The following is a 115343-nucleotide window of genomic DNA, read 5'->3' as shown; positions in this document are numbered from 1 at the left end:
GGTGTTCACCAGCACCACCATCGGCACCGTCTTCAGCGCCGCCGGCAGCTTCGCCAGCGGGTCGCTGCCCGGCTTGGCGTAGAAATCGCGGCGGCCGTAGAAGGTGGCGTTCGATTCCGGCAATTGCCCCTTGGTGGAGACGATCACCTCGTTCTGCGGCAGGAAGGCGGCCGACACGCCGATCGCGCTCGGCAGCAGGCCGCCCGGGTCGTTCCTCAGGTCCAGCACCAGGCCCTTGATGTTCGGGTTCTGGGCATACAGGCCCCTGACCTTCTCGACCAGCTCGTCGACGGTCTCTTCCTGGAACTGGCTGATCCGCAGCCAGGCATAGCCCGGCTCGACCAGTTTGGCCTTGACGCTCGCCACGCGGATCTCTTCGCGCTCGACCGGCACCACCCAGGGCGTGTCGGCGCCGCGCCGGGCGATGGTCAGCATCACCTTGCTGTGCGGTTCGCCGCGCATGCGCGAGATCGCCTCGTCCAGGGTCAGGCCCTTGACCGGCACGTTGTCGATGCGGGTGATCAGGTCGCCGGCCTTGATGCCGGCCTTGAAGGCGGGGGTGTCCTCGATCGGCGAGACGATCTTCACGTAGCCGTCTTCCATCGCCACCTCGACGCCGACGCCGACGAACTTGCCGGCCACCGTTTCGCGCATCTCGGCGAAGTCCTTCTCGTCGAGGTAGACCGAGTGCGGGTCGAGCGAGGCGACCATGCCGGCGATGGCGTCGGACAGCAGCTTCTTGTCCGCCACCGGCTCCACGTAGTCGCTCTTGATCAGGCCATAGACGTCGGCCAGCTGGCGCAGCTCATCCAGCGGCAGGGGCGCTGCGATACCTGACGGCGCGCCCTTCTGCGCCAGCGCCGAGAACTGGACCGAGGCCGCGATGCCGGCCACCATGCCGATGCCGACCAGACCGAGGTTCTTGAGTTTCTTGCCCATTCCTGTTCCCTAGAATTTGACCCAGCCGGCCGGATCGATCGGTTTGCCCAGATGCCTGAGTTCGAAGTATAGACCCGATTCTCCGTTACCGCCGGTGCTGCCTGCGCTCGCAATCACCTCGCCGGCCTTGACCGAATCGCCGACGTGCTTCAGCAGGGTTTCGTTGAAACCGTAGATCGACAGGTATTCGCCGCCGTGGTTGACGATGATCATATTGCCCCAGCCGCGCATCCATTGCGCGTGCACGACCCGGCCCGGGCCGATGGCGCGCACGTCGGTGCCTTCCGGCGCCTTGATGAACATGCCGCGCCATACCGGGCCGTCGGCGCGCTTGGCGCCGAAGCGGGCCGCGATGGTGCCGGAGATCGGCGCGCTCAGGCGGCCGCGCAGGCTCTCGAAGGTGCCGCTCGGCAGGTCGGCGGCCAGCGCGGTATCGGCCGAGCGCGGCGCCGGTTTGGTTTCGGCCGGCTCTTCGGCCACCTGCGGCTCTTCCTTGACCGGCGCCGGCGGTTTATACGGCTTGCCGTGCTTGGCCGCTTCGCGCGCCAGGCGCTCGCGTTCGGCCTGTTGTTCTTTGGCACGCGCCAGTGCGCGCGCCTTCGCTTCGGCCGCGGCCTTGGCGCGCGCGGCGGCCAATTCCTGCTGGCGCTTGCGCTCGGCGGCGGCGGCGAGTTCCTGTTCGTGGATCAGGCGGGTCAGGCGGTCGACCAGGCCGCTCATGCGCTGTTCGTCCTGCTCCAGCTTGGTCGCCTGCTTGCGCTGGGCCACCAGCTTGCTCGACAGGTTCGACAGCAGGCCGGCGCGCTTGGCCTTTTCCTTTTCCAGCAGCGCCTTCTGGTCGCGCTGCTCCTGGGCGATTTCTTCGAGTTCGTCCTTGGCGTTCTGGGTCTCGGCATGGTTGGCCTCGACCGCCGCCAGGTTCTCGCGCAGCGAGGTCAGCAGCTTGGCCTGGGCTTGCGACACATAGGCCATCATCTGCAGGTCGCGGTTGATGCGGTTCGGGTTGTCGCCCGACAGCAGCAGCTTGATGCGGTCTTCGTTACCGGCGATATAGTGCTCGCGCAGCATCTTGGACAGCTGCCGCTTCTGCGCGGCGATGGTCTGCGCCAGGCGCTCCTGCTGGGCAGCCAGGTCTTGCAGCTTGGTATTGGTCGCAGCCTGCTCGCCGGCCAGTTCGCGCAGCGAGCGGTTGGCGTCCGAGATCGCCTCTTCCGATTCGGCCAGTTCGTCGGCCGCGTCGTCCTTTTCGCTCTCGGTGCGGCTGATGTCCTTCCTCAGCGCATTCAGCTTCTGCTGGATGCCGGCGCGCTGGGCCTCGGCCTGCGCCTTCTCCTTGCTACGGACGGTCTGGCGTGGCGCGGCCTGGGCCGTCACTATGGACAGCGCACAGGCGAGCAGGCCGCACAGCAGCGCACTGCCGGCGGACTTCAATGCAGGAAGTTGCAAGGTTACTTTGCCTTACCTTGGTTGGCCACGGCAGCCATGGCGGCCGCGATCGCTTCCTGGTCGCCCAGGTAGTAATGGCGGATCGGCTTCAGGTTCTCGTCCAGTTCGTACACCAGCGGGGTGCCGTTCGGGATGTTGAGGCCGACGATGTCGGTGTCGCTGATGTTGTCGAGCATCTTGATCACGGCGCGCAGGCTGTTGCCGTGGGCCGAGATCAGGATCTTCTTGCCGGCGCGGATGGCCGGCGCGATCTCTTCATCCCAGGCCGGCATCACGCGTGCGACGGTGTCCTTCAGGCATTCGGTCAGCGGGATCTGTGCCTTGTCCAGGCCGGCGTAGCGCGGATCGTTGAACGAGGTGCGCGGATCCGTGTCTTCCAGCGCCGGCGGCGGGGTATCGTAGCTGCGGCGCCAGACCAGCACCTGCTCGTCGCCGAACTTGGCGGCGGTCTCGCCCTTGTCCAGACCCTGCAGGGCGCCGTAGTGGCGCTCGTTCAGGCGCCAGTCGTTCTTGACCGGCAGCCACATCATGTCCATCTCGTCCATGGCCAGCCACAGCGTGCGGATGGCGCGTTTCAGGACCGAGGTATAGGCCAGGTCGAAGGTGAAGCCGGCTTCGCGCAGCATGCGGCCGGCGGTCTTGGCTTCCTTGACGCCCTTCTCGGTCAGGTCGACATCGGTCCAGCCGGTGAAGCGGTTTTCCAGGTTCCACGTGGATTCGCCGTGGCGCATGAATACGATTTTGTACATAGGCTCTTCAGATAAAAAAATTGGCGGGAAATATCGATCCAGCTTCTATTTTATAATGCGACGATTCAATTCAGTTCAACCGACGGAAACTTCGTGAAATTCATCCTTGACCATATCTTCGTTGTTGCGATCGCCGTGATTTCCGGCGCTGCCCTGCTGTGGCCCGCGATCGCTCCGCGCGGCCGCCGCGCCACCCACCTGCAAGCGACCCAGATGATGAACCGTGGCAAAGCCACGGCCGTGATCGACGTGCGCAGCAGCGAGGAGTTCGCCGCAGGCCACTTGCGCGACGCAAAAAACATTCCGCTGGCAGACTTGGCCAATCGCATCGGCGAGTTGGACAAGTCGAAAACCAAGACCGTGATCGTGGTCTGCCAGAGCGGCGCCCGTGCCGACAAGGCGGCGCGCCAGCTCAAGGCGGCCGGCTTCGAAGACGTCTACAGCCTGGATGGCGGCATCGCGGCCTGGACGGCTGCCGGCCTGCCCGTGACCAAATAACTGTTCGAAAGGATTACCGATGACTGCACATGTCGTTCTCTACCACACCGCGGCCTGCCCCTATTGCGTGCGCGCCGAGCGCCTGCTGGAAGCCAAGGGCGTGACCGACATCGAGCGCATCCGCGTCGACCTCGACCCGGAACAGCGCGCCATCATGATGCAACGCACCGGCCGCCGCACCGTGCCGCAGATCTACGTCGGCGACACCCACGTCGGCGGCTTCGACGACCTGTACGCGCTCGACCAGGCCGGCCGCCTGGATCCGCTGCTGAAGGGCGAGGCAGCCTGAACCCGAGCCTGAAACGCACTTGACGGCGGGGCGCCGGCAACGCTATTGAATCCGAGTTGGTTTTGATACAATTGCCGACGCCTTGACACTCAAGCACGGGCGAGACTTGCCCTTTACATAATTAACGAAAGCGTTCCATGGCTGACGAAAACCTGCAACCCGTGTTCCAAATCCAGCGTATCTACCTGAAAGATATGTCGCTGGAACAACCGAATTCCCCGGCGATCTTCCTCGAGCAGGAAGCGCCGACCATCGAGGTCTCGCTGGACGTCGGCGCCGAAGGGATCGCCGATGGCATCTACGAATCGACCGTGACCATCACCGTGACCGCCAAGGTCAAGGACAAGGTCGCCTTCCTGGTCGAGGGCAAGCAGGCCGGCATCTTCGAAGCCCGCAACATCCCGGCCGACCAGATGGATCCGCTGCTGGGCATCGGCTGCCCGAACATCATCTATCCTTACCTGCGTAGCAACATCGCCGATTTCATCACCCGTGCCGGCTTCCCGCCCGTGCACCTGGCTGAAATCAACTTCGAAGTGTTCTACCAGCAGCGCCGCCAGGCGCTGGCCGAACAGGCTGCCGCGGCTGGCACCCCGGCTGGCAACCAGTAATACCTCCCGGGCTTCCGGCTTTGCCTGCACCAGGCGAAGCCGGGAGCTTGTTGTTCCCGTCCTGCCTTTTGGCGCGTGTCGTTTTCCCAAAGGCCTGTCATGCTCTGCGTCCGTTTCCCTTACCGTGTCATCGCAGGCAGCATCCTGATGCTGGCGTCCTGTGCGGCCGCGGCATTCGACTTCAAGACGGTGGGCGCGCATTCCGTGATCCTGTACGACGCCCCGTCCATCAAGGGCGGCAAGCTGTTCATCGCCCCGAGCGGCATGCCGGTCGAGGTCATGATCAGTTATGGCGACTGGGTCAAGGTGCGCGACGCCGCCGGCGATCTCGCCTGGACCGAGGCGCGCGGCCTGTCCGCCAAACGCAATGTGATCGTGCGCGTGGCTTCCGCCCGCGTCCGCGCCGCACCGGAAGACAATGCCCCCGTCGTAATGACGGCCGATAAGAACGTCCTGCTCGAACTGGTCGATCCGGAAGCCGGCCCGTGGGTGCGCGTGCGCCACCGCGACGGCATCGCCGGCTACGTCAGGGCGTCCGACGTCTGGGGAATCTGACCCTGCCCACCACATGCACGAAACCAAACAATCCCAACCCATCACTGTCCTCGGCGCCGGCGCCTGGGGCACGGCGGTCGCGATCGCGCTGGCCGCCCGTCATGACGTCCTGCTGTGGGGCCGCAACCCCGAGCAGATGGCCGCCACCGAAGCGGCGCGCGACAACCTCGCTTACCTGCCCGGCCATCCGCTGCCGCCGTCGCTGCGCGTGTCCGCCGATTTCGAGGCGGCGCTGGCCCACGTGACCGAAGCCGCCCCCGGCACCACGCCGCTGCTGATCGCGGCCTGCCCGGTGGCCGGCCTGCGCCCGCTGCTCGAACAGCTCAAGGGCCGCAACATCCCGAACGTCGTCTGGCTGTGCAAGGGTTTCGAATACGGCACCGGCCTGTTGCCGCACCAGGTGGTCCGCGAAGTGCTGGGTGACAGCGTGCCCGGCGCGGCCCTGTCCGGCCCGTCGTTTGCCCAGGAAGTGGCGCGCGGCCTGCCTTGCGGACTGACGGTGGCGTCCAGCTCGGCCGAGCTGCGCGAACGCGTGGTCTCCCTGGTGCACGGCGGCAGCGTGCGCGTGTACGCCTGCGACGACATGGTCGGCGTGGAAGTGGGCGGCGCGGTGAAGAACATCCTGGCCATCGCCACCGGCGCGGCCGACGGCCTGGGCCTGGGCCTGAACGCGCGCGCGGCCCTGATCACGCGCGGGCTGGCCGAGATCACCCGCCTCGGCATCACCCTCGGCGCCCAGCCGGCCACCTTCATGGGCCTGACCGGCATGGGCGACCTGATCCTGACCTGCACCGGCGACCTCTCGCGCAACCGCCGCGTCGGCCTGGCGCTGGCCCAGGGCAAGCAGCTCGACGCCATCGTCAAGGAACTCGGCCACGTGGCCGAAGGCGTGCCCTGCGCCAAGGCCGTGCGCGAACTGGCGGCGAAGCTCGGCGTGGACATGCCGATCACCAATGCGGTGGCCGGCGTGCTGTTCGATGGCGCCTCGGTGCAGGAAACCGTGGATCAGTTGCTGGCGCGCGATCCGCGCAACGAGTTGGCTTGATTGGTATGTGGGCACGCATCCCAGGCCACTGGCCTGAGATGCCCCACCGCGTTCGGTGAAAATTCAGCCGTTCGACGCCGGGCGTGCGTCGCGGTGGGTCGGCCCGCCGCTGTTGTCGCCCGGGTGCAGCAGGATGGTCATCAGGGCCACGGCGTCCTGGTTGGCGCGCACGGCATGCGGCTCGCCACCGGCCAGGTAGACCATTTCGTTCGGCCGCAGGATGGTGGTACGGCCGTGGGCGTCGAACGCGATCTCTCCTTCCAGGCACAGCAGCGTCATTTCCCCTTCGACCCGGTGCTCGGGCAGCGGCTTCTCTTTCGGCAGCACCAGCCGGATCAGTTCCATATGATCGGTCTTGATCAGTGCGATCGATGTGAAGTTCGCGATGTCGTCTTCGCCCCGCTCAAGTGCGATGCATTCGCCGGATCTTGCATGCTGCAAGGCCATGGTGTTCTCCTTAATTACGCTGTCTCGTCAAATGTCTGCGGCACCCCGCGCAGCCAGTTGACCAGCGCGGTGGCGTCCTTGAAACCTTGCGCGAGCTGGGGCACCAGTTTTTCCGGTGCGTTGACGTCGAGCTTGACCTCGATCCAGACGAAATAGCTCTTGAGCTTCAGGTATTCGACCAGCGGATGGTTCGGGTCGAAGCCTTTCGGCGGACGCTGCAGTTTGTCTTCCGGGTTCAGGTCGCCATAGGTCTCGCGCAGATGTTTATTCTTCAACATTTTGCTGAAACCTGTCGCATCGTTGACCACGTGTTCGCGGATCGCCTTCAGGCGCGGTGCCGGCGGCAAGTATTCGCCGGCGCCGAACAGCAGGGTGCCGTCGGCTTCGATGTGGAAGTAATAGGTCGGGCCGCCGGCTTCGCTGGGACGGCGCTTGTCGCCCGGCGCGATGCCGGCCGAGAAATGCGTTTTATATGGCGTCTTGTCGTGCGAAAAGCGGGTATCGCGCTGGAAGCGGAACATCGCCTTCTTCGGATCGCAGGCCGCCACTTGGCGGTCGAACTTCGAGATTTCCCGGATCAGTTGCGTCAGCGTCTCGAGGAACTCGGTGCGCAGGATGTCGTAGCGGGGCTTGTTCCAGAGGAACCAGGGACGGTTGTTGTTGTCCTTGAGTTCGGTGAGGAATTGCGTCAGGTCGCGCAGATGCATAAGTTTTTCTTATTCAACAAAAGGAGTCAAGGGGTCTGGCGCGGGCGGCGGCCGACCGTGACGTCGAGGGTGGACTGGCGGTTCTTGCGCATCACCGTCATCTTCGACTTGCCGCCGGGCGGCAGCTCGGCGATCAGGTTCAGCATGTCGTTGGTGCTGGACACCTTCTTGCCGTCCACCGCCAGCAGGATGTCGCCGGGGCGCATGCCGGCGCGGTCGGCCGGGCCGCCGCGCACCACGCCGGCGATGATGGCGCCGCTGTCGCGCCCGAGGCCGAAGCTGTCGGCCAGTTCCGGCGTGATGTCCTGGGATTCGATGCCGATCCAGCCGCGCACCACCTGGCCGTGCTTGACGATGGAATCGAGCACGTTCTTGGCCGTCGAGACGGGAATCGCGAAGCCGATGCCGACCGAGCCGCCGGTCTGGGAATAGATCGCCGAATTGATGCCGAGCAGGTTGCCATGGGTGTCGACCAGGGCGCCGCCCGAGTTGCCGAAGTTGATCGCGGCGTCGGTCTGGATGAAATTCTCGAAGTGGTTGATGTGCAGGTTGTTGCGGCCCAGCGCAGAGATGATGCCGAGGGTGACGGTCTGGCCGACGCCGAAGGGATTGCCGATCGCCAGCACGACGTCGCCGACCCGCGCCGCATTCGTATCGCCCAGCACGATCACCGGCAGCTTGTCCGCCTTGATGCGGATCACGGCGAGATCCGTTTCCGGATCGGTGCCGACGATGCTGGCCGCGGCCTTGCGGCCATCGGCGAGGCCGACCTCGATCTCGTCGGCGCCTTCGACCACGTGGTAATTGGTCAGGATATAGCCGTCGGCGCTGACGATCACGCCCGAGCCCAGGCTGGCCATCTGTTCCTGCGGCGGCAGCTTGTCGCCGAAGAAGCGGCGGAAGAAGGGATCCTTCAGCAGCGGGTGGGTTTCGCGCAGGGCCTTGCTGGTCAGGATATTGACCACCGCCGGCATCGCGCGCGCCGCGGCATCGCGGTAGCTGCCCGGCGCCGCGCCATTGGGCGCCTGCAGCACCGGCACCCCGCGGCCGGGACCGCCGATCCCGACCTGGGTCGGCGCCCGCTGCACCGACAGCGCTCCCAGCCACTCCGGACGCAAGGCCGCGATCACGGCATAGATGCCGAGGACGATCGTGACGGTTTGCGCGAACAGGAGCCAGGTGCGCCGCATGCCAGCTACTTTATCGGCTCTTCAGCGAGTCGCGGATTTCGCGCAGCAGCAGGATTTCTTCCGCGGTGGCGGCCGCTGCCGCCGCTTCTTCCTTGCTGACGAAGGTGCTACGCATCCGGTTCATCAGCCGTACCATCTGAAAGATGATGAAGGCCAGGATCAGGAAGTTCAGCAAGACCGTCAGAAAATTACCGTAGGCCAGCACCGCACCGGCCTTCTTCGCCTCGGCCAGCGGCAGACCATACGCCTGTCCGTTCAAAGGCAAGTAATAACTGGCGAAGTCGAGACCGCCGAAGATCTTGCCGATCGGTGGCATGATCACATCCTGCACCAGCGAATCGACGATTTTCCCGAACGCCCCGCCGATGATCACGCCGACGGCCAGGTCGACGACATTGCCCTTCATCGCGAATTGCTTGAACTCCTGCATCATTCCCATTTACGCCTCCCTTTACGTGTTGGACATCCTCCAATGATGATACCCGAAAGGCCGGGTTGCTCCAGCCCCAGAATGTTCGCTTTGCCCCGGCAAGGCAGACGGGAAAATGCACATTTGGAAGTCATCATGACCGTAAGAACGTTTTTTCTTTAATTTGCAAAACTGTTCACATATAATCGACTGTTGCAATAAAGGTTTTTACCTATTTGCAATCTATTGCATTGCAGCATTTCGCATTTGACGAATGGAGTTGGTATGAGTAATGAGAAGCAGGTCGATACAGGCCGGCGAGGCTTGCTCGTGGCTACATGCGCGGCGGGCGGCGTTGTCGGTGTTTCAACGGCCGGAGTTCTGGTAAGTACTTTCCAGCCTTCGGAGCGAGCGAAGGCGGCCGGCGCGCCGGTCGAGGTGGACATCTCCGACGTCAAGCCTGGCGAACTGAAAGTGGTGGAATGGCGAGGCAAGCCCGTCTGGGTCCTGCGCCGTACCCCTGAAATGCTGGCGAGTCTGCCGAAGAACGACAATCTGGTCGCCGATCCGAAATCGGAAAAGCCGTACCAGATGGAGACGCCTTCCTACGCCAAGAACGAAACCCGGTCGCGCCAGGAGCACAAGGAAGTGCTGGTCGCGGTCGGTATCTGCTCCCACCTGGGCTGCTCGCCCTCTTCCCGCTTTGCCGAAGGTCCGCAGCCGAACCTGCCGGACGACTGGCACGGCGGCTTCCTGTGCCCTTGCCACGGGTCGACCTTCGACCTGGCCGGCCGCGTTTTCAAGAACAAGCCGGCGCCGGCCAATCTCGACGTCCCCCCGTACATGTACCTGTCCGATAACAAGATCCTGATCGGCAAAGACGAGAAAGGCGAGGCATAAGATGGGCGCAGCTTTCAAGGAAACCAAACTCCCGGCCGATGCGCCGAAGAGCCAGAAAGCGCTGGCCTGGGTCGACGACCGCTTCCCCCTGTCGAAGCTGTGGAACGATCAATGGGGCAAGTACTACGCCCCGAAGAACTTCAACGTCTGGTATATCTTCGGCTCGCTGGCCATGCTGGTGCTGGTGCTGCAGATCGTCACCGGCATCTTCCTGACCATGCACTACAAGCCGGACGCCGCCCTGGCCTTCGGTTCGGTCGAATACATCATGCGTGAAGTCCCGTGGGGCTGGCTGGTGCGCTACATGCACTCGACCGGCGCCTCGATGTTCTTCATCGTGGTCTACCTGCACATGACCCGCGCGCTGCTGTACGGTTCCTACCGCAAGCCGCGCGAGCTGATCTGGCTGTTCGGTTTCGCCACCTTCCTGTGCCTGATGGCCGAGGCCTTCTTCGGCTACCTGCTGCCCTGGGGCCAGATGTCGTACTGGGGCGCCCAGGTGATCGTCAACCTGTTCAGCGCCATCCCGCTGATCGGCCCGGACCTGTCGCTGTGGATCCGCGGCGACTACGTGGTGTCGGACGCGACCCTGAACCGCTTCTTCGCCTTCCACGTGATCGCGATCCCGCTGGTCCTGCTGGGCCTGGTGGCCGCCCACCTGATCGCGCTGCACGAAGTCGGCTCGAACAACCCGGACGGCATCGAGGTCAAGGAAAACCTCGGCCCGGACGGCCATGGCGTCGACATGATCCCGTCGCACCCCTACTACACCACCAAGGACCTGTTCGGCGTCTCGGTATTCCTGTTCATCTACAGCGCGGTGATCTTCTTCGCGCCTGAAATGGGCGGCTACTTCCTGGAGTACAACAACTTCCTGCCGGCAGACTCGATGAAGACCCCGCCGCACATCGCGCCGACCTGGTACTTCACGCCCTTCTACTCGGTGCTGCGCGCCACCACCTCCGACTTCATGTGGGTCGTGATGGCCGGCGTGGCCGCCTATGTCGTGTTCATCTGGCTGCGTTCGCGCCTGTCGTACAAGACCAAGATGGCCATCACCGCGATCGCCGTGGTACTGGAAATCGGCATGCTGTTCCTGGATGCGAAAGTGTGGGGCGTGGTGCTGTTCGGCTCCTCCGTCGTGATCCTGGCCCTGCTGCCGTGGCTGGACCACTCGCCGGTGAAGTCGATCCGCTACCGCCCCAGCTGGCACAAGTACGTGTACCTGGTGTTCGCCATCGCCTTCGTCGCGCTGGGCTACCTCGGCACCCAGCTGCCGACCCCGGCCTACACCTTGATCGCCCAGGCCTGCACCCTGATCTACTTCAGCTTCTTCCTCCTGATGCCGTGGTGGAGCGCCTCTGGCCGGTTCAAGCCGGTACCGAGCCGCGTGACCTTCACTCCTCATTGACCGCCACGGAAAAGGACAACCATGAATTTTTCGAAGAAGCTGCTCGCGGTCCTTGCCCTGCTGCCGGGATTCGTCTTTGCGAACGAAGGGACCTTCCCGCTGGACCGCGCACCGGAACGCACTGATGTTGCGTCACTGCAGAACGGCGCCAAGCTGTTCGTCAACTACTGCCTGAACTGCCATTCGGCGTCGGCAATGCGCTACAATCGCCTGCGGGACCTGGGCTTGTCTGAAGACCAGATCAAGAACAACCTGCTGTTCTCCGGCGAGAAGGTAGGCGACATGATGACGATCGCGATGCGCCCTGCGGACGCGAAAGCCTGGTTCGGCGCGGTGCCGCCGGACCTGTCGGTGATCACGCGTGCCCGCGCTTCCGGCGCCGGTTCGGGTGCGGACTACCTGTACACCTACCTGCGCACTTTCTACAAGGACGACACCCGCCCCACCGGCTGGAACAATATGGTGGTGCCGAACGTCGCCATGCCGCACGTGCTGTGGCAGCTGCAGGGTGTGCGCACCGCCAAAATGGTCGAGGAAGCCGATCCTCACGAGCACGGCAAGACGGTGCACAAGTTCGCCGGTTTCGAACAGGTCAGCAAGGGCGAGCTCACGCCGCAGGAGTTCGATACCCAGGTGGCCGACCTGGTCGCCTACATGAACTGGATGGCCGARCCGTCGCAGGACCTGCGCAAGCGGCTGGGCGCAATCGTGTTGCTGTTCCTTGCTGTTTTCGCTTTCCTTGCCTGGAGATTGAACGCTTCTTATTGGAAAGACGTAAAGTGATGTGATTGCCCGGTTATAATGCGGGCAATTATTATCTGGGGTGAGCCGCTCGGCGCTTCACCCCTTTGTTTCTTGAAGGAACTATAAACCATGATGGTTCTCTACTCCGGCACCACGTGCCCGTTCTCCCAGCGCTGCCGCCTGGTCCTGTTCGAAAAGGGCATGGACTTCGAAGTGCGCGACGTGGACCTGTTCAACAAGCCCGAGGACATCTCGACGATGAACCCGTACGGCCAGGTACCGATCCTGGTCGAACGCGAGCTGATCCTGTACGAATCGAACATCATCAACGAGTACATCGACGAGCGCTTCCCGCATCCGCAGCTGATGCCGGCCGACCCGCTGATGCGCGCCCGCGCCCGCCTGATGCTGTTCAACTTCGAAAAAGAGCTGTTCGTGCACGTGAACACGCTCGAGAACGAGCGCAGCAAGGTCGGCGACAAGAGCCACGACAAGGCACGCGCCGAAATCCGCGATCGCCTGACCACCCTGGCTCCGCTGTTCCTGAAGAACAAGTACATGCTGGGCGACGAGTTCTCGATGCTGGACGTCGCCATCGCCCCGCTGCTGTGGCGCCTGGATCACTACGGCATCGAGCTGTCGAAGACCGCCGCCCCGCTGATGAAGTACGCCGAGCGTATCTTCTCGCGTCCGGCCTACATCGAAGCGCTGACGCCGTCCGAAAAGGTCATGCGCCGCTAAGCGCCTACGGCGCTTTCGAGCTTCGTCCGGCACACCGGACACCGTTGCACGCCAGTTTTCGACGCCTTGTGGCGAATCGGATTACACTGGCGTGTAACAACTTGTAAGCAAATAGATCCTGAACATGCCAGACATCTCCACCAAGCCATATCTGCTGCGCGCCATCTACGAATGGTGCACGGACAGCGGCTACACGCCTTACCTGGCGGTCAAGGTCGATGCCGCCACCACGGTTCCGATGGAATACGTGAAGAAAGGCGAGATCATCCTCAATATCAGCTACGGCGCAACCTCCGGGCTGAAGATGGACAACGACGCAATCACCTTCCGGGCACGCTTCAACGGCGTCTCGCGCGAACTCTATATTCCGGTGCAAAACGTACTGGCGATCTACGCCAACGAAAACGGCCAAGGCATGGCCTTCGATGTCAGCACCACCGCGGCCGACATGGCGCCGCCGGCATCTGCCCCTTCTTCCGAAGCAGCCGCCGCACCGGGACCGGGGCTGTCCGCCGTGCCGGGCAAGACGTCCAGCGCGCCGAGCGCCGAGGTGTCGCATCTTCCCGACGGCGACAATGAGCCTCCCAAAAAAGGTGGCCGTCCGACGTTGACCAGGATCAAATAAGGGTATAATCCTGGCCACATTGCCGGCTTAGCTCATCAGGTAGAGCAGTTGATTTGTAATCATCAGGTGGCGGGTTCGAGTCCTGCAGCCGGCACCAGAACACAGCAATAAAAGAATGCCTTACGTGTCGATCACGTAAGGCATTTTCTTTTACAGCAGCGCCAACGCGGGCATCCCCTCCTTGCCCAACCAGGTCGTCTCGAAACGCTGCCGCACCAGCCGCAGCGACACCTCATCCCCGCGCTGCCGATACACCTCCATCAGCCCCCGCAGCGCCCAGCCATTGCTCGACGTACGCGCCAGTGCCGACCGGAACACCGTCTCGGCCTCATCGACCCGACCGGAACGCAGCAGCGCCACGCCCAGCGACTGCCGCGTCGGGTAGTACCAGTACGGCGGCTCCATATAAGGCAGGCTGTCCTGCGCCGCTACCGCTTCGCGATAGGAGGCCAATGCCAGCGGAACATCACGCGTCGCGTCGGCCAGGCGGCCGGTGGCGACGTAACGGGCGGTCCTGACGATATCCTTGGCCGGCACGTTCCAGTCCGTGAAAGGCTTGAAGTCGGTCGTGCGCTCGATCGCCGTCAACGCGTCGATTTCGCGCCGGGCATCGACGGCCATGCCTTTGCGCGCGTAGCCGACGGCGCGCGCGTAGTGCCACATCGCCTTCACCAGTACCAGGTCTGGCCCAGGATCCGGCAAGGCGATGAGCGTGTCCGGATCGCTGAACTGCACGTAAGAGAAATACGGTGCGGCCTTCACCGGCTGGATCGGGGGGAACTGCGCGACCAGTTCGTGCGGCAGCGACTTGTCCAGCTTGTCCGCCGCCGCGATGGCGGTCTTGCCATCGCCGCCCATCAGCGCCGATACCATCACGAAGTGGATGTTGTGCGGATAGTAGGCGCCCTTGTAGACCGGGTCGCTGGCGGAGCGGCCAAAGTAGCGTTCGTCGGTGGCGACGGCGTCGATATTGGCTGCCAGCGATTCCTTGTACATGCCGAGCCGATAGTAGATGTGCGAGGGCATGTGCACGATGTGGCCGGCGCCGGGAATCTGCTTCGCCAGCAGGCGCGCATAGGGCAAGGCGCGCTCCGGGCTCGACGATGCTTCGACCGCGTGGATGTAGTAGTGGGCGGCGCCAGGGTGACTGGAATTGCGCGCCAGGACCGTCTCGAGGGCCGCGATCATCTCGGCGGTCCTGCCCTTGGGCCGGGTACCGCCGGCCTGCCAATAATCCCAGGGAGACAGGTCCATCAGCGATTCCGCGTACAGGACCTGGATGGTGTCGTCGGCCGGCCAGGCGCGTGCCGCCTCTCGCATGGCGTCCGCATAAGCCTTGTCGAGATGAGCGCGGTCGTCGACCGGCGCATCGGGATAGCGCTGGGCGACGGCGCGGATCAGCGCCTGCTCATGCGGCCTGGCATGGCCTGCCAGCTGCAGGGCGCGCGAGGCCGCGGCATGGGCCGGCGCGACCGCCTCCGGAAACATCGGCGCATTGATGTTCGGACCGAGCGCCAGCGCTTCGCCCCAGTAGCACATCGCGCAGCCCGGATCGATGCGCGAGGCGGCGCGGAAGGCGCGCACGGCCTCGGCATGGTTGAAGGCGAACATCAGGCGCATGCCTTGGTCAAAATAGGCTTGGGCCCGCGGGCTGGCGGCGCTGACCGGCACGTGCAGCTTGCCGAGATTCCCGTACAGCGGCGGCATCGAGCTGTCGCGCACGGCCGGCAATTGCTGGCCCGGCTGGAAAGGACGGGTCTCGGTCGGGTAGGGTTGCTGAGGCGGCGGCTGGGCCTGCAGCAGGCTGACCAGCAGCACGGGACGCCCGGGTGGGGCTTGTGTGCAGTTCGCAACGCCGGCGAACAGGGGATCAAAGTCCGGACGTTCGGCGGATGTTGGCGCCAGGACAGGCAGCAAGGTGGCGCCGACGCCGACGCCGACGCCGGCGAGCATGGCGGCAAACTGGTGCTTTCGCATGATCCACTCCCGTCAGAGAAAAACCTTGCGCGCGGCCCGAAGGACGGACTTGGAGTACTGTCCCCGCAATCGGCCAACATAAGGAGAATAGCAATGCTGACGCAGAAAACCAAGGACACCGTCAAAGCCACCGCCCCTGTCCTTGCGGCCCACGGCTACGACATCATCAAGCATTTCTACCGCAGCCTGCTCGGCACCCATCCGGAACTGAAGAACGTCTTCAACATGCGCCACCAGGAGCGTGGACAGCAGCAGGAGGCGCTGGCGCGGGCGGTGTATGCGTATGCGGCCAACATCGAGGATCCGAGCTGCCTGGCGGCGGTGCTGGAAGGCATCGCCAACAAGCACGCCAGCCTGGGCGTGAAGCCGGAGCAGTATCCGGTCGTCGGCGAGCATCTGCTGGGGTCGATCAAGGCCGTGCTGGGCGACGCCGCGACCGAGGACATCATCTCGGCCTGGGCCCAGGCCTACGGCAACCTGGCCGACATCCTGATGGGACGCGAGGCCGAATTGCGCGAGCAGCGGGCAGATACGCCGGGCGGCTGGACGGGATGGCGGGAGTTCGTCGTCAGGGCCAAACAGCCGGAGAGCGATGTCATCACCTCCTTCGTGCTGGAGCCGGCCGACGGCCAGCCGGTCGTGAATTTCGAGCCGGGACAATACATCAGCGTGGCGGTGCAGGTGCCGCGCCTGGGCTTGCAGCAGATCCGCCAGTACAGCCTGTCCGACGCGCCGAACGGACGCAGCTACCGCATCTCGGTCAAGCGCGAAGGCGGGCCGGATCCGGCCTCGGAAGGCTATGTGTCGACCCTGCTGCACGACCATGTGCAGGTGGGCGACAGCGTACTGCTGGCGCCGCCCTACGGGAATTTTTTCGTCGACGTGAACGCGACCACGCCGGTGGTCCTGATCAGCGGCGGGGTCGGGCTGACGCCGATGATCAGCATGCTGAACCGCGTGCTGCAGTCGCCGGGCCGCGAGATCGTGTTCGTGCACGGCGCCCGCAACAGCGCGGTGCATGCGATGAAGGACCATCTGCGCGCGACGGCCCTGCGGCATCCGAACTTCAGGACCTTCACCTTCTATAACGAGCCGCTGCCGCAGGATCAGGCCGGCCGGGACTTCGATTTTCCGGGACTGGTCGATATCGACCGGATCGCCGGCGCCATCCTGCTGCCGGATGCCGACTATTACATCTGCGGCCCGATCCCTTTCATGCGCCTGCAGCACGATGCGCTGATCGCGCGCGGGATCAGGGAGACCCGCGTGCACTACGAAGTCTTCGGCCCCGACCTGTTCGCGGAATAAGAGGGTCTCAGCGCGGCGCGACCGTGCAGCAGTCGACCCCGTCGCGCCTGCCGAAACCGAAGCGCACCGGCAGGAACAGCTCGATCACCCCGGCATTGGTGCGCGCATGCATGGACACCTCGTCCACCGTGAAGCCGCCGCCGCCCGCCAGCGCCAGCGGCAGCATCAGCTGGTCGCCCAGGTATTCCGCGACCGCGGCGTTCGAGGACAGATACTGGCGCGCGCGCTGCACCACCTGGCGGGCGACGTTCTCGGCCGAGACGGATTTTTCGCCGAAGGCCGTGAATACCTCGGTTGTGTGCGCGTAGTCGAAGGTCAGCATCAGGGCGTTGCCCGGTCCCTGCTCCGCCGGCAGACTGCGGTTCAGGAGCTGGTCCTCGCCCCAGTTCATGGCCTTGCCGACGCACTCCAGCTCGCGCTGCGCGACCCGCCCCGGGATGGCGGCGATGAAGCATTCGGCATACGCGGCCCGGCGCTCGCCGCGCTCCATCCATTCGTGCGGACGCAGTTGCGCGCAGGGGCTGACGCTGGCGACCACCTCGCCGCCGCCGGCCGGATAGAAGCCGAAGCGCTCCAGCCGCACGTCGATCCGCGCGCCCATCTCGGCCATGGCGCGGCAATAGGCGCGCTGCAGGAACTGGACCGGCGGCGCCATCGGATTGTGGGTACCGCCCGACAGCCTCAGGGTCGAGGGCCGCTCGGCCGTGAGCAGCGCCGGCAGCACGGTCTGCAGCACCAGGGTGCAGCTGCCGGCGGTGCCGATCGCGAAGCGGTAGTCGCCGCCCTGGACTTTATCGGGGACGAACTCCAGCTCCTGGCTGCCGACCGCCGCGCCCTTGACCTCGGCGCCGCAGATCCGGCTGGCGGCCTGCACCGCCACCAGGTGCTGGCGCATCAGGCCGGGCTTGGCGCGCCGCGCACGGATGTTCCGGATGCGGAAGGGCCGGCCGGTGATCATCGCCAAGGTCAGCGCGCTGCGCAGGATCTGGCCGCCGCCTTCGCCCGTCGATCCATCCAGTTCGATCATGTTCATCCTTTCACGCACACGACCTGCTTCAGCGTGTGCACCACTTCGACCAGGTCGCTCTGCGCCTGCATCACGGCGTCGATGTCCTTGTAGGCCATCGGGATCTCGTCGATCACGCCTTCGTCCTTGCGGCACTCGACGCCCTCGGTCGCCTTGACCTGGTCGTCCACCGAATAGCGGCGCTTGGCTTCGGTGCGGCTCATGGTGCGGCCTGCGCCGTGGCTGCAGCTGTTGAAACTCTCCGGATTGCCCTTGCCGCGCACGATATAGCTCTTCGCCCCCATCGAGCCCGGAATGATGCCGAGCTCCCCTTCGCGCGCCGATACGGCGCCCTTGCGGGTCACCAGCACATCCTTGCCGAAGTGGTGCTCCTTCTGCACGTAGTTGTGGTGGCAGTTCACCGCTTCCACGTGGGTCTCGAAGGGTTTCGTGATCACCGTGCGTACCGCCGCGATCAGGTTCCGCATCATCACTTCACGGTTCATGCGGGCGAACTTCTGGGCCCAGCCGACCGCTTCGATGTAGTCGTCGTAGTGCCGCGTCCCCTCCGGCAGATAGGCCAGGTCCTGGTCCGGCAGGTTGATGAAGTGGGTCCGCATGTCCTGCTTGGCCTGCTCGATGAAGTGGGTGCCGATCGCATTGCCGACGCCGCGCGAGCCCGAGTGCAGCATGAACCAGACGAAGCCTTGCTCGTCGAGGCAGATCTCGATGAAGTGGTTACCGGTTCCGAGCGTTCCCAGGTGCTTGTAGTTGTTCGTGTTGCGCAGCCGCGGCGTCTTCTGGCAGATGACGTCGAATTCGTCCTTCAGCGCCATCCAGGCCGTGTCGACGGCTTGCGGCGGCGAATCCCACGAGCCTTTGTCGCGCCCCTTGAAACCGCGCGTCTTGGGCGACATCCCGTGCGGCACCGAGCGCTCGATCGCGCTGCGCAGCGGCCCGAGCTTGTCCGGCAGGTCGTTGGCGCTGAGCGTGGTTTTGGCGGCCATCATGCCGCAGCCGATGTCGACCCCGACCGCGGCCGGGATGATCGCGCCCAGTGTCGGGATCACGCTGCCGATGGTCGATCCCTTGCCCAGGTGGACGTCGGGCATCGCCGCCATGTGCTTGTAGATGAAGGGCATGCGCGCCGTGTTCGCCAGCTGGCGCTTGGCTTCCTCCTCGACCGGCACGCCGCGGGTCCACATCTTGACCGGACGGCCCCCTTCCACGTTCAGGACATCGTAGTGTTCGGTTTTCATCTCATTTCTTCCTGTTCATCGTCGCTCGCCCCGCTGATCCCGATGTCGGGATCGGGATCTCCAGGGCTTCAAACAGGTATATGGGGTGTTGTCCGGGTATGCGAAGGCCTATCCCTCGATTTGGACAATGGAGAGAACTGCAGGGCCAAGAATCCTGCGCTTCATACCGCCGATGCTGCAGTCTGTCGCAATCCGCGGTTTCTCCCGGTTTCCCGAGCCTATAGTGGATTCATCGGCAAACCAACTGGAGAATACGTCATGAACAAACTGCTCGGCACCGCATTCCTGGCCACCGCTTTCTCGATGGGGACGCATGCCGCCTGGGCGGACGACATCGTGCGCGAAAACCGTCCGGTCGACGCCAGGGTCTCGAAGATCCACCTGGGCGGCATCGTCCGCCTGAACGTGCGCCAGGGGCCGACGGCGTCGCTGGTGGTGTCGGGCGACCGCCGTTACGTCTCGAAGATCACGACCACCCAGCGCGGCGATACCCTGTCGATCGATACCGAAAGCGGCAATCACGTGAACTTCGGGCGCAATTCGGGCGAGCTGCGCGCCGACCTGACGGTGCCGAACCTGCAGGAATTCGTCTCGGAGGGCGTGGGCCAGAGCGAGGTCTCGGGCTTCAGCGGCGACAGGCTGGTGGTGTCGCTGGACGGCGCGGGCGCGGTCAAGGTCAGCGGCCAGTACCGCGACATCGATGCCCGCCTGGGCGGCGTCGGCGGCCTGACACTCAACACCACGGGCCAGGCCGACCGCATCGAGGTCAAGCTCGGCGGCGCCGGCCAGATCAGCGTGAGCGGCCAGACCAAGGTGCTCCGCGCCCACCTGGGCGGCGTCGGCAGCCTCGACGCCCAGCAGCTGCGCGCCGATTCGGTCGACCTGGACATGTCCGGCCTGGGCGGCGCCAGCGTGTTCGCCAGGACCGCCGCCAACGTCAACCTGAACGGCATGGGTTCGGCCACCGTCTACGGCAAGCCGGCGACGCGCAACGCCACCACGAATGGCTTCGGGAAGGTGAGCTGGCAGTAAGCGCCGGCTTGCCGGTGGGCTTAGCGGATCACCGTATCGTTCTTCACGGATTTCACGCCCTTCACGCCGCGCGCCAGTTCGACGGCGCGCTGGGCGCTTTCGCGCGAGTCGACGAAGCCGCTCAGCTGGACCGTACCCTTGAAGGTTTCCACCTGAACCTGGGTCGCCTTGACGGTCGGATCGGCGGCAAACGCAGCCTTCACCTTGCCGGTAATGACGGAGTCGTCGATGTATTCGCCAGTGCCTTCACGGGTGGGGGTCGGGGCGCAGGCGACGACCGATACCAGCAGGGTGCCGGCGATGACGGATTGGGCGATAGCGGACTGGAAGCGACGAGTAAAAGCCATGGCAATTCTCCCGAATGATTGAGATTTTTATTATTCCCAATTTCGGTTTAGCCTGTCGCCCGATACTGTTGTGAAAACGGCACCATATGCCTCAAGGGGCGCCGGCGCCGCTTCCCTGCCCTGCCGGCACGGCGTTCGAACGGCTGGCAATCAAGCCGGCCGACAGGTCGCGGCCGATCACCAGCCGCAGGTTGGCGCGGCCGCCCATGCCAACCTCCACCGGCCTGGCGCCGAAGCGCCCGGCCAGCCGCTCGGCCACGCCGCGGAAGGCCGGCTGGTATTCGATACGGGTCTGGCGCACCGCGAAGCCCTTCTCATTGGTCAGCCGCACCACTTTCAGGTCCGGATCGCGCAGCTGGCGCGACATCAGCTTTGCAAGACCCTGGCGCCCGTTGCCGTTGCAGATCTCGAGCGCCGCGACCACGGGCAGGTTCCGGTCCGTCTTCGGCGCCAGCGGCGTAGCCGGCAGCGCCGGTGCGGCCGGCACCGCGCCGCGGGACGGGACCACGCGGCGCAGCTCGAGCATGCCGTTCGGTTTGGTGGCGACTTCGACGAAGGCCCAGTCCTGGTCGGGGCGATGGGTCGTCTTGACCGCCTGTTCGATCGCCGGCAGCCTGGCGCCGCCATCGGCAGCGGCGTAATCGGCGCGGAAATCGTGCTCGCGCAGGGCGCCGGCCTGGCGCAGCATCTGCTTTGCGCGCTCGTCCTGGCCGAGCTGCTGCAGGGTCTCGCCGAGGCGCTGCCAAGTGCGGTGGTTCAGCGGGTCGAGCAGGCAGGCCTTTTCCAGCGCGGCCAGGGCTTCGTCGTACTGGCCGTTGAGGAAATAGGCATGGCCCAGGTTCCCGAACAGGAAGGCGGTGGCGGTGCCCGAGGCCATGGTGGCGCCGCGCGTCAGGTCGCGCCAGATCGGGATCGCCTTCGCGAAATAGCGCTGTTCGGCGTAGGCGATCGCCAGGCCGTTTCGCGCGTTCACATGGCTCGCATCGGACTTCAGCGCCGCCTGGTAGGCCGCGATGGCTTCGTCGTAGCGGCGCGCAAGATGCAGGTTGCGCCCGCGCACGTACTGCTCGTCGGCGGCGGCAACCGCCGCTGACGCCGTCTCCTGCCGCATGTAGGGACTGCTGCAGGCCAGCAGCATCGCGCCGCAGCACAGCAAGGGCAAGGTATGGGTCAGGATTCGGGTACGCATGACGATCTCCGCGAAAAATCAGTGACTGAGGACGGTGCTGAATGTGCGCGCGAGCTGGATCACGGCGGGGCCGAGCAGGACCATCAGCAAGGTCGGGAAAATGCAGAAGATGAGGGGGAACAGCAGCTTCAAGCCGATCTTGGCGGCCGCTTCCTCGGCGATCACGCGGCGCTTGTTGCGCAGATTCTCCGAATACACGCGCAAGGCGTCGCCGATGCTGGTACCAAAACGCTCCGACTGGATCAGCATGGCGACCAGCGAATCGACGTCGTCCAGGCCGACCCGCAAGGCGAAGTTGCGCAGGCTTTTTTCCTTGCTGAAGCCGGCGCGCATCTCCATCAGCACCAGTTGCAGCTCCTGCGCCAGCGTCACGCTCTTGATGTGGATTTCGGCGGCGACCTTCACCAGCGCCCGCTCCAGGCTCAGGCCCGCTTCCACGCAGACGGTGAGCAGGTCCAGCGCATCCGGAATCGTCTCGAAGATCTCGCGCTTGCGGCGCTGGACCACGCGCGCCAGGACCGCGTTCGGCAGGTAGTATCCGCAGGATGCCGCCAGCAGCAGCAGGAACATGATCCGGGTGCCGCTCGGGCTAGCCGGCATGATCGCGATCGCGATGCCGGCCAGCGCGGGCAGGGTCAGGGCCAGCACGGTCTTCGAGGCGAAGTACAGCGTCGGCGCCGCCGGGTTGCGCCAGCCGGCATTCATGAAGCGGGCGCGCAGGGCCGACTTTTCCCAGCCCTCGTCCGGGATCGACAGCTTGGTCAGCGGGCGCACGGCGCGCACCACCCGCTCCATCCAGCCGCTGCGGCGGTCGGCGCCGTCGTCCGGACGGCCCGTCGATTCCGCCAGGCGGGCACGCAAGGCCTGCGGCGCGAACAGCATCATGCCCAGCCATACCAGGCCGCAGGCGATCGCGAACACGATCAGCAGAAACATCAACTGTGCACTCGTCATCGATGCCTCCTCAGATGCGGATACGGATTACCTTGCGCAGCCATATCACGCCGAAAGTGATCATCACCAGCGCATACCAGAGCAGCCGGATGCCGGCCGGGTCGGTCCACAGCGGCTTGATGTAATCCGGATTGATCAGGAGCAGCACGGCGGCCACGCCGAACGGCAGCAGTCCCAGGATCCAGGCCGACATCCTGCCTTCGGCCGACAGCACCCGAACCTGGGCCGCCAGCTTCAGGCGGCCGCGGATGATCTGGCTGATGTTGCCGAGGATTTCAGCCAGGTTGCCGCCGGTCTCGCGCTGGATCAGCACCGCGATGATCAGGTAGCGCAGGTCGGTCAGCGGGATACGCGCCGCCATGTTGTGCAGCGCTTCGCTCATCGGCACGCCGTAGTTGATCTCTTCGCGCGCGATGCGGAACTCGCCGCTGAGCGGCTCCGACAGCTCGTTGCCGACGATTTGCAGCACGTTGGTGAACGAATGGCCGGCACGCAGCGCGCGGGCGATGAAGTCGGCCGCTTCCGGCAGCTGTTCCTCGATGCGGGCCAGGCGCCGTACGCGGGCGCGCCGCACCAGCGTCAGCGGCACCAGCGCGAACAGCAGCGCCACGCCGACCTGCAGCGGCAGCGGCATGGGCCATTGCGCGACCAGGAAGACGCCCGCCAGCAGCGCGGCGCCGGAGCACAGCAGGAAAGACTCGACCGACCACTTCTTCCCGGATTGCAGCAGCAACTGGTCGATCCGGTGGGCGAGCGCGGCACGGTGCAGCAGGCGGTCGGCGAGGTCATGGCGGCTGAAGCGGCGTTGCTTCAGGATCGATATGCGTTCGCCGGTACGGCCGGCGCCGCCGGACATCAGCTGAAGGCGGCGCGCCACCCGCTGCGCCGCTGCGCCGTGGGCGCCGACCCACCACAGGTACACGCCTTCGATGCCGAGAATGATGGCAGCGAACAGGAACACCACGAAAGCATAAAAGAGGATGTCCATGCGAGGCTCCGTGAGCGCCTAGGTGAAGATCCGGTCCGGGTCGAACGTGTCTTCGGGCACCGGCGCGCCGAACATCCTGAGGCGCTCGGCGAAACGCGGACGCACCCCGGTGGCGCAGAAATGGCCCATCACCTTGCCGTCGGCGTCGACCCCGGTCTGCTCGAAGCGGAAGATTTCCTGCATCGAGATGATGTCGCCTTCCATGCCCGTGATTTCCTGCATGCTCACCACCTTGCGGGTACCGTCGGTCAGGCGCGACGCCTGCAGGATCACGGTGATGGCCGAGCAGATCTGCTGGCGGATCGCGCGCGGCGTCAGGTTCACGCCTGCCATGCTGACCATGTTCTCGAGACGCGCCAGGGCGTCGCGCGGCGTGTTCGCGTGGATCGTCGCCAGCGAGCCCTCGTGGCCGGTGTTCATGGCCTGCAGCATGTCGAGCGCCTCGGCGCCGCGCACCTCGCCCAGGATGATGCGGTCGGGCCGCATGCGCAGCGAGTTGCGGACCAGGGCGCGCTGCGTCACCTCGCCCTTGCCTTCGATGTTGGGAGGCCGTGTTTCGAGGCGCACCACGTGCGGCTGGCGAAGCTGCAGCTCGGCGGCGTCTTCGATCGTGACGATGCGCTCGTTGCCGGGGATGAAGCCGGAGATCAGGTTCAGCAGCGTGGTCTTGCCACTGCCGGTACCGCCCGAGATCAGGATGTTGACCTTGGCCAGGCCGAGGCTTTCGAGCACCTTGATCATCGGCGGCGTGACGCTCTTCAGCTCCAGCAGGTTCTGCACCGTGAGCGGGGTTGCGCCGAAGCGCCGGATCGATACCAGCGGCCCATCCACCGCCAGCGGCGGGATGATCGCGTTGACGCGCGAGCCGTCCGGCAGGCGGGCGTCGACCATCGGGCTCGATTCATCGACGCGGCGCCCCACGCGCGAGACGATCTTCTCGATGATCTTCATGAGGTGGGCATTGTCGTGAAAACTGATGTCGGTCAGCTCCAGCCGGCCGCGCCGCTCGACGTACACCTTGCTGCAGGTGTTGACCAGGATGTCGGAAACGGTCGGGTCGTTCAGCAGCGGCTCCAGCGGTCCGAAGCCGAGCATTTCGTGCTGGATGTCGAGCACCAGGTGGTGCCGTTCCTGCTGGTTCAGCACGATGCGCTCTTCCTCGATGATGCGCTGGACCAGCAGCGCCAGCTCGTGCTTGAACTGCTCGCTGGTCAGGCGCTTCAGGCGCTCCAGATCGATCCGGTCGAGGATCATCTGATGCATGGTCTTCTTCAGTTCCTGGTAGGCCTGTTGCGCCACTTCCGGCAGGGAGTGGTGCTGGCGGTCCTCGTCGGTTCCGGACAAACGCTCGCGCAGGGACATGGATCGTCTCCTTCAAAGTTCAGTCATCGCCTTCGCCGCGCCCGAACAGGCGGTCGAGCAGGCCCTTGGTTTCGGTTACGCGGCGCGCGGTCACCACTTCGACCAGGTCGGCCAGGCTGCGCGCCGCGGCGCTGCCGCGCGAGAGCTGCAGGACGGGGATGCCCTGGTTGACCGAGTCGGTGACGGCGACGTAATCGTTGGGAACGGTATGCAGCACCTCGGCGCCGAGCGCCGCGTGCAGGTCCTGAAGCCGCAGGCGTCCGCCCTTCTCGTAGCGGTTGACGATCAGGCGGATGTGATCGGTCACATAACCGAGCGAGCGGAAGATATCCAGCAGGCGCCGCGCATCGCGGATGTCGGGCAAGGCCAGCTGCAGCACCGGGTAGATCGCATCGGTGCTGTCGAGCGCGCGCAGCGAGACGGCATCGATCTGGCGGCCGACGTCGAGCAGGATGTAGTCGTAGTGCTGGCGTGCCACGCGCAGGATGGTGTCGATGTGTTCGGGCTTGGCTTCGGTCGTCTGGCCGGGATCGTCGGCCGCGGCCAGCACGCCGAAGCCGGGCGCCACGTGCACCAGGCAGGATTCGAGAAAGGGGCCGTCGATGCGTGCGATCTGCTGGCACACGTCCGACAGCGTCATCGCCGGCTTCTGGTCGGACACGTACAGCGTGGCGTCGCCGAACTGACGGTGCAGGTCGATCAGCAGCACCTTCCTGTCGGCCAGCGTGGCGAGCGCGTAGCCGAAATTGGTCGAGATGAAGGTCGCGCCGCTGCCGCCCTTGCAGGCGATGAAGGCGAGGATCTTGCCGTCGCGGCTAGAGGCGACGCCGGCGCTGGCGGCAATGCGGTCGATCGCTTCGTGCAGCGCGCGGTGCACCAACGGCAGTTGCAGCACTTCGCGCACGCCCGCACGCATGGCGCGGATCAAGAGCTCGGGGTGGTGATTGTCGGTCAGCAGCATGAAATGCGCTGCCGAGTAATGGCGGGTCAGGCGCTCGAGCAGGTCGCCGTCGGCGACCTCGGCTTCGCTGGTATCGACGATGACGAGGCTGGGCGCCTCAACGAGCGGGCGGTCGAGCGCGTCGCGCAGGCTGACGCGGCTGGCCGCGACATTCAACGGCGGCAGGCGCGCAGCTCCTTGGGAGGCGATCTCCGCGTAAAGCTGGGTATCGCGGCTGATCAGCAGGGCTTTCATCGGATTCCTCGGAACAGCAATCGGTCGGGTCCATATCGGGTTGGGGTGGTGCGCGCTGAAGCCAGTCCGGCAAGCGCTGCATCATTTGGCGCCGCTCCCGCCAATCAGCAGCTGCACCGGCTGCTGCCGATCGGCTTCCTTGAACGAACGCTGATAACGCTCGCGGGCCGCGAGGGCGGCTGTGCCGTCCACGCCGGAGGTGGGGTTGGCATTCGCCGCTGCCGCCGGGTCGATTACCTGGGCCGCCAGGTTGGCGCGCACCGAGGCGCCGAAGTTGTCTTCGAAATGCGGAGTCGCGCTGCAGCCTTGCAGCAACAAGACCGCCAGTGCCGCGGCCGTGGCCGCGAGACGATTGCGTGTGATGACCATCGCTTCCTCCTATTTCAGTTCGAAGCCGCCGGCGCTCTGCGAGGGATTCGCGGCCGGCACCGGGGTCGAGGCGGCGGCCGTGCTGACCTCCGGCGCCGGGCCGTCCAGGCGGCCGCCGAGCAGGACGGCGGCGCGCGACGGCACGCCCACCTTGTCGGTCGGCAGCACATAACCCGGGCCCTGCAGCGGCTTGACCAGGTGGGCCGTGATGACGAATACCAATTCGGTACGGTCGAGCTGGTAATCGGTGCTGCGGAACAGCGCTCCCAGCACCGGAACCTCACCCAGCACCGGCAGTCCCTTCAGGTTGGTGACCAGGTTGTTCTTGACCAGGCCGCCGATCACGAAGCTCTGGCCGTCGTACAGCTGTACGGTGGTGCTGGCGCGACGCGTGGTCACGACCGGCAGGATCGCGGCGCCGCTTAAACCGCCGGTCGAGATGCCCACGCCTTCGCGCGACAGTTCCGAGACTTCGGGCGCGACGCGCAGGTTGATGCGCCCTCCTCCCAGCACGGTGGGGGTGAAGCGCAGGCCGACGCCGAACTCCTTTTCTTCCAGCGTGACGCGGTTGTTATCCTGGGCCACCGGCACGTAGAATTTGCCGCCGGCGAGGAAGGTGCCTTCCTGGCCGCTGATCGCCATCACGTTCGGTTCGGCCAGGATGCGCACCAGGCTGTCCTGGTTTTCCGCATTCACGTTGACCCCGCCTTTGGTCTTGGCGGCCTGCAGCGAACCGTGGGCATTCCCGGTAATGAAATTCGACAGCAGGGCCGCACCCCAGCTACCGCCCCCGAAACGCCAGGCGGCGCCGGCTTCCAGCCGTTCGAGCAGGGATTTCGATACCTCGGCGACCTTCACTTCGAGCTGCACCTGTTGCGGCGCGCGGACCGACAGCAGGTTGATTACCCGTGCGCCCGCCTGGTTCGCATTCGACGTGCCGCCCGCATTGCTGCCGTTGGCGCCGCCCACGGTGCCGGGCGCGGCTTCGTCCTTGTCCGGCATGGCCAGCGGCCGCAAGGGCCGGCGCACATAGGCAGTCGCCAGGGCGACCGCACGCTCGACGGCATCGGCGTCGCTGACGGTACCGCTCAGCACCAGGGTGTCGCCGGCAGCCAGCACCTTGATGTCGCGCTCCTCCGGCAGGGCGGCGGCCAGCGTGGCCTGTACGGCGGACGGATCCATCGCCACCGTGATGTCGAGCATGCTGCAGACGCCGCTCTTGCCCTGCACGATCATGTTGGTGGTGCCGACGTCGACGCCGGCGATATACAGCGTGTCCGGCGCCACCAGGATGGCCTGCACGACCCCGGGGTTGCCGACGCTGCGGTGCTGGACCGCCTCCGGCAGGCGCATTAGCTGGGACTTCCCGACCTGCAGGGCCAGTTGGGCGGGCCGCGCGGCTTCGCCCTGGCAGCGCGGGCCGGCCTCGGAGCGCACCGCGGGCGGATTGTCGTTCGCCTGCGCGGCGGTCTTGGCGGCGGCGAGCGCGGGCCCGGCCGCAGCCATGGCCAGGCCGGCGAAGAGAACACGGACGATCGGCGTATGCATCAGACTTCCGTTCATGGCATCACCCCGGGATAGGTTCAGAAGCACTCCTGCGCCGTGCGCAGGCCGTTGAGCACGGTGACGCAATCACGCTCCACCTTGGCCGCGGTCTTGACCACCACCGGCACCTGGCGCACCACCACGACCGGCTTGGGCGCGGGCTTGGGCGGCGGCGACGCTTCCGGCAGCAGCGTCAGCTTGGTGGCGCCCAGGGTGGAAGCCGATTCCGGATCGACCTGGTTGCGCAGGGCCAGCGACAGCGTGCCCACGCTGCGCGCCAGGTCGAGCTTTTCGGCCTGCTCCGGCGTGACCTCGAGCGTGACCGCATTGACCACCTTCGGCCTGGTCTCGTCACGGTTGACCTCCTGGGCCACAGCCAGCACCAGGATGCGCTCCAGCACGATCTTCGAGATGTTCTGCTCACGCGCGCCGGAACCGGACGGCACGTCCTTCTGCATGCTGACGATGATGTCCACATAATTGCCCGGCAAGGCGAAGCCGGCCACGCCGATCACGTCGTTGACGCGCACGGTGATGGCGCGCTTGCCCTCGGTAATCAGTGCCGACAGCCCGCCCAGGGTGCCGGCCGGGGCCAGCTTGGCTTCGCTGACCGGCTCGCCCATCACCAGGTTGCTCTTGAGGACGCGGCCGCCCAGCTTCTGCGGATCGGTGAAGGCGCCCCTCGGCACACTGTGGGACGGCCAGTCGGCCAGCTTGAACATCTCCGGCGTCAGGCGCTGGCCGAGACTGATGTCGACCGCGGCCACGGCGATCCGTCCTGCAGCGGAGCCCGGCTGGCTCAGGAGCCAGCGCGAGGCAAACACCACGGCCGCCAGGCCGAACAGGATCGCGACTGCCATCATCGCGAGGGCACGCTTGTTCTTCATTTACGCCTCCGGTTCGCAAGCAATGAACATGCTGCGCCAGGCCTGCTCGACCGTCGCCACGGTCAGGCGCGCATCGTGCCCGGCAAAGCCGGCGAAATCGGCGATCCTGTCGAGCAGCTCGCCCGGATAGCAGGCCAGCAGCGCCCGCCCAGACTGCGCGTGCAGGCGCTCGATCAGGTGATCGGCGGCGGCGTCGTCGAACTCGATGCGGCGCAGCCGGCACTGGCGGCGCAGCAGGGCGCGATAGGCCCCTGCCGGCCAGGCACCGATCGCGCCCTTGTAGCCGATCCGGCGCAGGGCCGCGTCATCGAGGATGGTGCCCGGCGCCAGGTTGGTGGCGAACACCACGGCCGCATCGAAGGGTACCGCCTCGGCCTGGCCGCCCTGCAGCGAGAGCTGGTCGATGCCGGCATCGAGCGGGCCGATGAAGCGGTTCAGGAGCTCGGCGGCCTGGATACGCTGGCGGCCGACGTCGTCGATCACCAGCATGCCGTTGTTCGCCTGCAGGTGCGGCGGCGCGTGGTACAGGCCTTCCTCGGCGTCGTAGCGCAGGTCGAGCATCTCGCGTCCGAGTTCGGCGCCGACGTGTACCAGCGGACGCTGGCAGACGGTCCAGCGGGCGTCGCAGCTGCGCCGTTCTTCCTGCTGGCGCGCGGCCGGCGGCTGCGCCACGTGCAGCGCCGGATCGTACAGGCGGATCACCTGGCGGCCGACGGTCAGCGCGTACGGCACCGCGATCGGGCCCGGCAGCAGCCGTCCGAGCTTGCCGGCCAGATGGCTTTTGCCGCTGCCGGACGGACCGTACAACAGCAGCGAGCGGCGCGCGTACAGGGCAGCGCCCAGCACCTCGCGCGTGACCGTGGCCAGTCCATCCTCGCCCAGCGCCGCCGCCAGCTGGGCTGGCGTCACCCGCTCGGCCTGGGCATGGCGCAGCGCCTGGCGCTCGACCACGACGCGATAGGAAGCGAGCGTCACCGGGGCCGGTCCGACATAGCGGCAGCGCGCCAGCGCATCGGCCGCCCCACGCTGGCCGATCGCGGTCAGCTGGTACTGCATGTCGATATCCGATTCGCCGCACCAGGCCACCTCCACCTGCTGCTCGGCGATCAGGGGATTGAGTACTTCGCGCAGCACGTTGATGGACAGGCGCAGCTTGCCGGCCAGGACCGCCAGCGGCGCCTTGCCGCTGGCCTGGATCGCCTTCAGCACCAGATCGGTGACGAAGCGCGGCTCCAGGCCGGTGTCGCGCACCGTCTTGGGCTGGCGCGGCAGGATGGGCGCGATCTCCGGAAGGTCCGGCGCCGCCATGTGCGCGGCGCGCGGCACCGTCGCGATACTGCCAGTCGATAGCGTTTCAAGCATCGGAATCCCCTAGAAGCCTTCATGTTTTCCGAAACAGGTCGGATTGATTCTAGCGATCGCTCCCGGGGCCGCTCTTGCGTTCGGCCAAAAGCGGACTCGGCCTTAATGACGGACCAGGACCGCAATCGTTCCGAGCGCGATCGCCAGCCCATATGGCATCGCGCCGATACTCGGCTGCGCCGCCGGCATCGCCAGGCGCGCGCCCGGCATCCAGACCGTGCACAGAATGCCTTTGATATTGACCAGGACCTGGCGCAGGCGGCCTTTGACCAGCACCAGCAGCAAGGCCATCACGCCGCCGACGCACCAGCTCAGCACGGCAACTTCGAAAGCATCGCCCGGCCCGACGAAAGTGCCGACCACCGCCATCATCTTGACGTCGCCGGCAGCCATCCCGCGCGCCATGTAAAACGGCAGGAACACCGCCAGGCCGACACCCATCCCAGCGAGCGCCGCCAGCAGCGAGGACAAGGGATCGGACGACAGCAGATGCAGGCAGAACGCGCCGGCCAGCCCGGCCAGCAGCAGACGGTTCGGGATCCGGCGCGTGGCCAAGTCGTTGACGGCGGCAATGCTCACCAGCAGAAGCAGGACCACGTCGAGGTACTGTTCGATCGGCATAGCCTCCTCCAGAAGAAAAAAACCCTCCGGACGACGTGTCCGGAGGGCTCTATCGCATTACGATCCCGACGGTGCCGAAGCGCCCAGCTTGCCGTTGATGTCGGTGAACAGCTGCTTGATACCGTTGCCCAGGACTGCAGCACCACCGGCAACCACGACACCGATCAGTGCAGCGATCAGGCCGTACTCGATGGCGGTCACACCGTTCTCGTCAGCCATGAAGGTTTTGACTGCAGAGGCGAAAGTGCTCATGTGAAACTCCCATATGGTAGGTTAATGAAGACAACCCTGGCCGGAAGCGCTGACTGCAACTTCAAAACCACGTCGACTGCTGCGCTTTTCGGCTGACTGCGCCGAGTTCCGTGCCAGTGAGTTCACTATAAAAGGTGATGCCGCACGGCAAGTTGACTGCACACAAGCTTTCCAGAGGGAACTATTTTTTGTCGATGGGAATCATTCCCCCACGCTTGGGGGACGCGAATCGGCGACATCCTTGAGAAAATCCCTTGAAGACAAAAAAATTTTTTTTGCATAATTGCTTATATTGCAAAAAAGCTATATGCTGTTTCGCTTGCTCTTTGTGACATACCAGATACCTGCGAACGCGACGGCGGCTGTTGGTCCGCAGGTCGGTGGATTACATTGCTGAGAACGACATGGACTCGCTTCTGAAACACATGGTGGACATGACCGGCCACCGCGATCACGCGATGCTCGACATTTCCGTGATCTCGGCAGTGCAGGAACTGGCCCGCGCTGCGCAGACGCGCATCCTGAGCATCGCCACCGTGGCCGGACAACAGTACCTGCGTTCGCGCGCATCGATCCGTGCCGGCGGCGAAGCCCGCCTGGAAGATACGCCCGAAGGCGCACTCGGCGAACCCATCAGCCTGGAACTGGCGCGCTGCCTCGCCGAACACCGCAGCAGCGCCGAAGCCTGCGGCGCCGACGGCAGCCGCACCCTGTGGCTGCCGATCTGGTTCGGCGACAAGGCCTGCACCTGCCTGGAGCTGCGCAATGACCGGCCCTTCTGCAGCGACACCATCCACACCGTCGGCGGCATCGTCGGCGTCTACCGTAATTTCCAGAACCTGCTCGACTACAGCGAACGCGATTCGCTGACCGGTCTGCTCAACCGCAAGACCTTCGACGACCAGCTGGCCCGCATGCTGCACGGCGCCCACGAGCACGACCCGCGCCTGCCCGGCCTGGCGGAAAGGCGCCAGCCGCACGGACCGGAAAAACAGTGGCTGGCGGTGGTCGACGTCGACCACTTCAAGGCCGTCAACGACAAGTTCGGCCACCTGTACGGCGACGAGGTGCTGATCCTGATCGCCAACCTGCTGCAGTCATCGTTTCGGGTCCAGGACCGGGTCTTCCGCTTCGGCGGCGAGGAATTCGTCGTGCTGCTGCGTTCCACCACACTGGAAAACGCCTGGAAGATCATCGAGCGCTTCCGCACCAACGTCGAGAACCACGACTTCCCGCAGGTGGGCCGGGTCACGGTCAGCGTGGGCTTCGTGAGCATCAGCGCCTTCGAATCGCCGGTGGTGACCCTGGGCCATGCCGACCAGGCCCTGTACTACGCCAAGAGCAATGGCCGCAACCAGGCCTGCCACTACGACGACCTGGTCTCGCACGGCGTGCTGCAGGCGGTGGCCTCGAACGATACCGCCGAATTCTTCTGATATCGGGTTACACGCTCAGGCCGCGAGCGCCATGAAGCGCAGCGGATCGACCTTCCACTTCTCGGCCGATTCGTGGCGCACGATCTTGTCGCCGCCGCCGAAGCCCAGGCCGCGCGCCAGGTCCACGGTTTCCGGCTTGATGTAGGTCTGGCTCTTTGTGCTGAAGAAGACGTTGACCTTCGGCGTGAGCAGGCTGGTTTCATGCGGTTCGACCACCACCCCGAGGCGTCCCGATTCCAGCAGCACCAGGGTGCCGACCGGATAGATGCCGACGCAGCGCATGAACTCCTGGGTCAGCGCAGGATTGAAGTGGAACTTGCTCCACTCGTACATCTTGCGCAGCGCTTCGGCCGCCGGCATGCCCTTGTGATAGCAGCGGTCGGCCGTGATCGCGTCGTAGACGTCGACGATCGCGGCCATCTGCGCCAGCTCGCTGATCTGCTCGGCGCCCTGGCGGTCCGGATAGCCGGTGCCGTCGCGGCGTTCGTGGTGATGCAGGGTGATGTCGAGCGGGATCGCGCCGATCTCCGGCGAGCGGCGCAGGATCTCGACACCGTCGCGCGGGTGGCGGCGCACCACCTCGAATTCCTCGTCGGTCAGGCGGCCCGGCTTGTTCAGGATATGGTCCGGGACCAGGGCCTTGCCGGTGTCGTGCAGAAGGCCGCCGATGCCGGCCTGGTAGATGGTCTCGTCGTCCATCTTGCGCGAGCGGCAGAAGGCGACCAGCAGGGTGCACACGCTGACCGAGTGCAGGAAAGTGTAGTCGTCCTTGTTCTTGATGTAAGAAAGGCCCAGCAGGGCGCTGGCATTGCGCAGGATCGAGGCCGTGATGCTCTCGACCACCGGCGACACCTTGTCCATCTCGACCGCCTTGCCCAGGCGCGCGTCCTGCATCACGGTTTTCACCAGGCTGGCGGCCTGGCGGCGGATCGCGACGGCGCGGTCGAACTCCTCGGCCAGTGTGCTGCGCAGCGGCGCCACCGGCCTGGCCGCGATCGCCGCCACTTCCTCTTCGACCTTCGCCGCCGCCTCATCGACGGTCGGCGCATCGCTCAGGTCCAGCCCCTTGGCGCAGTCGATGACCACGCCGCGGATGCCGGCCTGGACGATCTTGCGGATTTCGTCCTCGCTGCTGATGACGAAGCGGTTACGAACGAAGGGATGTTCCATCCAGCCGCAATCGAGATCGTGGATGGCCATCCCTACGCGAAGTTGCGAGGAATCGATTTTCTTGAGCATGGGGACACGAACAGGGGTGTGTTAATCTCGCCGCGTTTCGAGGCGCTTTCAGTATAACAACTGTTCAGCTTGCCACTTGCCATAGGTAAACTACTTTCAGCGGAATGTGTCCTTAAAGATACAAATATTGATTTATGGAATTACGCCAGCTCCGCTACTTCGTCGCCATCGTCGACCATGGTTCGCTCTCGCGCGCGGCGCTGGTGCTGCATGTGGCACAGCCGGCGCTGACCCAGCAGCTGCGCCAGCTGGAGGATGAGCTCGGTGTGCAGCTGCTGCACCGCTCGGCCCAGGGCGTGGTCAGCACCGACGCCGGCAAGGTGTTCTACGAACACGCGCTGGCGATCCTGAAACAGGTGGCGGACGCCCAGGCGGCCGTGGTCCAGTCGGCCGAACGGCCCTCCGGCAGCGTCACCCTCGGCCTGCCGCACAGTATCTCGGGCGCGCTGGCCCTGCCGCTGCTGACAGCGATCCGCCAGCGTTATCCCGAGATCACCCTGCAGCTGACCGAGGAGCTGACCGGCAACCTGGCCGAGCAGCTGCGCGCCGGCCGCGTCAACCTCGCCGTGCTGCTCGACGACGGCCAGTTGTCCAGCTTCGCCACCACCCCGCTGGTCGAGGAAGAGCTGCGCTTCATCTGCCGCGACGACGCGCCCTGGGCCGCCGGACGCGACAGCCTGGCGCTCGCCGAAGCGCTGGACGCGACCCTGATCCTGCCCGGCCTGCAGCATGGCGTGCGTCCGCGCATCGAGAGCACGGCGCGCGCCGCCGGCCTGCACACGCGCGGCGTCATCGAAATCAACTCGATCGCGATCCTCAAGTCGGCGATCCTGGCCGGCATGGGCGCCACCATCCTGCCGGTGGCGCCGGTGCAGGCCGAAGTCGAGCGCGGCGCCATGCGGGCGGTCTCGATCCACAGCCCCTCGATCTCGCGCACGGTGGTGCTGTGCACCTCGAAGAACATTCCGCTGACGAACGCCGCCGCCGCGGTCAGCCGCCTGGTGGCCCAGGTTGCGACGGAACTGTGCGCCAGCGGCGCCTGGATCGGCGCGCGGGCCCTCGCGGCCTGATGGCCCATCATTTTTTCTTATAGCCCCATCCCCATTCCGTATTTCCGTATACGTCAAGTTGTCTCTACACTTCGGGCAAAGCCAAAAAACCGGCACCCGGCCCGCTCCCGCCACCGCCTACCCGGCGCGACGCTCCGAGCCAGCCCACCTGAATACCATTTGGAGACACCATGCCTGACACCATCCTCGGCCAGGGCGCGCCCGCGCCTGCCATCCCGTCCACGCCCGCCGCTCCCGTCGCCGGATCGCCGGACCGCTTGAAAGACGTCAGCCTCGACGACAAGTACACCGCGACCTCCGGCAAGATCTTCCTGTCCGGGATCCAGGCGCTGGTGCGCCTGCCGATGATCCAGAAGATCCGCGACGAACAGGCGGGCCTGAACACGGCCGGTTTCGTGTCCGGCTACCGCGGCTCGCCGCTGGGCGGCCTGGACGAGAACCTGTGGAAGGCCAAGGGCCACCTGGAAGCGAAGAGCATCCAGTTCGTGCCGGGCGTGAACGAGGACCTGGCCGCGACCGCCGTCTGGGGCACCCAGACCGTCGACCTGATCGGCCCGGCCAAGCACGACGGCGTATTCGCCATGTGGTATGCGAAGGGCCCGGGTGTCGACCGCTGCGGCGACGTTTTTAAACACATGAACCACGCCGGTACGAGCAAGAACGGCGGCGTGCTGCTGGTGGCCGGCGACGACCACGGCGCCTACTCCTCGACCCTGCCGCACCAGTCGGACCACATCTTCGCCGCCTGCATGATCCCAGTGCTGTATCCGTCGAACGTGCAGGAATACCTGGACCTGGGCGTGCACGGCTGGGCGATGTCGCGCTTCTCCGGCCTGGCGGTGGCGTTCAAGGCGCTGGCCGATACCGTCGAATCGAGCGCCTCGGTGGATGCCGACCCGTTCCGCGTCGAGGTCAAGCTGCCGCAGGACTTTACGATGCCGGAAGGCGGCCTGAATACGCGCCTGTCGTCCGTGCCGCTGGGCCAGCAGGCGCGCACCCAGGAAGCGCTGATGCAGGACTACAAGATCTACGCAGCCCTGGCTTACGCGCGCGAGAACAAGCTGAATCGCGTCACCATCGACAGCCCGGACGCCAGGCTGGGCATCATCGCCTCCGGCAAATCCTATGTGGACGTGCTGGAAGCGCTGGAAGAACTGGGCATCGACGAAGCGATGGCGGCCCAGGTCGGCCTGCGCCTGTACAAGGTCGCGATGATCTGGCCGCTGGAGCCGGAAGGCGTGCGCGAATTCGCCCAGGGCCTGGAAGAGATCCTGGTGGTCGAAGAAAAGCGCCAGGTCGTCGAATACCAGCTCAAGGAACAGCTGTACAACTGGCGCGACGACGTCCGTCCCCACATCGTCGGCAAGTTCGACGACAAGGGCGAATGGGTCTCGCCGCGCGGCGAATGGCTGCTGCCGCCGAAGGCCGACTTCTCGGTCGCCCAGGTCGCGCGCGTGATCGCCGGCCGCATCGCCCGCCTGAACCTGGACGGCCGCACCCGCGACCTGATCAAGGCCCGCCTGGCCTTCCTGGAAGCGAAGGACGCGGTGCTGATGAAGGCGGTCACGACGCCGTTCCGCCCTGCTTTTTATTGTTCCGGCTGTCCGCACAACACCTCGACCAAGGTGCCGGACGGCTCCTTCGCGCTGGCCGGCATCGGCTGCCACGTGATGGCGACCTCGATCTACCCGGAGATGAACAAGCTGACCACCCACATGGGCGGCGAAGGCACGCCCTGGATCGGCCAGGCCGCGTTCTCGAAAGTGCCGCACGTGTTCCAGAACCTGGGCGACGGCACCTACTTCCACTCCGGTTACCTTGCCATCCGCGCGGCGATCGCGGCCAAGGTCAACATCACCTACAAGATCCTGTACAACGACGCGGTCGCGATGACCGGCGGCCAGCCGGTCGACGGCGTCACCTCGGTGCCGCTGATCGCCCAGCAGATGGCGGCCGAAGGCGTGAAACGCATCGCCCTCGTCACCGAAGACCTGTCGCGTTACGAAGACAGGTCAAGCCTGCCGGAACTGGTCACCATCCACGACCGCAAGCACATGGACGACATCCAGCGCGAGCTGCGCGAACTGCCGGGCGTGACGGTCCTGATCTACGACCAGACCTGCGCCGCCGAGAAGCGCCGCCGCCGGAAAAAAGGTGAGTTCCCGGACCTGAACAAGCGGATGGTCATCAACGAAGCCGTCTGCGAAGGCTGCGGCGACTGCGGCGTGCAGTCGAACTGCGTCGCTATCCTGCCGAAGGAAACGGAATTCGGCCGCAAGCGCGCGATCGACCAGTCGTCCTGCAACAAGGATTACTCGTGCGCCAAGGGCTTCTGCCCGAGCTTCGTCACCGTCGAAGGCGGCACGCTCAAGAAAAACAAGGCCGGCGTCGCCAAGTCGAAGGACGAAGACGACGGCTGGGGCGCACTGCCGGCGCCGATGCTGCCGTCGATCGCCGCTCCCTACAACATCCTGATCAACGGCATCGGCGGCACCGGCGTGATCACCGTCGGCGCGCTGATGGGCATGGCCGCCCACCTCGAAGGCAAAGGCGCCTCGGTGCTGGACATGACCGGCATGAGCCAGAAGAACGGCTCCGTCACCTCGCACGTGAAGATCGCGGAAACGCCGGAACGCCTGCGCGCCCAGCGCATCGCCACCGGCGAAGCCGACCTGGTGCTGGGCTGCGACATGCTGACCGCCGGCGCCTCGGACGCGATCTCGAAGATGCGCCCGGGCCGCACCACGGTCGTCGTCAACCTGCACGAGCAGCCGACCGGCACCTTCGCCCAGCAGCGCGACTGGGAATTCCCGACCGAGCAGGTGCGCTCGCTGATTCTTGAGGCCGTGGGCGGTGAAGCCGGTGTCGACTTCATCGACGCCACCAGGCTGGCCACCGCGCTGATGGGCGACTCGATCGCCGCCAACCTGTTCATGATGGGTTACGCCTGGCAGAAGGGCCTGATCCCGCTGTCGGAAGCCTCGCTGCTGCGCGCGATCGAACTGAACGGCGTGGCCGTCGGCTCCAACAAGCGCAGCTTCCTGTGGGGCCGCCGCGCCGCCGTCGACCTCAAGCGCGTCGAGAACACCGCCACGCCAGTTCAGCCGAGCGCGGCCCGCGCCATCGTCATGCAGATGCCGCAAACCCTGGACAGCATCCTCAAGAAGCGCGTCGAATTCCTGACCGGTTACCAGGATGCGGCCTATGCCGCGCAGTACGCCGAACTGGTGTCGCAGGTGCGCGAGCGCGAAGCGGCCCTGGGCCTGGGCAACAAGCTGGCGACGGCGGTCGCAAAGTCCCTTTTCAAGCTGATGGCCTACAAGGACGAATACGAAGTTGCCCGCCTGTACACCGACGGCCGTTTCGTCGAGCAGCTGAAGAGCCAGTTCGAGGGCGAGTTCAGCGTCAAGTTCAACCTGGCGCCGCCGCTGTTCGCCAAGAAGGATGCCAAGGGCCACCTGGTGAAGGCCGAATTCGGCTCGTGGATGTGGAGCGCCTTCAGGCTGCTGGCCAAGCTGAAAGGCCTGCGCGGCGGCACCTTCGACATCTTCGGCTACACGGCCGAGCGCAAGATGGAGCGCGCGCTGATCAGCGAGTATCGTGGGATGATCGAAGGCGTGCTGGGCTCGCTGGATGCGTCGACGCACGCGACCGCGGTCGAGCTGGCGGCCCTGCCGGAGCAGATCCGCGGCTTCGGCCATGTGAAGGAAAAGGCGGTGGCCGAGTACCGTGCGCGGGTGACGGAGCTGCTGAGCGGCAACGCCAAAAAACGCGCTGCCTGATCGATCACCCGTCGTTCCCGCCTCCGCGGGGACGACGGCGTTCTGCATTCTTGACGTTTACGTTAACGTCATATACCGTACCAAGAACTCCTGTTCGCTTCCGCAATCTCAAGGAACACCATGAACGACATCACCCCCGCCGCCAGGCTCGAACTGCCGGAGCAGCCGAAACTGGCCAATAAAGTGCGTTTCGTGACCGCGGCTTCACTATTCGACGGCCATGACGCCTCGATCAACATCATGCGCCGCATCCTGCAGTCGAACGGCGCCGAAGTCGTGCACCTGGGCCACAACCGCTCGGTCGACGAAGTCGTCACCGCGGCCCTGGCCGAAGACGTGCAAGGCATCGCCATCTCCAGCTACCAGGGCGGCCACGTCGAATACTTCAAGTACATGATCGACCTGCTGCGCCAGCGCGGCGGCGCCCACATCAAGGTGTTCGGCGGCGGCGGCGGCGTGATCGTCCCCTCTGAAATCGACGAGCTGCATGCCTATGGCGTGACGCGCATCTTCAGCCCGGAAGACGGCCAGCGCATGGGCCTGGTCGGCATGATCCGCTCGATGCTGGAAGCCTGCGACGTCGATCTGTCGGCCTATGCGCCGACCTCGCTCGACGCGCTGACTGCAGGCAATATCGAACAGCGCCACCGTCCGCTGGCCCAACTGGTCACCGCGCTGGAAAACGGCAAAGCCTCGAACGAACTGCGCAAGCAGATCATGGACAGCGCCGAAGGCCTGAAGGTACCTGTACTCGGCATCACCGGTACCGGCGGCGCCGGCAAGTCCTCGCTGACGGATGAACTGATCCGCCGCATCCGCCTCGACCAGAACGACCGCCTGAACATCGCGGTGATTTCGATCGACCCGTCGCGCCGCAAGTCGGGCGGCGCCCTGCTGGGCGACCGCATCCGCATGAACGCGATCAATCCCTGGAATGGCCAGACGCGTGTCTTCATGCGCTCGCTGGCGACCCGCGAAGCCGGTTCCGAGATCTCCCAGGCCCTTCCGGACGTGATCGCCGCCTGCAAGGTGGCCGGCTTCGACCTCGTCATCGTCGAGACCTCGGGCATCGGCCAGGGCGACGCCGCCATCGTCCCGCACGTCGACCTGTCGATGTACGTGATGACCCCGGAATTCGGCGCCGCTTCCCAGCTCGAGAAGATCGACATGCTGGACTTCGCCGATTTCATCGCCATCAACAAGTTCGACCGCAAGGGCGCCCAGGATGCGCTGCGCGACGTGGCGAAACAGTACCAGCGCAACCGCGAACTGTGGAGCAAGTCGCCGGACCAGATGCCGGTGTTCGGCACCCAGGCGTCGCGCTTCAACGACGACGGCGTCACCGCGCTCTATCTCGGCCTGCTGCCGGCGCTGGCCGAACTCGGCCTCAAAACGGACACCCCGAAGCTGGCCCAGCCGGCGCAGAAATACTCGAGCGGCAAGAACGTCATCGTGCCGCCGAGCCGCACCCGCTACCTGGCCGAGATCGCCGACACCGTGCGCGGCTACCACCGCAACACGGGTAAACAGGTGAAGCTGGCGCGCGAACGCCAGCAGCTCAGCGAAACCAGGCGCATGCTGGCTGCGGCGAACCGCGAAGTGGTGCTGGACGACCTGATCACCGAGCGTGAGAACGCCATGGATGGCGAAGCGAAGAACCTGCTGGCTTCCTGGCCGCAGCTGCAGGCGACCTACGCCGGCGACGAGCACGTGGTCAAGATCCGCGACAAGGAAATACGCACCAAATTGGTGCAAACTACGCTGTCCGGCAACAAGGTCCGCAAAGTCGCCCTGCCCCGCTTCGAGGATCATGGCGAAATCCTGCGCTTCCTGATGCTGGAAAACGTCCCCGGCGCCTTCCCCTATACGGCCGGCGTGTTCCCCTTCAAGCGCGAAGGCGAAGACCCGACCCGCATGTTCGCCGGCGAAGGCGATGCCTTCCGCACCAACCGCCGGTTCAAGCTGGTTTCGACTGGCATGGACGCGAAACGCCTGTCGACCGCCTTCGACTCCGTGACCCTGTACGGCGCCGATCCGGCCCTGCGTCCGGACATCTACGGTAAAGTCGGCAACTCGGGCGTCTCGATCGCGACCCTGGACGACATGAAGGTGCTGTACGACGGCTTCGACCTGTGCAGCCCGAGCACCTCCGTCTCGATGACCATCAACGGTCCGGCCCCGACCATCCTGGCGATGTTCATGAACACCGCCATCGACCAGCAGATGGACAAGTTCGCCCTGGAGAAAGGCCGCCAGCCGACCGCGGAAGAAGCGGCGCAGATCAGGGCATGGGTGCTGGCCAATGTGCGCGGCACGGTCCAGGCCGACATCCTGAAGGAAGACCAGGGCCAGAACACCTGCATCTTCTCGACCGAGTTCTCGCTGAAGGTGATGGGCGACATCCAGGAATACTTCGTGCAGCACCAGGTGCGCAACTTCTACTCGGTGTCGATCTCGGGCTACCACATCGCCGAAGCCGGCGCGAACCCGATCTCGCAACTGGCCTTCACGCTGTCGAACGGTTTCACTTTTGTGGAAGCCTATCTGGCGCGCGGCATGAACATCGACGATTTCGCGCCGAACCTGTCGTTCTTCTTCTCCAACGGCATGGATCCGGAATACACGGTGCTGGGCCGCGTGGCGCGCCGCATCTGGGCGGTGGCGATGCGCGACAAATACGGCGCCAACGACCGCAGCCAGAAGCTGAAGTACCACATCCAGACCTCGGGCCGCTCGCTGCACGCGCAGGAAATCGACTTCAACGACATCCGCACCACCCTGCAGGCGCTGATCGCGATCTACGACAACTGCAACTCGCTGCACACCAACGCCTACGACGAAGCGATCACCACGCCGACCGACGAATCGGTCCGCCGCGCCCTGGCGATCCAGCTGATCATCAACCGCGAATGGGGTCTCGCCAAGAACGAGAACCCGAACCAGGGGGCCTATATCATCGACGAGCTGACCGACCTGGTCGAGGAAGCGGTGCTGCAGGAATTCGAGCGCATCGCCGAACGCGGCGGCGTGCTGGGCGCGATGGAAACCGGCTACCAGCGCGGCAAGATCCAGGAAGAGTCGATGCTGTACGAGCACCAGAAGCACGACGGCACCCTGCCCATCATCGGCGTGAACACCTTCCGCAACCCGAAGGGCGCGGAAGCCCCTGCCACCATCGAGCTGGCCCGTTCGACCGACGACGAGAAGCAGTCGCAGCTGACGCGCCTGGAAGCCTTCCACCAGCGCAACGCAAGTGAAGCCCCGGCCGCCCTGGCTGCCCTGCAGCAGGCCGCGATCGACAACGAAAACGTGTTCGCGCGCCTGATGGACGCCGTGCGCGTCTGCTCGCTGGGCCAGATCACGACCGCGCTGTTCGAGGTCGGCGGCCAGTATCGCCGTAATATGTAAGCCGGCAAGCCTCCGCTCCTGCTTTAGAATTCGGGGTCAGAGCACATTTCGGCACACCGCCAAAAATGTGCTCTGACCCCGAATGTCATGGAGCCATGCATGCCGATCAAGCCGGAACAACTCGCGTCCCTGATGCGCGAAGTCGAGCAGGAAGATCCGATCGATTTCGCCGACCTCCCCTTTCCCGAAGACGATCTGCGCGAGCTGGTCGCCAACCACCTGTGCGAGATGGCGGCCTCGATGGAGAACTTCAGCTCCGAAGACCGCCTGATGACCCTGCTTGCCGTGTCGGCCAAGCTGGTCCTCGAAAACCTCGTGCTGCATGTGCAGTTGCTGCGCCGCCATGGCATTCCTGCCGGCGACAATGTTGAGGCACTGTTAAGCCGGCTGCGTAACAACAAGAAGTAAATGACGCACAAAGACCACAGAGCGCTCTGATTTAGCACAATTCCCTATCGTGTTGATGTCAGGAAGATATCTTCAGGTATGATTGACTTTCGCAAATTTCTATGCAGACAGGCCTGTTTGCACCCACTCGATTTCTTGAGGAAACCATGCCGCGTAAAGTCAACAAAAGGGCGCTCAGCACCGCTCTGGTCACCGGAGCCATCATCGTCTCCGCCGCGCTAGGCGGCTGTAATCGCACCAAGCCGACGGAACAGCTGCTGGCCGAGGCGAAGCAGTACCAGCAGAAAGGCGAGATCAAGGCGGCCATGATCGAGCTGAAAAATGCTGTCGCCAACAGCCCGGAGAACGGCGAAGCGCGGCTGGCGCTGGGCTCCTTGCACGTCCAGGCCGGCGACTACGTGTCGGCCGAGAAGGAGCTGCGCAAGGCGCTGTCGCTCGGTATCGACAAGAAGCGGGTGCTGCCGCCCCTGGGCCGTGCGCTCGAGCAGGAGGGCAAGTTCAAGGAGCTGCTGGATACCATCGCGGCCGATACCGCTGCCGGCTCGGCCGAACTGCTGGCCCTGCGCGGCAGCGCCTATCTCGGATTGAACGACGCGGACAAGGCCAAGGATGCCTTTGCCGAGGCCGCCAAGCTGCAGCCGGACAACGGCGATGTCCTGATCGGCATGTCGCGCCTGGCGCTGCTCCAGAAAGACGCGATCGCGGCCCAGACCCTGGCCGACCAGGCCGTCGCCAAGGATCCGAAAAACGCCGACGCCTGGATGTTCAAGGGTGCACTCGCACGCGGCGAAGGCAAGATGCCGGAAGCGCTGGCCGCCTTCACCAAGGCTTCCGTGGTCAAGCCGGATCACCGCACCGCATTCATCGAAAAGGCGCTGATCGAAATCAACCTGCGCAAGTTCGACGAAGCCAAGGCCGACCTGGACGCCGCGCGCAAGCTTACCCCGGGCAGCCTGCAGCTGGCGTATACCCAGTCCCTGCTCGACTTCACCAAGGGCCAGAACGCGGCGGCCCTGGAATCGATACAAAAAGTGCTCAAGAGCGCGCCCGACCATCTGCCGAGCATGCTGCTGGCCGGTGCGATCGAGCTGAGGATGGGCTCCTACCTGCAGGCGGAACAACACCTGGGCAAGTATGTGAAAGCCATTCCGGACAATACCTATGCGCGCAAGCTGCTGGCCCAGGCCCAGCTGCAGACCGCCCCGTCCGAAGCCCTGGCGACGCTGGCGCCGGCGCTGAAGAATTCGTCCGACGACCCGCAGCTGCTGGCGCTGGCCGGTGAGACCTATCTGCGCAACAAGGACTACGGCAACGCCACCAATTACCTCGAGAAAGCGACGGCGCTGGCGCCGAAGGTCGCCGCCCTGCACACCTCGCTGGGCCTGTCGCGGATGCGCCAGGGCGACCAGGCCAAGGGCCTGTCCGAGCTCGAACTCGCCGCCTCGCTCGACAACAGCTCGCCGAAGGCCGGCATCGCCCTGGTGCAGGCCGAGATGTCGATGAAGCACTACGACAAGGCCCTGGCCGCGGCCCAGGCACTGGTCAAGCAACAACCCGACAATGCCCAGGTGCAGGCCCTGCTGGGCACGGTGTATGCGTCCATGAACGACCAGGCCAACGCCCGCGCCAGCCTGGAAAAGGCGCTGGCGATCGACCCGGTGTTCTTCCCCGCCGCGGCCAACCTGGCCCAGATGGACCTGAACGACAAGAAGCCGGCCGATGCCGAAGCCCGCTTCACCACCATCCTCAAGAAGGATCCGAAAAACATCGGCGCCATGACGGCGCTGGCCGAACTCGCCGACCTGCAAGGCCAGCCCGACAAGGCCACGACCTGGTTCGAAAAGGCCAGCAGCGAGAACCCGACCGCCGTCGGCCCCGGCATGCGCCTCGCCAACCATTACCTGAAGATCAAGCAGGCGCCGAAGGCGCTGACCGTGGCGCGCAAGCTGCAGACCGAGAATCCGACCGATCCGAACCTGCTGGACCTGCTGGGCCAGGTCCAGCTGGCGAACAACGATACTACCGCGGCGATCGAAACCTACAGCAAGCTGGTCAACGTGCAGCCGAAGTCGCCCCAGGCCAGGTACCGCCTGGCCTCGGCCTATGCGGTGGCGAAGCGTGACGACGATGCCGCCTCCGAGCTGAAGAAGGCGACCTCGCTGCAGCCGGACTTCCTGCCGGCCCAGCTCGCGCTGGCCGAGCTGTCGATGCGCAAGAACCGTCCGGAAGAAGCCCTGGCCATCGCCCGCGGCATGCAGAAACAGCCGCGTACCGCGAACGCCGGCCTGATGCTCGAAGCCGACATCCTGATGACGCAGAAGAAGATCGACCAGGCCCTGCCGCTGTACGAGAAAGCCCAGGCCAGCCATCCGACCACCCAGGTGGCCCTCACCCTGCACCGCCTGCAGAAAATGAACGGCAAGGAGCAGAAAGCCAACCAGGTTCTGACGCAGTGGCTGAAGGACCATCCGGACGACGTCCAGGCGATCATCTATTCGGCCGAGCAAAGCCTGTACGCCAAGCAGTACCAGGCGGCCGCCACCCAGCTGGAGAGCGCGCTGAAACTAGCGCCCAACAATGCGCTGGCGCTCAACAACCTGGCCTGGACCTACCAGCAGCTGAACAATCCGAAGGCGCTGGAAACCGCCGAGAAGGCCTACAGCATCGCAGGCAACAACCCGGCCGTGCTCGACACCCTGGGCAGCATCCTGACCGACAAGGGCGACACCAAGCGCGCGGTCGACCTGCTGCAGAAGGCAGTGACGGCCTTCCCGAACAACCTCGACATGCAATTGCACCTGGGCGAGGCCCAGGCCAAGAACGGCGACAAGGCCGGTGCCCGCAAGACCCTGGAGAAGGTGTCGGCGGCCAACAAGGGCGAGAGTTCGGCCAAGGCGAAGGAGTTGTTACAACAAATGTGACATCCAGCCGGCGGCGCAAGCCGCCGGCTTGACAAATAGTGTTCTTTTTATCTTGTTCGTTATCAACTATTCATTTCTTTATAGAATCTTTACTGGCCCGGTGTTACGATTGGTACTATAGGCGCGCGTTTGCGCGAGATAAATAGCGACGTCCTGCGGAGAGAAAAGAATGAACAGTTTAGCAACTGGCGAGGAAGTGGTGAAGGCGTCCTCTGAACCTCAGGACGCACGTTACGATTCCGCTCCTAAGGGGGGTGCTGAGCTCGGCTGTGATACGATCACAGACGTGACCATTAACGAAAAAACATTTGGTATCCGTACGGCGGACACGGATGGGAGGCGCAGTTCTGCGAACCTTCTCATCAACAAGATGTATGCGTGGCGCGGTTACTCGGGCACGCATCGTCTGGACGACGACCCGAACCGGATTACTCTTTCGGCTTCCGATCACGGCGAAGTGGTCGGAACGGTCACGCTTGGCATCGATTCCCCGGTCGGCCTGCTGGCCGACGAAGTCTTCAAGGACGAGATCGACCGTTTCCGCGAGCGCGGTGCGAAGGTCTGCGAAATCACCAAGCTCGCCTTCGACCCGAAGGTGCGTTCGAAGGCCGCCCTGGCTTCACTGTTCCACGTGATGTTCATCTATGGCCGCCGGCTGCACAAATGCACCGACGTCTTTATCGAAGTCAATCCGCGCCACCGCCGCTTCTATGAAACCATGCTGGGTTTCAAGCGCGTCGGCGAGCTGCGCATCAATCCCCGTGTCGATGCCCCCGGCTGGCTGCTGTGGAACAGCCTCGACTACGTCCAGGACCAGATCGAGCGCTACGGCGGCACCAGCGATTCGGCGGAAAACGAACGCTCGCTGTTCCCCTACTTCTTCTCCCAGAAGGAAGAAGAAGGCATCGCGCGCCGCCTGACCAACCTCGGCTGAACGCGCCTACCCCGGCATTCAGGCAGCGCCGCCCGGCGCTTCGGCCGCCGTCCGCGCGGCCGCTTCGTGGCGCGCCAGGATCGGGTTGATCAGGCGCCGCATGAACAGGCCGATGCCGCCCCACATCGTGATGAACCACAGCGGCACGCCGCCCGGCGGATTGCCCGGATAGCCCCACTGGCCGCTGTGCACGCCCGTGTATTCGATCAGCGCCCCCAGCAGCACCATATAGCCGGTATAGGCCAGGTCCAGCGGCTCGTGGAACAGCGCCAGCCCCACCAGCAGCAGGACGCCCGTCACCAGCAGCAGCGTATTGCTGTCGTGGATGGTGGCGAAGGCGGCCGAATAGGCCAGCGCGAGCGCCCATACGGTCGCCCGCCTGCCGGCCGGCGCCGGGCCGTTCAGCAGGCGCCGCGTGTGCAATAGATAGAAGCCCCACATGAACAGTTCCCAGACCGGCTGCAGCAGGATGTCCGGGTGGGCGAACATGAAGATGCCCTGCTTCAGGGAAGCGGCATTCATCGCCGTGAAGAAGGCGCAGACGCAGACGTAGAAGATCGCCTCGACCTTGCCGAGCCGGCCGAAGGTCAGAGCCCAGAGGACCAGCAACGCGGCCAGCTTGCCGGGATTGGTCGGCACGAACGCCAGGATCAGCATGACTGCCGGGACCTGCAGGAGAAGGCGGGTTCGCATATACATTTGGCAAGTAGACATGAAAGGCGCTGATGTTGTCAATCAGCACAAGAAAAAAGGCCTCCGAAGAGGCCTTTTCAAGTGGCGCGCCAGGAATTACTTGGCGGATTTCTTCTCGCGGCGGCGCAGGGCGGCGCCCATGCCGACCATGGCCAGGCCCATCAGCGACAGGGCACCCGGCTCCGGCAGGGCGAATGCCTGGCCCGGATCGTCGATACGGGCACCCAAGATGTTCTCGCCGCCATTCCACAGCGGGTTGTAGTTGTAGCTGTTCTTGAAGCGCAGGTCGCGCAGGCCCAGGTAGCTGGAGAACCAGTTCGAGTTCAGCTGGTTGGCCCACAGGCCGGTTTTGCCGTCAATCATGGCATCGGTCACGACCGAACCGTAGGAATCGGCATTGCCGGTGAAGCCATTGCTGCTTGGCACCTGGTCGCCGACGATGGTATTGGTCGGGTTGCCGGTATCCATGCCGGTATCGAACATGATACGGGCCAGGAAGGTGCCTTCGGTAAAGCCGGTAGCGCAGCTTTCACCGCAGCGGATGCTCGGGCTGATGGACGTGTTCGACACCGACGATTTGCTCATCGTGTCGGTATTGCGCCAGTACAGGTCGAGATAGCCGCCGGTAGCCGGGAACGGGTTGGTTGCCGACGGCGAACCTTGCTGGACGCCGTAGAACATACCGGTGATCTGGCCTTGCTGGCCATTGACGAAGAAGATTTCACCGTTCGGATCGATCGCATCGTGCGGCGTGTTGACGTCGCCTTTTTCGGCCGTCGACACCAGGATAACGCCCCAGTTGATTTCGTTGTTACCGAAGGTGTGTGCGCCGTTGATGGCGATCTGTTCTTGACCCGAGAACTTCAGGTAGATCGGGCCTGCCGGCAGATTGGTGGGAGCCGGTGCAGCATACGCACCGATGCTCACAGCGGCGCCGACAGCGAAAGCGAGTAACTTCTTCATGTTCTCTCCAATAATGGAATCAATTAATCATTAACGACAGCAAAGGTATATAAGCAACCTGCGTGCCAGCTTGAATAAATGCCTTATAACTAACTGATCTTGAAGAGAATTATTATTAGGAAATTAACATTTCAACAGATTCTTAAAGGAAAGTTGACAAAACTTGTAAAAGAAGTCGACAGTTAACTGCTTAACACAACTACGCCTACTATCAATTGTGATAGCGTCCGGGCGCCAGCAGGTCATGCGGATCGAGTTCGCGGCGCAGGCGCGCATGCAGGCGCGCCGAGTCGTCCAGCAGGTGCTGCAGATCCGGCATGGCATCGACCGCAAGGCGATACGGGAACCAGCCGCGCTCGCGGCCGGCGGCGATCAGCTCCCGGTAGCAGGCCTGGGCCGCCGCCACCGCCGCCGGCGAATTGCGGTCGAACAGGAGCGGCACGGTACTGTCGAACAGTTTGTCGCTGAGCGAAGTAAACGTCAGCAGCGGCTCGATGCCGTGGCGCCGGGTGATCTCCCTCACCATCTGGACATAGGCGCGTGCGCCGGCGCCGCGCATCGGCACCAGCGGCGCGTACCAGATCAGGCCGCAACCGTCGCGCGCCGGATCGCGCGGCCCCTCCCCGTGCGGACGTGGATTGCGCCAGTAGGCCAGCGGCAGGGCCGTCTCATTCGGACGCCCCAGCACCAGTTCCATCGAACTGGCCAGGGTCGAGGCGGTGCTCGACAGGCGCTGCCCGGCCGGCCCGGGAATCCAGCGCGACAGCGCCAGCAGCGTGTTCGCATTGTCCTGGCTCAGGAACAGCAGGCGGCTGGCCACGCCCTTGAGGGCGGCGCGGATCTCCTTCTGCGCCGCCTTCACCATGCGCGCGGTGCCGTACAGGGTGCCGAAGCCGGTCCAGGGCAGGATCTGGTACTGGCTGCCCAGCGCCTCGATCACCTCCTGCGGGATCAGGCCGTCGGGACCGACGCGGTCGGCCGGATACGGCGCCGACATCGCCAGCACGCGGTGCCGGTTCATCAGGTTCAGTCCGCCGACCGTGCCGGGCAGGCGGCCGAGGATGGCGCGGATCCGTTCGACGGCCGGCTCGAGCAGGCTGTCATCCTTCAGGCTGAACAGGCACACTTTCACTTTTTCCGGACGGCGCGCCAGCATGATGCTCATCCGCGTGACGATGCCCAGGCCGCTCTGGGTGAACAGGCCGCTGGCATAGGGGCCGATGCCCCACTTGAACAGGCGCGCGATGTCGTCGCCGCCGGCTTCGCGCATCGCCGAGCGGTACAGGCTGCCGTCCGCCAGCACCGCCTCGAGGTCCGTCACCGCCGCGAAATGATCGGTGATCGGCGTGACGCCGTAGCCGCGCTCCAGCGCATTGCCGAGCAGGCTGCAGTGGGGACCGGCGCCGGTGGTCGGCACCATGAAGGGGTAGTCCTGCTTTTCCAGGAACTCGGCCAGCATGCCTTGCGTGACGCCGGGCTCGAGCGTGACCACGCCCATGTCCTCGTCGAAATGCAGGATCGCGCGCAGCCGGGACAGGTCGATGATCACGCAGCCGTCGCGCGCCGCGAGCGCGCTGCCGTAGCCCCAGTTGTGGCCGGTACTGATCGGATGCACGGGAATCCGGTAGCGCTGGGCGATGCGCATTACCTCCGGCAAGTGCTTGCTGTCGAGAATGCGCAGCGCGGCCGGCAGGCGGCGCGTCGCGCCCGTGGTATCGGCGCCCCAGGCCTGCAGGGCGGCTTCGCCGTGCAACACGTTTTCCGGGCCGAGCAGTGCCTGCCAGGCGTCCAGGGCCGGCGCCAGTTGGGTCGTGGTGTCTTGCATGAATCAGTTGGAAGTCGGTGGAGAGGACGGAGGTGAGTGCTTGAGCTTCAAATTCAACTGCTCGATCAGTTCGGTTGCCGCGCTGACGATCTGGCCGGATTCGAAGCCGGCCTTGGTCATTTCCTTAAAAAAGGAGCGCGCGAGAATCTTGGCGGCGTCTTCGGGATTGCGGTAGGCCAGGCGCACCTTGTCCTGGACCTGGTCGCGCGCTTCCTGCAGCAATGCCAGTTGGGAAAAACGCGAGTCGAGCAAACGTTGCAGCTGCTGCACCTGAATCGATTTGCCGATGAATAGTGCGATTATATTCAGCAATTGTAGATCGCCCTGGGTGAATGCCTGGCCCTCCCTGGCGCCCGCCACATTGATCACGCCGACGATCTTGCCGTCGACCCTCAGCGGGGCGGACATCAGGCTGCCGCCGATGCCGTCGCGGCCCTGGGCCAGCGCCGCCACCTCGGATTGCGCGATGTCTTCGATCAGCAGCGCCTCGCCGCTGGCCAGCACCCGGCCGCAGATCCCTTCGCCCTGCCCCACCGAGGCCGTCAGCGCGGCGTCCGGCAGCTTGCCGAAGCGGGCGTGGACCGTCATGCGCAGCTGGCCCGGGGCGCCGCTGTTGAGCAGCATGATGGAACAGCTGCCGGCACCGAGCAGCTCCGCCGTCAGTGCGGCCTGGTTCTGCAGGCTTTCGTCCAGACTGCCTTCGGCCAGGAAATTCTGCAGGTCCTGGAGTCTCACCCACCTGTTTTCCGCACTGCCCATGTCTTCCTCGCAATAGGAGTGATTACATATCGGTAATCTTTTAATAATATCAGTGCGCCGGCGTCGCGTCAGGAGAAAGGAAGGCCTTGTGAAAAAGATGGCGCAGCAGCAGGAAGAAAGGCATACGCAGCCAATTGCCGCGGATATACAGCATGCCGTGGGCGAGCGGCGTGAAGGCATCCGCGCAGCTCGGGTGGAAGGGGACCAGGGCGCGCAGGAACAGGCGGTCCATCAGCGCCAGCAGCGGACGGCCGGGCGCCTCGCTTTCCATCGCGCGCAGCACGGCGTCCGGCACCGGCGTACCCAGCAGGCGCCGGCAATAACGCAAGGCGTAGAATAGCGGCCGCCCCAGTTCCAGCTCGCGGGCGCGCGCCGGCAGGCCGTTCCAGAAGCCGTCCCGGGCGCCGAACTGCAGCAGCAGGCGGTGGATGTCGAACAGGTTGCGCAAGCCATGCTCGAACTCGCCCTCGTAGAACAGGTGCACGGCGCTGTGCAGCACCATGTCGCGCGGCGCCAGCACGTACAGCGGCGGCATGCCGGGCTCGGTATCGGCAAGCGGCACCGCGGCCGCGCGCAGCCTGGCGGGATCGGGACGGCGGTCGGCGGTCTCGGGCAGGATGGCATGGTGGACGTCGATGACGTTGCCGCGGCGCACGTGCTCCATCGGCGGCAGTTCGTGCATCCATTCGCGGTAGTAGCGCTGGTCGTAGGCATCCTGGTGAAGGCTGGCCCAGCCGCTCATCATCAGGGCCCCTTCGACCTCGCCCAGCTGCGCCTTCGGCACCAGGATGTCGATGTCGGAAAATATCCGGCCGCGCCCCGCCGCCAGGCCGGCCATCGCGTAGGCCGCGCCCTTCAGCAGGATCAGCGGCAGGCCGAGACCGGACAGGGCGCGGCCGATCTGCCTCACCTCGTTGCGCACCGCCCGGGCATGGCGCTCGCCGGCCACGCGCGCCCACTCCAGGTGCATGCGCGCCGGCGCCGGCGCCTGGTCGAGCAGTCCGGCATCGTCGAGCAGCATCAGCAGGATGACGCTCATGTCGGCGTTCTCCGCCTGGCGCAGCAGCAGGTCCCAGCCGGCCAGGTCGAGCCCGGCTGCCGCGGCGGGATCGCGCAGTACGCGCAGCAGTACCGGCAACAGCGGTGGCGATGCCGTCATGCGCCGTCCTTCGCCAGTCGTTCGAATAACTGGACAGCCTCGTCCAGTTTACTGTACCGAAACTCGAAGGCCGTGGTCGCGTCGATCAAGGCCCCGAGCGCGCCGAAACCGCGTGCGCCCAGCACCTGGTAATTGAAAGCGTTCTCGGCTACGCCCATGAAGGCGCGCGCCTTCGGCAAAGGCCGCAGGCTGATCGGCGCCTGCGCCTCATATCGCGGAAACACGATGAAGGCCGGCCGGGCCGGTTCCGCCGCGCGCGCAATGCTCTCCGCAGGCGCCTTCAGGTGGGCGATAGTGCCCTTGGCGGTCTTTTCCACGGGCGTACTGAGCACGGCATCGGGGGCGAACGCGCGGATCACGCCGATCGACTGGTTCTTCAGGCTGACCGGACGCGGCAGCGGCAGCACCGTACCGTTGTCCAGGCTGACCAGGGTCATCTCGTCGGACAGCAGGCGCCAGCCGCGCATCACCAGGGCCGCGCACAGGGTGCTCTTGCCGGATCCGGGAGGCGCCGGCAGGACCACTGCGCGGCCGTGCCGCTCCAGCACGGCGGCATGGATGATCAGGTAGGAATGGGCACGGTGCGACACGCACCAGTTCATCACCCATTCGAACATCGGGTAGGCATGCGCCAGCGGCAAGGGCTGGAACGGCGCCACGCCCTCGTAGGCGAAATGGACTTGTGGGCGGAAGAAACGCCGCAGCCTGCCGGCGCGGTGCAGGGACAGATGGAAGTCGGCAAAGCCGCCAGGTTCGTCGACCGGATAATCCGCATACAGCAGCGCAATACCGGTGGCCAGCTGCGGCACGTCGCTGCGGATACGGTTGGCGAACGGTCCGGTGCGCAGGACCAGTCCCGGCCCTGTGAGGCGGGCCGCCAGCTCGCCCTGCGGCAAGTCGCCGACGCTCAGCATGGAAAAGGCTCGACGAGGTCGAGGCGGGCAAGGCCGGCCAGCATGTGCTCGATCATCGCGCGCAGTTCGTCGGTATCGGCCTCGAAACGCGCGGCCAGGCGGTCCGCCAGCGTGGCGGCATCGGCGGGACCGATGCGCAGCGCCAGCAAGACATCGACGGCGGCACCGTCCAGCAGGTGCGTGCCGCCCGACAGGTCGTTGTACAGCACCGCTTCTTCGTCCCACTCCCGGAAAGCAAGCGACTGCCCCGGCACCACACGCCACATGCTCGCTGTCGCCTCGTCAATCGTGGGTGGATTCGAGATAATTCTTGACCTGTTCGGCACTCCACCTGACGCCGGCGGCCGGGCTGTAGTAACCCTTGGTCTGGACGTCGGCCCACATCGCCAGCAGTGTGTCGGTCGACAGGAAACCGATCCTGCCGGATTTGATGTTCAGGTAGGTCGCGATCGCATGCATCGCCAGATTGTACTTGTCGAATTTCTGCGGACTCAGCAGGTTCAGCATCGTCGAGCACAGGTAGCTCGTGTTCTTGGTCTTGACGGTGCAGGACCCGCGGTTGCCCGCCACGTAGAACACGTCGGCAAACCAGGTGTCGATCGAGCATGGCCAGGAGCCGGTGTGGTTCTTCCAGAAGCCCGGCGACAAGCCCTCGCATGCCGGCTTGACGCCGCCGTAATGGCTGCTCATGCCGCCGGACATGGAGCCCGACGGCGACTTGCAGGTCATGAGCTTCAAGGTCGCGTGGCTTTCCAGCGTCGACAGGACGCCGACGGCACCGACACCGGCCTTGGCCAGCCGGCGCCGGGCGGCACCGCGTTCGCTCAAGGACAACGGCGCTGCGTTTCCATTGTTTTCTTGATTTTCGGTAGCCACGTGCGTTATCCCCAAAGATGTGTTGCGATCATGCGAAGCGTTTTTCCACTTCCCATAAAAAGCAAGTTCCGGGCCATGAACAGACTGTTCCGAAAAAAATATTGTAAATCAGGCGCTTAATGCCGACTGTACTACCCGGAAATTTCTATTGTATGCCGGAACGCCGACAAGTGTAAAAATTATCGACGCCTCCCGGCAGACAGAATCAGAAGAAACTTTCGGGGATGATCAGCACGTCGCCGGGGCGCATCGGCATGTTCGCCGAGATATCGCCTTCCTTGATCAGGTCGTCCAGGCGGACGTTGAATTTCTGCTGCTTGCCGTCGACCGTGCGGATCACGCTGGCACGGTTGCCGGCGGCGAACTCGGTGACGCCGCCGACCGCGATCAGCACGTCCATCAGGCTCATGTCGCGGCGGTACGCCAGGGCCTGGGGCTTGGCGGCCTGGCCGATCACACGGATCTGTTCGCTGAAATTGCCGACGAAGTTGGTGACGATCACCGTCACCACCGGCTGCTGGATGAACTTGGCGAGCGCTTTTTCGATGTCGCGCGCCAGTTCGGTCGAGGTCTTGCCGGCGGCCGGCAGGTCTTCGACCAGCGGGGTGGTGATCTTGCCGTCCGGACGAACCGGCACCGACATCGACACCTCGGGGTTGCGCCACACCATGATGCTCACGCTGTCGCCCGGTCCGATCAGGTAGTCGGGGTTGGTGACCTGGGTTTGCGGCGGCGGCGTCCTGGTGGCACAGCCGGTCAGGAGCAATGCGAGCGCGGCGGCTGCCGCCACTGTCGTGTGTTTCATCAGGTTCGCCTTGTACTTGCCCACGTCATTCCCTTTCGTCGAACACATATGTTAATAAGTCGCTAACAGCGATGTATTGTATATCATAGTGCTTGAGGAAAAGACCGCGCACGCTTGAAATCTTTCCCGCATACTCTATTTCTGTTGCATTAGATTCTTCACGTACTTCACCGGAATCGCATACGTGATGCCGCTCGGCGCGCTGATCGCGGTTTCCTTCAAACCCTTCACGAACACGGCGTTGATCACCCCCCACACTTCCCCGCTGGCCGGATCGTAGACCGGACTCCCGCTGTTGCCGGGATAGGCCGTGCCGTCGAGCTGGAAGATGTCGTAGGAGGTGCGCTGCAGCTGGACCAGCTGGCGCACGTCGAGCTTGCGCGAACTCAGCGAAGGCATGACCACCGGCGTGATCGCGGCGAGGGTGGCGCGGTGGGTGGCCGCATGCAGGCCCAGCACCATGCCCAGCGGATAACCGGTAAAGGCCAACGACTGCCCTTCGGCGACGCTGTCGGAATCCCCCAGCTTCAGCGCCGGCAGCGGCGGACCGCTCAGGCGCAGGTGGGCCAGGTCGTGTTCGTTGTCGCGCGCCACCAGCTGGGCCGGGCGGAAACGCACGGTGTCGCCGTCGCTGGTCACGATGCCCAGCTGCTCCATGCGCGTCTCGTCCAGCTTTTCGGGCACCACGTGCGCATTCGTGATCACGCTGAGGCCGTCTCCCACCACGAAACCGGTACCGACGAACACGGTCGAGGGACTGCGCGTGCGCTCGAAGGTGCCGACCCCGACCACGGAGCGCTTGACCGTCGGCACCACCGCCGTCAGCTCGGCGCCCACCGCCGGCACGATCATGCAGGCGGCCGCGAAACCGGCCAGCAGCGCCCGCCAGGACCGCCGGCGCGGGGCCGTGCGAGGGGTGGCGGAAGGGCTGCCGAAGCATGTTTCGTTGGTGCACCAACCGTGCACCCCTTTTTGCAATTTAGACATTACAATAAAGCAGTATCTTTTAGAAAGTTGCGATTTCGCAAGTCTACTGCATGAATGCTCCGCATATGAAAGTCCGACGTACTTCCCAGCAATAATTTCACTAAATTAATGCAAACCTGACCCTATCTCCGTGTTTCTTAAAGGAATTTGTGTTGTAGCCGAGGTACGGCTTGTTGAGCTCTTCACATTTTTCGTGTGCTTAATTGCAATTGCAGAGAGTACAAGCGATGATGCGTGAGTATTCCATTTTCCTCTGATTTGGATCAGTAAATGAGTCCAAATCTTTCATGGTGAGATTGAACGATGGCAGAGATCACAGCCACCCTCCTGAACTTCCTTAAAGCAATCGGCAAATACCGCTGGTATGCCGTCGCCATCGCCTGGACCGTCGCCGTCATCGGCTGGGCCGTGGTGCTGCGTCTGCCCAACCAGTACGAGGCCTCGGCCCGTGTCTACGTCGACACCCAGAGCATCCTCAAGCCCTTAATGTCAGGAATGACCACCCTGCCCAACCTGGACCAGCAGGTGGTGTTCATGCGCCGCACCCTGCTCAGCCGTCCGAACGTCGAAAAGCTGATGCGCATGGTCGACCTCGACGTCAAGGCCAAGGATGCCAAGGAGCACGAGAAAATCGTCGACGACCTGATCGCCAAGATCAAGATCGGCGGCACCGAGCGCGACGACATCTATACGATCACCTACGTCTCGGACAACCCGAAACTGGGCAAGGACATCGTGCAGTCCCTGCTGACCATCTTCGTCGAGGGCAGCTTCAGCGGCAAGAAGCAGGACTCGGAAAAGGCCGTGCAGTTCATCGACGACCAGATCAAATCCTATGAAGAGAAGCTGAGCGCCGCCGAGAACTCGCTGAAAGAGTTCAAGATCAAGAACATGGGCCTGCTGCCGCGCGAAGGCGGCGGCGACTTCAGCGGCCAGCTGATCCAGGCCACCGACCAGCTCAGCCAGGCCCGCCTGGAGCTGGCCGAGGCCGAGCAGGCCCGCAACGCGATCCGCCGCCAGATCACGGGCGAGCCGGCCAAGCCCGGCAAGGCGGGCGAGGCCGTGGAAATCCCCGTCACCGATCCGGAACTGGAAAACCGCATCGCCACCGCCCAGAAGAACCTGGACACCCTGCGCCTGCAGTACACCGAGCAGCACCCGGACATCGTCGCCAACAAACGCCTGCTGGACCAGCTGCTGGCGCAGAAGGCCGACCTGGCCAAGCAGAAGAAGCGCAGCAACGATCCGGGCGCCGGCTACAGCCCGATGCTGCAGCAGCTGAACGTCTCGCTGTCGGCGGCCGAGGCCCACGTGGCATCGATGCGCATCCGTGCCGACGAATATGCGGCCCGCGTCGCCCGCCTGCGCGCCCAGAGCTCGTCGGTGCCGGAAGTCGAGGCCCAGCTGGCCCAGCTGAACCGCGACTACCAGGTCAACAAGGAGAACTACCAGAAGCTGCTCGAACGCCGCGAATCGGCGCGCCTGTCGGGCGACCTGTCGTCCGCCACCGACATGCTGACCTTCCGCGTGATCGATCCGCCGACCGTGCCGACCCAGCCGGCCGGTCCGAACCGCCTGCGCCTGTTCTCACTGGTGTTCGCCGGCGCCCTGGCGGCCGGCATCGCCGTCGCCTTCCTGATGAGCCAGCTGCGCCCGACCTTCCTGAGCCAGGCCACCCTGCGCGACGTCACCGGCGTGCCGGTGCTGGGCTCGATCGGCATGAACTGGACGGCGGAACAGACGGTCCGCCGCAAGCGCCGCCTGGCCGCCCTCGGGGTATCGGTACTGGTGCTGTTCGGGATCTACGGCGCCGGGATGGCAGCGATCCTGTCCCATCCCTCGTTTTAATCGCGGCGCCCCCGCAAAGTTTGCAAGGAGTTCCACGTGAGCATTATCGAAAAAGCAGCCAGCCGCATCGACCGGCAGCGTAGCGCCGCTCCCGCCAGTCCCGTCGCCGCTGGCGGCCTCAACGACAGCGCCGCGCTGCATCCGGTCGCGGACAGCCCGTCCGTGACCGTGGCCGACACCGTCATCCACGAAACCGTGCACGCGGTGCCGGTCGCGCCGGTCCCCGTGAACGAGCAGACGGCCGCGCCGAAGTTCACCACCCGCAAAGTAGAACTGGACCTGGCGCGCATGCGCGAGACGGGCATGGTCACCGCGGCCAGCGGCCGTACGCCACTGCTGGAAGACTTCCGCATCATCAAGCGTCCGCTGCTGCAGCGCGCCTTTGCCGCCCGCGCGCCGGGCGGCAACCCGGGCAACCTGATCATGATCACCAGCTCGCTGCCGGGCGAAGGCAAGACCTATACCGCGATCAACCTGGCGATGAGCATCGCGATGGAGCTCGACCACACCGTGCTGCTGGTCGACGCCGACGTCGCCCGTCCGTCCATCCTGCGCACCCTCGGCCTGCCGCCCCAGCGCGGCCTGATGGACATCCTGGTCGACGACAAGCTCGACATGGGCGATGTCATGCTGCGCACCAACGTCGATACCCTGTCGATCCTGCCGGCCGGCACCAGCACGCCGCGCGCGACCGAGCTGCTGGCCAGCTCGACCATGAGCAACCTGGTCGAGGAAATCGCCAACCGCTATCCGGACCGGATCGTGATCTTCGACTCGCCGCCGCTGCTGCTGACCAGCGAATCGCGGGTGCTGGCCTCGCACATGGGCCAGATCGTGCTGGTGGTCGAGGCCCAGACCACGACCCAGCACGCGGTCAAGGAAGCCCTGAGCCAGCTCGAAGGCATCGACAACGTCAATCTCATCTACAACAAGACCAGGGACATCCCAGGCATCGAAGAGACGTATGACTATCACTACGGCTAAGCGGCCGGCGATCGCGGCGCTTCGGCTCACGCCGCTGGCGCTGGCGGCCATGCTGCTGTCGAACGAATGCCGCGCGGACGACTGGCGCATCGCACCGACCGTCACCCTGCGCGAGACTTACTCCGACAATCTGAACAACCAGAACGACACCCTGGCCAGGAGCGGCTTCGTGACCGACGCCGGTCCCGCCATCAGCGTCAGGAAAGACGGCCGCCGCCTGAAGCTCAGCGCGAATGCCGAGTACCGCCGCTTCGTCTACCAGCACGACGACATCCCGAACGTCCACGACAGCGAGACCCGCTACCAGGCGGCGATGAAGTCCGAGCTGATCGACGATTTCCTGTTCCTGGACGGCGGCGCGAGCCGTTCGCGCCAGGCCGCCTCGGCCTTCGGCCCGGTGGCCTCCAACAGCTATTCGTCGCTCAACAACATCGACGTCCGCACCTGGAGCGTCAGCCCCAGCCTGCGCCACCGCTTCGGCTCGACCGCCGTGGTGGCGGCGCAGTTCACGCGCGACTCGGTGCGCAGCGACCGCGGCGAGGCCTTCGGCAACACCACCGGCAGCAGCACCGCCATCAATGCGATGAGCGGCCCGTCGTTCCGGGAACTCGGCTGGAACCTGGCGTACAACCGCCAGGAGCTGGGCTCCACCATCAGCGGCGATTCCAGATCGCAGACCGGCAACGCCGGCCTGCAGTGGCGGCTGGATCCGCACCTGAACCTGACGGCCAATGCCGGCTACGACAAATTCGAATATCCGGCATTCAACCAGCGCACCAAGGGGCCGAACTGGTCGCTCGGCTTCATGTGGGCGCCGTCGGCGCGCACCAGCGTCAATGCCACCTTCGGCCACCGTTACTTCGGCAAGACCGGTTCGCTGCTGGCCAGCCACCGCACCCGCCACAGCAGCTGGAGCCTGAGCTACAGCGACGCGATCACGACCACCCGCGCGCAATTCCTGCTGCCGGCCACGGTGGACACCGCCAGCCTGATCGACAGCATGCTGAGGACCGCGTATCCGGATCCGGCCGAGCGCGCGCAGATGGTGGCGACCTATATGGCGGCCAGCGGCCTGCCGCCGTCGCTGCCCAACACCATCAATTACCTGAGCAACCGCTACGCCCGCAACAAGCACCTGCAGGCCGGCGCCCTGTTCCGCGGCGCGCGGACCGACCTGGCGATCAGCGTGTTCGCGGACCAGCGCAACGCGGTATCGCTGCAGCAGTCCGACAGCACGCTGCTGCCCAGCCAGTTGAGCACCCTGAACGACAACACGCGCCAGCGCGGCGCCAGCGCCAACGCCAGCTACAAGCTGTCCTCGAGCACGCAGGCGCAGGCCAGCCTGTACGCGGCGCGCATCCAGTCCATCGATACCGGCTTGATCAACAACCTCAGGCAGATGAGCCTGGGCCTGAACCGGCGCTTCGACGCGAAGACCATCGGCACGCTCGACGTGCGCCACTCCACCGGACGAGCCGGCCTGTTTACCAGCGACAAATATCACGAGAACGCACTCGTGGCGACGCTGTCGGTCCGGTATTAAGCAAGCGGAGCATTCACATGTACGAGACCTTTTACGGATTTTCCGCCAAACCCTTCCAGCTGCGCCCCGACCCGCACTTCTTCTTCGGCAGCAAGGGTCACAAGCGCGCCATGGCCTACCTCGAGTACGGCCTGTCGCAGGGCGAAGGCTTCATCATCGTCACCGGCGAGGTCGGCGCGGGCAAGACCACGCTGGTACGCAACCTGTTCAACGGCCTGCCCTCGGACCAGATCGTGGCGGCCCACATCGTCAACACCCACCTGGATCCGGACGACACCCTGCGCATGGTGGTGTCGGCCTTCGGCCTGCCGTACGAGGGTGCGAGCAAGACCGACCTGCTGACGCGCCTGGAAAAATTCCTGTGCGACGTCGACCACCAGGGCAAGCGCGCCCTGCTCGTCATCGACGAGGCCCAGAACCTGTCGGCGCGCACGGTCGAAGAGCTGCGCATGCTGTCGAACTTCCAGACCGACGACAAGTCGCTGCTGCAGACCTTCCTGCTCGGCCAGCCGGAATTCCGCGCCACCCTGCACAGCCCCGGCATGCAGCAGCTGCGCCAGCGCGTGATCGCCAGCTACCACCTGGGCCCGATGGATGCGCAGGAGACCCGCGCCTACATCGAGCACCGCATGGCGACGGTCGGCTGGAACGGCGACCCGTCCTTCGACGACGGCGCCCACGCCGCCATCTATGCCTACAGCGGCGGCATTCCGCGCAAGGTCAACACCCTGATGGACCGCGTGCTGCTGATGGGCTACCTGGAAGAGATGCATGCCTTCACGGAAGCAGACATCAACACCGTGATCAGCGACATCAGCGAAGAATTCCAGCTGCCCGGCGCCAACGGCGATTCGCTGGCGGCCGGCAGCCCGGCCGTCCTCGCCCAGGACCTGCACGTCGGCGAGATCCGCACCGCCGACATGCGCGTCGAAGAGCGCCGCGGCAACAGCGTCGAGATGCTGGACGAACGCATGATGCGCCTCGAAAAGTCGATCGTTTCCGTGCTGTCGATCCTGAAGAAGATCGTCGCCACGCCCCAGGGGGCGGTAACCCAGCCAATGGACAACCAAGAATGAACATGGTCGAACTCGCCCCGCGCCGCCTGCCGGCGCCGGGGGAACGCATCCGCAACGCCATGACCTGCGATGTCGAGGACTACTTCCAGGTGTCGGCCTTCGCTCCCTACATCGACCGCGCCAGCTGGCCGGAACGCGAATGCCGGGTCGAGGCGAACATGGACCGCATCCTGGCCCTGTTCGAACGCCATGGCGTGCGCGCCACCTTCTTCACCCTGGGCTGGATCGCCGAGCGCTATCCGCAGGTGGTGCGCCGCATCGTCGCCGGCGGCCACGAGCTGGCCAGCCACGGCTACGGCCACCTGCGCGCCTCCGACCAGACCCGCGCCGAATTCGCCAACGACATCCGCTCCGCCAAGGCGCTGCTAGAAGACATCGGCGGCCAGGCCGTTCTGGGCTACCGCGCGCCCAGCTTCTCGATCGGCCGCGCCAACCTGTGGGCGCTGGACGAGCTGCTCGACGCCGGCTACCGCTACAGCTCCAGCATCTACCCGATCGCCCACGACCACTACGGCATGCCGGAAGCGCCGCGTTTCGCCTTCTACCCGAACGGTCCGGACGGCCTGCTGGAAGTGCCGATCACCACCGTGCAGATGCTGGGCCGGAACCTGCCGGCCGGCGGCGGCGGCTACTTCCGCCTGCTGCCCTATGCGCTGTCGCGCTGGATGATGGCCAAGGTCAACCGCGCCGACCGCCAGCCCTCGCTGTTCTACTTCCACCCGTGGGAGATCGACACGCAGCAGCCGCGCCCCGCGGGCCTGGACGCCAAGTCGCGCTTCCGCCACTACGTCAACATCGACCGGATGGAAGCCCGCATCGAGGCCCTGGCGCGCGATTTCGCCTGGGACCGCATGGACCGCATCTTCCTGAACCAGGAATGAGGCGAGCATCATGGAAGACCTGCTGCTGCTGATCCACCGGATCCCCTACCCGCCCAACAAGGGCGACAAGATCCGCTCCTACCACCTGCTCAAGCACCTGTCCCGCCACTACCGGGTTCACCTGGCAACCTTCGTCGACGATCCCGACGACTGGCAGTACGTGCCGCACGTCGAGGCACTGTGCGCGAGCAGCCATTTCGCGCGCATGAACCCGCTGCTGTCGCGCGTGCGCAGCCTGGGCGCGCTGCTGAAGAACCGCTCGCTGTCGCAGGAATACTACCGCGATGCCGGCATGGCGCGCTGGGTCGACGACACCCTGGCCGCGCACAGGATCGACCGCGTGCTGGTGTTCTGCTCGCCGATGGCGCAGTACGCCGAGAACCACCGCAGCGCGCGCCGCGTGATCGACTTCTGCGACATCGACTCCGAAAAATGGCGCCAGTACGCCGAGCAGAAATCCTTCCCGATGAACCTGGTCTACCGCTACGAGGCGAAGCAGCTGCTGCGCTACGAGCGCCAGGTGGCGCGCGACTACGACGCCTCGCTGTTCGTGTCGGCCCCCGAGGCCGAGCTGTTCCGCAGCCTGGCGCCGGAAAGCGGCCCGAAGATCGGCCACTTCAGCAACGGCGTCGACACCGAGTATTTTTCGCCCGAGCGGCCGTATGAGAATCCGTTCGCGGCCGGCGAGCGCGCCCTGGTCTTCACCGGCGCCATGGATTACTGGCCGAACATCGACGCGGTGAAGTGGTTCGCCGCCGAAGTCTTCCCCACGGTGCACCGGCGCTTCCCTGACGCCCGCTTCTACATCGTCGGCTCGCGTCCGGCGCCGGCGGTGCAGGCCCTGGCCCAGCAGCCGGGCGTGGTGGTGACCGGCACCGTCCCCGACGTGCGCCCCTACATCGCCCACGCCGCCGCCGCGGTGGCGCCGCTGCGGATTGCGCGCGGGGTCCAGAACAAGGTACTGGAAGCGATGGCGATGGCAACCCCGGTGGTGGTATCGCCGCAGGCGCTGGAAGGCATCGACGCCGTCCCCGGCAGCGAACTGGTGCTGGCCGACGAACCTACCGCCTTCGCCGACGCCTGCGCCGCCCTGCTCGAAGGACAGGACGGCGCCATCGACGCGATCGGCCGCGCCGCCCGCGACAAGGTCCAGCGCCGCTACAGCTGGTCGAGCAACCTGGCATGCATCGGAGAGAGCCTCGAATGTTCCTGAAACCCCCACCCGAAGTGCTGGGCGCTACCATCGCCGCTCCGCACCCGTCCATGTCGCGCGCCCGCGCGGCCATGATCGTGCTGGCCCTGCTGGCCCCGTTCGCCCTCTATTTCGGCACCGTGCGCTCGATCGTCGGCCTGTGGAACAGCTCCGAGACCTTCGCCCACGGCTACGTGATCCTGCCGATCAGCCTGTGGCTCATCTGGCGCCGGCGCGAGAATTTCAGCCTCTATCCGGTACAGCCCTGGGCCCCGGGCCTGGCGCTGGTCGCGCTGCTCGGCGCCGGCTGGCTGGCGGCCCAGCTGGGCGAGGTCCAGGTAGTGTCGCAATACACCTTCGTCGCCATGTTCCCGGCGATCGCGCTGGCCCTGCTGGGACCGCGCCTGGCCGGCTCGCTGACCTTCCCGCTGCTGTTCCTGCTGTTCGCGGTGCCGTTTGGCGAAGCCTTCGTCGGCCCGCTGATCCAGTTCACCGCCGACTTCACGGTGGCGGCGGTGCAGGCCACCGGCATCCCGGTCCTGCGCAGCGGCACCCGCTTCGAGCTGCCGACCGGGAACTGGTCGGTGGTCGAGGCCTGCAGCGGCGTGCGCTACCTGATCTCCTCGATCACCCTGGGCTGCCTGTACGCCTACCTCACCTACCGCTCGACCATGCGGCGCGCGCTGTTCATCGGCCTGTCGGTCGTGGTGCCGATCCTTGCCAACGGCCTGCGCGCTTACATGATCGTGATGATCGGCCACCTGTCCGGCATGGCGCTGGCCACCGGCGTCGACCACCTGATCTACGGCTGGCTGTTCTTCGGCCTGGTCATGTTCATCATGTTCTGGATCGGCAGCTACTGGCGCGAAGACACCACCGAGCCGGCGGCGGCAACGGCGGCAGCGGCCTCCGGCACCACGGCGGCGGCACCGTCGCTGCGCGAACGCGTCGGCAAGGGCGTCCCGGCGCTGGCCGCCGGCGTGCTGGCCGTGTGCGCGCTGTGGCCGGCGCTGGCCCTCTACGGCGAGCAGGCCAACCACAACCCGGCCCCGGTTTCCCTGGGCGAGGTGGCCGTCGGCTGGCCCCAGGCCGCGCCCTTCGCCGACTGGAAGCCGGACTACATGGCGCCCGACGTCGACTTCGTGCGCAGCTACCGCCGCGACAGCGTGCCGGTGGCGCTGAACCTGCTGTACTACCGCAACCAGGACCGCAGCAAATCCCTGATCAGCTCCCTGAACCGCCTGGCCGGCTACAAGGACACCTGGCACGAGACCGAGAGCGCGAAGCGGGTCGAAACCGCCGGCGGCCGTCCGCTGACCGTGCGCGAGACCGTGCTGCGCGACGGCGGCAAGGGCCTGCTGGTGTGGAGCTGGATGCGCATCGGCGGCCACGACACGACCAGCAATGCGATCGGCAAGCTGTACCAGGCGGGATCGAAGGCGATGCTGCGCGGCGACGACGGCGCGGCGCTGATGCTGTCGGCGCCCTTCGACGAGCATCCGGAAGCGGCGCGGGCCGCCCTGCGCGCCTTCGTCGCCGACAACCTGAAGGCGGTCGACGCGGCGCTGGCCCACGCCGCCGCCACGCATTGAGGCTTGCCACGCAATGAGCGACATGAAGCAAGCGCCGCTGGTGGCCCACCTGATCTACCGGCTCGACATCGGCGGCCTGGAAACCCTGCTGGTCGACGCCATCAACCGCATGCCGGCCCATAAGTACCGGCATGCGGTGATCTGCCTGACCGATTACACCGAGTTCGCCCAGCGCATCACGCGCCCGGGCGTGGAACTGGTGGCGCTGCACAAGCCGCCCGGCCTCGAACTGGGCACGCACAAGCGCCTGTTCAAGGTGCTGCGCGCCATGCGTCCCGACGTGCTGCACACCTATAACCTGGGCACCATCGAATACCACGCCACCGCCCTGCTGGCCGGGGTGCCTGTGCGCGTACACGCCGAGCACGGACGCGACGCCAGCGACCCGCACGGCGTGAACCGCAGGCACAAGCTGCTGCGCCGCCTGCTGGTGCCCGTCATCGACCGCTACGTGCCGGTCTCGCGCGACCTCGAGCGCTGGCTGCGCGGCGTGGTCGGCATTCCGCAGGCGAAGATCGAGCTGATCGACAACGGCGTCGACACCGAACGCTTCCGCCCCGGCAGCTTTGATGAACCGTGGAGCGCGCCCGGCATGTTCGTGATCGGCACCGTCGGCCGCCTGCAGGACGTGAAGGACCAGGCCACCCTGATCGAAGCCTTCGCCCGCCTGCGTGCGATGCTGCCGGAACAGCGCCCGCGCCTGCGCCTGGTGCTGGTCGGCGACGGCCCTTTGCGCGCGCAGCTCGAACAGAAGATCATTGATGCCGGCCTGCAGGACTGCGTCTGGCTGGCTGGCCCGCGCAGCGACGTCGCGCCGCCGATGCGCAGCTTCTCGCTGTTCGCCCTGTCCTCGATCGCCGAGGGCACCCCGGTGACGATGCTGGAAGCGATGGCGAGCGGGCTGCCGGTGGTCTCGACCGCGGTCGGCGGCATTCCCGACCTGGTGCTCGACGGCGCCACCGGCGCCTTGGTGCCGCCCGGCGATCCGCAGCGCCTGGCCGACGCCCTGGCCGCCTATGTGCTCGACGAGGAACTCACCCGCCGGCACGGAGCGGCCGGACGCGCGCGCATCGAACAACAATACAGCGTCGCCGCCATGCTGGCCCATTACATGGACCTGTACGACGGCCTGCGCAAGATTAAAACCCCACTTCAAGAAGCAATCACACCATGTGCGGAATAGTAGGCATTTTTGACATGCGCGGCGGACGTCCCATCGACCGCGGCGTACTCGGACGGATGAACGACACCCAGTTCCACCGTGGTCCGACCGAAGGCGACCTGCACCTCGAGCCGGGCCTCGGCTTCGGCCACCGGCGCCTGTCGATCATCGCGCCCGAAAACGGGCTGCAGCCGCTGTTCAACGAAGACCGTACGGTGGCGCTGGTGTTCAACGGCGAAATCTATAACTTCCGCAAGCTGCGCGCCGAGCTGCAGGAACTCGGCCACGAATTCCGCACGCCGTCCGACAGCGAAACCATCGTCCACGCCTGGGAGCAATGGGGCGAGGACTGCGTGCGCCACCTGCGCGGCATGTTCGCCTTCGTGATCTGGGACCGCACCCGGCAGACCCTGTTCGCCGCGCGCGACCGCATCGGCATCAAGCCGCTGCACTACGCCGTGCTGCCGGACGGGATGTTCCTGTTCGGCTCCGAGCTGAAGTCCATCCTGTCGGTGCCGGGCCTGCCGCGCGAGATCGATCCGCATGCGGTCGAGGAGTATTTCGCCTACGGCTACGTGCCGGAACCGCGCACCATCTTCAGGCATGCGCACAAGCTGCTGCCGGGCCATACGATCACCCTGAAAGTGGGCGACAGCAGCATCGAGCAGAAGAAATACTGGGACGTGCCGTTCACGCCGCACGACCGCATGACCGAGCGCGACATGGAGGGCGAACTGATCTACCGCCTGCGCGAAGCGGTCGAGAGCCACCTCGAAGCCGACGTGCCGCTGGGCGCCTTCCTGTCCGGCGGCGTCGATTCCAGCGCCATCGTGGCGATGATGGCCGGCCTCTCGAAGGAGCCGGTGAATTCCTGCTCGATCGCCTTCGACGACCCGGCCTTCGACGAATCGAACTACGCGCGCGAAGTGGCGGAGCGCTACCAGACCAACCACCAGTGCGAGACCGTCAGCAAGGACGACTACGGCCTGGTCGACACCCTGGCTCACCTGTACGACGAACCCTATGCCGACAGCTCGGCGATCCCGACCTACCGTGTCTGCGAACTGGCCCGCAAGCGCGTGACGGTGGCCCTGTCCGGTGACGGCGGCGACGAGAACTTCGCCGGCTACCGCCGCCACCGCATGGCCCACAACGAGAACCGGGTGCGTTCGATGCTGCCGCTGGCGCTGCGCAAGCCGGTGTTCGGATTCCTCGGCGCCGCCTATCCGAAGGCCGACTGGGCGCCGCGCGTGTTCCGCGCCAAGACCACCTTCGAAGCGCTGGCGCGCGACCTGACCGAAGGTTACTTCCACGGCGTGTCGATGCTGAACGACCGCGTGCGCGGCCAGCTGTTCTCGGAGCGCTTCAAGAGCAGCCTGCAGGGCTACAGCGCGGTCGAGGTGATGCGCAACTACACGAAGGATGCGCCGACCGACGATCCGCTGTCGCTGATCCAGTACATCGACATGAAGACCTACCTGCCGGGCGACATCCTCACCAAGGTTGACCGCGCCAGCATGGCGCACGCGCTGGAAGTGCGGGTGCCGCTGCTGGACCACCAGTTCGTCGAATGGGTGTCGGGCCTGCCGTCGAGCACCAAGCTGCGCAACGGCGAAGGCAAGCACATCTTCAAGAAGGCGCTCGAGCCCTACCTCGGCAACGACGTCCTGTACCGCAAGAAGATGGGCTTCTCGATCCCGCTCGCGGCCTGGCTGCGCGGGCCGCTGGCCGACAGCATGAAGAAGGCGGTGCTCAGCCCCCTGCTGCGCGATACCGGCATCTTCAACGAGCAATACCTGAAGCGGATGGTCGACGAACACCTGGCGCGCCTGAAGGACCACAGCACCGCGCTGTGGCAGGTGCTGATGTTCGAAGCCTTCCTGCGCAAGAACCAAGCATAACCTCAAAGTTCAAAGAAAAGCCCATGCGAGTCCTGCACGTCCTCGATCACTCGATCCCGCTGCACAGCGGTTATACCTTCCGTACCCGCTCGATCCTGCGCGAACAGCGCGCGCTCGGCTGGGAAACCTTCCACGTCACCGGCGCCAAGCAGGGTTCCGGCGACATGCTGGAAGAAACCAGCGACGGCCTGCACTTCTACCGCACGCCGTCCGGCTCGACCTTGTCGAAGCTGCCGGTGCTGAACCAGGTCGACGTGATCGACGGCCTGGCCAGGCGCCTGGCCGAGATCATCCCGGTCGTCAAGCCGGACGTGCTGCACGCCCACTCGCCGGTGCTGAACGCGATCGCCGCCCTGCGCGCCGGCAAGAAGTTCGGCATCCCGGTGGTGTACGAAGTGCGCGCCTTCTGGGAAGACGCCGCGGTCGACCATGGCACCAGCACCGAGAACGGCCTGCGCTACAAGCTCACGCGCGCGCTCGAGACCTATGCGCTGAAGCGCGCCGACGCCGTCACCACCATCTGCGAAGGCCTGCGCAAGGACATCGTCGCGCGCGGCATCCCGGCCGACAAGGTGACCGTTATCCCGAACGCGGTGGACATCGACAAGTTCGCGCTGGGCGGCAACGCCGACCTGCAGCTGAAGGACAAGCTGGGCCTGTCCGGCTCGCGCCTGATCGGCTTCATCGGCTCGTTCTACGCCTACGAAGGCCTGGACGTGCTGCTGCGCGCGGTGCCGAAGCTGTCGGCGCGCATGCCGGTCCTGCGCGTGCTGCTGGTTGGCGGCGGTCCGCAGGATGCCCAGCTGCGCCAGCTGGCGAAAGACCTGAAGATCGAGGACAGGGTGGTGTTCACCGGCCGCGTGCCGCACGACCAGGTGACCAGGTACTACGACCTGCTGGACGTGCTGGTCTACCCGCGCCTGCCGATGCGCCTGACCGACCTGGTCACGCCGCTGAAACCGCTGGAAGCGATGGCCCAGGGCCGGATCCTGGCGGCCTCCGACGTCGGCGGCCATCTCGAGCTGATCGCCGATGGCAAGACCGGCGTGCTGTTCCGCGCCAACGATACGGATTCCCTGGTCGAGAAGGTGGCGACGCTGCTGGAATCGCAGCAGAAGTGGCCCGAACTGCGCCGGGCCGGCCGCAATTATGTGGAGACGGAGCGCAACTGGCCGGTCAGCGTGGCGCGCTACAAGAATATCTACGGCCGCCTGACGGGAACCCTCGCGGCCTGATGGCGGTCGCGGCCGCCGGCCTCGATGGCCGGCGGCCGCATCGTGTGTCAGCGGTTCTGGAAGTCGATGATGCGGCGGTCGACGATGCTGCCGTCGCGGATGCAGACGGCCGGCGCCAGCACCTCGTCCTGGTCGACCCTGCCCTCGATGATGACGTCCAGGTACTTGACCATCTGCTCGCCCAGGCAGTTACTCACCGAATAGCCGACCAGCGCGGGCGTGTGGTCGACCACGTAGTGCAGCACGCCGTCGACGCTGTACACCGGATCTTCGATGGTGGTCGGCCGGCTGGTTTCGATCGCCCCTGCGCGGTCGCAGCTGATGTCGACGATCATGGCCGGTTTGCGCAGCAGCGCCAGGTCTTCCCGGTAGATGATGTGGTCCTTGCGGTAGACGTCCCACAGGATGCCGTTGACGACCACGTCGTATTTGCCCAGTTCCTGGCGCAGCAGTTTCTCGGTCTTGCGCTCGAACACATTGATCGTCGCGCCCATGCAGGACAGGATGCGATAGGCGCCGCGTGCGATGTTGCCGCGCCCGATCAGGGCCACCTTGCATTCGTAGACGCATTTGCCGTACAGGGTGAAGGCATGCATGATCGCGGCTTCGCCGGCGAGCTCGTTGCTGCGCCAGAAGACGTGGCGGTTACCCTCGAACATGTCTTCCCAGGCGATCGCCGTGATCTCCTTGGAGAGGATCTTGTCGGTGATGGAGCGGTTCTGCACCGCGTGCACCCAGCCGAAAATGGTCTGCCTGGGTTTCAGCTCTTCGAGGTAGGTGGCGTCGCCGATCTTGGGATCGCAGATCACATCCTTCGACAGCGCTTCCTCGCGTGGCACCACATGGGCGCCGGCCGCGCGGTATTCCTCGTCCGGGTGGCCGAAGCCGGCGCCATAGCCTTCTTCGAAATACAGGTGGTCACGGTGGCGGATCTGCGCCACGTGCTTGGGCAGGAGTGCGCGTCGTTTCTCGTTTTCCTTGGTACTGATCATCAGGCCGACTGTTTTCATGTGGCTCCCCTTTCTAGAGATGTGACTTCTTGTAGGCGCGTCTGTTTGCTGCTGGATATCGCGGACGAGGCGGGACTCGGCTCGATGAAGGTCTCCGCATGCTTCTTGGTGCGGGCCAGCAGGAGCAGCGGATGGAAGACCCAGTCGCGCCGCCGCCGCAGCGAGGGCAGCACGCTCGAGAGCAGCAGCAGGATCTTGTTCGGCAGGGTCAGATAAGTGAGCGCTTCGCGCACCACGCCGAAATCGCTGTAGGCGAAACGCTCTTCCGCCTCGTCGCGGGCGCCGCAGATCGCGGGATCGAGCGGGGCCAGGTCGGGCGGCATGTTGCGCGAGCCATGGAAGTCGTAGAACTCTGGATAGAAGCGGCGCAGGCACTCTTTCTGGAAGAACCACTTGTACTTGTCGGCCGGGTGGTATTCGAAGGTCGCGCGCGCGAACTCGACGTCGCAGTAAGGGAAGACGGGCACGTGTCCGGGCGGATGCATCATGGTGATCCAGGGACTGATGCAGCGGCGCGTACGCGATTCGATGAAGGCCATCTCGGCCTGGTTGATATTGCTGGCGAACTGGTCGAGATAGGCGCGGTACTGCTGCTGGAACTGCTCCAGGCTCGGGAAACGCTGCGACAGCTGCTTGAGCATATAGGGCTTGCTGGTCTCGCCGAGGACCAGGCCGACGTCCCGTTCCGCCGTCTCGTGCAGGCCATCGATCTCGAAGCCGGAGTTGCCGAAGGTGTCGCCGGCAAGGCCGTCGAACACCAGCGACGGCGGACGCTTGGCCAGCCAGCGCATCAGCGGCAGCGACCATGCATGCATGAAGGTCTCGGTGCCGATCAATGCCTGGCGGCGTGCGGCGTCCTCCCCCATCAGGGCCGGTTTTGTCGCCGGCACGACCTCGCAGTCGACCCCGAAGGCGGCCGCGATCTTCGGCGCGTAGTGCGAGTCGAGCTCGAAGTCGCCGGTTTTCTTGCGGTGGAAGGTCTGGCAGGTGACCGCCTTGAACGGCACCTTCCTGCGCAACAGCGTGGCGAAGAAACGGCGCGAATCGAAGCCGCTGGAAAACGGCAGCGCCACCTCGCCGACGTTCAGCTTCAGGCAGCGCTCGAAGCCGGCCTGGTAGGCATCCTCGACGACCCGGAAGGCCTCGTCGTCGATGCGGCGCGTGCCGGCAGGCAGGGCCGCGAAATCGAACCAGCGCCGCTTCTCCATCCGCTCGGGCCACAGCGTCATCTGGGTGCCGGCCGGCACCCGCGCGATATCGCGGTAGAAGCTGCGGTCGCCCACCGGGCTGCTGTTCTGCATCAGGCCGGCCCACCCGATCATGTCCGGCTCGTCGCCCTCGACGTGCAGCAGGGCCGGATGGGACGCGAACAGCCAGGCGGAACCCAGCCGGCGGTAATAGAGCGGACCGAAACCGAAAGCATCGCTGCGGACGACCGCCTGCTGGCGCTGGCGGTCGAACTTGATGTAGGCGAACACGCCGTTCTGCAGGCCGTCCTCGATGGCCAGGCACTTCAGCACATCGGCTTCCGAGTACGAATGGACGGACAGCCCGCCTTCGTAACCGCGGAACACGATATCGCTGCCGTCGACCTCGTGCGCCAGGCCGCGGCCGTGCGCCTTGCTGAGCGAAGTCACCGCCCAGAACTGCGGGCTGACCCGGGTCGCCAGGCCGCTGCCGGTACCAGTGAATGCGGGGGGCGCGTCGGCGAACACGCCGGCGACGAAGAACTCGACATCGTTGAAGGTCTTCGCAATACGATCCAGATCGATTTTCATGGGGCCTCGCTAGGTGCGCCAAGAACCGCTGGCGTCGTCCGTTTGAACTTGTTGAGGAAATACGACTCGGCACCGTCCGGATAGCCGGCCAGGCGCCAGCAAGCCAGCACGACCCCGCAATACACGGCGGCGCCGACGACAACTTTGGTGATCAGCATGACCCAGTGCGCGGCCTGCAGTTCGGCGTCGAGCAGGGACAGCGCCAGCACCATCGCCAGGCAGCCCAGCACGGGGCGGCCGGCGCTGCGCACCAGCATCAGCACCGACAGGCCAGGCACGTAGCGCATCAGGAGCATGTACGAGATGCTGAAGGTCAGGACGATGGACCCGAGGCGCAGCTGGGTGACGAATTCCGGCGTGAGGTGCCCGCGCATGAGGAAGGCGCCCAGCGAGAACAGGCCGATCTGGATCCAGCTGGTCAATGCCAGCAGGCGGATCTGGCCGACCACGGTCAGCACGTAGTTGGCGCTGCTGTTGATCGACTGGATGATGTTCGACAGCGCGAGAATCTGGATGAAGGGCACGATGAACACCCACTTGTCGCCCAGCGCGACCGGGACGAAGTCGCGCGCCGTCATGACGAAGCCGACGCAGGCGGGAAAGGTGACCATGACCTGCACGGCCTGGGCCGAGAGCAGCAGGCGGGAGAGTTCGCCGAGGTTTTCGCGGGCCCGCGCAAACGCGGGAAACAGCACGCGGTTGATCGGCGCCAGCAGGTCGGTGCCGGGCACGTCCGCGATCTCGCTGGCCAGCGTGTAGCCGCCGGTGACGCTGGTGTTGCCCATGCCGCCCACCAGGAACACGGGCAGCTTGCTGTCCAGGTACTGGCTGACGTTCTTGACCAGCACCCACTGGGATACCGAAAAGATCTCGCGGATGTCGCTGAACGAAAACCACGGGCGCATCGGATGCACCATGTAGCTGCGCAGCGTGCTTGCCAGGCGGCCGACCAGCGCGCCGATGATCATGCCCCAATAGCTGTGCAGGACCAGGGTCAGCACGATGGTGGTGATGAAGCCGACCAGGCGCTTGAACATCACGTACTTGGCGTCGTCGGTGAAGCGCAGCTCTTTCTGGAAATTGATGACGCCGACGTTCTCGAACGCGCTCACGACCATCGACAGCGCCATGATCTGCACCACGGCCGTCACCCGCGGGTCCTTGTAGTATTCGGCGGCGAATGGGGCAATGGCCGTCAGCACCAGCGCCACGCAGCTGCTCTGCAGGATGCGCAGCGTCCAGGCGGTGTTGTAGAAAGACTGGGAAGGATTGGTCCGCTGGATGACGGCGACGTTGATGCCGAGGTCGAACAGCACGTCGGCGAAAGCGACCACGACCGAAGCCATCGCGACGATACCGAAATCATCGGGGACTAACAGGCGGGCAAGGATGAAAGTGCTGACGATGCCGATCAGACGATCGACCCAGCGCATGACCACCATGATGACGGCGCCGCTGGCAAGACTATTACCTTTTCTGTGAACCATTATTTACTGCTATGTAAGACAACACTGTCGACGAGCAGCGCGTATTGGCGAAGGTCCAAGACGTTGTCGTCGCACACAGGATTCGCAGCATCCGGTTACTGCCATCAGGCCGAAGTGGTATGCGAGCTTTTACACGGAAGAAATGTGTCAAAGCAGAGTAGAGCAAGCAATAAGACGTGTCAAGAATTGCAACAATCGTGCGCGGGTCAATACAGGGCAGAACTGTTGCTTTCTCGCCCTAACTGCATACGGCGTTCCGGCGCCGACCGGAACGCCTGTTCAGACGAGAACTTCCACCACTTCCGGGTGGCTGAGGAAGCCCTGCGGGCTGGCCGAACGGCCGTAGGCGCCGGACTGGAACACGACCACCAGGTCGCCGACGTCCGCGGCCGGCAGCTCCATCTGGTCGGCCAGCAAGTCGAGCGGGGTGCACAGCGGCCCCACCACCGACAGCGTTTCGCGTTCGCCGTCCGCCATGCGGTTGCCGATCGCGACCGGGTAGTTCTTGCGGATCACCTGGCCGAAGTTGCCGGAGGCCGCCAGGTGGTGGTGCAGGCCGCCGTCGGTGACCAGGAAGACCTGGCCGCGCGAGACCTTGCGGTCGATCACCCGGGTCACGTAGACCCCGGCCTCGCCGACCAGGTAGCGTCCCAGCTCGATCGACAGCTGCGCCTGCGGCAGGGCGGCGCGCAAGCGCGGCAGCGCGGCCGCCAGCGCCTCGCCGATCGGCGCCAGGTCGAGCGCCTGCTCGCCCGGAAAATACGGGATGCCGAAGCCGCCGCCCAGGTTCAGGATCCGCACCGGATGCGGACTGGCCTCGGCCAGGCGCAGCGCCAGCTCGATGGTCTGGGCCTGGGCCTGGACGATCGCCTCGGCCTTCAGGCTCTGCGAACCGCTGAAGATGTGGAAACCGAGCACCTCGAGTTCCAGTTCCGCGGCCAGCGCCAGCACCCGCGGCGCGTCCTCGGCATCGATGCCGAACTGCTTGGCGCCGCCGCCCATGCGCATGCCCGAGCCCTTCAGCTCGAAGTCCGGATTGATGCGCAGGACCAGGCGCGGCGCGATGCCGGTCTGCGCCTGGATGCGGGCCAGGGCCCGTACTTCGCGCTCCGACTCGGCGTGCACGCAGGCGCCGGCGGCCACCGCCTGCAGCAGCTCGGCGTCGCGCTTGCCGGGACCGGCGAAGCTGAGGTGTTCCGGCGCCATGCCGGTGTCGAGCGCCACCTTCAACTCGCCGGCGGACGCCACGTCGATGCCGTCGACCAGGCCCGCCATGTGCTGGACCAAGGCCGGCATCGGGTTCGCCTTCATCGAGAAATGCAGGGCAATCTCCGGCGGCAGGTGGGCGCGCACATGGGCCACGCGCGCATCCAGCAGGGCGCGGTCGTAGGCGTAGAACGGGGTCGCGCCGACACGCTGGGCCAGGCGCGGCAGCGGAATGCCGCCGACCAGCAGGCAGCCGTCGGCAACCGGGAACAGGGTTTGGGGGGCGTGGACGGGACGGGCGGCGCTCATGCGGGATTCTCGAACAGGTTCAGGTAAGGGGTGCGCAGGCCCGGGCGGTCGATCTTGCCGTTCGGGTTGCGCGGGAAGGCCTGCCCGCTCAGCACCACATGGGCCGGCATCATCCAGGCCGGCAGGCGGCGCTGGCACTGGCGCAGCAGTTCGGCCGGCTCCAGGCCGTCCTGCTGGGGCAGCGCCAGCAGCACGATGCCCTGGCCCAGCACCGGATGCGGCACGCCGAAAGCCACCGCCTCGCGCACCAAGCCGGTCGCGTAGACGACTTCCTCGACCTCGGTCGGGCTGACCCGGTAGCCGGAGACCTTGATCATGTCGTCGCTGCGGCCGATGAAGTACAGGTAGCCGTCGCGATCCATGCGCACGGTGTCGCCGGACCACACCGCCATCTCGGCCAGCGGCAGGCCGGCGGGCTGGCCCGGGGCCGGGCGGAAGCGTTCGGCGGTCTTGACCGGATCGTTCCAGTAGCCCAGCGCCACCAGCGCACCGCGGTGCACCAGCTCGCCCGGCTCGTCCGCTTCGCACGGCGTGCCGTCGGGGCGCACCACCATCACCTCGGCGTTCGGGATCGCGCGCCCGATCGAATCGGGGCGGCGTTCCAGTTCGGCCGGCGGCAGGTAGGTCGAACGGAAGGCTTCGGTCAGGCCGTACATCAGGAACAGCTCGGCGTCCGGCAGCGCCCGGCGCAGGGCCTGCACCGCGCGCTGCGGCATCGCGCCGCCCGAATTGGTCAGATAGCGCAGCGTGCAGCCGGCCGGCCAGTCCAGCGCGCCGAGCTGCAGCCACAGCGGCGGCACCGCCGCCAGGCCGGTGATGCGCTCGTCGACGACCGCCTTCACGATATCCTTCGGGAACAGATAGTTCATCAGCACCGCGGTGGCGCCGGCCAGGAAGGCGCAGGTCAGCTGGCTCAGGCCATAGTCGAAGCTGAGCGGCAGCACCGACAGGATGCGGTCGCGCGGCGTGATCTCCAGGTAGGCGGTGACGCTGCGCGCGCCGGCCACCATGTTCCGGTGCGACAGCACCACGCCCTTCGGCTTGCCGGTGCTGCCCGAGGTATAGAGGATGGCCGCCATGTCGGCGTCGATCGCGCGCCGCGCCGCCAGCTGCCGCGGGTCCGGACGGGTCTGCGCCGCGCTCCATTCGCGCAGCGCCGCCGCGCCTGTGGAAAGTGCGCCCGGCGCGCCGGTGACGAACACGGTGCGCAGGTCGGGGCAATCGGCCAGCACATCCTTCAGCTGGGCCAGGCGCTCCGGCGACGTCAGCAGCACGCGCACGTTGCAGTCGGCCAGGATGTGCGCCACCTGCGCGGCCTTGAGCTGGGGATTGACCGGCACGAACACCGCGCCGGCCAGCGCCGCGCCGAACATCGCGGCCACGTTCTCGACGCGCTTGTCGAGGTAGACCGCGACCCGCTCGCGGCGCGCCACGCCCGCTTCCAGCAGCGCGCCGGCGGCCTGTTCGACGGCCTCGGCCAGGGCGGCGTAGTCGAGGCGGCGGCTGCCGTCGACCAGCGCCTCGGCGGCGGGCGTGCGGCGGGCGGCATCGAAGATAAAGTCGTGGATCAGATCGGCCATGGCAAACAGGAGAAACGCGGCGGTCCGCCGCAGCCCGCCATCTTACCAGTTCGCCCAATTTTTACGCGGCAGTTTATACTGGGTCATGCTCGTCGCCCCGCCTCCTTCCCGTCCCGCCATTCCGCTCGCACCGGTACTGTCGCTGGCCTCGTTCTACCGGAGTGCCGGCGGACGCGCCGCCACCGTGCTCGACGCCGGCGAGGCGCGCCTGGTGACCAGCGGACGGGTGGCGATCGCGCTGGCGCTGCGCGAACTCGGCGTGGGCGCCGGCGACACCGTACTGCTGCCGGCCTACCACAGCGCCTCAATGGTGCCGCCGGTGCTGTGGCGCGGCGCGGCGCCGGCCTTCTACCGCATCGGGCCCGACGCCGGCGCCGACCTCGAACACATCGCCGCCCTGCTGCGCGCGGCGCCGCGCGCGCGGGTGGTGGTGGCCACCCACTTCTTCGGCTTTCCGCAGCCGCTGGCGGCCCTGCGCGCGCTGTGCGACGAGCACGGGGTGGCGCTGCTGGAGGATTGCGCGCACGCCTTCATCGGCGAGCACGAAGGCCGCCCGCTGGGCGCCTGGGGCGATTACGCGGCCGCCAGCATCATGAAATTCCTGCCGCTCTACGAGGGCGGCGCGCTGGTCTCGGCACGCCACCCGCTGGCCGGCGCCAGGCTGCGCCCGGCCGGCGCCGGCTTCGAACTGAAAGCCGCCTTCAACACCTTCGAGCGCGGCTTCGCCTTCGGCCGCCTGCGCCCCCTGCACGCCGCGCTGTGGCTGCCGCTGCGCGCCAAGGACCTGGCGTGGAATGCGCTCAAGCGCGGCAGGCATGCGGGCAGCCCGCCGGCCGCGCTGGCGCCCGCCTCCTCCGACAGCGGCTACGGCTTCGACCCGGACTGGATCGACAAGCGCGCTTCGCTCGCCTCGCGCCTGGTGCTGGCGCTGTCCTCCAGCAGCCGGGTGGCGGCGCGGCGGCGGCGCAACTACCTGCGGCTGCTCGAAGCCCTGTTCGGCCTGCCCGGCGTGCGGCCCCTGCATCCGCGCCTGCCGGACGGCGTCTGCCCCTGGCTGTTCCCGCTGCTGGCCGACGATGCGGACGGCCTGGCGCAGCGCCTGCTCGCCGCCGGCGTGCCGCTGACCCGCTTCGGCTATCCGCTGTGGGACGGCGTCGACGACGCCACCTGCCCGAACTCCGCCCGGCTGTCGCGCCAGGTGCTGGGCCTGCCCTGCCACCAGGAGCTGCGCGAGGACGAATTCAGCTGGCTGATCGCCACCGTCAGGCGCGAGGTATGCACATGAAATGGACCATCGTTCCCGCCGCCCGCTTCCGGGAAGCCGCCGCGGACTGGACTTCCCTGCACGCCGCCGCCGGCGCCCCGGCCCTGCTGGCGCCGGCTTTCGTGGCGCCCCTGCTGGACGCCTTCGCGAGCGGCGCCGAGCTGCTGGCGCAAGGCCGCGAGAACGGACGCACGGTCGCGATGGCGGTGCTGGCCCCGACCCGACGCGGCGCCTGGGCCACTTTCCAACCGGCCCAGGCCCCGGTCGGCCTGTGGCTGCAGCTGCCCGGCCTCGACGCCGGCGCACTGGTGCGCAGCCTGTTCGGCGCCCTGCCCGGCTTTCCGCTGGTGTGCGCGCTGACCCAGATGGACCCGATGATCATGCCGCGCCCGCCCGAAGGACCGGCCGTCCGCACCCTCGACTACATCGACACCGCGCGGGTGACGCTGGCGGGCGGCTTCGACGCCTACTGGGAGGCGCGCGGCAAGAACCTGCGCGCCAACCTCAAGAAGCAACGCAACCGGCTCGAACGCGACGGCATCGCGACCCGGCTCGAGATCGCCCGCGATCCCGCCGCGATGGCGCAGGCGGTCGAGGATTACGCCCGCCTGGAAGGCAGCGGCTGGAAGGCCGGCGCCGGCACCGCGGTGCGCGCCGGCGACGCCCAGGGCCGCTACTACCGCGCCATGCTCGAAGCGATGGCGCGGCAGGACGCCGCCAGCGTCTACCGCTATCATTTCGGCGAGAACCTGGTGGCGATGGACCTGTGCGTCGAGGACCGCGACAGCATCGTCGTGCTGAAGACCGCCTACGACGAAACCGTGCCGGCCAGCCTGTCGCCGGCGCTGCTGATGCGCGAGGAAGCGATGCGCTCGCTGTTCGCGGGCGGCCGCTTCGCCCGCCTCGAGTTCTACGGCCGCGTAATGGAATGGCATACGCGCTGGACGGAAGAGGTACGCACTATGTACCATGTCAACCATTATCGCTGGCCTGCGCTGCGCCACCTGCACGCGCTGCGCGAAGCGCGGCAACGCCGCGCCGCCGGCGCACCAACGGACGAACAAGGATCATGAAGTATCTCGACGAAGTCAAAACCATCCTCACCGACGTGCTCGGCCTCGACCCGGCTACTCCGCTGTCGGCCGACACCCCGCTGCTGGGCAGCCTGCCCGAGCTCGACTCGATGGCCGTGGTCTCGCTGATCGGCGCGCTCGAGGACCATTTCGGCATCGCCGTCGACGACGACGACATCAGCGCCAGCACCTTCGCGACGCTGGGCAGCCTGGCCGCCTTCGTGGAACAGAAGGCCGCCTGAGGCATGACGCCGGCACACGCGCCCGCGGAAAGCTTTTTCCTGCCCGTGCGGGACGGGACCCGCTATTGCCTGTTCCATCCGCCGCAGGGCGAGTGCCGCGACGCGCTGGTCTACCTGCACCCCTTTGCCGAAGAAATGAACAAGAGCCGCCGCATGGCGGCGCTGCAGGCGCGCGCCCTGGCCGCGCGCGGCGTCGGCGTGCTGCAGATCGACCTGCACGGCTGCGGCGACAGCAGCGGCGAATTCGGCGAAGCCCGCTGGGAAGGCTGGAAGGCCGACGCCGAGGCGGCGCGCGCCTGGCTGCAGCAGCGCCTGGGCCGTCCGGCCGGGCTATGGGGCCTGCGCCTGGGCGCCCTGCTCGCGCTCGACTATGCCGCCGGCGCCCGCGAGGTGCCGCACCGCCTGCTGCTGTGGCAGCCGATGGCGAATGGCGCCGCGGTCATGAACCAGTTCCTGCGCCTGCGGATTGCCGCCGACATGGTACAGGAGGGCGCCGCCAATGGCGGCACCAAGGCGCTGCGTGTGGCGCTCGAACAGGGCCGGCCGGTCGAGATCGCCGGCTACGAGCTGGCGCCGCAACTGGCCGCCGCCATCGATCCCCTCGACGCTTCGGTGCTGGCGCCGCGCGGCTGCCGCATCGACTGGTTCGAGGTAAGTCCGGCGGCCGGGCGTCCGCTGCCGCCGGCTTCCAGCCGCGTCACCGCCATCTGGCAGGCCCAGCGCATCGACTTCGGCGTGCACCTGGTGCATGGCGAGCAATTCTGGGCCACGCCGGAGATCGCCGAATGTCCCGCCCTGCTCGACGCCACGAGCCGGCTGTACCCGGAGGCCGCGCATGCAGGCTGAAGAACGCGCCCTGTCCTTTCCCTGCGCCGGCGCCTGGCTGTACGGCGTGCTGTCGCTGCCGGCGCACATGACGCAGGCGAAGGCGCCGCGCGGCGTGCTGATCGTGGTCGGCGGTCCGCAGGTGCGCACCGGCAGCCACCGCCAGTTCACGCTGCTGGCGCGCAGCCTGGCGCAGGCCGGCTTCCCGGTGCTGCGCTTCGACTACCGCGGCATGGGCGACAGCGAGGGAGAAGCCCGCGATTTCGAACGGGTCCGGGACGACCTGCGCGCGGCCCTCGACTGCTTTTTCGCCCAGGTGCCGGGCATGCGCGACGTGGTGCTGTGGGGCCTGTGCGACGGCGCCTCGGCCGCCGCGATGTATGCGCCCGGCGACCCACGGGTGGCCGGGCTGGCCCTGCTGAACCCCTGGGTGCGCACCGAACAGGGCGCGGCCAAGGCCACGCTGAAGCATTATTACCGCGCCAGGCTGCTGGATCCGGGGCTGTGGAAGAAGATCGCCAGCGGCAATTTCGAGGCCGGCCAGGCGGCGCGCTCGTTCGCGGCCTCGGTGCGCTCGGCCTTCGGCGGCGGCAAGACCGCGGCGCAGGATGACGCGCAGGATGCCGCCCTTCCCGAGCGCATGTACGCGGCCCTGCAGGGCTTCGAAGGAAAGACGCTGGTGATGCTGAGCGGCGCCGACCTGACCGCCCAGGAATTCGCCGGACTGGCATCCGGCTCGCGCGACTGGCAGCGCCTGCTGGACGGTCCCGCCGTCACCCGGCACACGCTGGACGGCGCCGACCACACCTGCTCGCGGCGCGAATGGCACGACCAGGTGGTCGGCTGGACCGCCGGCTGGCTGCGGTCCTGGTAGAGATCCCGCGACCGGTCAGGCGGTGGTCTTGATGCCGTGCCGGCCCATCAGGTCGTACAGGGTCGGGCGGCTGACGCCCAGCATCTCCGACGCCTTCACGATATTCCCGTCGACCCGCGCCAGCGCCCTGACGATGGCCTTGTACTCGGCCTCGTCGCGCACCTGGCGCAGGTTCAGCGGCGCTTCCTCGGCTTCCAGGTCGGGCAGGCCGAGGTCGTCGGCGACGATGGTATTCCCGTCGGCCATGATGACCGCGCGCTTGATGCAGTTTTCCATCTCGCGCACATTGCCCGGCCAGGCATAACCCTCGATCGCGGCGATGGCGTCGGGCGCGAAGTGCAGCGAGGCGCGCGATTCCTGGGCGCAGAACTTGTTCTTGAAATGGTGGGCCAGCAGGGCGGCGTCGCCTTCGCGCTGGCGCATCGGCGGGATGTTCACCACGATCTCGGAGAGGCGGTAATACAGGTCTTCGCGGAAGCGCCCCTGCACGCACAGGTCTTTCAGCTTCTGGTGGGTCGCGCAGACGATGCGCACGTCGACCGGGATCTCCTCGTGGCCGCCGATGCGCTCGATCACGCGCTCCTGCAGGAAGCGCAGCAGCTTGGCCTGCAGCGGCATCGGCAGGTCGCCGACCTCGTCGAGGAAGAAGGTGCCGCCATGGGCCAGTTCGACCTTGCCCTTGGTCTGCTTGGCGGCGCCGGTGAAGGCGCCCTTCTCGTAGCCGAACAGCTCGCTCTCGAGCAGGTTTTCCGGAATCGCCGCGCAGTTGATCGCCATGAAGCGCTCTTTCGAGCGCGGCGACAGCGCGTGGATGGCGCGCGCCAGCACTTCCTTGCCGGTGCCGGATTCGCCCAGCAGCATCACCGATGCCGAGGTCGGCGCCACCTTCTCGATGGTGCGGCAGACCTTCAGCATGCCGGGGTCGCGCGAGATCACGCCGGCCAGCGGCGAATCGGCCTGCGACTGCTGCATGCGGTGGTTTTCCTGCTGCAGGTTGTGCAGGAAGAAGGCGCGCTGGATGACCAGGTTCAGCACTTCCGGGTCGACCGGCTTCTGGTGGAAGTCGTAGGCGCCCATGCCGATCGCCTTGACGGCGTTGTTGTGGTCCTGGTTGCCGGTCAGGACGATCACGCGGGTGTCCGGCGCCAGCGCCAGGATCTGCTGGAGCGTGGCCAGGCCTTCGGTGGAACCGTCCGGATCGGGCGGCAGGCCCAGGTCCATGGTGACGACCGCCGGTTCGTGGCGGCGGATCTGGGCCAGCGCCGCCTCGCGGTCGCCGGCGACCACGACCTCATAGGCGTCCAGGCTCCAGCGCAGCTGCTTCTGCAGGCCGGGATCGTCTTCGATGATCAGGAGTTTGGGTTTGGTTTGGGTCACGGTATCCTCTCTCGGGAATCGCTCAGGCGGGCATGGCTGCGGCCGTCTCGCGGTACAGCGGCAGCACGACCTTGAACGTGGTGCCGAGCGTGGGCTGGCTGCTGACTTCCAGCTGCCCTCCCAGCTCGGTGATGTATTCGCGGCTTTCGAACACGCCGATGCCCATGCCGGCCGACTTGGTCGAGTCGAAGGGCTTGAACAGGCGCTCGCGGATGAACTCTTCGCTCATGCCTTCGCCGGTGTCGGTGATCTCGATCTCGACTGCATCGAGCTGCCCGTCCGTATCGCGGCGGCCCAGGCGGATCATCACATGGCCGTCGCGCGGCGTGGCCTCGATCGCGTTCTGGATCAGGTGGCCGACCACGCGCTCGAGGCGTTCGCGGTCCGCCACCACCTGCAGGCCCGGCACCTCGACCACCAGCTGCGGGCGCGGCTCGAAGGCGCTCTTCAGCGCCACCGCCTGGCGCACCACCTGCTCGACCGCCAGCGGCAGCTTCTTGTCGGCGTTCTCGGTGCGGGAAAGCTTCTGCAGCAGCAGCTTCATCTTCTGCACCGAGTGGTTCAGGGTTTCCAGCATGTCGCGCTGGAATTCCGGGTTGTCCTTGTGCTTTTCCGCGTTCGCGTTCATCAGCGACAGCTGGGCCACCAGGTTCTTCAGGTCGTGCACGACGAAGGTCGACATGCGGTTGAAGGATTCGAACTGGCGCGCCACCATCAGCGCGTTGGCGGCGTCTTCCTGGGCCAGGTGGCCGGCGGCCTGGCTGCCGGCGATCTCCAGCAGGTCGGTGATTTCCCAGTTCAGCTTGAGCGGACTGCGGGCGCGCTGCAGCACCACGAAGCCGAACAGCTTCTCGTGCAGGATCAGTGGCACCACCAGCCAGCGGCGCGGATACTCCAGCAGCCAGTCGGGCACCGCCAGGCCTTCGTACTTGTCGGGACGGGCCACGAATTCGTCGAGGTCGACCACCCACTGCGAGCTCTCCAGGAAGCGGCAGAACGGCGAATTGCCCGGCTCCGTCACGCCGCCTTCCGGGCCGTGCCAGCTGGCGCGCGGCTCGTAGCGGCCGGCTTCGTTGCGCTGCCACAGGGTGCCGCCCGGGCTCTCGACCAGCGCCGCCATCGCCTGGATCGCGCGGTCGCCCAGGTTCGGGCCGCGTTCGGACAGGGTGCGCGTGAAGCGCATCCACTCCTCGCGGTAGTCGTAGTTATAGCTGAAGAAGTGCTTGCTGATCGAGACCTTCAGCCAGGAGCGGAAGGTGCCGGAGAACAGGATCACCAGCAGCAGGCTGACCGCGCCGAACAGGAAGCCGGCCTGCATCACCGTGCCCCAGCGGCCGCCGAAGAAGCGCAGGTAATAGCCGGCCGATCCCATCGCCAGCAGGTAGACCGCGGAGCCGAACAGCGCGGCCGAATGGAACATCACGCGGCGCGAGACCACGAAGGAGGTGCTCCAGGATTTGCTGCGCGCCATCGACGCCGCCACCAGCGGCACCGTCAGCGCATTGATCACGCCGCGCGCGTTCCACAGTTCCGGATTCAGTTCGCGGAACAGCATCATGTTGGTGTACAGGTAGAAGTCGTAGGCGAACATGCCGCCGATGCCCAGGCAGGCGAACTTGATCGCCCAGCGTTCCTCGATGGTCTTGTTGCGGTACACCTGTTCGACCAGCAGCATGCCGTACACGGCCAGGCAGGCGAAGGCGGTCACCACCGGCATCGCGCCGAGTGCGCTCAGCAGTTCGAAGCTGAAGTGCCCGGCCAGTAGCGCCCCCAGCAGCAGGACATAGGCGCAGGCGGCCACGAACAGCGAGGGCCGTACATCGAAGGGCAGCCTGATCGGCAGCCATGACGGCGGTTCGCCCCCGCTGCGCCAGTGGCCCAGCAGGGCCACCAGGAACACCGACCAGGCGCCGTCGCGCAGCACCTCGAGCGAGGCGGTGAGCGCGGTCCAGAGCCGGTCATGGGTGGCGTCGAGGGCCAGCACGGCGGCCCACAGCGCGGTCAGCAGGCAGGCGGCGGACAGGGTGCCGCGCTGCGCGCGTCCGCGCCATCCCGACAGCACCGGCAGGCACAGCAGCAGGTAGCCTGCTGCGGCCAGTGCATAACTATAGGCGGCAATATTGGTCACGGTACACCGTCGCAACAGTGGAATGGAAACCGCAGCGCTGACCGCAGAACCGGGTCAGCGTCCGCTGCGGAACAGAACGACCTTCAGGGTATCGATCAGGATCAGGACGTCGAGGAACAGGCTGTTGTTCTTCACGTAGTACAGGTCGTACTGCAGTTTCTGCAGCGCGTCCTCGGCGGAAGAACCGTAGCCGTAGCGCACCTGGGCCCAGCCCGTGATGCCCGGCTTGACGCTGTGGCGCACATTGTAATACGGGACCACCTCGATCAGCTGTTCGACGAAATAGGGACGCTCCGGGCGCGGGCCGACGAACGACATCTCGCCCTTGAACACGTTGAGGATCTGCGGCAGCTCGTCGATGCGGGTCTTGCGCATGAAGTTGCCGATGCGGGTGATGCGCGGATCATTCTGCTGCGCCCACTGCGGCTTGCCGCTTTTTTCGGCGTCGGTGCGCATGCTGCGGAATTTATGCACGAAGAAGGTGTTGCCGTCCTTGCCGACCCGCTCCTGCGAGTAGAACACCGGACCGCGGTCTTCGAGCTTGACGGCCAGCGCGGCCAGCAGCATCAGCGGCAGGGTCAGCACCAGGATGATCACGCTGCACACGATGTCGAAGCTGCGCTTCATGAAGGTGCGCACGAAGCTCTGGTCGAAGCCGCCGCCGAACACCAGCCACGAAGGCTGCAGCGAGTCGACCCGGATCTGGCAGGTCTCGCGTTCGAAGAAGGTGGCGGCGTCGGTGACCTTCAGGCCGGCCAGTTTGCACTCGAGCAGTTCCTTGATCGGAAAGCCGCCACGGCGGTTCTGCACCGACACCACGACCTCCTCGACGTTGTACTGGCGCGCCAACGACACCAGGGTATCGCCTTCGCGTCCGTTCAGCAGGCTGGCCGAGGGCACGCACAATTCCTCGTTGGGCGAGGGGATGAAGCCGGTGATGTTGTAGCGATGGTAGCTGGTGCTCTGCAGGGCCAGGTCGCTGCATTCCTTGGCCAGCGGGCCGCTGCCCAGGAACAGGATGCGGGTCTCGAGGAAGCGCAGCTCCGAGCTCTTGAAGAAGATCATCCGCGCAATGAAGATGCCGGCGGCGGCGATCGCGAACACCAGCGCCAGGATGCCGCGTCCGAAATACAGGTCGGGAGCGACGTAGAACACCAGGGTCAGGATCAGGAAGCCCATCAGGAAGGACGGCATCAGCTTCATGAAGAAGGGATTGCGCAGGCCTTCGTTGAAGTCGAGCTGGTACATGCCCATCGCGCTCATGCTGAAGATGATGGCGGCGGTGAAGGCGATGGCCGAGGTGAAGAAATGATCGAGGTTCTGGATGTTGGGAAGACTGACCGGCTGGCCCAGTTCAATGAAGCGCACCGCCGCACCGACATAGGCCGCGCCGAGGAGCACCAGCACCTCGACGAACAGCAAGACGAAGACGATCTTCGATACGTAGTGATTCGAAATCTTAAGCACGCTACCCTCCGGTATTCTTCTTGATTACATACTGCAGTGCTTATTGAGACAGGTTGCGCACGTACCAGTCCATGGCTTCCTTCAGCCCTTCGCCGATGCGGTGGGTGGGCGCATAGCCCAGCATCGCGCCGGCCTTGCCGATGTCGGCCTGGGAATGGCGCACGTCGCCCGCGCGGAAATCGACATACACCGGCCGGTGCGCGGCCACATGCGGGAAACGCGGCGCCAGCAGCTCGCACATCATCGCGTGCAGCTGGTTCAGCGAGGTACGGTCGTTCAGCGCCACGTTGTACACCTGGTTGGCGGCCTCGCTACCGGACGTTGCCGCCAGCAGGTTGGCCTGCACCACGTTGTCGATGTAGCAGAAGTCGCGGCTGGTCTCGCCGTCGCCGTTGATGCGCAGTTCCTCGTTGCGGATCAGGGCCGCCACCCACTTCGGGATCACGGCGGCATAGGCGCCGTTCGGATCCTGGCGCGGGCCGAACACGTTGAAATAACGCAGGCCGATCGATTCCATGCCGTAGGTGCGGCCGAACACGTCGGCGTACAGCTCGTTGACGTACTTGGTCACGGCATACGGCGACAGCGGCTTGCCGATCCGGTCCTCGATCTTCGGCAGGCCCGGATGGTCGCCGTAGGTCGAGCTGGACGCGGCGTAGACGAAGCGTTTGACTTTCGCGTCGCGCGCCGCCACCAGCATGTTCAGGAAACCGGTGATATTGGTCTCGTTGGTCAGCTGCGGATTCGCGATCGACCGCGGCACCGATCCGAGTGCGGCCTGGTGCAGGACGAAGTCGACGCCCTCGCAGGCACGTGCGCAATCCTCGGGCGAGCGGATATCGGCCTGCAGGAAGCGGAAGTTGGCCCAGGCGGCCTCCCCCACCAGCTCGCGGACCTGGTCGAGGTTGCGCTGGTGGCCGGTGGCGAAGTTGTCGAGAGCGGTGACGCGCTGGTTCAACTTGAGCAGGGCTTCGACCAGGTTCGAGCCGATGAAGCCAGCAGCGCCGGTGACCAGCCAGTGGTAGCTGTGCTGGCGCAACTGCTGTTGGACATCTTGAATCTTGTTCACGTTTGCAGACACTTTAGGGATTGCGCGGCCGCCCGCGCAGGCGGACGGCCGTATTGGGCAGTATTACAGGCGCCAGACGCAGTAGCCGGCTTCACTGATCGCTTTCGGGTCGAACTGCGATTTGACGTCGATGAAGCAGCCGTTGTCGTTCAGCTTGGACTGGAAGTCGAGCAGCGAGCGGGCCAGCACTTCCTTGTGCGGGACGGCCACCACCAGGGCGTCCGCCTTCGGCAGGTCTTCCCAGCGTTCCAGCTTGATGCCGTATTCGTGCCGGGCTTCCTCGGCTTCGGCGACAGGATCGTAGACGTGCACGTCGCAGCCGTAGGATTCGAGTTCGTGGACGATGTCGGCGACCTTCGAGTTGCGCAGGTCCGGGCAGTTCTCCTTGAAGGTCAGGCCGATCACGTTGACCTTCGAACCCTTCACGTGGAAGCCGGACGAGATCATCGACTTGACGGTCTTTTCGGCCACGAATTTCGCCATGCCGTCGTTGATGCGGCGGCCGGCCAGGATCACCTGCGGGTGGTAGCCGACCATCTCGGCCTTGTGGGTCAGGTAATACGGATCGACGCCGATGCAGTGGCCGCCCACCAGGCCCGGACGGAAGGGCAGGAAGTTCCACTTGGTACCGGCGGCTTTCAGGACTTCGAGGGTGTCGATGCCGACCTTGTCGAAGATGATCGCCAGTTCGTTCATCAGGGCGATGTTCAGGTCGCGCTGGGTGTTCTCGATGACCTTGGCGGCTTCGGCCACCTTGATGCTGGAGGCGCGGTACACGCCGGCCGTCACCACCGATTCATACAGCCTGGCGACGCGGTCCAGGGTCTCGTCGTCGTCGCCGGACACGACTTTCAGGATGGTGGTGAGGGTATGTTCCTTGTCGCCCGGGTTGATGCGCTCCGGCGAGAAGCCGACGTGGAAGTCCTGCTGCCACTTCATGCCCGACTCTTTTTCCATGATCGGGATGCAGACTTCCTCGGTGGCGCCGGGGTAGACGGTGGACTCGAACACGACGATCGCGCCGCGCTTCATGTGCTTGCCGACGGTCTTGCTGGCGCCCGCCAGCGGGGTGAAGTCGGGGTTATGGGCGATGTCGACGGGGGTCGGGACGGCGACCACGATGTAGTCGGCCTGGGACAGCAGCGATGGGTCGGTGGTGACTTCCAGATATTGCGCTGCTTTCAGCTGCTCGGTCGAGACCTCTCCGGTGGGATCGACGAACTTCTTGTAGTTTTCAACCTTACTTGCCGACAAGTCGAAACCGATGGTTTTCGCTTTCTTGCCGAATTCGACAGCCAACGGCAAACCAACATAGCCCAAGCCTACTACTGCGACGACTTCATCCGCTTTCATATCACGTCCCGATCAAGTATTGATTTTTGCCATTATATTAACTTTTAATATAGCACGGAAATATATGGCACTCAACAAACGACTTACATTACTCTTAAAAAACAACAGGATGGGGTTGCCGGTTGCCAACTCATCCATAGCCTAAATGCAATTTTAGCATCTTCAAAAAAAAACAAGATTTAATGTCGCGCTATCGTGCGCGTACTGTTGAGCAAGGCGGTTGCGGGTCAGGATATTCATGATGGGTTCCAAATCTTGGAACAGAGTTTGCGCGAGCGTCAATACAAGACACGCAAAAAGCAGGGCTCTGCATCGATACGGAATGCTAAGACAACAGTTTATTTATTGATATCAATATTTCTACAGCGGCTGGCTGGCGACGAGCCAGGCGCGTTCGATTGCGCACGATTGTTGGCGAGCCCGGCTGCGCATCACTTACAATGCGGAGGCATTCATGCATTTTAGTTAACAGACCTTCTGTACCCCGATGCAGATGCGGAGCCTGGCTTTGAACGAACTGGAATTCACTTATATAGATGCAAGCGCGGCCGAGACGACGGTGCTGGACGCCTGGGTGCGCAGCCATCCGGCGGCCAGCGCCTACCAGCTGTCCGCCTGGTGCCGCGCGGTCAGCGAGGCTTACGGCTACCGCAGCCAGGTATTGGCGGCGCGCCGCGGCGGCCGCCTGGCGGGCGTGCTGCCGCTGTGCACGATTGCCCGTCCCTTCGGCAAGCCGCGCTGGGTATCGCAGCCCTTCTGCGACCTCGGCGGTCCGCTGGGCGAGGATGCGCAGGTGACGGCGGCGCTGGCGGCGCATGCGCGGCGCGAACTCGGCGTCCGTCAACTGAACTCGCTCGAGCTGCGCTGCTCCGCCGGCCCCGGCGATGGCAGCGGCCTGGAGGGACGCAAGGTGCGCATGGTGCTGCAGCTGCCGGACAGTGCGGAAGCGCTGATGAAATCCTATCCGCCCAAGCTGCGCAGCCAGATCCGCAAGGCGGAAAAGAACGGCCTGGGCGCCGAAATGTCGACCTCGGCCGCGGCCGTGCAGGCTTTTTACGACGTGTATGCGCAGAACATGCGCCGGCTCGGCAGCCCGGCCCACAGCCTGGACTGGTTCAAGGCCATCCATCGGCACTACGGCGCCGACGGCATGTTCGTCATGCTGGTGCGCCATGAAGGCAAGGTGGTCGGCGCCGGCTGGGTCCTGCTGTGCGCAGGCAAGGCGGTGATTCCCTGGGCCTCGACCCTGGCCGACTACAACCGCCTGGCGCCCAATATGCTGCTGTACTGGGCGATCCAGTCCCACCTGTGCACGCTGGGTATCCGCGAATTCGACTTCGGCCGCTCGACCTTCGGCGAAGGCACCTATAAATTCAAGGAGCAGTGGGGCGCGCTGCCGCATCCGCTCGCCTGGCAGGAGTGGAAGGCCGGCGCCGAGTTGCCAGTCGCCGAATCGGGCCTGTCCCGCGCCGGCAGCCTGCGGCCGCTGATCGAAAAAGCCTGGAGCAAGCTGCCGCTGAGCGTGGCCAACCAGCTGGGACCGCGGCTGCGCCGTTACATCACATTGTAGTCAGGCCGCATTTAATGTTTCGTGCGACCTTGCTTAATGCTAATTTCAATTTTATTATCGTAAGACATTTCGTCCGCACCGGCGGCACCGTTCCCCGTACCGCTCCATGAAGCTACTGACCTTCAGCACCCTGTTCCCGAACCAGCAGCAGCCCAACCACGGCATCTTCGTGGAGACCCGGCTGCGCAACCTGGTGGCCAGCGGCCAGGTCGCGTCGCGGGTGGTGGCGCCGGTGCCCTGGTTCCCCTCGCGTCATCCGCGTTTCGGCCAGTACGCCAGGTATCCGGCGGTGCCCGCGCGCGAGGAGCGCCACGGCCTGGACATCCGCCACCCGCGCTACGTCACCCTGCCGAAGGTGGGCATGAATGTCGCACCGATGCTGCTGATGCAGGGCGCGAAGGGCGAGATCGGCCGCATCATCGACGAGGGCTACGACTTCGACGCCATTGACGCCCATTATTTTTATCCGGACGGCGTGGCCGCCGCCATGCTGGGCCGCTACTTCAACAAGCCGGTGGTGATCACGGCGCGCGGCTCGGACGTCAACCTGTTTCCGCAGTTTCCGCTGCCGCGGCGCATGATCCAGTGGGCCGCCAGCCAGGCCAGGGGCATCATCACCGTCAGCCAGGCGCTGAAGGACAGCCTGGTGCAGCTGGGCGTGCGTCCGGCCGCGATCACGCCGCTGCGCAACGGCGTCAACCTGGACACCTTCCGCCCGCTCGACCGCGAGGCGATCCGCGCCACGCTCGGCCTGACGCAGTACACCCTGATCTCGGTCGGCCACCTGATCGAGCTGAAGGGGCACCACCTGATCATCGGAGCGCTGCCGGGCTTGCCCGACGTGGTTCTGTTGATTGCCGGACACGGCCCGGACCGCGGCAAGCTGGAAGCGCTGGCGCAAAGGCTTGGCGTGGCCGACCGCGTGCGCTTCCTGGGCGCGGTGCCGCAGCCCGAACTGAAACAGTATTTCAATGCGGCCGACCTGATGGTGCTGGCGTCCAGCCGTGAAGGCTGGGCCAATGTGCTGCTCGAGTCGATGGCCTGCGGCACGCCGGTGGTGGCGAGCGCCGTCGGCGGATCGCCGGAAGTGGTGGCGGCGCCGGCCGCCGGCATGCTGATGCCGCACTACAGCAGCGAGGGCGTGCTGGAAGCGGTGCAGCAGCTGCGCGCACGCAATCCGGACCGGGCGGCCACCCGCCGCTATGCCGAGGGATTCAGCTGGGACTTCACCACCCGCGGCCAGATCGACCTCTTCCAGAAAATCATTGTAGATTACGCCGCGTGAGACTTTCTTTAGCGATCTTCCGGCCAGGGAGCCGGGCATGAGCACCTACCAGCGTTCCGCTGCGCCGATCCCGGTGCTGATGCGCGCCATCGGCGACAGTTACGCCCTGTGGCCAGCACGCAAGGCGCGCCTGTGCATCGTGAACTACCACCGGATCCTGGAAGTCTCCGACCCGCTGCTCGAGAACGAGCCCGACGTCCGGACCTTCCGCAAGCACATGAAGATGCTGGCGGACTGCTTCAAGGTGCTGCCGCTGGACGAGGCGCTAACCGCGCTGCAGCAGGGCCGCCTGCCGGCGCGCGCGGTCTGCATCACCTTCGACGACGGCTACCGCTCGGTGCACGACCTGGCGCTGCCGGTGCTGCGCGAGTTCAACCTGCCGGCCACCGTGTTCGTCAGCAGCGGCTACGTGGACAGCGACGAGAACATGTGGAACGACCGCATCGTCGACGCCGTCCGCGCCGCTGTCGGCCAGGAGCTGGACCTGCGCGCCATCGGCGCCGGCCGGCATCCGCTCGACAGCATGGAGGCGCGCTGCAGCGCGGTGCGCCAGCTGACCACGCGCGCCAAGTACCTGCCGCCCGCCGAGCGCATGGCGCTGGTCGAGGAACTGGAAGCGCTCGCCCGTCCCGCCGGCCGTCCGCTGATGCTGAGCGCGGAGATGGTGCGCACGCTGCAGGCATCGAACGTCGAGATCGGCGCGCACACGGTGTCGCACCCGATCCTGACCAGCCTGCCGGACGCCGACGCGATGGCCGAGATCGCCGGCAGCAAGGCGGCGCTGGAAGCCATCCTGGGCCGGCCGGTGCGCCATTTCGCCTACCCGAACGGCAAGCCCAGCCTCGACTTCGACGAACGGCACGTCGCGATGGTGCGCGATGCCGGTTTCGCGGCCGCGTTCTCGACGGCGCCGGGTCCGGCCACGGAAGCGGATAATGTGTTCACTCTGCCGCGTTCACGGCCGTGGGACACGAGTACCTTTTTTTATATGTTGCGCCTGCTGCGCTGGCTGGCCAGCTAGGTTTCATTTGTCTTCACCGCCGTACAAGAAAGCCGCAGATGCAAAACAGGAGCAATTCCACTTTGACGGAAATCCACGAGCCGTCCGTGCAGACCGATGTGCCGCAGAGCGCGGCCTTCGATGAAGCACCGGCGGCGCCGCTTGCCGCCCGGCCGGGCGTGCTGCTGGTGGCCTTCCACTTCCCGCCGCAACGCGGCAGCAGCGGCATCCAGCGCACGCTGAAGTTCGCCCAGCACCTGCCCCAGCTGGGATGGAAGCCGCTGGTGCTGTCCGCTCACCCGCGCGCGTACGTGGCCTCGAGCGACGACCAGATGAACGACGTGCCGGGCGACCTGGTCGTGCGGCGCGCCTTCGCGCTCGATTCCGGACGTCACCTGGCGATCCGCGGCCGCTACCTGCGCGGCATGGCGCTGCCGGACCGCTGGATCACCTGGTTGTTCGGCGCCGTGCCGGCCGGCCTCAAACTGATCCGCGAACACCGCCCGCGCCTGATCTGGTCGACCTATCCGATCCCGACCGCGCACCTGATCGGCTACACGCTCAAGCGCTTCACCGGCCTGCCGTGGATCGCCGACATGCGCGATCCGATGACCGAGGAGCACACGCCCCCCAACCGCCTGGTGTGGCGCGCCTACCGCTGGGTGGAAAAGCTCACGGTGCACAACTGCACGCGCATGGTGTTCACCACGCCGGGAGCGCTGGCGATGTACCGCGCGCGCTATCCGGAGGTGCCGCCTTCGCGCTTCGGCCTGATCGAGAACGGCTACGACGAAGACGACTTCGTGCGCGCCACCGCCAGCTACGTACCGAAGCCGAAGGGCGACGGTCCGCTGGTGCTGCTCCACAGCGGCATCATCTATCCGACCGAACGCGATCCGAGCGCGATGCTGGCGGCACTGGGCGAACTGCGCCGCGAGGGCCTGATCGGCCCCGACACCCTGCGCGTGGTGCTGCGTGCCTCGATCCATGAGGACCTGCTGGGCGACCTGATCGACCAGCACGGCCTGCACGGCCTGGTGGTGCTGGAACCGCCGATTCCGTATCGCGCGGCGCTGGCCGAGATGCTGGACGCCGACGGCCTGCTGGTGATGCAGGCGGCGCACTGCAATTCGCAGATCCCGGCCAAGCTGTACGAATATATGCGCGCGCGCCGCCCGATCCTGGCGCTGACCGATCCGGCCGGCGACACCGCCGCCACCATGCGCGGCGCCGGGCTGGACACCATCGTGCGGCTGGACGACAAGGACGACATCAAGGCTGGCGTGATGCGCTTCGTCGGCCTGGTGCGCAGCGGCGAGGCGCCGCTGCCGCCGGAAAACGCCAGCGAATTCTATTCGCGCCGTTCGCGCAGCAGCCAGTTCGCGACCTTGCTGGATGAAGTGGTGAAGGAACACGCGCGCCAGGACTGACGCGCGCGGTTTTGTTCAGCGTTACCGAGGCCGGGCGGCCAGCTGTTCGGCAGTTGAATAAATGGTGATGCCCTGCCCCGCCATCTTTTCCAGATGGTCGAAGAAGGCGCGGGCCGGGATGAACCAGGAATCGCCCTCGCCCACCTTGCCGTTCACGCGCAGGCCGGCGCGCTCGAACTCCTCGCGGAAATACGCGCGCAGGTCTTCGCGCGCGGCGTAGTCGATGCGGCGCGCCGCCACCGCCGGCGCGAACGGACGCACCGGCACGTCCCAGTGCTTGCCCTCCTTGTCCAGGCACGGCAACTGGTAGGTGCGCTCCTCCCAGATCGGTTCCGGGAAGCGTTCGCCCATGGCGTCTTCCACCACGTGGTAGAAGGTCACCGGCCCCATCGAAATGCCCAGCCCCAGCACCTTGGCGCCGTCGAGGCCGACGAAGCGCTGCCACGGCGAGCCTTCGCCGAAGATCGAGGGCGCGCGGTGATGGGCTTCGGTCAGGTACTGCGCGTGCCTGCCCCAGGCCGACACCGAATGAGTCGGGTGCACGCTGCGGTGGGTGGCCGCCTCGCGCAGGAAGGTTTCCGGCAGCCGGCCCATATTGGTGCCGTGGCTGCGCGGATCGAACACATAGCCTTCCATCTCGCAGGTCGCCTTGACGGTGCCGGCCGGCAGATAATAGGTCGGCACCAGCAGCGTGCCTTCCGCGCCGACCGCGTCCTGCAGCGCCTTGACCACGCTCGAGGCGCCGCCTTCCACATAGCCGAGGCTTTTCAGGGACGAATGCAGGAACACGGTGTCGCCCGGCCGGATGCCGAGGCGCGCCAGGTCGCGGGCCAGGTCGGCGCGCGTCACGTGGCTGCCGGATTGGCGGAGCTGGCGCTCGCTGCGGCGGCGGCGCAGCGCTTCCAGGGCCGCCTTGACGGTGCGCTTGAGGGGTTTAAGCATTGCCGGCGAGCTCGATTTCCAGCAGGTTGGCGTCGATGCAGAACTTGGCGGCCCAGTTCAGGTATTCCCACTGGCCATAGTCGCCGTTCACCGGGAAGGAACCCTTGATGCCGCCGACCATGCCTTCATGGCCTTCGAAGCGCACGGTGCGGCGCACGAAGGCGGTCAGCTTGCGGCCGGCCTCCAGGTAGCGGCGCTCGCCGGTCAGGCGGTGCAGCAGGAACAGGCAGTGCGCGATCTGCACCGAGCCGGTCAGGCAGACGTAGTTCACGGCGCCGCGGAAGTTGCGGTCCAGGCGGCCGGCCAGGTAGCCGTCGGCGCCGATCGCTTCGACCAGGCTCTTGCCGGTACGCTCGGCCGCCTGCAGCAGGTCGGCGCGGCCGGACAGCAGGTGGCCTTCCAGCACGCCGCGCAGCACGTAGCCGATGGTGTGGGTCAGCGGGTTGTCGGCGTCGGTCAGGCAGTTGGAGGCGAACCAGCCGTTCGGCTGCTGCTTGCCGATCGCCCAGTCGACCTGGCGCAGGCCGGCCTCGCCGTAGCCATTGCCTGGCGCCACGCGCTCGGCTTCGAACAGGCCCCACGACACATGGGTCTCGTAGGCCTTCTCGCCCGGCTTGGCGAACGGGGTCGGGAACTTGCGCCAGCAGCCGTCTTCGTCGAGGCTGTCGCGCAGCCAGGCGGCGGCGCGGCGCATCGAGTCCAGGTAGCGCTCGTCCTTGTATTCGGCGGCGCCGGCGGCCAGGCCGATCAGGATCTGGCCGGTATTGAAGGTCACCGGCACGCGCGGGGTGGCGTCGATCTTGCCGCCCATGAAGCCGCCTTCCGGGAACTGAATGTCCACGCACCAGTCCAGCATCCGGCGCGCGCGCGCGTGCAGGCCGGCGTCGCCGTTGCGGTTCGCCATCGTGATCATGGTCGGAATGATGTAGCCGGTGGTCTCCGGATAGGAGGTGGCCCAGCCCTTCTGCAGGCTGAAGTCGCGCGCCACGCCGCCGTCCTTCGAGGCCGAGTTGTCCTGCGCCGTGCACAGCCATTCGGTGCAGGCGGCGATGACGGCTTCGGGGCCGGGATCGCGGGCCGGCAGGCCGCGCTTGTCGACCTCCAGCTCGGCCTTGGCCATGTCGGACAGCGGCGGCTGGGAAAGCTGGTGCTTGATTTTTCGTAGCAGTTGGAACACGGGCAGCCCTGAGTAAAAAAATTATTAAATTGTAAATAATGATGGCATTGATACCACTCAATGTCAATTTCGCGATATGCCCATCAGGCGAGCGCCGCAGGCATGGCTATTATTGTTTAAGAATTATTTTACTCCAGGCAGCTTTGTTGCCATTTTCGATATGTGCGAGGTATTTACGGCCGGCTCAGGCAGGCGCCGAAGTCCTCGAAGGCGCCATAGCGCGCTTGTGCGGGACGGGGTCCGCCGCACAGGTCGGGCCCGATATCGCCGGCGTTCGAACGGCGTGCAGCCGGTTCGCGCCATTGGAAATCGAGGGCGAGCGGGTCGCGGAACAGCGCGCGGTAGGGATGGCTGCCGAGGTAGAGGCGCGCCGCCGAGGTATACAGATTGTCGTCGAGACGCACGATGCCGTCGTCGCGACTGCGGATCATGCCGTCCACCAGATTGCCTGCGAGGTCGGCGCTGCTCTCGGGGAAACGCACGGTGATGCCACCGGTATCGACCAGCGTATTGTGCTGCAGCCGGCTGCGCGCGGCCGCATTCAGATAGATGCCGTCGTCGGAGCACGAGGCGACCAGGTTGGCGCGCAGCGTACTGCCGGTCTGCTCGGTGATGCACTTGCCGTCCCTGCAGTATTCCTTTCCCGTGCCGCCGCCGCCCAGCGACAGGCCGATCCGCTGGCCGGGGGCGCCGCGCAGCCTGTCTTCGCAAATCACGATGTTCTGCTCGAACAGGTTGTTGGCGCCGCCGCCCTTGGCGAATGCGCCGTAGCTGATGCGGTCGCCGTCGCCCTTGATGAAGTCGCTGATCAGGTTGCGGCGGACGACCCAGTCGCTGGCCGTCACCAGGTCGATCGGCGTGACCGGCCTGGTGGTGAGGCGCACGCTGTCGTTGCGCAGCGTATTCGATTCGATCAGGCCGTGGTCCGGGTAGCGGCCCTTTTCCGCATTGATCTTGAAGTGGGCATCGAAGTCGACGATGAGGTTGTTGACGGCCGCGAAGTGGTGGGCATCACCGACGACGTGGAAAGCATGCTCACAATAATAGGCTTTGGGGCAGCTGCCTCGCAGCGAAAGGTTTTCGAAGCGCCAGTACGGCGCCGATATCCGAAAACCTTCGCCGGCGCCGATCTCCAACTGGACGCTGCCGGGCTCGACAGCACGCACCACGATGGGCGCATCGGCGCGGCCGGGATGGAAGGCCTCGATCGTCCGGCTGGCCTGATAGCGGCCGGGCAGCAGGGTGATCACCTGCCCCGGCGCTGCCGCGGCGACGGCGCGCAGCAGGCCGGTGCTGTCCGATACCAGTACTTCGTCGGCGCCCGGCGCGGGTTTGCCGGAACCGGTTGTCGTGCCGCCGCGCTGCATGCCAACCGTGCCGGACCAGGCAGCGCCTCCCGGCAGCTGTTCGCCACGGTCGGCCCGCACCAGCCATTCCCGGGCCGTGCGGCCGACGCCTTCGATGACGGCATTATGGCCGGCACTGCGGCGCTCGAGATAAGGTCCCAGCGAACGCGGCGTGATGCCCATGCTGGACAGCGTATACAGTCCCGTGCTGGCGGCGGCCGCCGCCAGCAGCAATGCCGATCCCGCTGCCCACGCCCAGCGGCGGCTCCGGTGTTGCGCCACACGCTTTTTTCTGGCTTTTTGCATCGACATTTCACCCAAGAACGTTGAAAATTGCCTTAGAGATACTACTACACGGTTTTGCGTGTCAACAATCTAGTGATTTGCGTCATTCTCACCACATTTCTTAAAATAAAAATATTGATTCGGCGCCTATACCTGAATATTTATTGACAACAAAATCGTTAGACAATACAGTTAAGTGTTGTATCGAGGAATTATTTTGGAACTTTTTGATTGTGCGTTTGATATTTTTCCCACAGTAAATTAATTTCCTACGGTAATCTGAACTTATTCCGAGCAGCACTATTTCTGTGCGGCGACTTTTTTTGGATAAGTTCAGATATGCGTAACTCTTACACTTCTCGTCCTCTTCTTCTGGTTATTTGCGCTGCCTTGTCCGCATGCGGCGCTGGCAGCAGCGTGGATAGCGCGTCGAACGCTTCCGCTTCGGCCTCCACCGCCAACCCGGCCACGACCGCCGGCTCGCTGGTTACCAACGTACTCAACGGTCCGATCACGACCACCGTCACGCCGCCCACGACCTCGACCGGCAGCGGCAGCGGCACCGGCTCGACCACCACCGGCGGCATCACCACCGTCCAGCTGACCAGCGTGGCGACCGCTTCGCAGACCAACGCTGCGGCCACCTTCGGCCAGGTATTTGCTCAAGGCGACGTGCCGAGCGGCCAGACTGTGGTCGCCAAAACCGCCAGCGGCGCCACGGTTCCCCTGCAGATGGACGTCAAGGCACGTCACGCAGACGGCTCGGTGCGCCATGCCGTCCTGACCGTACAACTGCCGAGCACGGCGGCGAAGCAGTCCGACACCGTGACCCTGTACCGCGCCACCGCCGCCGCCGCCGCCGCCCCGGCAAGCCCCGCAACCCTGCTGAACAACGGCTTTACCGCCAGCGTGAACCTGACCATCGCCGGCGTGAAATACACGGCATCGGCCGATACCCTGCTGAAGTCCGGCAAGGTCACGAGCTGGCTGGCCGGCCCGCTGGTCAATGAATGGATCGTGTCCACGCCGCTGAAGGATTCGGCCGGCAACGAACATCCGCACCTGATGGCCCAGTTCGCCATCCGCTCCTACACCGGCAGCAAGGCCGCACGTGTCGACGTTACCGTCGAGAACGACTGGGCCTACGATGCGTCGCCGCAAAACCTGACCTATGATGCCCAGGTCCTGGTCGGCGGCCAGGCCGTCTACACCCAGGCCGCGCTGACCCATTACCACCACGCGCGGTGGCGCAAGGTGTTCTGGTGGGGCACCGAGCCGAAGCTGGACGTACGCCACAACCTTGCTTACCTGCTCGCCACCAAGGCGGTGCCGAACTATGACCAGTCGCTGGTGATCAAGGAAGCAACGATCGCTTCGTGGAACAGCCAGTGGACCAACAGCAAGACCGGTCCGATGAACCCGGGCGTGGGCCAGCCCTACATGCCGACCACCGGCGCCCGCAGCGATATCGGCCTGATGCCGGCCTGGAACGCGCTGTACCTGCTGAGCATGGACCAGCGCATGAAGAACATCTCGCTCGGCATGTCGGATCAGGCAGGCGCCTGGCCGTCGCACTACCGCAACAAGACCACCGGCCGTCCGGTGACCCTGGCGGAGTATCCGTATTCGACGACCTTCAACGCGAAGTACGACTCGCTCAACCCGGCAACCGGCCAGCGTGAAATCTTCCCGGTCTGCACTACCTCGTGCACGAGCCCGATGGTCGCCGACACCTCGCACCAGGCAGCGTTCTCCTATCTGCCGTATCTGGTGACCGGTGACTACTATCACCTGGAAGAGCTGCAGTTCTGGGCCAACTTCAGCAGCTTCGCCAGCAACCCCGCCTATCGCTCGTACGGCAAGGGCCTGGTGGGTTCGGACCAGGTGCGTGGCCAGGCATGGTCGCTGCGTACCCTGGCGGAAGCCGCCTACATCACGCCGGACAACGATCCGCAGAAGGCGAACTTCACGGCCATCGTCAACAGCAACATCGACTATTTCGACGCGAAATACACCAACAACGCCTTGGCCAACAAGCTGGGCGTGATCGAAAACGGTTATGCGATCGTGTACGACACCAACACCGGTCTGGGACCGTGGCAGGATGACTTCTTCACCTCGGCCATCGGCCACATGGTGGAACTGGGCTTCACCCGCGCCCAGCCGCTGCTGACCTGGAAGTCGAAGTTCGTGGTGGACCGCATGGTTGGCGACGGCTACTGCTGGATCCAGTCGTCGGCCTACACCCTGAAGGTACGCGACAGCGCCACGTCGCCGCTCTACACCTCGATCGGCCAGGTCTATAAGAACACCTTCCCGTCGACGTTCACGAGCCTAGCTTGCGCCAGCCCGGAAATGGCCGCCAACCTGAAGCTGCGTACCGGCGAAATGGTGAGCTACCTGACCGCCCAGAGCCCGCAGTCGATCATGCGTCCGGCACTGGCCTATGCCGCCGGCGCGAACGCGAACGGCAAGAAGGCATGGGACCTGTACGCCAAGCGTCCTTACCAGCCGGACTATGCCGCTGAGCCGGAATACGCGATCGTTCCGCGCTAATCCGACCCGGTAACCGGTTCTGCCCGACACCCTGCAAGCCTAGCTTGCAGGGTGTTTTTTATTTAAGACCTGTAGCACAACACACACGGTTTCCAACCGTGTTGCCCATACTCACGTGTTATTCTATCGACCATTCTCATCCAGGCAATCACGGATATGATCGATAACCTAGCCTTGCTATTGTTCGGATCGCTGATTCTCTATACGGTCTTTCGCGCAATCAAACTCGACAAGCTGTTGCCATGGTTTTCGGCCGACAGCGAGCCGCCCCAGGAACAACCGAAGAAGAAGCGCAAATAAGCAGCAGCTTCCGAATTCCGCCTGTCCCGGCGCTTGGCGAGATGGCTTCGCGCAGGCAATGAAAGCACTATGCAATCTCTCTTTTTGTCGGCCGTCTTTTTCACCCTGATCTTCACAGGGTTCTCCGCCGCCTTTGCCGCGGCTCTAGGCTTCGTCTGGGTCGACGTGGTCAAGCCCCAGCAGCTTGCCTGGTCCATCATCACCGGCTGGCCGCTGTCCATGATCGCGGCGCTGGCGATGGTTGCGCAGTATGCGCTCAAGGACAAGAAATTCCCGCCCAAGTTCGGCTCGATCCTGCTCCTGTTCGCCGTGTTCACCGTATGGGTGACACTCACGACGATGATGTCGACCATTCCGGACCGGCCCTGGGCCAAATGGGACTGGGTCTACAAGGTATTGCTGTTCGCAATATTCATTCCCTTCGTCTTCCGCTCGCGGGTGCAGATCGAATCCTTCATCCTGGTCTTCGTCTTCTCGGCCGCGACGATCTTCTTCTCGGCCGGCGTAAAGACCCTGCTCGGCAGCGGCGGCTACGGCGTGCTCGCCATCATGGGCGGCGGCAACACCGGCTTGGCGGAGGGCAGCACCCTGGCGGTGGTCTGCATCATGCTGGTGCCATTGATCGTGTTCCTGATGCGCCATACGATCGTCTTTCCCAGGAACTGGAAGACCTACGGGCTGTTCATCGGCATCATCGTCACCGCCCTCGCCACCGTGGTCGGTACGGGTGCCCGTACCGGCGTCATTGCCGTGGCCGTCCTGTGCGGACTGTCCGCGCTGCAGTCGAAAAAGAAGCTGTGGTGGCTCGCCGGCGCGGCTTTGGCAGGCGTCATCTATTTGAATATCGACCTGTCGCATACGCGCTGGGGCGCCCGCATGTCGACCATCGAGACCTATAACAAGGATTCGTCCGCGCTCGGCAGGCTCAAGGTGTGGGAATGGACGGTCAAGTACACCGTCGAGAACCCCCTGGGCGGCGGCTTCGACTCCTTCCTGCACAACAGGATCGCCAACGTGACGGAGGACGGCACCATCCAGTACTACCCCGAGGGACGGCTGGTGGGCAAGGCCTTCCATAGCGTGTATTTCGAAGTGCTGGGGGAACAGGGCTTCCCTGGCTTCGCCATGTATTTCTCGATGATCCTGATCGCGCTGGTCAAGCTGCGCAAGCTGAAGAAAAAATGGGCGAAGCATCCGGGCATGGCCTGGCTGGTCTCGCTGGCCGATGCGCTGATCAGCGCCATCCTGATTTTCCTGGCCGGCGGCGCCTTCGTCGGCATCGCCTACCAGCCCTTCATTTTCTACATGCTCGGGCTCACGGTCGCCATCGACCAGTATTCGGCCCGCGTGGAACGCGAAAACCAGATCAAGGCCAAGGCACAGGCACAGGCGGCAAAAGCAAAAGAAGGTGTGACGACGTGAAGCTCAACCAACTCGCCGGGCTACGGGGGATCTGCGCATGGTGGGTCGTGTTCTTCCATTCGCTGGCCCTGCTGGGCAACTCGATTCCGCTGCCGCTCGCGCACCTGATCGCCCATGGCTACCTGGCGGTCGACCTGTTCTTCCTGCTGAGCGGTTTCGTGATCTTCCTGAGCTATCACGCCTCGCTCGCAAAGAACTTCCCGCATAGCGTGGGCCGCTTCTACTGGAACCGCCTGTCGCGCATCTATCCCCTGCATGCCGTGATGCTGGGCGGCTATCTGATGCTGTTCGCGGCCTTTTATTTCTTCTCGAGCAGCCACGCCGCGCCGGAATCCTATACCTGGAGCACCTTCTTCCAGAGCATGTTCCTGATCCATATGTGGGTCGGCAGCGACCTCACCTGGAACGTGCCGTCCTGGTCGATCAGCTCGGAATGGTTCGTCTACCTGTTCTTCCCGCTGATGGCCTACAGCCTGCGCAAGCTGCGCGGCGGTGTTGCCGCCCACCTGGCGGTGCTGGTGCTGGTTGCCCTGCTGCTGCACCTGGTGTATGCATTCAACGGCATCGAGTCGCTGGGCGCGGGCGTTCCGCGCATGGCCCTGGTCCGTACGCTGCTGGAATTCCTGATGGGCGTGTTCATCGGTTCCCTGTACATCAATCACCGCGAATTCCTGGAAAAATACCGCAACGCCGCGCTGCTCGGCTTCGCCGGCCTGTGCGTGCTGTATGCCAGTGCGCCGCTGCCGGATTACGCCACCATCCCGATGGCGTTCGCCTTCCTGATCGCCTACCTGAGCGTGACGACGTCGCCGATCACCGCTGCGCTGTCGAATCCGGTGCTGGTGTACCTCGGCGAGATCTCGTATTCGACCTATATGGTGCACTACCTGGTCTACGACCTGCTGAAGGCGGGCTTCATGTCGAACGCGAATGAGATCAAGCCTCTGTACGTGTGGCTGTCGTTCGCGCTGGTCCTGCTGCTGTCGGCGCTGCTGCACCACGTGGTCGACGATCCGGTGCAGAAATATTTCCGCCGTCGCCGTCCGGCGAACAAGGCCGCGTGAGGGAAAAGAAGAGAGGAATTCTGTGGCGCGGCTGGCGGGGATCGAACCCACGACCCTTGGCTTCGGAGGCCAATACTCTATCCACTGAGCTACAGCCGCCCTGGAAAATCGGAAGTGATGCGAAGGATACAGCGTTCCACGCGTCCCGTCTATGGATAAGCAGAAGCAGACTGCATAAATTGCGTTTCCTATAACTTAGATTGTTCTATAATCGCTCACTTGAGGTTCTTTCTGTTATGCAAGGAACCTTTAGAGGCTGGCAGGTTTTTTTATCTATATAAGTTAGTAAGGAAATCATGAGCGACGCACATCAGAGTGAACATCAGTCTTTTATCCGAACCCCTAAACAACTCATTGTGGCCGTCGCCGGGTTCTTTCTTGTCATCGTCATCGGCATCATCCTGCTGGTAACCTTCGTCACCAACACCCACCTGTCCGGAGCAGGCTCCACCCAGAACGCAGAAGCCGTCGCCGCCCGCATCCAGCCGGTCGCCGCCGAAGGCTTCACCCTGAAGGACGCCAACGCACCGAAGGTCCTGCAGAACGGCCAGGCCGTCTATACCTCGACCTGCGCCGCCTGCCACGGCACCGGCGCAGCCGGCGCACCGAAGGCCGGCGATGCCGGCGCCTGGGCCGCACGCATCAAGCAGGGTTACGACACCCTCCTCCAGCACGCCATCCAGGGTATCCGCGCGATGCCGGCCAAGGGCGGCAATCCTGACCTCGACGACGTCGAAGTCGCGCGCGCCATGGTCTATATGGCGAACCAGTCGGGCGCCAAGTTCAAGGAGCCGGAGGCGCCTGCCGCCCCGGCGGCGGCCACTGCGGCAAACGCGGCGCCGGCTGCCGCACCGGCCGAAGCCGGCGCAGCCGCTCCCGCTGCTGCTCCCGCACCGGTGTCTGCAGCTGTTGCCGCGGCCCCGGCCGCCCCGGCAGCCGAAGCGACGGCCAGCGCCAGCGGCGCCGGCAAGACCCTGTACAGCGCGGCCTGCGTCGCCTGCCACGGTGCGGGCATCGCCGGCGCGCCGAAATTCGGCGACAAGGCCGCTTGGGCACCGCGCATCGCCCAGGGCGCCAATGTGCTCCACGAGCACGCCATCAAGGGCTTCCAGGGAAAGAACGGCATGATGCCGCCGAAAGGCGGATCGAGCGCGCCGGACGCCGATGTCAAGAGCGCAGTCGACTACATGGTCGCTGCCGCGAAGTAATCCGACTCTCTTCCGGGAGCCGCATTCGCGGCTCCCACTAGCACGTCCCGATCCTCTGGTCATTAACAGACGACCGAAAATCGTTCGTCTTTTTAACCAAGTGTATCGTTTACGCACACATTATTTGTAACAATTTCCAAGGGCCAAAAGCGGACTCTGCCATAGGAGAATGCCGCTAGAAAACTACATTTGTACCCCGATTCTGTTACGCTTAGGCACTTAACGCGTGACAATTTTCCCGATATGCTGAGGTTTCGTTGTTTCCGAAAAGTATTATTTCGGCAACGCACACGATTCTGAAAACTACGGGGAAACACATGCAACGCGCTCGATTCACTTTGTCCATTCCGGCCGCCCTGCTTGGTCTGGCCTTCGCAGTTCCCGCCTCGGCCGCAACCTTGTCGGTTGGTCCGGGCAAGACTTACGCAACTCCCTGCAAGGCCTTTGCCGTCGCCAAGAGCGGCGATGTGGTCGAAATCACTGGCAACACGACCTATACCGGCGACGTCTGCGCCATCTATACGAGCAACCTGACCATCCGCGGCGTGAACGGCCGTCCGAAGATCAATGCCGGCGGCAAGTACGCCATGAGCAAGGGTATCTGGGTGGTCGAGGGCAGCAACATCGTCGTCGACAACGTTGAAATGTACGGCGCTAAAGTGCCCGACCGCAACGGCGCCGCACTGCGCCTGGAAGGCACCAACTTCACGCTGCGCAACTCCTTCATCCACGATAACGAAGACGGCATCCTGAGCAACGCCAACACCGCCAGCAACATCGTCATCGAATACACCGAGTTCGGCCACAACGGCTACGGCGACGGCCAGAGCCACAACCTGTACATCGGCAGCAGCGCCAGCCTGACCTTCCGCTACAACTACTCGCACGACGCCAACGTCGGCCACAACCTGAAGTCGCGCGCCAAGGTCAACACGATCGTGTACAACCGCTTCTCGAGCACCCCGGCGGGCCAGACCGGCAGCACCGCGTCCGGCAAGCCGAGCTACGAGATCGACATTCCGAACGCCGGCACGTCCTACGTGATCGGTAACGTGATCGAGCAGCCGGCAAGCAACAGCAATTCGGTCCTGCTGGCCTACGGCGAAGAAGGCGCGACCAACCCGGGCAAGGACCTGTACGTCGTCAACAACACCTTCCTGAACGACGACAGCTCGCACGGCACCTTCTTCTTCATCGGCTCCGGCGTGACCACGCCTGCCCTGCTGCAGAACAATATCTTCGCGGGCACCGGCACCCTGTCCACCCAGACCAGCGCCGTCCAGAAGACCAACTACCGCGCAGCGGCGCCGGGCTTCGTGAACCGCGCCGCCTACGACCTGCGTCCGCTGGCGAATGCGCTGGTGACCAATGCCGGTTCGGTGCCGGGTACCTCGAGTTCGGGCGTGTCGCTCAAGCCGGTGGCGCAGTACAAGCACGTCGCTTCCGGCGTGGCGCGTCCGGCGCTGGGCACGATCGACATCGGCGCCTACGAGGCACAGTAATCCCTGCCGCGGCGCTCAAGCGCCGCCAAGGAAAAGGGCCGCATCGCTGCGGCCCTTTTTTCATTACCGGATGCACATCACCGGATGCGCATCACCAGATGATCACGCGGTCCTTCGGCGCCAGGTACATCCTGTCGCCCTGCTTCACCTTGAAGGCCTCGTAAAAGCCCGGCTGGTTGCGCAGCGAACCGTTGGCGCGGAACTGGTCCGGCGAGTGCGGATCGGCCTTGATCTGCGCGATCGTCTGCTGGTCGCGCATCTTCGAGCGCCACACCTGGGCCCAGCCCATGTACAGGCGCTGTTCTCCGGTCAAGCCGTCGATCACCGGCGCCTTCTTACCCTTCAGCGAGATCCGGTAGGCCTTGGCGGCGATCGCCAGGCCCGAGTTGTCGGCGATGTTCTCGCCCAGGGTCAGTTCGCCGTTTACGCGGTAGCCCTTCAGCGGTTCGAAGGCGTCGTACTGCTTGACCAGCATCGCGGTCTTGGCCTTGAAGTTCTTGTGGTCGGCCTTGGTCCACCAGTCGCGCAGGTTGCCGTCGCCATCGTATTGCGCGCCCTGGTCGTCGAAGCCGTGGCTGATCTCGTGCCCGATCACGGCGCCGATGCCGCCGTAGTTGACGGCATCGTCCGCATTCGCGTCGAAGAAGGGCGCTTGCAGGATCGCGGCCGGGAACACGATCTCGTTCATCTCCGGGTTGTAATAGGCGTTCACCGTCTGCGGGGTCATGCCCCATTCGTCGCGGTCGATCGGCTTGCCCAGCTTGTTGATCTCGTAGTCGGCGGCCCACACGCGGGCGCGCATCACGTTGCCGACCAGGTCGTCGCGCTTCACCACCAGGGCCGAGTAATCCTTCCACTTGTTCGGGTAGCCGATCTTCGGCGTGAACTTGGCCAGCTTGGCCTGGGCTTCCTTCCTGGTTTTCGGGCTCATCCAGTCGAGCGTGTCGATCGACTGTTTATAGGCGGCCAGCAGGTTCTTCACCAGCGCTTCCATGCGCGCCTTGCGCTCCGGCGGGAAGTACTGGGCCACATAGAGCTTGCCCAGCGCCTCGCCCTGCGAGCGTTCGATGGCACCGACCCCGCGCTTCCAGCGCGGCTCGATCTCTTCGACGCCGGACAGGGTCTTGCCGTAGAAGCCGAAGCGCTCGTCGACGAAGGCCTTCGACAGATAGCCGGCATAGGCATCGGCCACGTGCATCGACAGATAGGCCTTCCAGGTATCCAGCGAGGTCTTGTTCGACAGCTCGACGAAGGATTTCAGATAGCTCGGCTGGCCGACGATCACATAGGTCGTCTTGCCGGACAGGCCGGCGGCATCGAGCCAGGTCTTCCAGTCATAGCCGGGGGCGAGCTTGTCCAGGTCCGCCAGGCCGACCTTGTTATAGGCCTTGATCGGGTCGCGCAGCTCGACCTTGGTCCACTGCAGCTTCGCGATCTCGGTCTCGAAGCCGACGATGGACTTGGCGTCGAACACGGCGCGCGGGTTGCCGATCAGCGCCAGGGTGCGCTCGACGTGCTGCTCGTACTTCGCCTTGGCGTCGGCCAGCTTCTCGTCGTCGTCCTTCAGGTAATAGTCGCGGTCCGGCATCGCCAGGCCGCCCTGGCCGATGTCGGCGACGTACTTGGTCGAGTCCTTGTTGTCCTGGTGGATGCCGAAGTCGAAAGGCACGTTGACGCCGATCTTGCCGAGGTGGGCCAGCAGGGCCGGCAGCTCCGTCTTGTCCTTCAGCGCGGCGATGCGGTCGAGCTCACCCTTCAGCGGCGTGAAGCCCAGCTGCTCCAGGCGCGCCTCGTCCATGAAGCTGGCGTAGAAGTCGCCGATACGTTTGGCATCGGCATTCCGGGGCGCGCCATCCGCCGAGACTTTCTCGATGATGCCGCGCAGCTCGGCCAGCGAATTCTCATAAAGCTGGTCGAAGGAACCCCAACTGGCCTGGTCGGCCGGGATCTGCACGGTCTGCAGCCACTTGCCGTTCAGGTACTGGTAGAAATCGTTCTGCGGACGCACCGACGGATCGATGTACTGGGTGGCGATGCCGCTGGCCAGGGTTGGGCGGGAAGCCGGCGCCGACTTGGTGGATGCACCTTCGGCGGCATGCGCGAAGCCGGCGATCAGTGCCAGGCTCAGGGCGCTCAGGGCGAGACGTTTCATGACAGGAGTCCCTTTCGATTGAAAAAAAGGCCGCGGCATGCCGCGGCCCTTTACATCGTCACGATGACGAAACGATTACCAGATGATCACGCGATCCTGCGGCGCCAGGTACATCTTGTCGCCCTGCTTGACCTTGTAGGCTTCGTAGAAGCCCGGCTGGTTGCGCAACGTGCCGTTGGCGCGGTACTGGCCCGGCGAGTGCGGGTCGGTCTTCACCTGGACGATCTGCTGCTGCTCGCGCATCTTCGAGCGCCATACCTGGGCCCAGCCTGCGTACAGGCGCTGGTCGCCGGTCATGCCGTCGATCACCGGGGCCTTCTTGCCCTTCAGCGAGATGTGGTAGGCCTTGTAGGCGATCGCCAGGCCCGAGTTGTCGGCGATGTTCTCGCCCAGGGTCAGCTCGCCGTTCACGTGGTAGCCCGGCAGCGGCTCGAAGGCGTTGTACTGCTTGACCAGCGCCGTGGTCTTGGCCTTGAAGTTCTTGTGGTCCGAGGCGGTCCACCAGTCGCGCAGGTTGCCGTCGCCGTCGTACTGGGCGCCCTGGTCGTCGAAGCCGTGGCTGATCTCGTGGCCGATCACGGCGCCGATGCCGCCGTAGTTGACCGCGTCATCCGCGTTGGCGTCGAAGAACGGCGGCTGCAGGATCGCGGCCGGGAACACGATCTCGTTCATCTCCGGGTTGTAGTACGCGTTGATGGTCTGCGGCGTCATGCCCCACTCGTCGCGGTCGATCGGCTTGCCCAGCTTGTTGATCTCGTAGTCGGCGGCCCACACGCGCGAACGCATCACGTTGCCGACCAGGTCGTCACGCGAGACCTGCAGCGCCGAGTAGTCCTTCCACTTGTTCGGGTAGCCGATCTTCGGGTTGAACTTGGCCAGCTTGGCTTGCGCTTCCTTCTTGGTGGCCGGGCTCATCCAGTCGAGCTTGTTGATCGACTCTTTATAGGCGGCCAGCAGGTTCTTCACCAGCGCTTCCATGCGTGCTTTCTTCTCGGCCGAGAAGTACTGGGCCACGTACAGCTTGCCCAGCGACTCGCCCTGCGCACGCTCGACCGCGCCCACGCCACGCTTCCAGCGCGGTTCCATTTCCTTCACGCCCGACAGAGTCTTGCCGTAGAAGTCGAAGCGCTCGTCGACGAAGTTCTTCGACAGGAAGCTGCCGTAGGATTCGATCAGGTGCAGCGACAGGTAGGCCTTCCAGGTGTCGACCGGCGTCCTGTTGGCCACGTCCATGAAGGCCTTCAGGTAGGTCGGCTGGCCGACGATCACGTAAGTCGCCTTGCCGGACAGGCCGGTGGCGTCCAGCCAGGTCTTCCAGTCGAAGCCCGGGGCCACCGTGTTCAGGTCGGCCAGGTTGACCTTGTTGTAGGCCTTGATCGGGTCGCGCAGCTCGACCTTGGTCCACTGTACCTTGGCGATCTCGGTCTCGAAGTCGACGATGGCTTTCGCGTTGGCGGCGGCGTTCTTGTCGCCGGCCATGGCCAGCATCTTCTCGACGTGCTGCTGGTATTTGGCCTTGGTGTCGGCCAGCTTCTTGTCGTCGGCCTTCAGGTAGTAGTCGCGGTCCGGCATGCCCAGGCCGCCCTGGCCGATGTCGGCGACGTACTTGGTCGAATCCTTATTGTCCTGGTGGATGCCGAAGTCGAAGGGCACGCCCACGCCGATCTTGCCCAGGTGGGCCAGCAGGGCCGGCAGCTCGGACTTGTCCTTCAGCGCGGCGATCTTGTCCAGCTCACCCTTCAGCGGGGTCGCGCCCAGCTGTTCGAGCCTGGCCTCGTCCATGAAGCTGGCGTAGTAGTCGCCGATGCGCTGTTCGTCGGTGCCCTTGGCGGCGTTCTTGGAGGCGACGTTTTCGATGATGCCGCGCAGCTGCGGCAGGGTGTTCTCGCGCAGCTCCATGAACGAGCCCCAGCTCGACTTGTCGGACGGGATCTCGACGGTCTTCAGCCACTTGCCGTTCAGGTATTCGAAGAAATCGTCCTGCGGACGCACGGACGATTCGATGTATTGGGTGGCGATGCCGGCGCTCAGGGTCTGGCCCTTGGTGGCGGTCACTTTCGCGGCGGCGGCGGCGCCACTGCCTTCAGCATGGCTGACGCTGGCGATCAGGGCCAGGGTCAGAGCGCTCAACAGATACTGCTTCTTCATTCTTGCATCTCCCTTGGATTGTTATGGGTTACTGGGGGACGGCGGGATCGCCGCCGGCCCATACATCAGCTTAAATGCGTGGTGCTTGGTATTACCAGATCGTGACGCGGTCTTCCGGCTTCAGGTACATCTTGTCGCCTTCCTTGACGCCGAAGGCTTCATAGAAAGCGGCCTGGTTGCGCAGGGTGCCGTTGGCGCGGAACTGGCCCGGCGAGTGCGGGTCGGTCTTGACCTGGTTGATCTGCGCCTCGTCGCGCATCTTCGAGCGCCACACCTGGCCGAAGCCCATGAAGAAACGCTGGTCGCCGGTCAGGCCGTCGATGGTCGGGGCCGGCTGGCCGTGCAGCGAGATCTTGTAGGCCTTGTAGGCGATGGCGAGACCGGAGTTGTCGCCGATGTTCTCGCCCAGGGTCAGTTCGCCGTTCACGTGGTAGCCCGGCACCGGCTCGAAGGCGTTGTACTGCTTGACCAGCATGTCGGTCTTGGCCTTGAAACGGGCCTGGTCTTCGGCGGTCCACCAGTTGCGCAGGTTGCCGTCGCCGTCCGACTGCGAACCCTTGTCGTCGAAGCCGTGGCCGATCTCGTGGCCGATCACGGCGCCGATCGCGCCGTAGTTCACGGCGTCGTCGGCCGCCATGTTGAAGAACGGCGGCTGCAGGATCGCGGCCGGGAACACGATCTCGTTCAGGCGCGAGTTGTAGTAGGCGTTGATGGTCTGCGGCGTCATGCCCCATTCTTCGCGGTCGATCGGCTTGCCCAGCTTGTTGATGTTGCGGTTGTAGGCGAAGGTCGCGGTGCGCATCACGTTGCCGACCAGGTCATCCTTCTTGATGGTCAGCTTCGAGTAGTCGCGCCACTTGTTCGGGTAGCCGATCTTCGGGTTGAACTTGGCCAGCTTGGCCTGGGCTTCCTTCTTGGTTTCCGGGCCCATCCAGTCAAGCTTATCGATCGATTCCTTGTAGGCGGCCAGCACGTTCTTCACCAGCTCTTCCATGCGGGCCTTGCGCTCCGGCGGGAAGTACTGGGCGACGTATTCGCGGCCCACGGCTTCGCCCAGCGCGCCTTCGACGGTGCCGACGCCACGCTTCCAGCGCGGTTCCTGCTCCTTCACGCCCGACAGGGTCTTGCCGTAGAAGTCGAAGCGCTCGTCGACGAAGGCCTTCGACAGGAAGGGCGAGAACTCGCGCAGCACCTGCCACTGGAAGTAGGCTTGCAGGGTGGCGAGGTCGGTCTTGTTCAGCACCTCGTTGAAGCCGGTGATGTAGCTCGGCTGGCCGACGATCACGTAGTCGACCTTGTTGCCGATGCCGGCGGCGCCCAGCGCGGCCTTCCAGTCGTAGCCAGGTGCCAGCTTGGACAGCTCGTCCACGCTCATCTTGTTGTAGCTCTTGTTCGGATCGCGCAGCTCGACACGGGTCCACTGCACCTTCGCCAGTTCGGTCTCGAAGGCGACGATGGCCTTGGCCTTGGCGGCGGCATCCTTGTCGCCGGCCAGGCTCAGGATGTTGGCGACGTGCTGCTCGTATTTGGCCTTGATGCCGGCCATGCGCTTGTCATCCATCTTCAGATAGTAGTCGCGGTCGGGCAGACCCAGGCCGCCCTGGCGGATGTAGGTCGCGTACTTGGTCGACTCCTTGGCATCCTGGGCCACGCCGACGCCGTAGGGATTGGCGACGCCGATCTGCGACAGGTGGGCCACCAGGGCCGGGATGCCCTTCTTGTCCTTCAGCGCGCGGATGCGCTGCAGCTCGCCGGCCAGCGGCTTGGTACCGAGGGCTTCGAGCTTCTTCTCGTCCATGAAGCTGGTGTACAGGTCGCCGATCTTCTGGTCGTCGCTGCCGACCTTCTTGCCCGTCTTCTTCTGGTCCGCTTCGATGATGCCGCGCACCTGGCCCTGGGTGTCGTCGCGCAGCTTGATGAAGGTGCCCCAGCTCGTGCGGTCCGACGGAATCTCGGTGGTCTGCAGCCACTTGCCGTTCAGGTGGCCGAAGAAATCGTCCTGGACGCGCACGCCCTGGTCGATGTACTGGGTCTCGATGCCGGAGGTCGTGCCCGCGGCAGCGGAATGAACATTGTCGGCGGCGCTGGCGAAGGCGGCCAGCATCGACAGGGTCAGGGTACTCAGAAGGTAACGTTTCACGAGGGGTCCTTGGTTGCAGGGAAAAGAACGGCTTGTGGCCATCGGCAAATGTATCACAGCCCGGCTTGCCAAAACCGGGCGCTTGTCTGGCATTTACTACAGTTTCATTTCATAGCGAATGCCGAATTGGGTGTATGTACGGGCCTGCGTCGCCGCGCTCTGTACCAGCGAACCGGTGTCGAGGCTGCGCGCGGTCTCGTACAGGCGCGGGTCGAGGTTGTTGGCCGACAGGCGCAACTGCGCGTTGGCCGGCAGCTTCCACAGGCCGTAAACGTCGAACTGGCGCTTGGTGCCGGTGGTCGCCGTCTCGTTGACCGTGGTCTGCACCAGCGTCTCCGGAGTCCAGTTCAGGCTGCCGCCCAGGGTCAGCGGCAAGCCCTTCGCGCGATAGTCCAGGCCCAGGTTGGCGGTCTGCTTCGGCTGCTGGTCGAGACGGTTGTTCGGCCCCGGAATGCCGTCCACGCGCGACCAGAAGCGGCTGTAGTTCGAGCGTATGTCGACCAGCGGCGCGGCCGGCCACAGTTCCGTCAGCGGGAACTTGGCTTCCAGTTCGATACCGCTGGTCCGCGCCTTGCCGATGTTGATCGGGGTGGAGATCCAGCGCCCATTCGTGGCCAGCACCGTCTGGCGGCGCATCAGGTCGTCGATGTTGCGCACAAAGCCGCTGGCCGACAGCAGGCCGCTCTTGCCCAGGTAGTGCTCGTAGGCGAGATCCAGGCCGGTGGCCAGCTCCGGCTTCAGGTTCGGATTGCCGGTGCGGTCCGGACGGGTGGCGTCGTTGTAGGTCGAGATAGTCGGCACCGCGATCAGGTCGTTCAGCGCCGGCGCCTTGTAACTGCGGGTGACGCTGCCGCGCAGCTGGTCCTTCTCATGGCCGGGGATGCGCCAGACGCCATGCAGCACCGGGCTCCAGACCTTCGAGGTGTTTTTCACGTGCGCGCCGGCGCCGTTCTGTCCACCTTCGCTGGTAACGCGGATACCCTCCCAGCGCAGGCCCAGATAGGTCGAGAACTGCGGCGTGACGTCCCACTCGTCCTGCACGAACATGGCCACGCGGCGCGAGTCGGCCGACAGCGAGGCGCCGCCGTCGTCGAACAGGGCAGCGGAGTCGCCGGCCGCCACGTGTTGCTGGCGGCGCTTGCTGGCTTCCAGGTCCCAGCCGGCCGCGAACAGGTGGCCCTGGCCCATAGGACGGCTGAACTTGCCGCCAGTGTTGACGCCGCTGTCGCGGCTAGCGTCGCTGTCGAGGTAGCGGCGCAGCGCGCTGCCGCCGGCATCGTAAGTGTTGCGGACGGTATCGCTGTCGTTGCGGCCGCCGGTGAAGCCGAACTTCACCTCCAGGCGGGCGCCGGCCTCGCCACGGTGCAGCCAGTTGCCGAAGCCGCGCAGGAAGGCCGAATGCGACTGCGAATCCGAGCGCTGGCGGGCGTACTCGGGCGCGACGCTGCCCAGCGGCTGGTCCAGCAGGCTGTCGGCGCCATTGCGGCTGCGGTTGGCGACGAAGAAGGGCTGGAAGGTCAGCGTGTCGCTGTTGGCGAACTTGTACGAGAAGCGCGGCGACAGGAAGACGCCGTCGAAGACGCCGCCGCCCTCGTCGTGGATCTGCTGGCGGCGCTCGACCGTGCCGTCCTTGCGGGTGCTGAGGTTGAGCGTGTCGCTCTCGTTGTGCGGACGGTTCTGCATCAGCGAACCGCTCATCATCCAGGTGAGCGCGCCGGACTTGCCCGGCATCGCCAGCGAGACGTTGGCGCCATGCCGGCCCTGCTCGATATTGTCGGCCAGGCGCAGCTGCACGTCCTTCTGCTGGTAGCCTTCGCGCAGGATGATGTTGATGGTGCCGGCGATCGCCTGGGTGCTGTGCTCCGCCACCGGGCCGCGGATCACTTCGATGCGTTCGACCTGGTCCGGCGACAGCGACTCCAGCGAAAAGCCCGGCGGCGGACGCTCGCCGTTGACCAGCATCTGGGTATAGCCATTGCCCATGCCGCGCATGCGCACCCCGCCGCCGCCGCGTCCCGGCGCGCCGCCGATGGTCACGCCGGGCAGGCGTTTCAATACTTCGCTGACGCTGGTGTCGCCGTTGCGCTCGAGTTCCTCGCGGCCGAACACCATCTTGGCGGCGGTCGAGATGCGGCGCGCATCAAGGTCGTCGGCGCGCGCGCCGCTGACGGTAACTTGTTGGATCTTCGGTACGGCCGGCACGGCGCCGCTGCGGGCGCCCTGCTTGCCGGTCACGGCCTTGTCGGTCTGGGTGGGAGTCGGTTCGGCGACGGAGGCCGTTGCCTGGTCACTGCTTTGGGGGAGGGCCCATGCGTGTCCCGCCGTGCCCAGCAAGGCCAGGCAGGCCATCGGGATCAGTTTGCTCATGCTTATCGTTATTATCGGTTGCCCGGACTGTTGCCATCCGGTTAAACCAATTCTAGCCTTTAAGCATAGCCAAAATTACGATCAGGCAGCCGTTGTTACTTTACGATACATAGCAAACACACAAATCCCTCGAAAAAGCAACGGGCTCCTAGCCGCCGATGTTAATGCTGCCGCCGCCCGGCCCACCCATGCCTCCGCGGCCATGACCGCCCATCCCGCGGCCGCCACGCTCGCCTCCGCGCTCTCCTCCGCGCTCGCCGCCGCGTTCTCCACCCGGGCGGCCTTCCGGCACCACCCGCATCAGTTGTTCGTTCACTAGGGTCGCGACCTGGCGCCGCTGGGCGTCGTCGAGGGCGTCGTTCAGGCCCAGCCACAGTTCACGCAGCTGCCTGTCTTCCTGGACGGCGATCGCGCTCTCCGCTTCCACCAGGGCGTTCAGTTGACGCAGTTCGACGTCTGGTTTGGCGAGCAGGGTCTTGGCCTGTTCCTGCAGCGCCTCGCGGCGGTGCTGGCGCTCGCGCAGCACGGCGCGCGAACGGCTCTCGACCTGCTGCCACAGGGTCTGCTGGTTGGCGTTCAGGTTCAGCGACTTCTTGAACTCGGAGGTCATCGGCACCAGGTCTTCGGCGCGCAAGTCCATCAGCGGAACCGCAAGGCTGGCTCCCGCCGATCCGAGGGCAAGCGCAAACAGGCAGGCGCGGGCAAGTCGCGCGGGCATCCGGATGGTCGTACGCATCGTCATTTGATGAGGCTCCTGGGCATAAAAAAACCCACGGGGGAAACCGTGGGTAAAGACCACTTCAAGAGTGGAGAGAGAGAGAAAAACTGATAAGAACTATAGGCTCGGCCCCTCCCACTCGCCTGGACTCTTACAATTACTTACCGGGTGGAAGCTTAGGCATACAAGGATTTACAAGTTCCATGAAGTCGTACATACAAAAACGCCGTTCGTGCTTTCGCAGGAACGGCGTTTTGAAGCTGACGATGAATCGAATTAATTACGCTGCAGCTGCCTGCGCTCCGGAATCAGATCCTGCGCATCGCCCAGATTGTCCTTGTAGGAGTCGAAGATCTTGGCCAGGGCGTCGCGCATATTGACCTGCGGGGTCCAGCCCAGTTCCGAGACCGTGTTCTCGATCTTCGGCACGCGGTTCTGCACGTCCTGGTAGCCGGTGCCGTAGTAGGCGCCAGAGCTGGTCTCGACCAGTTTCACGTCCTTGGCGGTGTCGCGGTATTCCGGGTATTCGGCGGCCAATTCCAGCATCATGTGGGCCAGTTCGCGGATCGAATAATTATTCGACGGATTGCCGACGTTGTAGATCTTGCCGGTCGCCTTGCCGTCCTTGTTCTCGATGATGCGCATCAGCGCGTCGATGCCGTCGTCGACATAGGTGAAGGAGCGCTTCTGGGCGCCGCCGTCCACCAGCTGGATCGGTTCGCCGCGCACGATGTGGCCCAGGAACTGGGTCAGCACGCGCGAAGAGCCTTCCTTCGGGGTGTGGATCGAATCGAGGCCGGCGCCGATCCAGTTGAAGGGGCGGAACAGGGTAAAGTTCAGGCCTTCCATGCCGTAGCCCCAGATCACGCGGTCCATCAGCTGTTTGGAACAGGCGTAGATCCAGCGCGGCTTGTTGATCGGGCCGTAGACCAGCTCCGAATTCTCCGGATCGAATTCCTCGTCGTGGCACATGCCGTASACTTCCGAGGTCGACGGGAACACCAGGTGCTTGCCGTACTTGGCGGCCGAGCGCACGATCGGCAGGTTGGCTTCGAAGTCGAGTTCGAACACGCGCAGCGGCGCCTGGACATAGGTCGACGGGGTCGCAATTGCGACCAGCGGCAGGATCACGTCGCA

The 115343-nt window shown here is 65.2% G+C and carries 96 protein-coding genes and 2 tRNA genes (1 of these 98 running past the window's edge); 45 read left to right on the top strand and 53 right to left on the bottom strand.

The features are described 5' to 3' along the window. The 3 genes in view from AB4Z32_RS16690 to gpmA are tightly spaced (at most 9 nt apart) and all read right to left on the bottom strand, a layout consistent with a single transcriptional unit that may run on beyond the window. Nucleotides 1-939, bottom strand: partial view of a S41 family peptidase gene (locus tag AB4Z32_RS16690; RefSeq protein ID WP_442122979.1) — the 5' portion only. 558 nt of this gene lie to the left of the window's left edge; only the first 939 of its 1497 coding nucleotides appear in the window; it begins with the start codon at nt 937-939; the stop codon falls past the left edge of the window. A gap of 9 nt (nt 940-948) precedes the next feature. Next, the gene (locus tag AB4Z32_RS16685) at nt 949-2385 is read right to left on the bottom strand and encodes a murein hydrolase activator EnvC family protein (protein WP_442122978.1); all 1437 of its coding nucleotides are present in this window, start codon (nt 2383-2385) and stop codon (nt 949-951) included. 2 nt (nt 2386-2387) lie between these two features. Continuing rightward, nucleotides 2388-3134: a 2,3-diphosphoglycerate-dependent phosphoglycerate mutase gene (gene gpmA / locus AB4Z32_RS16680; protein WP_442122977.1), complete on the bottom strand. Its 747-nt coding sequence runs from the start codon at nt 3132-3134 to the stop codon at nt 2388-2390. Between the two features lie 93 nt (nt 3135-3227). Here gpmA and AB4Z32_RS16675 point away from each other — a divergent pair, with 93 nt between their 5' ends. From AB4Z32_RS16675 to AB4Z32_RS16655, 5 genes are all read left to right on the top strand, one after another. Beyond that, nucleotides 3228-3632: a rhodanese-like domain-containing protein gene (locus tag AB4Z32_RS16675; RefSeq protein WP_442122976.1), complete on the top strand. Its 405-nt coding sequence runs from the start codon at nt 3228-3230 to the stop codon at nt 3630-3632. Nucleotides 3633-3651: 19 nt separating this feature from the next. Beyond that, nucleotides 3652-3921: a glutaredoxin 3 gene (gene grxC / locus AB4Z32_RS16670; protein WP_442122975.1), complete on the top strand. Its 270-nt coding sequence runs from the start codon at nt 3652-3654 to the stop codon at nt 3919-3921. 137 nt (nt 3922-4058) lie between these two features. Further along, nucleotides 4059-4532: a protein-export chaperone SecB gene (gene secB / locus AB4Z32_RS16665; RefSeq protein WP_442122974.1), complete on the top strand. Its 474-nt coding sequence runs from the start codon at nt 4059-4061 to the stop codon at nt 4530-4532. 99 nt (nt 4533-4631) lie between these two features. Continuing rightward, nucleotides 4632-5087: an SH3 domain-containing protein gene (locus tag AB4Z32_RS16660; protein WP_442122973.1), complete on the top strand. Its 456-nt coding sequence runs from the start codon at nt 4632-4634 to the stop codon at nt 5085-5087. A gap of 13 nt (nt 5088-5100) precedes the next feature. Further along, nucleotides 5101-6132: an NAD(P)H-dependent glycerol-3-phosphate dehydrogenase gene (locus AB4Z32_RS16655; protein ID WP_442122972.1), complete on the top strand. Its 1032-nt coding sequence runs from the start codon at nt 5101-5103 to the stop codon at nt 6130-6132. Between the two features lie 63 nt (nt 6133-6195). On the opposite strand, the gene AB4Z32_RS16650 is transcribed toward AB4Z32_RS16655, so the two are convergent. Genes AB4Z32_RS16650 through mscL form a run of 4 tightly spaced genes read right to left on the bottom strand, consistent with a single transcriptional unit; the run spans nt 6196 to nt 8915 of the window. Then, the gene (locus AB4Z32_RS16650) at nt 6196-6579 is read right to left on the bottom strand and encodes a cupin domain-containing protein (RefSeq protein ID WP_442122971.1); all 384 of its coding nucleotides are present in this window, start codon (nt 6577-6579) and stop codon (nt 6196-6198) included. Between the two features lie 14 nt (nt 6580-6593). Continuing rightward, entirely contained in the window at nt 6594-7286 is a 693-nt protein-coding gene (locus AB4Z32_RS16645; protein ID WP_442122970.1) for a DUF2461 domain-containing protein, read from the bottom strand. Between the two features lie 26 nt (nt 7287-7312). Further along, nucleotides 7313-8476 carry a Do family serine endopeptidase gene (locus tag AB4Z32_RS16640; protein ID WP_442122969.1) on the bottom strand — a complete coding sequence of 388 codons (1164 nt, stop codon included), beginning with the start codon at nt 8474-8476 and terminating at the stop codon, nt 7313-7315. A 10-nt stretch (nt 8477-8486) separates the two neighbouring features. Continuing rightward, entirely contained in the window at nt 8487-8915 is a 429-nt protein-coding gene (gene mscL / locus AB4Z32_RS16635) for a large conductance mechanosensitive channel protein MscL (RefSeq protein ID WP_442122968.1), read from the bottom strand. Between the two features lie 255 nt (nt 8916-9170). Here mscL and petA point away from each other — a divergent pair, with 255 nt between their 5' ends. The 6 genes from petA to AB4Z32_RS16605 all read left to right on the top strand — a co-directional run bounded on the left by petA (nt 9171) and on the right by AB4Z32_RS16605 (nt 13403). Beyond that, nucleotides 9171-9785, top strand: a complete 615-nt coding sequence (gene petA / locus AB4Z32_RS16630) for a ubiquinol-cytochrome c reductase iron-sulfur subunit (protein WP_442122967.1) — start codon at nt 9171-9173, stop codon at nt 9783-9785. Nucleotide 9786: 1 nt separating this feature from the next. Next, nucleotides 9787-11196: a cytochrome b gene (locus AB4Z32_RS16625; RefSeq protein ID WP_442122966.1), complete on the top strand. Its 1410-nt coding sequence runs from the start codon at nt 9787-9789 to the stop codon at nt 11194-11196. 21 nt (nt 11197-11217) lie between these two features. After that, nucleotides 11218-11979: a cytochrome c1 gene (locus AB4Z32_RS16620; protein ID WP_442122965.1), complete on the top strand. Its 762-nt coding sequence runs from the start codon at nt 11218-11220 to the stop codon at nt 11977-11979. A gap of 90 nt (nt 11980-12069) precedes the next feature. Continuing rightward, on the top strand, nt 12070-12681 hold the full coding sequence (locus AB4Z32_RS16615) for a glutathione S-transferase N-terminal domain-containing protein (RefSeq protein ID WP_052234221.1): 612 nt from the start codon (nt 12070-12072) through the stop codon (nt 12679-12681). A gap of 124 nt (nt 12682-12805) precedes the next feature. After that, nucleotides 12806-13306: a ClpXP protease specificity-enhancing factor gene (locus AB4Z32_RS16610; RefSeq protein ID WP_442122964.1), complete on the top strand. Its 501-nt coding sequence runs from the start codon at nt 12806-12808 to the stop codon at nt 13304-13306. A 21-nt stretch (nt 13307-13327) separates the two neighbouring features. Continuing rightward, nucleotides 13328-13403, top strand: a tRNA-Thr gene (locus AB4Z32_RS16605). Between the two features lie 53 nt (nt 13404-13456). Here AB4Z32_RS16605 and AB4Z32_RS16600 read toward each other — a convergent pair. Continuing rightward, nucleotides 13457-15283 (bottom strand): hypothetical protein, encoded by a 1827-nt coding sequence (locus AB4Z32_RS16600; protein ID WP_442122963.1) that lies wholly within the window; start codon nt 15281-15283, stop codon nt 13457-13459. Between the two features lie 93 nt (nt 15284-15376). On the opposite strand from AB4Z32_RS16600, the gene hmpA reads away from it, so the two are divergent. Beyond that, complete coding sequence (hmpA, locus tag AB4Z32_RS16595) at nt 15377-16591, top strand: NO-inducible flavohemoprotein (RefSeq protein WP_442122962.1); 1215 nt, start codon at nt 15377-15379, stop codon at nt 16589-16591. Between the two features lie 7 nt (nt 16592-16598). On the opposite strand, the gene rtcA is transcribed toward hmpA, so the two are convergent. Together rtcA and AB4Z32_RS16585 are read right to left on the bottom strand one after the other, a co-directional pair. Continuing rightward, the gene (gene rtcA, locus AB4Z32_RS16590; protein ID WP_442122961.1) at nt 16599-17618 is read right to left on the bottom strand and encodes an RNA 3'-terminal phosphate cyclase; all 1020 of its coding nucleotides are present in this window, start codon (nt 17616-17618) and stop codon (nt 16599-16601) included. A 2-nt stretch (nt 17619-17620) separates the two neighbouring features. Next, entirely contained in the window at nt 17621-18856 is a 1236-nt protein-coding gene (locus AB4Z32_RS16585; protein ID WP_442122960.1) for an RtcB family protein, read from the bottom strand. Nucleotides 18857-19114: 258 nt separating this feature from the next. On the opposite strand from AB4Z32_RS16585, the gene AB4Z32_RS16580 reads away from it, so the two are divergent. Beyond that, entirely contained in the window at nt 19115-19888 is a 774-nt protein-coding gene (locus AB4Z32_RS16580) for a GIN domain-containing protein (RefSeq protein WP_442122959.1), read from the top strand. Between the two features lie 20 nt (nt 19889-19908). On the opposite strand, the gene AB4Z32_RS16575 is transcribed toward AB4Z32_RS16580, so the two are convergent. The 12 genes from AB4Z32_RS16575 to AB4Z32_RS16520 all read right to left on the bottom strand — a co-directional run bounded on the left by AB4Z32_RS16575 (nt 19909) and on the right by AB4Z32_RS16520 (nt 30959). Further along, the gene (locus AB4Z32_RS16575; protein ID WP_442122958.1) at nt 19909-20235 is read right to left on the bottom strand and encodes a BON domain-containing protein; all 327 of its coding nucleotides are present in this window, start codon (nt 20233-20235) and stop codon (nt 19909-19911) included. Nucleotides 20236-20326: 91 nt separating this feature from the next. Further along, a complete protein-coding gene (locus tag AB4Z32_RS16570) occupies nt 20327-21424 on the bottom strand; it encodes a tetratricopeptide repeat protein (RefSeq protein WP_442122957.1) in 1098 nt (365 codons plus the stop codon). 18 nt (nt 21425-21442) lie between these two features. After that, complete coding sequence (locus AB4Z32_RS16565) at nt 21443-22378, bottom strand: type II secretion system F family protein (RefSeq protein ID WP_442122956.1); 936 nt, start codon at nt 22376-22378, stop codon at nt 21443-21445. Nucleotides 22379-22388: 10 nt separating this feature from the next. Next, entirely contained in the window at nt 22389-23366 is a 978-nt protein-coding gene (locus AB4Z32_RS16560; RefSeq protein WP_442122955.1) for a type II secretion system F family protein, read from the bottom strand. Between the two features lie 18 nt (nt 23367-23384). Beyond that, entirely contained in the window at nt 23385-24728 is a 1344-nt protein-coding gene (locus AB4Z32_RS16555) for a CpaF family protein (RefSeq protein ID WP_442122954.1), read from the bottom strand. Between the two features lie 19 nt (nt 24729-24747). Then, the gene (locus AB4Z32_RS16550) at nt 24748-25923 is read right to left on the bottom strand and encodes an AAA family ATPase (RefSeq protein WP_442122953.1); all 1176 of its coding nucleotides are present in this window, start codon (nt 25921-25923) and stop codon (nt 24748-24750) included. A gap of 81 nt (nt 25924-26004) precedes the next feature. Further along, nucleotides 26005-26292 (bottom strand): hypothetical protein, encoded by a 288-nt coding sequence (locus AB4Z32_RS16545; RefSeq protein ID WP_442122952.1) that lies wholly within the window; start codon nt 26290-26292, stop codon nt 26005-26007. Nucleotides 26293-26301: 9 nt separating this feature from the next. Continuing rightward, nucleotides 26302-27855 carry a type II and III secretion system protein family protein gene (locus tag AB4Z32_RS16540; RefSeq protein ID WP_442122951.1) on the bottom strand — a complete coding sequence of 518 codons (1554 nt, stop codon included), beginning with the start codon at nt 27853-27855 and terminating at the stop codon, nt 26302-26304. 20 nt (nt 27856-27875) lie between these two features. Then, nucleotides 27876-28724 (bottom strand): Flp pilus assembly protein CpaB, encoded by an 849-nt coding sequence (gene cpaB / locus AB4Z32_RS16535; protein WP_442122950.1) that lies wholly within the window; start codon nt 28722-28724, stop codon nt 27876-27878. Next, nucleotides 28725-30086: an ATP-binding protein gene (locus AB4Z32_RS16530; RefSeq protein ID WP_442122949.1), complete on the bottom strand. Its 1362-nt coding sequence runs from the start codon at nt 30084-30086 to the stop codon at nt 28725-28727. Between the two features lie 102 nt (nt 30087-30188). Beyond that, nucleotides 30189-30707: an A24 family peptidase gene (locus AB4Z32_RS16525; RefSeq protein WP_442122948.1), complete on the bottom strand. Its 519-nt coding sequence runs from the start codon at nt 30705-30707 to the stop codon at nt 30189-30191. A gap of 57 nt (nt 30708-30764) precedes the next feature. Beyond that, the gene (locus AB4Z32_RS16520; RefSeq protein WP_442122947.1) at nt 30765-30959 is read right to left on the bottom strand and encodes a Flp family type IVb pilin; all 195 of its coding nucleotides are present in this window, start codon (nt 30957-30959) and stop codon (nt 30765-30767) included. A 404-nt stretch (nt 30960-31363) separates the two neighbouring features. Between AB4Z32_RS16520 and AB4Z32_RS16515 the strand changes: the two genes are divergently transcribed. After that, complete coding sequence (locus AB4Z32_RS16515) at nt 31364-32395, top strand: GGDEF domain-containing protein (protein WP_442122946.1); 1032 nt, start codon at nt 31364-31366, stop codon at nt 32393-32395. A 15-nt stretch (nt 32396-32410) separates the two neighbouring features. Here AB4Z32_RS16515 and AB4Z32_RS16510 read toward each other — a convergent pair whose 3' ends face one another. Beyond that, entirely contained in the window at nt 32411-33634 is a 1224-nt protein-coding gene (locus AB4Z32_RS16510) for an HD-GYP domain-containing protein (protein ID WP_442122945.1), read from the bottom strand. A 134-nt stretch (nt 33635-33768) separates the two neighbouring features. Here AB4Z32_RS16510 and AB4Z32_RS16505 point away from each other — a divergent pair, with 134 nt between their 5' ends. The 6 genes from AB4Z32_RS16505 (at nt 33769) to AB4Z32_RS16480 (ending at nt 46157) form a co-directional block, all read left to right on the top strand. Then, the gene (locus AB4Z32_RS16505) at nt 33769-34704 is read left to right on the top strand and encodes a LysR substrate-binding domain-containing protein (RefSeq protein ID WP_442122944.1); all 936 of its coding nucleotides are present in this window, start codon (nt 33769-33771) and stop codon (nt 34702-34704) included. A 170-nt stretch (nt 34705-34874) separates the two neighbouring features. Next, nucleotides 34875-38486: an indolepyruvate ferredoxin oxidoreductase family protein gene (locus AB4Z32_RS16500; protein WP_442122943.1), complete on the top strand. Its 3612-nt coding sequence runs from the start codon at nt 34875-34877 to the stop codon at nt 38484-38486. Nucleotides 38487-38606: 120 nt separating this feature from the next. Continuing rightward, the gene (icmF, locus tag AB4Z32_RS16495; RefSeq protein ID WP_442122942.1) at nt 38607-41894 is read left to right on the top strand and encodes a fused isobutyryl-CoA mutase/GTPase IcmF; all 3288 of its coding nucleotides are present in this window, start codon (nt 38607-38609) and stop codon (nt 41892-41894) included. Nucleotides 41895-41993: 99 nt separating this feature from the next. Then, nucleotides 41994-42302, top strand: coding sequence for a hypothetical protein (locus AB4Z32_RS16490; protein ID WP_442122941.1), 309 nt, complete (start codon nt 41994-41996; stop codon nt 42300-42302). A gap of 146 nt (nt 42303-42448) precedes the next feature. Further along, nucleotides 42449-45223: an XrtA/PEP-CTERM system TPR-repeat protein PrsT gene (prsT, locus tag AB4Z32_RS16485; RefSeq protein WP_442122940.1), complete on the top strand. Its 2775-nt coding sequence runs from the start codon at nt 42449-42451 to the stop codon at nt 45221-45223. A gap of 169 nt (nt 45224-45392) precedes the next feature. Beyond that, complete coding sequence (locus tag AB4Z32_RS16480; RefSeq protein ID WP_442122939.1) at nt 45393-46157, top strand: GNAT family N-acetyltransferase; 765 nt, start codon at nt 45393-45395, stop codon at nt 46155-46157. 18 nt (nt 46158-46175) lie between these two features. On the opposite strand, the gene AB4Z32_RS16475 is transcribed toward AB4Z32_RS16480, so the two are convergent. The 10 genes from AB4Z32_RS16475 to AB4Z32_RS16430 all read right to left on the bottom strand — a co-directional run bounded on the left by AB4Z32_RS16475 (nt 46176) and on the right by AB4Z32_RS16430 (nt 55138). Next, nucleotides 46176-46850, bottom strand: a complete 675-nt coding sequence (locus AB4Z32_RS16475; protein ID WP_442122938.1) for a hypothetical protein — start codon at nt 46848-46850, stop codon at nt 46176-46178. Nucleotides 46851-46946: 96 nt separating this feature from the next. After that, on the bottom strand, nt 46947-47813 hold the full coding sequence (locus AB4Z32_RS16470; protein WP_442122937.1) for a PEP-CTERM sorting domain-containing protein: 867 nt from the start codon (nt 47811-47813) through the stop codon (nt 46947-46949). Between the two features lie 211 nt (nt 47814-48024). Further along, nucleotides 48025-49638 (bottom strand): FAD-binding oxidoreductase, encoded by a 1614-nt coding sequence (locus AB4Z32_RS16465; RefSeq protein WP_442122936.1) that lies wholly within the window; start codon nt 49636-49638, stop codon nt 48025-48027. Between the two features lie 3 nt (nt 49639-49641). Next, the gene (locus tag AB4Z32_RS16460; protein WP_442122935.1) at nt 49642-50373 is read right to left on the bottom strand and encodes a GAF domain-containing protein; all 732 of its coding nucleotides are present in this window, start codon (nt 50371-50373) and stop codon (nt 49642-49644) included. A gap of 73 nt (nt 50374-50446) precedes the next feature. After that, nucleotides 50447-51556, bottom strand: coding sequence for a nucleotidyltransferase domain-containing protein (locus AB4Z32_RS16455; protein WP_442122934.1), 1110 nt, complete (start codon nt 51554-51556; stop codon nt 50447-50449). After that, complete coding sequence (locus AB4Z32_RS16450) at nt 51553-52470, bottom strand: HprK-related kinase A (protein WP_442122933.1); 918 nt, start codon at nt 52468-52470, stop codon at nt 51553-51555. The genes AB4Z32_RS16455 and AB4Z32_RS16450 overlap by 4 nt, the downstream gene beginning before the upstream one ends. Further along, nucleotides 52464-52736: an HPr-rel-A system PqqD family peptide chaperone gene (locus AB4Z32_RS16445; RefSeq protein ID WP_442122932.1), complete on the bottom strand. Its 273-nt coding sequence runs from the start codon at nt 52734-52736 to the stop codon at nt 52464-52466. Before AB4Z32_RS16445 ends, AB4Z32_RS16450 begins: the two co-directional genes overlap by 7 nt. A gap of 16 nt (nt 52737-52752) precedes the next feature. Beyond that, the gene (locus tag AB4Z32_RS16440) at nt 52753-53298 is read right to left on the bottom strand and encodes a hypothetical protein (RefSeq protein WP_442122931.1); all 546 of its coding nucleotides are present in this window, start codon (nt 53296-53298) and stop codon (nt 52753-52755) included. Between the two features lie 253 nt (nt 53299-53551). Next, nucleotides 53552-54151 (bottom strand): XrtA/PEP-CTERM system exopolysaccharide export protein, encoded by a 600-nt coding sequence (locus AB4Z32_RS16435; RefSeq protein WP_442122930.1) that lies wholly within the window; start codon nt 54149-54151, stop codon nt 53552-53554. Nucleotides 54152-54286: 135 nt separating this feature from the next. After that, nucleotides 54287-55138 (bottom strand): S1C family serine protease, encoded by an 852-nt coding sequence (locus AB4Z32_RS16430; protein WP_442122929.1) that lies wholly within the window; start codon nt 55136-55138, stop codon nt 54287-54289. Nucleotides 55139-55441: 303 nt separating this feature from the next. Here AB4Z32_RS16430 and AB4Z32_RS16425 point away from each other — a divergent pair, with 303 nt between their 5' ends. The 10 genes from AB4Z32_RS16425 to AB4Z32_RS16380 are packed head-to-tail and all read left to right on the top strand — an operon-like array spanning nt 55442 to nt 68552. Beyond that, on the top strand, nt 55442-56986 hold the full coding sequence (locus AB4Z32_RS16425; protein WP_442122928.1) for an XrtA system polysaccharide chain length determinant: 1545 nt from the start codon (nt 55442-55444) through the stop codon (nt 56984-56986). A 36-nt stretch (nt 56987-57022) separates the two neighbouring features. Continuing rightward, on the top strand, nt 57023-57970 hold the full coding sequence (locus AB4Z32_RS16420) for an XrtA-associated tyrosine autokinase (protein WP_442122927.1): 948 nt from the start codon (nt 57023-57025) through the stop codon (nt 57968-57970). Then, nucleotides 57951-59513 (top strand): TIGR03016 family PEP-CTERM system-associated outer membrane protein, encoded by a 1563-nt coding sequence (locus AB4Z32_RS16415; RefSeq protein WP_442122926.1) that lies wholly within the window; start codon nt 57951-57953, stop codon nt 59511-59513. Before AB4Z32_RS16420 ends, AB4Z32_RS16415 begins: the two co-directional genes overlap by 20 nt. Nucleotides 59514-59530: 17 nt before the next feature. Then, nucleotides 59531-60589, top strand: coding sequence for an XrtA/PEP-CTERM system-associated ATPase (locus AB4Z32_RS16410; RefSeq protein ID WP_442122925.1), 1059 nt, complete (start codon nt 59531-59533; stop codon nt 60587-60589). Continuing rightward, nucleotides 60586-61470: an XrtA system polysaccharide deacetylase gene (locus AB4Z32_RS16405; protein WP_442122924.1), complete on the top strand. Its 885-nt coding sequence runs from the start codon at nt 60586-60588 to the stop codon at nt 61468-61470. Before AB4Z32_RS16410 ends, AB4Z32_RS16405 begins: the two co-directional genes overlap by 4 nt. A 10-nt stretch (nt 61471-61480) precedes the next feature. Further along, entirely contained in the window at nt 61481-62683 is a 1203-nt protein-coding gene (locus tag AB4Z32_RS16400) for a TIGR03087 family PEP-CTERM/XrtA system glycosyltransferase (RefSeq protein WP_442122923.1), read from the top strand. Beyond that, nucleotides 62674-64254, top strand: coding sequence for an exosortase A (gene xrtA / locus AB4Z32_RS16395; protein WP_442122922.1), 1581 nt, complete (start codon nt 62674-62676; stop codon nt 64252-64254). The genes AB4Z32_RS16400 and xrtA overlap by 10 nt, the downstream gene beginning before the upstream one ends. A 13-nt stretch (nt 64255-64267) precedes the next feature. Beyond that, nucleotides 64268-65437: a TIGR03088 family PEP-CTERM/XrtA system glycosyltransferase gene (locus AB4Z32_RS16390; RefSeq protein ID WP_442122921.1), complete on the top strand. Its 1170-nt coding sequence runs from the start codon at nt 64268-64270 to the stop codon at nt 65435-65437. Further along, entirely contained in the window at nt 65425-67317 is a 1893-nt protein-coding gene (locus AB4Z32_RS16385) for an XrtA/PEP-CTERM system amidotransferase (protein ID WP_442122920.1), read from the top strand. The genes AB4Z32_RS16390 and AB4Z32_RS16385 overlap by 13 nt, the downstream gene beginning before the upstream one ends. A 23-nt stretch (nt 67318-67340) precedes the next feature. Then, nucleotides 67341-68552, top strand: a complete 1212-nt coding sequence (locus tag AB4Z32_RS16380) for a TIGR04063 family PEP-CTERM/XrtA system glycosyltransferase (RefSeq protein WP_442122919.1) — start codon at nt 67341-67343, stop codon at nt 68550-68552. Between the two features lie 47 nt (nt 68553-68599). Here the strand turns inward: AB4Z32_RS16380 and AB4Z32_RS16375 are convergent, their stop codons facing one another. The 5 genes from AB4Z32_RS16375 to AB4Z32_RS16355 all read right to left on the bottom strand — a co-directional run bounded on the left by AB4Z32_RS16375 (nt 68600) and on the right by AB4Z32_RS16355 (nt 75922). Next, nucleotides 68600-69562 (bottom strand): N(5)-(carboxyethyl)ornithine synthase, encoded by a 963-nt coding sequence (locus AB4Z32_RS16375; protein ID WP_442122918.1) that lies wholly within the window; start codon nt 69560-69562, stop codon nt 68600-68602. Then, nucleotides 69559-71340: a hypothetical protein gene (locus tag AB4Z32_RS16370; protein WP_442122917.1), complete on the bottom strand. Its 1782-nt coding sequence runs from the start codon at nt 71338-71340 to the stop codon at nt 69559-69561. The genes AB4Z32_RS16375 and AB4Z32_RS16370 overlap by 4 nt, the downstream gene beginning before the upstream one ends. Beyond that, nucleotides 71337-72827 carry a lipopolysaccharide biosynthesis protein gene (locus AB4Z32_RS16365; RefSeq protein WP_442122916.1) on the bottom strand — a complete coding sequence of 497 codons (1491 nt, stop codon included), beginning with the start codon at nt 72825-72827 and terminating at the stop codon, nt 71337-71339. The genes AB4Z32_RS16370 and AB4Z32_RS16365 overlap by 4 nt, the downstream gene beginning before the upstream one ends. Nucleotides 72828-73106: 279 nt before the next feature. Then, on the bottom strand, nt 73107-74342 hold the full coding sequence (locus AB4Z32_RS16360; RefSeq protein WP_442122915.1) for a pyridoxal-dependent decarboxylase, exosortase A system-associated: 1236 nt from the start codon (nt 74340-74342) through the stop codon (nt 73107-73109). Continuing rightward, nucleotides 74339-75922 (bottom strand): acyl-CoA ligase (AMP-forming), exosortase A system-associated, encoded by a 1584-nt coding sequence (locus AB4Z32_RS16355; protein WP_442122914.1) that lies wholly within the window; start codon nt 75920-75922, stop codon nt 74339-74341. The genes AB4Z32_RS16360 and AB4Z32_RS16355 overlap by 4 nt, the downstream gene beginning before the upstream one ends. 85 nt (nt 75923-76007) lie before the next feature. On the opposite strand from AB4Z32_RS16355, the gene AB4Z32_RS16350 reads away from it, so the two are divergent. Genes AB4Z32_RS16350 through AB4Z32_RS16330 form a run of 5 tightly spaced genes read left to right on the top strand, consistent with a single transcriptional unit; the run spans nt 76008 to nt 80200 of the window. Continuing rightward, a complete protein-coding gene (locus tag AB4Z32_RS16350; protein WP_442122913.1) occupies nt 76008-77207 on the top strand; it encodes an aminotransferase class I/II-fold pyridoxal phosphate-dependent enzyme in 1200 nt (399 codons plus the stop codon). Then, nucleotides 77204-78259: a GNAT family N-acetyltransferase gene (locus tag AB4Z32_RS16345; RefSeq protein ID WP_442122912.1), complete on the top strand. Its 1056-nt coding sequence runs from the start codon at nt 77204-77206 to the stop codon at nt 78257-78259. Before AB4Z32_RS16350 ends, AB4Z32_RS16345 begins: the two co-directional genes overlap by 4 nt. Beyond that, the gene (locus AB4Z32_RS16340) at nt 78256-78501 is read left to right on the top strand and encodes an acyl carrier protein (RefSeq protein WP_442122911.1); all 246 of its coding nucleotides are present in this window, start codon (nt 78256-78258) and stop codon (nt 78499-78501) included. Before AB4Z32_RS16345 ends, AB4Z32_RS16340 begins: the two co-directional genes overlap by 4 nt. A 3-nt stretch (nt 78502-78504) precedes the next feature. After that, the gene (locus AB4Z32_RS16335; protein WP_442122910.1) at nt 78505-79347 is read left to right on the top strand and encodes a hydrolase 2, exosortase A system-associated; all 843 of its coding nucleotides are present in this window, start codon (nt 78505-78507) and stop codon (nt 79345-79347) included. Beyond that, nucleotides 79337-80200 (top strand): hydrolase 1, exosortase A system-associated, encoded by an 864-nt coding sequence (locus AB4Z32_RS16330; RefSeq protein WP_442122909.1) that lies wholly within the window; start codon nt 79337-79339, stop codon nt 80198-80200. The genes AB4Z32_RS16335 and AB4Z32_RS16330 overlap by 11 nt, the downstream gene beginning before the upstream one ends. A 15-nt stretch (nt 80201-80215) precedes the next feature. Here AB4Z32_RS16330 and prsR read toward each other — a convergent pair whose 3' ends face one another. The 5 genes from prsR to AB4Z32_RS16305 all read right to left on the bottom strand — a co-directional run bounded on the left by prsR (nt 80216) and on the right by AB4Z32_RS16305 (nt 87594). Beyond that, the gene (gene prsR / locus AB4Z32_RS16325; RefSeq protein ID WP_442122908.1) at nt 80216-81577 is read right to left on the bottom strand and encodes a PEP-CTERM-box response regulator transcription factor; all 1362 of its coding nucleotides are present in this window, start codon (nt 81575-81577) and stop codon (nt 80216-80218) included. Between the two features lie 22 nt (nt 81578-81599). Then, entirely contained in the window at nt 81600-83705 is a 2106-nt protein-coding gene (gene prsK, locus AB4Z32_RS16320; protein ID WP_442122907.1) for an XrtA/PEP-CTERM system histidine kinase PrsK, read from the bottom strand. A 54-nt stretch (nt 83706-83759) separates the two neighbouring features. After that, complete coding sequence (locus AB4Z32_RS16315) at nt 83760-85172, bottom strand: TIGR03013 family XrtA/PEP-CTERM system glycosyltransferase (protein ID WP_442122906.1); 1413 nt, start codon at nt 85170-85172, stop codon at nt 83760-83762. A 40-nt stretch (nt 85173-85212) separates the two neighbouring features. Continuing rightward, complete coding sequence (locus tag AB4Z32_RS16310; protein ID WP_442122905.1) at nt 85213-86241, bottom strand: SDR family oxidoreductase; 1029 nt, start codon at nt 86239-86241, stop codon at nt 85213-85215. A 63-nt stretch (nt 86242-86304) separates the two neighbouring features. Beyond that, complete coding sequence (locus tag AB4Z32_RS16305; protein WP_442122904.1) at nt 86305-87594, bottom strand: nucleotide sugar dehydrogenase; 1290 nt, start codon at nt 87592-87594, stop codon at nt 86305-86307. A gap of 508 nt (nt 87595-88102) precedes the next feature. On the opposite strand from AB4Z32_RS16305, the gene AB4Z32_RS16300 reads away from it, so the two are divergent. From AB4Z32_RS16300 to AB4Z32_RS16285, 4 genes are all read left to right on the top strand, one after another. Next, the gene (locus AB4Z32_RS16300; RefSeq protein ID WP_442122903.1) at nt 88103-89164 is read left to right on the top strand and encodes a GNAT family N-acetyltransferase; all 1062 of its coding nucleotides are present in this window, start codon (nt 88103-88105) and stop codon (nt 89162-89164) included. Nucleotides 89165-89270: 106 nt separating this feature from the next. Next, nucleotides 89271-90449, top strand: coding sequence for a glycosyltransferase family 4 protein (locus tag AB4Z32_RS16295; RefSeq protein WP_442122902.1), 1179 nt, complete (start codon nt 89271-89273; stop codon nt 90447-90449). A 37-nt stretch (nt 90450-90486) separates the two neighbouring features. Continuing rightward, complete coding sequence (locus AB4Z32_RS16290) at nt 90487-91470, top strand: polysaccharide deacetylase family protein (protein WP_442122901.1); 984 nt, start codon at nt 90487-90489, stop codon at nt 91468-91470. An 86-nt stretch (nt 91471-91556) separates the two neighbouring features. After that, nucleotides 91557-92879, top strand: coding sequence for a glycosyltransferase (locus AB4Z32_RS16285; RefSeq protein WP_442122900.1), 1323 nt, complete (start codon nt 91557-91559; stop codon nt 92877-92879). A gap of 21 nt (nt 92880-92900) precedes the next feature. On the opposite strand, the gene AB4Z32_RS16280 is transcribed toward AB4Z32_RS16285, so the two are convergent. The 3 genes from AB4Z32_RS16280 to AB4Z32_RS16270 all read right to left on the bottom strand — a co-directional run bounded on the left by AB4Z32_RS16280 (nt 92901) and on the right by AB4Z32_RS16270 (nt 96626). Continuing rightward, entirely contained in the window at nt 92901-93821 is a 921-nt protein-coding gene (locus AB4Z32_RS16280) for an AAC(3) family N-acetyltransferase (RefSeq protein WP_442122899.1), read from the bottom strand. Beyond that, a complete protein-coding gene (locus AB4Z32_RS16275) occupies nt 93814-94998 on the bottom strand; it encodes a hypothetical protein (protein ID WP_442122898.1) in 1185 nt (394 codons plus the stop codon). Before AB4Z32_RS16275 ends, AB4Z32_RS16280 begins: the two co-directional genes overlap by 8 nt. 173 nt (nt 94999-95171) lie before the next feature. Beyond that, nucleotides 95172-96626, bottom strand: coding sequence for a right-handed parallel beta-helix repeat-containing protein (locus tag AB4Z32_RS16270; RefSeq protein ID WP_442122897.1), 1455 nt, complete (start codon nt 96624-96626; stop codon nt 95172-95174). Nucleotides 96627-97046: 420 nt separating this feature from the next. On the opposite strand from AB4Z32_RS16270, the gene AB4Z32_RS16265 reads away from it, so the two are divergent. From AB4Z32_RS16265 to AB4Z32_RS16250, 4 genes are all read left to right on the top strand, one after another. Continuing rightward, a complete protein-coding gene (locus tag AB4Z32_RS16265) occupies nt 97047-99185 on the top strand; it encodes a hypothetical protein (RefSeq protein WP_442122896.1) in 2139 nt (712 codons plus the stop codon). A 156-nt stretch (nt 99186-99341) separates the two neighbouring features. After that, a complete protein-coding gene (locus AB4Z32_RS16260; protein WP_442122895.1) occupies nt 99342-99485 on the top strand; it encodes a hypothetical protein in 144 nt (47 codons plus the stop codon). 69 nt (nt 99486-99554) lie between these two features. Then, nucleotides 99555-100907 carry a putative O-glycosylation ligase, exosortase A system-associated gene (locus AB4Z32_RS16255; RefSeq protein ID WP_442122894.1) on the top strand — a complete coding sequence of 451 codons (1353 nt, stop codon included), beginning with the start codon at nt 99555-99557 and terminating at the stop codon, nt 100905-100907. Beyond that, entirely contained in the window at nt 100904-101971 is a 1068-nt protein-coding gene (locus AB4Z32_RS16250; RefSeq protein WP_442122893.1) for an acyltransferase family protein, read from the top strand. The genes AB4Z32_RS16255 and AB4Z32_RS16250 overlap by 4 nt, the downstream gene beginning before the upstream one ends. 23 nt (nt 101972-101994) lie before the next feature. Here AB4Z32_RS16250 and AB4Z32_RS16245 read toward each other — a convergent pair. Next, nucleotides 101995-102070 (bottom strand) — tRNA-Arg (locus tag AB4Z32_RS16245). A 197-nt stretch (nt 102071-102267) separates the two neighbouring features. Here AB4Z32_RS16245 and AB4Z32_RS16240 point away from each other — a divergent pair. Both AB4Z32_RS16240 and AB4Z32_RS16235 read left to right on the top strand, forming a co-directional pair. Beyond that, nucleotides 102268-103179, top strand: a complete 912-nt coding sequence (locus AB4Z32_RS16240) for a c-type cytochrome (protein WP_442122892.1) — start codon at nt 102268-102270, stop codon at nt 103177-103179. A gap of 317 nt (nt 103180-103496) precedes the next feature. Then, nucleotides 103497-104681, top strand: a complete 1185-nt coding sequence (locus AB4Z32_RS16235; RefSeq protein ID WP_442122891.1) for a hypothetical protein — start codon at nt 103497-103499, stop codon at nt 104679-104681. Between the two features lie 91 nt (nt 104682-104772). On the opposite strand, the gene AB4Z32_RS16230 is transcribed toward AB4Z32_RS16235, so the two are convergent. From AB4Z32_RS16230 to AB4Z32_RS16205, 6 genes are all read right to left on the bottom strand, one after another. Continuing rightward, complete coding sequence (locus tag AB4Z32_RS16230; RefSeq protein WP_442122890.1) at nt 104773-106833, bottom strand: M13 family metallopeptidase; 2061 nt, start codon at nt 106831-106833, stop codon at nt 104773-104775. A gap of 75 nt (nt 106834-106908) precedes the next feature. Continuing rightward, entirely contained in the window at nt 106909-108981 is a 2073-nt protein-coding gene (locus AB4Z32_RS16225) for a M13 family metallopeptidase (RefSeq protein ID WP_442122889.1), read from the bottom strand. Between the two features lie 91 nt (nt 108982-109072). Further along, nucleotides 109073-111121 (bottom strand): M13 family metallopeptidase, encoded by a 2049-nt coding sequence (locus AB4Z32_RS16220; protein ID WP_442122888.1) that lies wholly within the window; start codon nt 111119-111121, stop codon nt 109073-109075. Between the two features lie 96 nt (nt 111122-111217). Further along, nucleotides 111218-113488, bottom strand: coding sequence for a TonB-dependent receptor plug domain-containing protein (locus AB4Z32_RS16215; protein WP_442122887.1), 2271 nt, complete (start codon nt 113486-113488; stop codon nt 111218-111220). 148 nt (nt 113489-113636) lie between these two features. Then, the gene (locus AB4Z32_RS16210) at nt 113637-114230 is read right to left on the bottom strand and encodes a hypothetical protein (protein ID WP_442122886.1); all 594 of its coding nucleotides are present in this window, start codon (nt 114228-114230) and stop codon (nt 113637-113639) included. 252 nt (nt 114231-114482) lie between these two features. Then, nucleotides 114483-115343 (bottom strand): bifunctional UDP-4-keto-pentose/UDP-xylose synthase (locus AB4Z32_RS16205; RefSeq protein ID WP_442122885.1); only part of this gene is annotated, 861 nt, incomplete at its 5' end.

The sequence above is a fragment of the Massilia sp. 2TAF26 genome, from assembly GCF_052115005.1.
In the GTDB taxonomy this organism is placed as follows: Bacteria; Pseudomonadota; Gammaproteobacteria; order Burkholderiales; family Burkholderiaceae_D; genus Telluria.
The sequence above is the reverse complement of the archived record's forward strand: the minus strand, read 5'-3'. Positions and strand labels throughout refer to the sequence as shown.

Excerpts from the sequence above, each read along its gene's own strand:
- gpmA (WP_442122977.1), bottom strand. The coding sequence starts at position 3,134 with ATGTACAAAATCGTATTCATGCGCCACGGCGAATCCACGTGGAACCTG.
- grxC (WP_442122975.1), top strand. The coding sequence starts at position 3,652 with ATGACTGCACATGTCGTTCTCTACCACACCGCGGCCTGCCCCTATTGC.
- secB (WP_442122974.1), top strand. The coding sequence starts at position 4,059 with ATGGCTGACGAAAACCTGCAACCCGTGTTCCAAATCCAGCGTATCTAC.
- AB4Z32_RS16660 (WP_442122973.1), top strand. The coding sequence starts at position 4,632 with ATGCTCTGCGTCCGTTTCCCTTACCGTGTCATCGCAGGCAGCATCCTG.
- AB4Z32_RS16655 (WP_442122972.1), top strand. The coding sequence starts at position 5,101 with ATGCACGAAACCAAACAATCCCAACCCATCACTGTCCTCGGCGCCGGC.
- AB4Z32_RS16650 (WP_442122971.1), bottom strand. The coding sequence starts at position 6,579 with ATGGCCTTGCAGCATGCAAGATCCGGCGAATGCATCGCACTTGAGCGG.
- AB4Z32_RS16645 (WP_442122970.1), bottom strand. The coding sequence starts at position 7,286 with ATGCATCTGCGCGACCTGACGCAATTCCTCACCGAACTCAAGGACAAC.
- AB4Z32_RS16640 (WP_442122969.1), bottom strand. The coding sequence starts at position 8,476 with ATGCGGCGCACCTGGCTCCTGTTCGCGCAAACCGTCACGATCGTCCTC.
- mscL (WP_442122968.1), bottom strand. The coding sequence starts at position 8,915 with ATGGGAATGATGCAGGAGTTCAAGCAATTCGCGATGAAGGGCAATGTC.
- petA (WP_442122967.1), top strand. The coding sequence starts at position 9,171 with ATGAGTAATGAGAAGCAGGTCGATACAGGCCGGCGAGGCTTGCTCGTG.
- AB4Z32_RS16625 (WP_442122966.1), top strand. The coding sequence starts at position 9,787 with ATGGGCGCAGCTTTCAAGGAAACCAAACTCCCGGCCGATGCGCCGAAG.
- AB4Z32_RS16615 (WP_052234221.1), top strand. The coding sequence starts at position 12,070 with ATGATGGTTCTCTACTCCGGCACCACGTGCCCGTTCTCCCAGCGCTGC.
- AB4Z32_RS16610 (WP_442122964.1), top strand. The coding sequence starts at position 12,806 with ATGCCAGACATCTCCACCAAGCCATATCTGCTGCGCGCCATCTACGAA.
- AB4Z32_RS16600 (WP_442122963.1), bottom strand. The coding sequence starts at position 15,283 with ATGCGAAAGCACCAGTTTGCCGCCATGCTCGCCGGCGTCGGCGTCGGC.
- hmpA (WP_442122962.1), top strand. The coding sequence starts at position 15,377 with ATGCTGACGCAGAAAACCAAGGACACCGTCAAAGCCACCGCCCCTGTC.
- rtcA (WP_442122961.1), bottom strand. The coding sequence starts at position 17,618 with ATGATCGAACTGGATGGATCGACGGGCGAAGGCGGCGGCCAGATCCTG.
- AB4Z32_RS16585 (WP_442122960.1), bottom strand. The coding sequence starts at position 18,856 with ATGAAAACCGAACACTACGATGTCCTGAACGTGGAAGGGGGCCGTCCG.
- AB4Z32_RS16580 (WP_442122959.1), top strand. The coding sequence starts at position 19,115 with ATGAACAAACTGCTCGGCACCGCATTCCTGGCCACCGCTTTCTCGATG.
- AB4Z32_RS16575 (WP_442122958.1), bottom strand. The coding sequence starts at position 20,235 with ATGGCTTTTACTCGTCGCTTCCAGTCCGCTATCGCCCAATCCGTCATC.
- AB4Z32_RS16570 (WP_442122957.1), bottom strand. The coding sequence starts at position 21,424 with ATGCGTACCCGAATCCTGACCCATACCTTGCCCTTGCTGTGCTGCGGC.
- AB4Z32_RS16565 (WP_442122956.1), bottom strand. The coding sequence starts at position 22,378 with ATGACGAGTGCACAGTTGATGTTTCTGCTGATCGTGTTCGCGATCGCC.
- AB4Z32_RS16560 (WP_442122955.1), bottom strand. The coding sequence starts at position 23,366 with ATGGACATCCTCTTTTATGCTTTCGTGGTGTTCCTGTTCGCTGCCATC.
- AB4Z32_RS16555 (WP_442122954.1), bottom strand. The coding sequence starts at position 24,728 with ATGTCCCTGCGCGAGCGTTTGTCCGGAACCGACGAGGACCGCCAGCAC.
- AB4Z32_RS16550 (WP_442122953.1), bottom strand. The coding sequence starts at position 25,923 with ATGAAAGCCCTGCTGATCAGCCGCGATACCCAGCTTTACGCGGAGATC.
- AB4Z32_RS16545 (WP_442122952.1), bottom strand. The coding sequence starts at position 26,292 with ATGGTCATCACACGCAATCGTCTCGCGGCCACGGCCGCGGCACTGGCG.
- AB4Z32_RS16540 (WP_442122951.1), bottom strand. The coding sequence starts at position 27,855 with ATGAACGGAAGTCTGATGCATACGCCGATCGTCCGTGTTCTCTTCGCC.
- cpaB (WP_442122950.1), bottom strand. The coding sequence starts at position 28,724 with ATGAAGAACAAGCGTGCCCTCGCGATGATGGCAGTCGCGATCCTGTTC.
- AB4Z32_RS16530 (WP_442122949.1), bottom strand. The coding sequence starts at position 30,086 with ATGCTTGAAACGCTATCGACTGGCAGTATCGCGACGGTGCCGCGCGCC.
- AB4Z32_RS16525 (WP_442122948.1), bottom strand. The coding sequence starts at position 30,707 with ATGCCGATCGAACAGTACCTCGACGTGGTCCTGCTTCTGCTGGTGAGC.
- AB4Z32_RS16520 (WP_442122947.1), bottom strand. The coding sequence starts at position 30,959 with ATGAGCACTTTCGCCTCTGCAGTCAAAACCTTCATGGCTGACGAGAAC.
- AB4Z32_RS16515 (WP_442122946.1), top strand. The coding sequence starts at position 31,364 with ATGGACTCGCTTCTGAAACACATGGTGGACATGACCGGCCACCGCGAT.
- AB4Z32_RS16510 (WP_442122945.1), bottom strand. The coding sequence starts at position 33,634 with ATGCTCAAGAAAATCGATTCCTCGCAACTTCGCGTAGGGATGGCCATC.
- AB4Z32_RS16505 (WP_442122944.1), top strand. The coding sequence starts at position 33,769 with ATGGAATTACGCCAGCTCCGCTACTTCGTCGCCATCGTCGACCATGGT.
- AB4Z32_RS16500 (WP_442122943.1), top strand. The coding sequence starts at position 34,875 with ATGCCTGACACCATCCTCGGCCAGGGCGCGCCCGCGCCTGCCATCCCG.
- icmF (WP_442122942.1), top strand. The coding sequence starts at position 38,607 with ATGAACGACATCACCCCCGCCGCCAGGCTCGAACTGCCGGAGCAGCCG.
- AB4Z32_RS16490 (WP_442122941.1), top strand. The coding sequence starts at position 41,994 with ATGCCGATCAAGCCGGAACAACTCGCGTCCCTGATGCGCGAAGTCGAG.
- prsT (WP_442122940.1), top strand. The coding sequence starts at position 42,449 with ATGCCGCGTAAAGTCAACAAAAGGGCGCTCAGCACCGCTCTGGTCACC.
- AB4Z32_RS16480 (WP_442122939.1), top strand. The coding sequence starts at position 45,393 with ATGAACAGTTTAGCAACTGGCGAGGAAGTGGTGAAGGCGTCCTCTGAA.
- AB4Z32_RS16475 (WP_442122938.1), bottom strand. The coding sequence starts at position 46,850 with ATGCGAACCCGCCTTCTCCTGCAGGTCCCGGCAGTCATGCTGATCCTG.
- AB4Z32_RS16470 (WP_442122937.1), bottom strand. The coding sequence starts at position 47,813 with ATGAAGAAGTTACTCGCTTTCGCTGTCGGCGCCGCTGTGAGCATCGGT.
- AB4Z32_RS16465 (WP_442122936.1), bottom strand. The coding sequence starts at position 49,638 with ATGCAAGACACCACGACCCAACTGGCGCCGGCCCTGGACGCCTGGCAG.
- AB4Z32_RS16455 (WP_442122934.1), bottom strand. The coding sequence starts at position 51,556 with ATGACGGCATCGCCACCGCTGTTGCCGGTACTGCTGCGCGTACTGCGC.
- AB4Z32_RS16450 (WP_442122933.1), bottom strand. The coding sequence starts at position 52,470 with ATGCTGAGCGTCGGCGACTTGCCGCAGGGCGAGCTGGCGGCCCGCCTC.
- AB4Z32_RS16445 (WP_442122932.1), bottom strand. The coding sequence starts at position 52,736 with ATGTGGCGTGTGGTGCCGGGGCAGTCGCTTGCTTTCCGGGAGTGGGAC.
- AB4Z32_RS16435 (WP_442122930.1), bottom strand. The coding sequence starts at position 54,151 with ATGAAACACACGACAGTGGCGGCAGCCGCCGCGCTCGCATTGCTCCTG.
- AB4Z32_RS16430 (WP_442122929.1), bottom strand. The coding sequence starts at position 55,138 with ATGTCTAAATTGCAAAAAGGGGTGCACGGTTGGTGCACCAACGAAACA.
- AB4Z32_RS16425 (WP_442122928.1), top strand. The coding sequence starts at position 55,442 with ATGGCAGAGATCACAGCCACCCTCCTGAACTTCCTTAAAGCAATCGGC.
- AB4Z32_RS16415 (WP_442122926.1), top strand. The coding sequence starts at position 57,951 with ATGACTATCACTACGGCTAAGCGGCCGGCGATCGCGGCGCTTCGGCTC.
- AB4Z32_RS16410 (WP_442122925.1), top strand. The coding sequence starts at position 59,531 with ATGTACGAGACCTTTTACGGATTTTCCGCCAAACCCTTCCAGCTGCGC.
- AB4Z32_RS16405 (WP_442122924.1), top strand. The coding sequence starts at position 60,586 with ATGAACATGGTCGAACTCGCCCCGCGCCGCCTGCCGGCGCCGGGGGAA.
- AB4Z32_RS16400 (WP_442122923.1), top strand. The coding sequence starts at position 61,481 with ATGGAAGACCTGCTGCTGCTGATCCACCGGATCCCCTACCCGCCCAAC.
- xrtA (WP_442122922.1), top strand. The coding sequence starts at position 62,674 with ATGTTCCTGAAACCCCCACCCGAAGTGCTGGGCGCTACCATCGCCGCT.
- AB4Z32_RS16390 (WP_442122921.1), top strand. The coding sequence starts at position 64,268 with ATGAGCGACATGAAGCAAGCGCCGCTGGTGGCCCACCTGATCTACCGG.
- AB4Z32_RS16385 (WP_442122920.1), top strand. The coding sequence starts at position 65,425 with ATGTGCGGAATAGTAGGCATTTTTGACATGCGCGGCGGACGTCCCATC.
- AB4Z32_RS16380 (WP_442122919.1), top strand. The coding sequence starts at position 67,341 with ATGCGAGTCCTGCACGTCCTCGATCACTCGATCCCGCTGCACAGCGGT.
- AB4Z32_RS16375 (WP_442122918.1), bottom strand. The coding sequence starts at position 69,562 with ATGAAAACAGTCGGCCTGATGATCAGTACCAAGGAAAACGAGAAACGA.
- AB4Z32_RS16370 (WP_442122917.1), bottom strand. The coding sequence starts at position 71,340 with ATGAAAATCGATCTGGATCGTATTGCGAAGACCTTCAACGATGTCGAG.
- AB4Z32_RS16365 (WP_442122916.1), bottom strand. The coding sequence starts at position 72,827 with ATGGTTCACAGAAAAGGTAATAGTCTTGCCAGCGGCGCCGTCATCATG.
- AB4Z32_RS16360 (WP_442122915.1), bottom strand. The coding sequence starts at position 74,342 with ATGAGCGCCGCCCGTCCCGTCCACGCCCCCCAAACCCTGTTCCCGGTT.
- AB4Z32_RS16355 (WP_442122914.1), bottom strand. The coding sequence starts at position 75,922 with ATGGCCGATCTGATCCACGACTTTATCTTCGATGCCGCCCGCCGCACG.
- AB4Z32_RS16350 (WP_442122913.1), top strand. The coding sequence starts at position 76,008 with ATGCTCGTCGCCCCGCCTCCTTCCCGTCCCGCCATTCCGCTCGCACCG.
- AB4Z32_RS16345 (WP_442122912.1), top strand. The coding sequence starts at position 77,204 with ATGAAATGGACCATCGTTCCCGCCGCCCGCTTCCGGGAAGCCGCCGCG.
- AB4Z32_RS16340 (WP_442122911.1), top strand. The coding sequence starts at position 78,256 with ATGAAGTATCTCGACGAAGTCAAAACCATCCTCACCGACGTGCTCGGC.
- AB4Z32_RS16335 (WP_442122910.1), top strand. The coding sequence starts at position 78,505 with ATGACGCCGGCACACGCGCCCGCGGAAAGCTTTTTCCTGCCCGTGCGG.
- AB4Z32_RS16330 (WP_442122909.1), top strand. The coding sequence starts at position 79,337 with ATGCAGGCTGAAGAACGCGCCCTGTCCTTTCCCTGCGCCGGCGCCTGG.
- AB4Z32_RS16305 (WP_442122904.1), bottom strand. The coding sequence starts at position 87,594 with ATGAAAGCGGATGAAGTCGTCGCAGTAGTAGGCTTGGGCTATGTTGGT.
- AB4Z32_RS16295 (WP_442122902.1), top strand. The coding sequence starts at position 89,271 with ATGAAGCTACTGACCTTCAGCACCCTGTTCCCGAACCAGCAGCAGCCC.
- AB4Z32_RS16290 (WP_442122901.1), top strand. The coding sequence starts at position 90,487 with ATGAGCACCTACCAGCGTTCCGCTGCGCCGATCCCGGTGCTGATGCGC.
- AB4Z32_RS16280 (WP_442122899.1), bottom strand. The coding sequence starts at position 93,821 with ATGCTTAAACCCCTCAAGCGCACCGTCAAGGCGGCCCTGGAAGCGCTG.
- AB4Z32_RS16260 (WP_442122895.1), top strand. The coding sequence starts at position 99,342 with ATGATCGATAACCTAGCCTTGCTATTGTTCGGATCGCTGATTCTCTAT.
- AB4Z32_RS16255 (WP_442122894.1), top strand. The coding sequence starts at position 99,555 with ATGCAATCTCTCTTTTTGTCGGCCGTCTTTTTCACCCTGATCTTCACA.
- AB4Z32_RS16240 (WP_442122892.1), top strand. The coding sequence starts at position 102,268 with ATGAGCGACGCACATCAGAGTGAACATCAGTCTTTTATCCGAACCCCT.
- AB4Z32_RS16235 (WP_442122891.1), top strand. The coding sequence starts at position 103,497 with ATGCAACGCGCTCGATTCACTTTGTCCATTCCGGCCGCCCTGCTTGGT.
- AB4Z32_RS16230 (WP_442122890.1), bottom strand. The coding sequence starts at position 106,833 with ATGAAACGTCTCGCCCTGAGCGCCCTGAGCCTGGCACTGATCGCCGGC.
- AB4Z32_RS16225 (WP_442122889.1), bottom strand. The coding sequence starts at position 108,981 with ATGAAGAAGCAGTATCTGTTGAGCGCTCTGACCCTGGCCCTGATCGCC.
- AB4Z32_RS16215 (WP_442122887.1), bottom strand. The coding sequence starts at position 113,488 with ATGAGCAAACTGATCCCGATGGCCTGCCTGGCCTTGCTGGGCACGGCG.
- AB4Z32_RS16210 (WP_442122886.1), bottom strand. The coding sequence starts at position 114,230 with ATGACGATGCGTACGACCATCCGGATGCCCGCGCGACTTGCCCGCGCC.